102 protein-coding genes and 2 tRNA genes are annotated in these 111,164 nt (G+C 53.9%); 62 read left to right on the plus strand and 42 right to left on the minus strand.

The annotated features are described in order from the left end of the window. From alaS to ABNS66_RS05785, 7 genes are all read left to right on the plus strand, one after another. Positions 1 to 2,008 (plus strand): alanine--tRNA ligase (alaS, locus tag ABNS66_RS05755; RefSeq protein ID WP_348655245.1); only part of this gene is annotated, 2,008 nt, incomplete at its 5' end. A gap of 84 nt (positions 2,009 to 2,092) precedes the next feature. Continuing rightward, on the plus strand, positions 2,093 to 3,322 hold the full coding sequence (locus ABNS66_RS05760; protein WP_204995618.1) for an aspartate kinase: 1,230 nt from the start codon (positions 2,093 to 2,095) through the stop codon (positions 3,320 to 3,322). Positions 3,323 to 3,399: 77 nt separating this feature from the next. Beyond that, positions 3,400 to 3,582, plus strand: coding sequence for a carbon storage regulator CsrA (csrA, locus tag ABNS66_RS05765; RefSeq protein WP_027872724.1), 183 nt, complete (start codon positions 3,400 to 3,402; stop codon positions 3,580 to 3,582). Between the two features lie 127 nt (positions 3,583 to 3,709). Further along, positions 3,710 to 3,802: transfer RNA gene (locus ABNS66_RS05770), tRNA-Ser, on the plus strand. A 353-nt stretch (positions 3,803 to 4,155) separates the two neighbouring features. Then, positions 4,156 to 5,280, plus strand: coding sequence for an efflux RND transporter periplasmic adaptor subunit (locus tag ABNS66_RS05775; RefSeq protein ID WP_286836942.1), 1,125 nt, complete (start codon positions 4,156 to 4,158; stop codon positions 5,278 to 5,280). Between the two features lie 91 nt (positions 5,281 to 5,371). Beyond that, positions 5,372 to 8,533, plus strand: a complete 3,162-nt coding sequence (locus ABNS66_RS05780) for an efflux RND transporter permease subunit (protein WP_348655246.1) — start codon at positions 5,372 to 5,374, stop codon at positions 8,531 to 8,533. After that, entirely contained in the window at positions 8,530 to 8,811 is a 282-nt protein-coding gene (locus ABNS66_RS05785; RefSeq protein ID WP_027872718.1) for a pyrimidine/purine nucleoside phosphorylase, read from the plus strand. The genes ABNS66_RS05780 and ABNS66_RS05785 overlap by 4 nt, the downstream gene beginning before the upstream one ends. Here ABNS66_RS05785 and ABNS66_RS05790 read toward each other — a convergent pair. After that, entirely contained in the window at positions 8,808 to 10,145 is a 1,338-nt protein-coding gene (locus ABNS66_RS05790; RefSeq protein ID WP_286836946.1) for a flavohemoglobin expression-modulating QEGLA motif protein, read from the minus strand. The genes ABNS66_RS05785 and ABNS66_RS05790 overlap by 4 nt on opposite strands. A 7-nt stretch (positions 10,146 to 10,152) precedes the next feature. Continuing rightward, positions 10,153 to 11,280, minus strand: a complete 1,128-nt coding sequence (locus ABNS66_RS05795) for a GNAT family N-acetyltransferase/peptidase C39 family protein (protein ID WP_286836948.1) — start codon at positions 11,278 to 11,280, stop codon at positions 10,153 to 10,155. Between the two features lie 187 nt (positions 11,281 to 11,467). Here ABNS66_RS05795 and ABNS66_RS05800 point away from each other — a divergent pair, with 187 nt between their 5' ends. Beyond that, positions 11,468 to 12,937, plus strand: coding sequence for a RimK family protein (locus ABNS66_RS05800; protein ID WP_286836950.1), 1,470 nt, complete (start codon positions 11,468 to 11,470; stop codon positions 12,935 to 12,937). 39 nt (positions 12,938 to 12,976) lie between these two features. Here the strand turns inward: ABNS66_RS05800 and ABNS66_RS05805 are convergent, their stop codons facing one another. Beyond that, positions 12,977 to 14,116, minus strand: a complete 1,140-nt coding sequence (locus ABNS66_RS05805) for an acyl-CoA dehydrogenase family protein (protein ID WP_286836952.1) — start codon at positions 14,114 to 14,116, stop codon at positions 12,977 to 12,979. Between the two features lie 15 nt (positions 14,117 to 14,131). Then, positions 14,132 to 15,325: an acyl-CoA dehydrogenase family protein gene (locus tag ABNS66_RS05810; protein WP_027872714.1), complete on the minus strand. Its 1,194-nt coding sequence runs from the start codon at positions 15,323 to 15,325 to the stop codon at positions 14,132 to 14,134. A gap of 262 nt (positions 15,326 to 15,587) precedes the next feature. Between ABNS66_RS05810 and ABNS66_RS05815 the strand changes: the two genes are divergently transcribed. Together ABNS66_RS05815 and glpK are read left to right on the plus strand one after the other, a co-directional pair. Next, a complete protein-coding gene (locus ABNS66_RS05815) occupies positions 15,588 to 16,337 on the plus strand; it encodes an SDR family NAD(P)-dependent oxidoreductase (RefSeq protein WP_286836954.1) in 750 nt (249 codons plus the stop codon). Positions 16,338 to 16,420: 83 nt separating this feature from the next. After that, entirely contained in the window at positions 16,421 to 17,899 is a 1,479-nt protein-coding gene (gene glpK / locus ABNS66_RS05820) for a glycerol kinase GlpK (protein ID WP_286836955.1), read from the plus strand. Here glpK and ABNS66_RS05825 read toward each other — a convergent pair. The 4 genes from ABNS66_RS05825 to ABNS66_RS05840 all read right to left on the minus strand — a co-directional run bounded on the left by ABNS66_RS05825 (position 17,896) and on the right by ABNS66_RS05840 (position 23,175). Then, complete coding sequence (locus ABNS66_RS05825; protein WP_348655247.1) at positions 17,896 to 20,598, minus strand: EAL domain-containing protein; 2,703 nt, start codon at positions 20,596 to 20,598, stop codon at positions 17,896 to 17,898. The two genes, glpK and ABNS66_RS05825, sit on opposite strands and share 4 nt — an antisense overlap. A gap of 89 nt (positions 20,599 to 20,687) precedes the next feature. Continuing rightward, entirely contained in the window at positions 20,688 to 21,821 is a 1,134-nt protein-coding gene (locus tag ABNS66_RS05830; protein WP_286695025.1) for a hypothetical protein, read from the minus strand. Then, positions 21,818 to 22,285, minus strand: coding sequence for a hypothetical protein (locus ABNS66_RS05835; RefSeq protein WP_286836959.1), 468 nt, complete (start codon positions 22,283 to 22,285; stop codon positions 21,818 to 21,820). The genes ABNS66_RS05830 and ABNS66_RS05835 overlap by 4 nt, the downstream gene beginning before the upstream one ends. A 167-nt stretch (positions 22,286 to 22,452) precedes the next feature. Then, positions 22,453 to 23,175 (minus strand): DUF1499 domain-containing protein, encoded by a 723-nt coding sequence (locus ABNS66_RS05840; protein WP_286836961.1) that lies wholly within the window; start codon positions 23,173 to 23,175, stop codon positions 22,453 to 22,455. A gap of 236 nt (positions 23,176 to 23,411) precedes the next feature. Here ABNS66_RS05840 and ABNS66_RS05845 point away from each other — a divergent pair, with 236 nt between their 5' ends. Together ABNS66_RS05845 and ABNS66_RS05850 are read left to right on the plus strand one after the other, a co-directional pair. Continuing rightward, positions 23,412 to 24,188, plus strand: a complete 777-nt coding sequence (locus ABNS66_RS05845; protein WP_204995604.1) for an SDR family oxidoreductase — start codon at positions 23,412 to 23,414, stop codon at positions 24,186 to 24,188. Between the two features lie 22 nt (positions 24,189 to 24,210). Next, positions 24,211 to 24,906, plus strand: coding sequence for an EthD domain-containing protein (locus ABNS66_RS05850; protein ID WP_286836963.1), 696 nt, complete (start codon positions 24,211 to 24,213; stop codon positions 24,904 to 24,906). 19 nt (positions 24,907 to 24,925) lie between these two features. Here ABNS66_RS05850 and ABNS66_RS05855 read toward each other — a convergent pair whose 3' ends face one another. Continuing rightward, positions 24,926 to 25,813: a MerR family transcriptional regulator gene (locus tag ABNS66_RS05855; protein WP_286836965.1), complete on the minus strand. Its 888-nt coding sequence runs from the start codon at positions 25,811 to 25,813 to the stop codon at positions 24,926 to 24,928. 157 nt (positions 25,814 to 25,970) lie between these two features. On the opposite strand from ABNS66_RS05855, the gene ABNS66_RS05860 reads away from it, so the two are divergent. The 7 genes from ABNS66_RS05860 to ung all read left to right on the plus strand — a co-directional run bounded on the left by ABNS66_RS05860 (position 25,971) and on the right by ung (position 34,285). Beyond that, a complete protein-coding gene (locus ABNS66_RS05860; RefSeq protein ID WP_286836966.1) occupies positions 25,971 to 28,445 on the plus strand; it encodes a TonB-dependent receptor in 2,475 nt (824 codons plus the stop codon). A gap of 34 nt (positions 28,446 to 28,479) precedes the next feature. Beyond that, entirely contained in the window at positions 28,480 to 29,160 is a 681-nt protein-coding gene (locus ABNS66_RS05865; protein ID WP_286836968.1) for an START domain-containing protein, read from the plus strand. 115 nt (positions 29,161 to 29,275) lie between these two features. Beyond that, positions 29,276 to 30,130, plus strand: coding sequence for a metal-dependent hydrolase (locus ABNS66_RS05870; RefSeq protein ID WP_286695032.1), 855 nt, complete (start codon positions 29,276 to 29,278; stop codon positions 30,128 to 30,130). After that, entirely contained in the window at positions 30,127 to 31,125 is a 999-nt protein-coding gene (locus tag ABNS66_RS05875) for an alpha/beta fold hydrolase (RefSeq protein ID WP_286836970.1), read from the plus strand. Before ABNS66_RS05870 ends, ABNS66_RS05875 begins: the two co-directional genes overlap by 4 nt. Then, positions 31,122 to 32,672, plus strand: a complete 1,551-nt coding sequence (locus ABNS66_RS05880; protein ID WP_286836972.1) for an NAD(P)/FAD-dependent oxidoreductase — start codon at positions 31,122 to 31,124, stop codon at positions 32,670 to 32,672. Before ABNS66_RS05875 ends, ABNS66_RS05880 begins: the two co-directional genes overlap by 4 nt. A gap of 20 nt (positions 32,673 to 32,692) precedes the next feature. Continuing rightward, positions 32,693 to 33,502 carry an SDR family NAD(P)-dependent oxidoreductase gene (locus ABNS66_RS05885; RefSeq protein ID WP_286694016.1) on the plus strand — a complete coding sequence of 270 codons (810 nt, stop codon included), beginning with the start codon at positions 32,693 to 32,695 and terminating at the stop codon, positions 33,500 to 33,502. Positions 33,503 to 33,598: 96 nt separating this feature from the next. After that, positions 33,599 to 34,285, plus strand: a complete 687-nt coding sequence (gene ung / locus ABNS66_RS05890) for a uracil-DNA glycosylase (protein WP_286836974.1) — start codon at positions 33,599 to 33,601, stop codon at positions 34,283 to 34,285. Positions 34,286 to 34,289: 4 nt separating this feature from the next. Here the strand turns inward: ung and ABNS66_RS05895 are convergent, their stop codons facing one another. Next, on the minus strand, positions 34,290 to 35,315 hold the full coding sequence (locus tag ABNS66_RS05895) for a hypothetical protein (protein ID WP_286836976.1): 1,026 nt from the start codon (positions 35,313 to 35,315) through the stop codon (positions 34,290 to 34,292). Positions 35,316 to 35,530: 215 nt separating this feature from the next. On the opposite strand from ABNS66_RS05895, the gene ABNS66_RS05900 reads away from it, so the two are divergent. Together ABNS66_RS05900 and ABNS66_RS05905 are read left to right on the plus strand one after the other, a co-directional pair. Continuing rightward, on the plus strand, positions 35,531 to 35,791 hold the full coding sequence (locus ABNS66_RS05900) for a succinate dehydrogenase assembly factor 2 (protein WP_027872700.1): 261 nt from the start codon (positions 35,531 to 35,533) through the stop codon (positions 35,789 to 35,791). Next, positions 35,754 to 36,212, plus strand: a complete 459-nt coding sequence (locus ABNS66_RS05905; RefSeq protein WP_286836978.1) for a protein YgfX — start codon at positions 35,754 to 35,756, stop codon at positions 36,210 to 36,212. The genes ABNS66_RS05900 and ABNS66_RS05905 overlap by 38 nt, the downstream gene beginning before the upstream one ends. Positions 36,213 to 36,247: 35 nt before the next feature. On the opposite strand, the gene nadB is transcribed toward ABNS66_RS05905, so the two are convergent. Continuing rightward, a complete protein-coding gene (gene nadB / locus ABNS66_RS05910) occupies positions 36,248 to 37,843 on the minus strand; it encodes an L-aspartate oxidase (RefSeq protein WP_286836980.1) in 1,596 nt (531 codons plus the stop codon). A 199-nt stretch (positions 37,844 to 38,042) separates the two neighbouring features. On the opposite strand from nadB, the gene rpoE reads away from it, so the two are divergent. From rpoE to recO, 10 genes are all read left to right on the plus strand, one after another. After that, positions 38,043 to 38,633 carry an RNA polymerase sigma factor RpoE gene (rpoE, locus tag ABNS66_RS05915; protein ID WP_036255439.1) on the plus strand — a complete coding sequence of 197 codons (591 nt, stop codon included), beginning with the start codon at positions 38,043 to 38,045 and terminating at the stop codon, positions 38,631 to 38,633. A 2-nt stretch (positions 38,634 to 38,635) separates the two neighbouring features. Beyond that, the gene (locus ABNS66_RS05920; protein ID WP_286694021.1) at positions 38,636 to 39,214 is read left to right on the plus strand and encodes a sigma-E factor negative regulatory protein; all 579 of its coding nucleotides are present in this window, start codon (positions 38,636 to 38,638) and stop codon (positions 39,212 to 39,214) included. Beyond that, the gene (locus ABNS66_RS05925; protein WP_286836981.1) at positions 39,215 to 40,108 is read left to right on the plus strand and encodes a MucB/RseB C-terminal domain-containing protein; all 894 of its coding nucleotides are present in this window, start codon (positions 39,215 to 39,217) and stop codon (positions 40,106 to 40,108) included. Continuing rightward, the gene (locus tag ABNS66_RS05930; protein WP_286836983.1) at positions 40,108 to 40,587 is read left to right on the plus strand and encodes a SoxR reducing system RseC family protein; all 480 of its coding nucleotides are present in this window, start codon (positions 40,108 to 40,110) and stop codon (positions 40,585 to 40,587) included. The genes ABNS66_RS05925 and ABNS66_RS05930 overlap by 1 nt, the downstream gene beginning before the upstream one ends. A gap of 110 nt (positions 40,588 to 40,697) precedes the next feature. Beyond that, the gene (gene lepA / locus ABNS66_RS05935; protein ID WP_204995588.1) at positions 40,698 to 42,497 is read left to right on the plus strand and encodes a translation elongation factor 4; all 1,800 of its coding nucleotides are present in this window, start codon (positions 40,698 to 40,700) and stop codon (positions 42,495 to 42,497) included. 15 nt (positions 42,498 to 42,512) lie between these two features. Further along, positions 42,513 to 43,568 carry a signal peptidase I gene (gene lepB, locus ABNS66_RS05940; RefSeq protein WP_204995587.1) on the plus strand — a complete coding sequence of 352 codons (1,056 nt, stop codon included), beginning with the start codon at positions 42,513 to 42,515 and terminating at the stop codon, positions 43,566 to 43,568. A 19-nt stretch (positions 43,569 to 43,587) separates the two neighbouring features. Next, positions 43,588 to 43,953 carry a DUF4845 domain-containing protein gene (locus tag ABNS66_RS05945; protein WP_204995586.1) on the plus strand — a complete coding sequence of 122 codons (366 nt, stop codon included), beginning with the start codon at positions 43,588 to 43,590 and terminating at the stop codon, positions 43,951 to 43,953. Positions 43,954 to 43,958: 5 nt separating this feature from the next. Beyond that, positions 43,959 to 44,627, plus strand: a complete 669-nt coding sequence (rnc, locus tag ABNS66_RS05950) for a ribonuclease III (protein ID WP_286836984.1) — start codon at positions 43,959 to 43,961, stop codon at positions 44,625 to 44,627. Then, positions 44,624 to 45,535: a GTPase Era gene (gene era / locus ABNS66_RS05955; RefSeq protein ID WP_204995584.1), complete on the plus strand. Its 912-nt coding sequence runs from the start codon at positions 44,624 to 44,626 to the stop codon at positions 45,533 to 45,535. Before rnc ends, era begins: the two co-directional genes overlap by 4 nt. A 3-nt stretch (positions 45,536 to 45,538) precedes the next feature. Next, the gene (recO, locus tag ABNS66_RS05960) at positions 45,539 to 46,246 is read left to right on the plus strand and encodes a DNA repair protein RecO (RefSeq protein ID WP_286836986.1); all 708 of its coding nucleotides are present in this window, start codon (positions 45,539 to 45,541) and stop codon (positions 46,244 to 46,246) included. 13 nt (positions 46,247 to 46,259) lie between these two features. On the opposite strand, the gene ABNS66_RS05965 is transcribed toward recO, so the two are convergent. After that, entirely contained in the window at positions 46,260 to 48,947 is a 2,688-nt protein-coding gene (locus ABNS66_RS05965) for an ATP-binding protein (RefSeq protein ID WP_286836988.1), read from the minus strand. 155 nt (positions 48,948 to 49,102) lie between these two features. On the opposite strand from ABNS66_RS05965, the gene cysM reads away from it, so the two are divergent. The 3 genes from cysM to mazG are packed head-to-tail and all read left to right on the plus strand — an operon-like array spanning position 49,103 to position 53,092. Beyond that, a complete protein-coding gene (gene cysM / locus ABNS66_RS05970; protein WP_204995581.1) occupies positions 49,103 to 49,990 on the plus strand; it encodes a cysteine synthase CysM in 888 nt (295 codons plus the stop codon). Positions 49,991 to 50,045: 55 nt separating this feature from the next. Next, positions 50,046 to 52,280 carry a GTP diphosphokinase gene (relA, locus tag ABNS66_RS05975; protein WP_286836990.1) on the plus strand — a complete coding sequence of 745 codons (2,235 nt, stop codon included), beginning with the start codon at positions 50,046 to 50,048 and terminating at the stop codon, positions 52,278 to 52,280. After that, positions 52,280 to 53,092, plus strand: coding sequence for a nucleoside triphosphate pyrophosphohydrolase (mazG, locus tag ABNS66_RS05980; protein ID WP_286836992.1), 813 nt, complete (start codon positions 52,280 to 52,282; stop codon positions 53,090 to 53,092). The genes relA and mazG overlap by 1 nt, the downstream gene beginning before the upstream one ends. A gap of 11 nt (positions 53,093 to 53,103) precedes the next feature. On the opposite strand, the gene ABNS66_RS05985 is transcribed toward mazG, so the two are convergent. Beyond that, positions 53,104 to 53,439: a type 1 pili tip component gene (locus ABNS66_RS05985; protein WP_204995578.1), complete on the minus strand. Its 336-nt coding sequence runs from the start codon at positions 53,437 to 53,439 to the stop codon at positions 53,104 to 53,106. Positions 53,440 to 53,985: 546 nt separating this feature from the next. Between ABNS66_RS05985 and adk the strand changes: the two genes are divergently transcribed. The 15 genes from adk to ABNS66_RS06060 all read left to right on the plus strand — a co-directional run bounded on the left by adk (position 53,986) and on the right by ABNS66_RS06060 (position 68,254). Beyond that, positions 53,986 to 54,633 (plus strand): adenylate kinase, encoded by a 648-nt coding sequence (gene adk / locus ABNS66_RS05990; protein ID WP_027872684.1) that lies wholly within the window; start codon positions 53,986 to 53,988, stop codon positions 54,631 to 54,633. Between the two features lie 125 nt (positions 54,634 to 54,758). Next, positions 54,759 to 55,748, plus strand: a complete 990-nt coding sequence (hemH, locus tag ABNS66_RS05995; protein ID WP_286694030.1) for a ferrochelatase — start codon at positions 54,759 to 54,761, stop codon at positions 55,746 to 55,748. A gap of 110 nt (positions 55,749 to 55,858) precedes the next feature. Next, a complete protein-coding gene (locus tag ABNS66_RS06000) occupies positions 55,859 to 56,680 on the plus strand; it encodes a hypothetical protein (RefSeq protein ID WP_286694031.1) in 822 nt (273 codons plus the stop codon). Between the two features lie 184 nt (positions 56,681 to 56,864). Next, positions 56,865 to 58,790, plus strand: coding sequence for a threonine--tRNA ligase (gene thrS / locus ABNS66_RS06005; protein ID WP_286694032.1), 1,926 nt, complete (start codon positions 56,865 to 56,867; stop codon positions 58,788 to 58,790). A 2-nt stretch (positions 58,791 to 58,792) separates the two neighbouring features. After that, positions 58,793 to 59,332, plus strand: a complete 540-nt coding sequence (gene infC, locus ABNS66_RS06010; RefSeq protein ID WP_084497834.1) for a translation initiation factor IF-3 — start codon at positions 58,793 to 58,795, stop codon at positions 59,330 to 59,332. A 48-nt stretch (positions 59,333 to 59,380) separates the two neighbouring features. Further along, complete coding sequence (rpmI, locus tag ABNS66_RS06015) at positions 59,381 to 59,575, plus strand: 50S ribosomal protein L35 (protein ID WP_022960515.1); 195 nt, start codon at positions 59,381 to 59,383, stop codon at positions 59,573 to 59,575. A gap of 32 nt (positions 59,576 to 59,607) precedes the next feature. Then, positions 59,608 to 59,964: a 50S ribosomal protein L20 gene (rplT, locus tag ABNS66_RS06020; protein WP_027872679.1), complete on the plus strand. Its 357-nt coding sequence runs from the start codon at positions 59,608 to 59,610 to the stop codon at positions 59,962 to 59,964. A 129-nt stretch (positions 59,965 to 60,093) separates the two neighbouring features. Further along, the gene (gene pheS / locus ABNS66_RS06025; protein ID WP_286694033.1) at positions 60,094 to 61,110 is read left to right on the plus strand and encodes a phenylalanine--tRNA ligase subunit alpha; all 1,017 of its coding nucleotides are present in this window, start codon (positions 60,094 to 60,096) and stop codon (positions 61,108 to 61,110) included. A gap of 51 nt (positions 61,111 to 61,161) precedes the next feature. Continuing rightward, complete coding sequence (gene pheT, locus ABNS66_RS06030) at positions 61,162 to 63,528, plus strand: phenylalanine--tRNA ligase subunit beta (protein WP_286694034.1); 2,367 nt, start codon at positions 61,162 to 61,164, stop codon at positions 63,526 to 63,528. A gap of 5 nt (positions 63,529 to 63,533) precedes the next feature. Next, positions 63,534 to 63,836: an integration host factor subunit alpha gene (gene ihfA, locus ABNS66_RS06035; RefSeq protein ID WP_022960519.1), complete on the plus strand. Its 303-nt coding sequence runs from the start codon at positions 63,534 to 63,536 to the stop codon at positions 63,834 to 63,836. Further along, on the plus strand, positions 63,817 to 64,173 hold the full coding sequence (locus tag ABNS66_RS06040; RefSeq protein WP_027872676.1) for a MerR family transcriptional regulator: 357 nt from the start codon (positions 63,817 to 63,819) through the stop codon (positions 64,171 to 64,173). Before ihfA ends, ABNS66_RS06040 begins: the two co-directional genes overlap by 20 nt. Before the next feature lie 43 nt (positions 64,174 to 64,216). After that, positions 64,217 to 64,293 (plus strand) — tRNA-Pro (locus ABNS66_RS06045). A gap of 311 nt (positions 64,294 to 64,604) precedes the next feature. Next, positions 64,605 to 65,438: a hypothetical protein gene (locus tag ABNS66_RS06050; protein WP_286694091.1), complete on the plus strand. Its 834-nt coding sequence runs from the start codon at positions 64,605 to 64,607 to the stop codon at positions 65,436 to 65,438. A 181-nt stretch (positions 65,439 to 65,619) separates the two neighbouring features. Continuing rightward, positions 65,620 to 66,534 carry an OmpA family protein gene (locus ABNS66_RS06055; RefSeq protein ID WP_286694092.1) on the plus strand — a complete coding sequence of 305 codons (915 nt, stop codon included), beginning with the start codon at positions 65,620 to 65,622 and terminating at the stop codon, positions 66,532 to 66,534. Between the two features lie 16 nt (positions 66,535 to 66,550). After that, complete coding sequence (locus ABNS66_RS06060) at positions 66,551 to 68,254, plus strand: ShlB/FhaC/HecB family hemolysin secretion/activation protein (protein ID WP_286836997.1); 1,704 nt, start codon at positions 66,551 to 66,553, stop codon at positions 68,252 to 68,254. Here the strand turns inward: ABNS66_RS06060 and ABNS66_RS06065 are convergent. The 3 genes from ABNS66_RS06065 to ABNS66_RS06075 are packed head-to-tail and all read right to left on the minus strand — an operon-like array spanning position 68,244 to position 70,605. Continuing rightward, the gene (locus ABNS66_RS06065) at positions 68,244 to 69,590 is read right to left on the minus strand and encodes an ATP-binding protein (RefSeq protein ID WP_286836998.1); all 1,347 of its coding nucleotides are present in this window, start codon (positions 69,588 to 69,590) and stop codon (positions 68,244 to 68,246) included. The genes ABNS66_RS06060 and ABNS66_RS06065 overlap by 11 nt on opposite strands. Further along, complete coding sequence (locus ABNS66_RS06070; RefSeq protein WP_204995566.1) at positions 69,590 to 70,276, minus strand: response regulator transcription factor; 687 nt, start codon at positions 70,274 to 70,276, stop codon at positions 69,590 to 69,592. Before ABNS66_RS06070 ends, ABNS66_RS06065 begins: the two co-directional genes overlap by 1 nt. 5 nt (positions 70,277 to 70,281) lie before the next feature. After that, complete coding sequence (locus ABNS66_RS06075; RefSeq protein ID WP_204995565.1) at positions 70,282 to 70,605, minus strand: PepSY domain-containing protein; 324 nt, start codon at positions 70,603 to 70,605, stop codon at positions 70,282 to 70,284. A 188-nt stretch (positions 70,606 to 70,793) separates the two neighbouring features. Between ABNS66_RS06075 and ABNS66_RS06080 the strand changes: the two genes are divergently transcribed. Both ABNS66_RS06080 and ABNS66_RS06085 read left to right on the plus strand, forming a co-directional pair. After that, positions 70,794 to 71,417, plus strand: a complete 624-nt coding sequence (locus ABNS66_RS06080; protein ID WP_204995564.1) for a glutathione S-transferase family protein — start codon at positions 70,794 to 70,796, stop codon at positions 71,415 to 71,417. A 152-nt stretch (positions 71,418 to 71,569) separates the two neighbouring features. Then, positions 71,570 to 73,531: a DUF3604 domain-containing protein gene (locus tag ABNS66_RS06085; protein WP_286837001.1), complete on the plus strand. Its 1,962-nt coding sequence runs from the start codon at positions 71,570 to 71,572 to the stop codon at positions 73,529 to 73,531. 14 nt (positions 73,532 to 73,545) lie between these two features. Here the strand turns inward: ABNS66_RS06085 and ABNS66_RS06090 are convergent, their stop codons facing one another. Continuing rightward, positions 73,546 to 74,331, minus strand: coding sequence for a hypothetical protein (locus ABNS66_RS06090; protein WP_204995562.1), 786 nt, complete (start codon positions 74,329 to 74,331; stop codon positions 73,546 to 73,548). A gap of 52 nt (positions 74,332 to 74,383) precedes the next feature. Here ABNS66_RS06090 and ABNS66_RS06095 point away from each other — a divergent pair, with 52 nt between their 5' ends. Both ABNS66_RS06095 and ABNS66_RS06100 read left to right on the plus strand, forming a co-directional pair. After that, complete coding sequence (locus tag ABNS66_RS06095) at positions 74,384 to 75,172, plus strand: alpha/beta fold hydrolase (protein WP_286837002.1); 789 nt, start codon at positions 74,384 to 74,386, stop codon at positions 75,170 to 75,172. Between the two features lies 1 nt (position 75,173). After that, complete coding sequence (locus ABNS66_RS06100; protein ID WP_204995560.1) at positions 75,174 to 76,028, plus strand: DUF2971 domain-containing protein; 855 nt, start codon at positions 75,174 to 75,176, stop codon at positions 76,026 to 76,028. Positions 76,029 to 76,030: 2 nt separating this feature from the next. Here ABNS66_RS06100 and ABNS66_RS06105 read toward each other — a convergent pair whose 3' ends face one another. Beyond that, positions 76,031 to 77,629, minus strand: a complete 1,599-nt coding sequence (locus ABNS66_RS06105) for a choline dehydrogenase (RefSeq protein ID WP_286837003.1) — start codon at positions 77,627 to 77,629, stop codon at positions 76,031 to 76,033. 104 nt (positions 77,630 to 77,733) lie between these two features. After that, positions 77,734 to 78,552, minus strand: a complete 819-nt coding sequence (locus ABNS66_RS06110) for a pseudouridine synthase (RefSeq protein WP_286837004.1) — start codon at positions 78,550 to 78,552, stop codon at positions 77,734 to 77,736. 91 nt (positions 78,553 to 78,643) lie between these two features. On the opposite strand from ABNS66_RS06110, the gene ABNS66_RS06115 reads away from it, so the two are divergent. Further along, positions 78,644 to 79,144: an SRPBCC family protein gene (locus ABNS66_RS06115; RefSeq protein ID WP_027872665.1), complete on the plus strand. Its 501-nt coding sequence runs from the start codon at positions 78,644 to 78,646 to the stop codon at positions 79,142 to 79,144. Positions 79,145 to 79,172: 28 nt separating this feature from the next. On the opposite strand, the gene ABNS66_RS06120 is transcribed toward ABNS66_RS06115, so the two are convergent. From ABNS66_RS06120 to bioA, 4 genes are all read right to left on the minus strand, one after another. Continuing rightward, positions 79,173 to 79,754 carry a YtfJ family protein gene (locus ABNS66_RS06120; protein ID WP_286837005.1) on the minus strand — a complete coding sequence of 194 codons (582 nt, stop codon included), beginning with the start codon at positions 79,752 to 79,754 and terminating at the stop codon, positions 79,173 to 79,175. 141 nt (positions 79,755 to 79,895) lie between these two features. Continuing rightward, entirely contained in the window at positions 79,896 to 80,315 is a 420-nt protein-coding gene (locus ABNS66_RS06125; RefSeq protein ID WP_286837006.1) for a secondary thiamine-phosphate synthase enzyme YjbQ, read from the minus strand. A 24-nt stretch (positions 80,316 to 80,339) separates the two neighbouring features. Then, positions 80,340 to 81,155 (minus strand): ion transporter, encoded by an 816-nt coding sequence (locus tag ABNS66_RS06130; protein ID WP_286837007.1) that lies wholly within the window; start codon positions 81,153 to 81,155, stop codon positions 80,340 to 80,342. Beyond that, the gene (bioA, locus tag ABNS66_RS06135) at positions 81,152 to 82,459 is read right to left on the minus strand and encodes an adenosylmethionine--8-amino-7-oxononanoate transaminase (protein WP_286837008.1); all 1,308 of its coding nucleotides are present in this window, start codon (positions 82,457 to 82,459) and stop codon (positions 81,152 to 81,154) included. Before bioA ends, ABNS66_RS06130 begins: the two co-directional genes overlap by 4 nt. A gap of 111 nt (positions 82,460 to 82,570) precedes the next feature. Here bioA and ABNS66_RS06140 point away from each other — a divergent pair, with 111 nt between their 5' ends. After that, a complete protein-coding gene (locus ABNS66_RS06140) occupies positions 82,571 to 83,953 on the plus strand; it encodes a class II fumarate hydratase (protein WP_286837009.1) in 1,383 nt (460 codons plus the stop codon). Here the strand turns inward: ABNS66_RS06140 and ABNS66_RS06145 are convergent. Beyond that, positions 83,950 to 84,612, minus strand: a complete 663-nt coding sequence (locus ABNS66_RS06145) for an arylesterase (RefSeq protein WP_286837010.1) — start codon at positions 84,610 to 84,612, stop codon at positions 83,950 to 83,952. The two genes, ABNS66_RS06140 and ABNS66_RS06145, sit on opposite strands and share 4 nt — an antisense overlap. Here ABNS66_RS06145 and ABNS66_RS06150 point away from each other — a divergent pair. Together ABNS66_RS06150 and ABNS66_RS06155 are read left to right on the plus strand one after the other, a co-directional pair. Further along, positions 84,587 to 85,267, plus strand: a complete 681-nt coding sequence (locus ABNS66_RS06150) for an ABC transporter ATP-binding protein (RefSeq protein ID WP_286837012.1) — start codon at positions 84,587 to 84,589, stop codon at positions 85,265 to 85,267. The genes ABNS66_RS06145 and ABNS66_RS06150 overlap by 26 nt on opposite strands. Next, the gene (locus ABNS66_RS06155) at positions 85,255 to 87,741 is read left to right on the plus strand and encodes an FtsX-like permease family protein (protein ID WP_348655248.1); all 2,487 of its coding nucleotides are present in this window, start codon (positions 85,255 to 85,257) and stop codon (positions 87,739 to 87,741) included. Before ABNS66_RS06150 ends, ABNS66_RS06155 begins: the two co-directional genes overlap by 13 nt. Before the next feature lie 7 nt (positions 87,742 to 87,748). On the opposite strand, the gene ABNS66_RS06160 is transcribed toward ABNS66_RS06155, so the two are convergent. Next, positions 87,749 to 88,432 (minus strand): TetR/AcrR family transcriptional regulator, encoded by a 684-nt coding sequence (locus tag ABNS66_RS06160; protein ID WP_051170802.1) that lies wholly within the window; start codon positions 88,430 to 88,432, stop codon positions 87,749 to 87,751. Positions 88,433 to 88,666: 234 nt separating this feature from the next. Between ABNS66_RS06160 and ABNS66_RS06165 the strand changes: the two genes are divergently transcribed. Continuing rightward, positions 88,667 to 89,458, plus strand: a complete 792-nt coding sequence (locus ABNS66_RS06165; RefSeq protein ID WP_286837015.1) for an SDR family oxidoreductase — start codon at positions 88,667 to 88,669, stop codon at positions 89,456 to 89,458. Positions 89,459 to 89,543: 85 nt separating this feature from the next. On the opposite strand, the gene ABNS66_RS06170 is transcribed toward ABNS66_RS06165, so the two are convergent. The 4 genes from ABNS66_RS06170 to mutS form a co-directional block, all read right to left on the minus strand. Beyond that, positions 89,544 to 91,271, minus strand: coding sequence for a potassium/proton antiporter (locus ABNS66_RS06170; RefSeq protein ID WP_286837017.1), 1,728 nt, complete (start codon positions 91,269 to 91,271; stop codon positions 89,544 to 89,546). Between the two features lie 119 nt (positions 91,272 to 91,390). Next, complete coding sequence (locus tag ABNS66_RS06175) at positions 91,391 to 91,618, minus strand: hypothetical protein (RefSeq protein WP_204995549.1); 228 nt, start codon at positions 91,616 to 91,618, stop codon at positions 91,391 to 91,393. Between the two features lie 246 nt (positions 91,619 to 91,864). Further along, complete coding sequence (gene fdxA, locus ABNS66_RS06180) at positions 91,865 to 92,188, minus strand: ferredoxin FdxA (RefSeq protein ID WP_027872654.1); 324 nt, start codon at positions 92,186 to 92,188, stop codon at positions 91,865 to 91,867. 135 nt (positions 92,189 to 92,323) lie between these two features. Then, complete coding sequence (mutS, locus tag ABNS66_RS06185; protein ID WP_286694109.1) at positions 92,324 to 94,888, minus strand: DNA mismatch repair protein MutS; 2,565 nt, start codon at positions 94,886 to 94,888, stop codon at positions 92,324 to 92,326. A 222-nt stretch (positions 94,889 to 95,110) separates the two neighbouring features. Here mutS and recA point away from each other — a divergent pair, with 222 nt between their 5' ends. Beyond that, a complete protein-coding gene (recA, locus tag ABNS66_RS06190; RefSeq protein WP_204995548.1) occupies positions 95,111 to 96,145 on the plus strand; it encodes a recombinase RecA in 1,035 nt (344 codons plus the stop codon). 54 nt (positions 96,146 to 96,199) lie between these two features. Here recA and ABNS66_RS06195 read toward each other — a convergent pair whose 3' ends face one another. From ABNS66_RS06195 to ABNS66_RS06250, 12 genes are all read right to left on the minus strand, one after another. Continuing rightward, complete coding sequence (locus ABNS66_RS06195) at positions 96,200 to 97,369, minus strand: PilT/PilU family type 4a pilus ATPase (RefSeq protein ID WP_286837039.1); 1,170 nt, start codon at positions 97,367 to 97,369, stop codon at positions 96,200 to 96,202. A 103-nt stretch (positions 97,370 to 97,472) separates the two neighbouring features. Continuing rightward, positions 97,473 to 99,566 carry a TadG family pilus assembly protein gene (locus ABNS66_RS06200; protein ID WP_286837041.1) on the minus strand — a complete coding sequence of 698 codons (2,094 nt, stop codon included), beginning with the start codon at positions 99,564 to 99,566 and terminating at the stop codon, positions 97,473 to 97,475. A 2-nt stretch (positions 99,567 to 99,568) separates the two neighbouring features. Then, a complete protein-coding gene (locus ABNS66_RS06205) occupies positions 99,569 to 99,823 on the minus strand; it encodes a DUF3613 domain-containing protein (protein ID WP_204995545.1) in 255 nt (84 codons plus the stop codon). An 11-nt stretch (positions 99,824 to 99,834) separates the two neighbouring features. Continuing rightward, positions 99,835 to 100,545, minus strand: coding sequence for a hypothetical protein (locus tag ABNS66_RS06210; RefSeq protein WP_286837043.1), 711 nt, complete (start codon positions 100,543 to 100,545; stop codon positions 99,835 to 99,837). Further along, positions 100,542 to 101,408 (minus strand): type II secretion system F family protein, encoded by an 867-nt coding sequence (locus ABNS66_RS06215; RefSeq protein ID WP_204995543.1) that lies wholly within the window; start codon positions 101,406 to 101,408, stop codon positions 100,542 to 100,544. The genes ABNS66_RS06210 and ABNS66_RS06215 overlap by 4 nt, the downstream gene beginning before the upstream one ends. A gap of 9 nt (positions 101,409 to 101,417) precedes the next feature. Then, a complete protein-coding gene (locus ABNS66_RS06220) occupies positions 101,418 to 102,275 on the minus strand; it encodes a type II secretion system F family protein (protein WP_286837066.1) in 858 nt (285 codons plus the stop codon). Then, entirely contained in the window at positions 102,275 to 103,531 is a 1,257-nt protein-coding gene (locus tag ABNS66_RS06225; protein ID WP_204995541.1) for a CpaF family protein, read from the minus strand. Before ABNS66_RS06225 ends, ABNS66_RS06220 begins: the two co-directional genes overlap by 1 nt. A gap of 15 nt (positions 103,532 to 103,546) precedes the next feature. After that, positions 103,547 to 104,857, minus strand: a complete 1,311-nt coding sequence (locus ABNS66_RS06230) for a type II and III secretion system protein family protein (RefSeq protein ID WP_286837045.1) — start codon at positions 104,855 to 104,857, stop codon at positions 103,547 to 103,549. Positions 104,858 to 104,892: 35 nt separating this feature from the next. Beyond that, positions 104,893 to 105,777 carry a Flp pilus assembly protein CpaB gene (gene cpaB, locus ABNS66_RS06235; RefSeq protein ID WP_204995539.1) on the minus strand — a complete coding sequence of 295 codons (885 nt, stop codon included), beginning with the start codon at positions 105,775 to 105,777 and terminating at the stop codon, positions 104,893 to 104,895. Positions 105,778 to 105,923: 146 nt separating this feature from the next. Further along, entirely contained in the window at positions 105,924 to 106,370 is a 447-nt protein-coding gene (locus tag ABNS66_RS06240) for a TadE/TadG family type IV pilus assembly protein (RefSeq protein ID WP_286837047.1), read from the minus strand. A gap of 20 nt (positions 106,371 to 106,390) precedes the next feature. After that, the gene (locus ABNS66_RS06245) at positions 106,391 to 106,825 is read right to left on the minus strand and encodes an A24 family peptidase (RefSeq protein WP_286837050.1); all 435 of its coding nucleotides are present in this window, start codon (positions 106,823 to 106,825) and stop codon (positions 106,391 to 106,393) included. A 43-nt stretch (positions 106,826 to 106,868) separates the two neighbouring features. Next, positions 106,869 to 107,069, minus strand: coding sequence for a Flp family type IVb pilin (locus ABNS66_RS06250; RefSeq protein ID WP_036255425.1), 201 nt, complete (start codon positions 107,067 to 107,069; stop codon positions 106,869 to 106,871). A gap of 172 nt (positions 107,070 to 107,241) precedes the next feature. Here ABNS66_RS06250 and ABNS66_RS06255 point away from each other — a divergent pair, with 172 nt between their 5' ends. From ABNS66_RS06255 to ABNS66_RS06265, 3 genes are all read left to right on the plus strand, one after another. Next, a complete protein-coding gene (locus tag ABNS66_RS06255; RefSeq protein WP_286837052.1) occupies positions 107,242 to 107,655 on the plus strand; it encodes a regulatory protein RecX in 414 nt (137 codons plus the stop codon). Positions 107,656 to 107,711: 56 nt separating this feature from the next. After that, positions 107,712 to 108,134 carry a Spy/CpxP family protein refolding chaperone gene (locus tag ABNS66_RS06260; RefSeq protein WP_204995535.1) on the plus strand — a complete coding sequence of 141 codons (423 nt, stop codon included), beginning with the start codon at positions 107,712 to 107,714 and terminating at the stop codon, positions 108,132 to 108,134. A 114-nt stretch (positions 108,135 to 108,248) separates the two neighbouring features. Continuing rightward, a complete protein-coding gene (locus tag ABNS66_RS06265) occupies positions 108,249 to 110,846 on the plus strand; it encodes a metallophosphoesterase (RefSeq protein WP_286837055.1) in 2,598 nt (865 codons plus the stop codon). A 27-nt stretch (positions 110,847 to 110,873) separates the two neighbouring features. On the opposite strand, the gene ABNS66_RS06270 is transcribed toward ABNS66_RS06265, so the two are convergent. Then, positions 110,874 to 111,164 (minus strand): hypothetical protein (locus ABNS66_RS06270; RefSeq protein ID WP_348655249.1); only part of this gene is annotated, 291 nt, incomplete at its 5' end.

Below are 111,164 nucleotides of genomic sequence, written 5' to 3' on the forward strand. Positions count from 1 at the left end.
CTACATCGAAATCTGGAACAACGTATTCATGCAGTTCAATCGCGATGCCGATGGCACCATGACTGAGCTGCCTGCGCCATCGGTAGACACCGGCATGGGGCTGGAGCGCATATCTGCGGTGATGCAGGGTGTTCACAGCAATTACGAGATAGACCTGTTCGACAACCTCATTGCGGCGACGGCCAGAGTGCTGGGTGTTGATGACCGTCAACACACGTCGTTGCGTGTTATTGCTGACCATATCCGCTCCTGCGCGTTTTTGATTGCCGATGGTGTGCTGCCATCCAACGAAGGGCGCGGCTATGTGTTGCGCCGGATAATTCGCCGTGCAGTGCGCCACGGCAACAAGCTTGGTGCGACCGAGCCCTTCTTTTACAAACTGGTTGATGCCCTGGCTGTTGAAATGGGCAGTGCCTACCCCGAGCTACGTGAATTGCAGGGGGCGATTGAAAAAGCATTGCTCCAGGAAGAAGAGCAGTTCGCGAAGACGCTGGACCAGGGGATGAAGATTCTCGAGGCAGACCTGAGTGAGCTTAAGGGGCAGCAAATCCCGGGTGAAACGGTGTTCCGTTTATACGATACCTATGGTTTCCCCGTGGACCTTACCGCTGATATCGCCCGAGAGAAAGACCTGACGTTGGATATGGACGGGTTTGAGGCGGCCATGGAGGCGCAGCGCCAGCGTGCTCGCTCAGCATCGAATTTCAAAATGGATGCCGACCTGCGGTTAGACGTGGACGGCGCCACCACCTTCACTGGCTATCAGTCGCTGAGCGACAACGCCAAGATTATTGCGCTGCTGCGTGATGGTCAGCCCTGTGAACGCGCGGCAGAGGGTGATGATGTTCTGGTGGTGCTGGATCGCACGCCTTTCTACGCTGAGTCCGGTGGCCAGGCAGGGGATTGCGGTGTTATTCGCGCGGAAGGCTTACGCATAGAAGTGCGCGATACCCAGAAGGCTGGTGATCACTTTGTACATATCGGCGTGGTTGCGACGGGAGCAGTTGTTGCCGGCCAAGCTGTAGATGCCGAAGTAGATGCCAGTATTCGCCAATCTACCGCGCTGAATCACTCGGCAACCCATTTGCTTCACGCCGCATTGCGCAAGGTACTGGGTGAGCACGTAGCGCAAAAGGGCTCGCTGGTAACCGCCGAGCGCCTGCGTTTTGACTTTGCTCATGGTGAGGCGGTAACTGCGGAACAGTTGCAGAAAATAGAGGCGATGGTGAATGACGAAATTCGCCGAAATACCGCGGTTGAAACTGTGGAAACCGACATCGACTCTGCCAAAGAGCGGGGCGCGGTGATGTTGTTTGGCGAGAAGTATGGCGATACCGTGCGTGTATTGAGCATGGGCGGCGACTTCTCTGTTGAGCTGTGTGGCGGCACCCATGTTCGTCGCACCGGCGATATTGGCGTGATGCGTATCGTTGCGGAATCTGGCATTGCTGCCGGTGTGCGCCGAATTGAGGCGGTAACCGGAGCCGAAGCGCTAAATGAAGCGGGGCGCGATCGCAGCCGTCTGCAGTCTGCTTGTGCGGCATTGAAAAGTACGCCTGAAAATTTTGATACCAAACTTGCGCAGCTGCTGAGTAGCCACCGGGAACAGCAAAAAGAACTTGAGCGTCTAAAGGCCAAGCTGGCAACCGCGGGCAGTCGCGATCTATTGTCTGAGGTGGAAGAGATCAACGGTATTAGCGTCCTCGCGGTTAATATAGAAGGCGCTGATGCGAAGACCTTGCGCGATAGCATGGACCAGCTGAAGAACAAGTTGGGCTCAGGTGTGGTGCTGCTGGCCAGTGGCGAGGGCGAAAAAGTATCGCTGGTCGCCGGCGTAACGAAAGACCTCACGGGTCGCTGCAAAGCGGGCGATATTATGAAGCAAGCTGCGGCGGCAGTCGGAGGCAAGGGCGGCGGTCGTCCAGACATGGCGCAGGGTGGCGGCAGCGATGTTACCGCGATCCCCGCTGCCTTGCAGTCGGTCAAAGATTACGTGAATCACGTATAGAGACATAGTTGCCGTTTCCTTTAATCTTGAGTTGGTGTTTAATGAGCGCCCTCCGCTCAGGGCGTTCATTTGCAGATAGAAAACATGAGTCTGATTGTTCAAAAATTTGGCGGTACTTCGGTCGGCACCGTTGACCGGATAAAGGCGGTCGCAGAGAAAGTTGCAGGCTTTCGGCGTCGCGGTGATGATGTTGTGGTAGTCGTGTCGGCCATGAGTGGCGAGACTAACCGCTTGATTGAAATGGCCAAGGCCATGCAGGAGCACCCCACCCCAAGGGAGTTGGATGTTCTCGTCGCAACTGGCGAGCAAGTCACGATTTCATTGTTGTGTATGGCGCTGCATGAGCTCGGTGTTGGGGCGAAGTCCTACACGGGCAGCCAAGTGCGTATTCTCACCGACGAGGCCCATACCAAGGCGCGGATCAGGGAAATTGATGATCACCGTATTCGCGAAGACCTGGCGGGTGGCAACGTGGTTGTGGTGGCTGGCTTTCAGGGCGTGGATGAGAGCGGTAATATCACCACCCTCGGCAGAGGGGGCTCAGATACCACGGGTGTCGCCTTGGCGGCGGCGCTAAAGGCGGATGAATGCCAGATATATACCGATGTGGATGGTGTGTATACCACCGACCCGAGGGTAGAGAGCCAAGCGCGTCGGCTTGAACGCATCACCTTCGAAGAGATGCTGGAAATGGCTAGCTTGGGCTCGAAGGTGTTGCAAATTCGCGCCGTTGAGTTTGCAGGTAAGTACAATGTGCCGTTGCGCGTATTGCACGCCTTTGAAGACGGCCCGGGTACGTTGATCAGTCTTGAGGAAGAATCAGATATGGAAAACCCGGCGATTTCGGGTATCGCGTTCACGCGCGATGAAGCAAAGATTACTGTACTCGGTGTACCCGATACACCGGGCTTGGCCTACCAGATACTTGGGCCAGTTAGCGATGCAAATATTGAGGTAGACGTCATTGTTCAAAACGTCGCCGAGGACAATACGACTGACCTGACCTTTACTGTCGGTCGAAATGACGTCGCGAAAACAGAGGCAATTGTTCGCAAGCTGGTCGAGGAGACGGGTGCGCGAGAGGTGAAAACCGACAATAAAATTGCCAAGGTGTCGCTCGTGGGTGTCGGAATGCGCTCACACGCTGGCATCGCAAGTAAAATGTTTAAAACTTTGGCGGAAGAGTCGATCAACATTCAGCTGATCACCACTTCAGAAATTAAGATTTCGGTGGTCGTTGATGAAAAATATCTAGAGCTGGCGGTGAGGGCCCTCCATACAGCTTTTGATCTAGATAAAGCGCCTACATCGTAGAAACAGAGACGTGAACTGCTGCGCGCATACGGATACGCACGGGGTACGGATACTGGCTCTGGATAGGAGAAAGCAACATGTTAATACTGACTCGTCGTATTGGTGAGACGCTCATGGTCGGTGACGAAGTGACTGTCACTGTATTGGGAGTGAAGGGGAATCAAGTGCGTCTGGGTGTGAATGCGCCCAAGCATATCGCCGTTCACCGGGAAGAAATTTATGACCGCATTCAAGGCGAGAAAGACGGTAATAAAGAATAGCGGGAAATTAGCCTAAAGGCCTTTGATTCTTCGCTCAGTATGGTATTATGCCGCGCGTTTCGTTGCTAACACGCTTTTGAAAACAAGGCCTTAGCAACGAACCTCCAACAGAAAGTTGGAACAATTCGGAGAGGTGGCCGAGTGGCTGAAGGCGCTCCCCTGCTAAGGGAGTATGGGGTTAATAGCTTCATCGAGGGTTCGAATCCCTCCTTCTCCGCCATACATAAAAGCCCCAGTCTAACGACTGGGGCTTTTTTTATGCTCGTATTTTGGGATTTTGCTCACTCCGTAGTGGTTGGCCGCGCTAAGACTTTACTTATGCGTTAGTTTGTGAGCAAAGTTATTCCCAATAACCCCTTTAAAATTAATGGTTTACGCAATGTAAACAGTTAAATTGTTGATGCATTCTCATTCTCATGCCTGTTACTATCTCTGTGTAAAATTCGTACTACTGTTTCTAGGGGTAACAGCGGTGATCTCGCGATAGGGAAGCTGTTGAGCTTGGCACATTTGTCGAGTTCGGCACATTGCTATATCGATTCGCAGCTACTGGATGGTCGACAAGGAATACAAATGACTAAGCGTATGGTCGTAATGCTGGCAATCAGCGGCGTTGTTTTTGGTGGCGTGTTTGGTATGAAGTGGTTTGGCAACCAGATGATGAATGACTTCATCGATAATATGCCGACTCCGCCGGTGACTATTTCAAGCACTACGGTTACCCCGCAGCAGTGGGCTGCTCGTCTGAACGCGGTGGGTAGTTTGGTGGCGGTGAAGGGCGCCGACCTAACGGCTGAAGTTGACGGTACGATCACTAAAATTAGTTTTGAATCGGGGCAAAGCGTTGAGGCGGGCACCGAACTACTGAGTTTGGAATCGGTCGCCGAGCGCGGTGAGCTCGCTCGCTTGGAAGCGCAGGCAAAGCTTGCCGAGATTGAGCAGCGCCGGCGCGAAAAACTCTACAAGCGCGGAACGATTTCTAAGTCTGAATACGATACCGCGCTGGCAGAAACGAATGTGGCCAAGGCGGCTGTCGAGGCGCAGCGCGGACGTTTGAATTTAAAAACTCTGCGGGCGCCTTTTGCTGGCGAGCTGGGTATTCGTCGAGTTGCATTGGGTCAATACCTCCGCGCTGGTGACAAGATCGTTACCCTGCAATCTTTAGACCCCATCGAGCTGGATTTTTCACTGCCTGAAAAGCAGTTGGGCAAGGTGAACCCTGGCAGAACGATCGAGATCGTTGTCGACGCGTTGGGTGGCCGCCAGTTCAGTGGCGAGATTATCGCCGTGGAACCCAAAATTGATGCACAAACGCGTAACTTTGATGTGCGTGCGCGATTCGCCAATCCTGAAAAAGTGCTGAAACCGGGCTTGTTTGCAAAAGTTACGGTGAACCTGGGAGAGCCGACGCAGGTACTGGTTTTGCCAAAAACCGCTATTCAATACAGCTCTTACGGCGATTCCGTTTTCGTTATTCGTCAACAGGAAGGTGGCGACGCCGAGGCCCTGGATGTCATTCAACGCTTCGTTACCTTGGGAGAGGCTCGCGGCGATTTTATTGAAGTCATTTCAGGGGTTAAAGAAGGCGACGAAGTCGCCAGTACTGGGTTGTTAAAGCTGCGCAGTGGTCAGCCGGTTACGATTGATAACACGCTTCGTCCCGAGCCTAGCTTGACGCCTGCCCCCCCGCAGGGGTGATCGGCGATAAATAGCTTGATGGCCATAAATTAGGTTGATGGCCTCTAAAGAAGTTGATGACTCTCCCACGCCACTAACAAGGACAGGCGTCATGCATTTCACAGATATCTTTGTTAAACGCCCCGTGTTGGCCATTGTGGTCAGCTTGGTGATCTTTCTACTGGGCTTGCGCGCAGCACAGGATTTGACTGTGCGTGAATACCCTGAAATTCAAAATGCGCGGATCAGTATCTCGGTGGTTTATCCGGGGGCAGACCCAGAGCTTGTCGAAGGTTTCATCACCACGCCGCTGGAGCGAGAGATAGCGTCAGCAGATGGTATTGACTTTCTTACCTCCAATTCTGCTCAGGGATTGTCCAGCATCTCGGCGAACCTGAAAATTGACAAGGACCCCAATGAGGCGCTGACCGAAATATCCGCAAAAGTGAACAAGCTGCGCAGCCAGCTACCGGAAGGCAGTGAAGACCCTGTTATTCAGTTAGCGGGTGCCGGTGACAACGCGGCGATGTACCTGTCGTTTTATTCCAAGACGCTGAGCAAAGCGCAAATTACTGATTATGTGGCGCGGGTTGTTGAACCGGAGCTATCTGCTCTTAGCGGTGTAGAGCGCGCGGTGATACTCGGCGGCAGGAATTACGCCATGCGGATCTGGTTTGACCCGGAACGTCTCGCGGCGCACAACATGACACCGGGCGAGGCCTTTTCAGCAGTTAAGCGGCAAAACGTTCTATCAGCCGTGGGAGAAACGAAAGGGCAGTACGTTAAAGTCGGCATTTCTGCAGATACAGATCTGAGCACAGTAGAGGCATTCAGGGACCTTGTGCTGCGCAGTGAAGGAACGCAGCTAGTGCGCTTGCGCGATGTCGCCGATGTGGTGTTCGGCGATGAGAGCTACGACTATGTGGCGCACTGGGATGCCGAGCCAGGCCTGTTTATCGGTATTGAGGTGCGCCCGGATGCGAACTTGCTCGACGTGACTGCGGAGATACGCGAAATGTGGCCGCGTATTCACCGCGCTTTGCCGGAGAGTATTGAGGCGAATATTTCCTATGACAGCACGGTCTATGTCAACGCGGCAATCAGCGATGTACAAGCAACACTGATCGAAGCGGTCATTATCGTTATTCTGGTCATCTTCTTGTTCCTGGGTTCACTGCGCAGCTCAATGATCCCGGCGGTGACTGTACCGCTGTCGTTGGTAGGCGCTCTATTTTTGATGTACTCGATGGGTTTCTCGATCAATCTGCTAACGCTATTGGCGATGGTCTTGGCCATCGGCATGGTGGTCGATGATGCGATTATCGTGCTGGAAAATATCCATCGTCATATTGAAGAGGGTATGGAGCCATCTAAGGCTGCCTTGGTCGGCGCGCGCGAGCTTCTGGGGCCGGTGATTGCGATGACAATTACCCTGGTGGCAGTGTATGCACCGATTGGTTTCTTAACCGGAATGACGGGAAAACTGTTTACCGAGTTCGCCTTTACCCTGGCGGGCGCGGTATTGATTTCCGGCGTTATTGCACTGACGTTAACACCGATGATGTGCGCAAAAATACTGCAGTCGCACGATGAATCGGGTAGCAGTCGTCTGGAGCGTTTCCTAGATGAGAAGTTCGAGTACTGGCGCCAGGGCTATAAGCAACGACTCCACTCCGCGATGGATCAGGTCAATGTGATTGGCGTATTCGGTTTGGTGGTGCTGGTATCGTGTTATTTCCTCTACCAGAGCAGTGATAACGAATTGGCGCCGGCCGAAGACTTAGGCTTTGCTGGCGTCATTGCTGAGGGCGACGGCTATGCATCGCCAGAGTACTTTACCAATGCCTTTTTGGCCGCTCAGAATTTGGCGTTGGAGCACCCCAATGTGGATCATACGTTTGCCTTCACCATCTCAGAAAGTGGTGAAAGCAATAAAGGCTTTATCGGCTTGATTGGCCCACCCTGGGACGCTCGGACCAAGACAATGGGGGATGTCGCTAACGACTTGAGTATGAGCATGGAGTCAGTGGCGCCGCTGCGCCTGGCGACATTCCAGCCGCCGCCGCTGCCAACTCCAGGGCAGGGCTATCCCGTGGAGTTTATTCTCAAGTCGACGGCTGAGCCACAGCTGATGGCGGAAGTGGGCGATGAGCTGGTTAAGCGTGCGATGGCCAGTAAGCGCTTTTTCTACGTGGCCTCGCAGTTAAATTTCGATCGCCCCGAGGCCGAAATTATCGTCGACAGAGACAAGGCCGGTCTACTTGGCGTTGACATGCAAAGCCTGAGCTTAGATCTGAGTGCGATGATGGCGGGTGCTGAGGTGAATCGTTTTTCGTATATGGGGCGCTCGTACAAAGTCATTGCCCAGGTTGAGCGCGAGGAGCGACTGAATCCTCAGCAACTGACCGGGTACTACACGCGTGCGGCAAGCGGCGACCTGATTCCAATCTCCACACTCGTCGAGGTTGTGCAGCGAACCAAGCCAAGATCAATACCCCATGCCCAGCAATTAAATGCGAATACGATTATTGCAGTGCCGCGCCCCGATGTTTCACAGGGAGAGGCACTGGCCCTGCTTGAAGGTATTGCCAACGACATTATGCCCGCCAACTTTCAACTGGACTACGCGGGGAGCTCTCGGCAGTTCAAGCAAGAGGGCGGAGCATTGGTGGGAACCTTTGCCTTTGCCCTGCTGATTATTTACCTCGTATTGGCGGCGCAATTCGAGTCTTTCCGGGACCCGCTGATCATTCTGGTGACCGTGCCTATGTCGGTATGTGGCGCGTTGCTGTGCATTAATATTTTTGCACTGACTAACGGTATGCAGCTGACAACGTTCCCCGGTATGACCCTGAATATCTATACCCAGGTTGGCCTGGTAACCCTGATTGGGGTGATCTCCAAACATGGTATCTTGATGGTGGATTTTGCAAACCGGTTACAGGAACAGGGCGTGTCCAAGCGCGAAGCCATAGAAGAGGCCGCGTCGATTCGTTTGCGTCCTATTTTGATGACCACGGCGGCGCTCGTGATGGCGATGTTGCCACTGCTGGTTGCCAGTGGTGCAGGTGCAGCATCGCGTTTCTCGCTAGGTATGGTTATCGCCTCGGGAATGAGCATCGGCACGCTGTTTACCTTGTTCGTTGTGCCGGCCATGTACCACTACATAGGGCGAGACCACCGCGCCACGTCTTCCGCTGAGGGTGACGTACTGGCCGAAGCGGGGCGCGACGGGTATGATCGCGCCTTAACTGAAAAAGAGGGTGTGTCGTGATCAAGCACAACAGCTATTTTGACGAAAAAGTTCAGTCATTGGGTTTTGAAGGAAAATCTCAGCCAGTCTCGGTGGGCGTTATGGAAGCCGGTGAATACCGCTTTGGCACCGAAGCGGCGGAGCGCATGCAAGTTATTACTGGCGCGCTGGTTGTATTGCTACCGGGTTCCAGCGATTGGCAGCGCTTTAGCGCCGGGCAATCTTTCGACGTGCCGGCCAACAGCGCGTTTGATTTGAAAGTGGAAGAGACCAGTGCCTACGCGTGTTTTTATGGCTAATCGCACTTGGTGCTAGGTATAGCGTCCGGAGCGGCTTTCAAGTGCTCGAAAAGTGTTTGAAAGTGCTCCTGGACACTGTGAATATTGATATCCGCGAGTCCGCTAGATAAGCCAAACCACACGTACAAGCCATTTAGGTCTCGAAACATAGGCGGCAGATAATGCGGCGCTTCAATGATGCCTTCCTGGCAATAGGGGTAGAGATGGGGGACGTCCTCCAGGGACACCTTGCCTACAAACAGCATTGGTAGTATTTCCGGCACGTCGCTGAGGATCGCACTGCGAATAAAGTTTACCGTTTCGACAAAGCCCCTGACGTAGCTCAAATCTTTGGTGAAACAGGCGCCGCCTTCCACCATTCCACCGCGGAATACCCGCTGGGCAATTTTGTAGCTTTCCTTGTTGCTGAGGCCCTGGCCAACAAAGTGCCGATATACATCGAGAAAGTCGCCCCCTTGTTCTGCGATATCGATAGCCACTACACGGTCACTGATTTTTCGCGCGCGCCCGGGAAAAGAGCTAAACGTCAGTGTCTCGATAAGCACTGCTAAGCCCTCTTGGAGGGCAGTAATGCGGGGAGAGCCGACGCTGAGCCAGCTGGCCCATGGCTGGCGGCGACCATTTAATGTGGTGCCGACATGCACCCAACCTTCGTGAACCTCCAAAACTTGTATATCGAGAAGGGAGAATTGCGCGTGACGATTAATTTTGATGCAGTCGCCCCCGGCTGAGGCATCAGACACGATGCCATCTGTTTCCCGAACGGTGAAAGCGGTATCCGGAAAAAAGGGCTTGAGTCGTTGGGAGAGCATTTCCACTGCGCCAGTCGCATCGATGACCTTGGGGTAGGGGGATGCAAGATGGTGGGCAGCGGGAAGGGAAAAAATGCTGCACAAGCGCTTACCCATGTCGATAAGCGGCAGGCTGTCACCCCGCAGACGATCGCGTGCAGAGCCATAAAGCCGCCGGCTGGCGGTCAGGAATGCCTTTTGGCCACGGTGCTCCAGTAGGTCAACCACGCTGCGGTACTGTTCGGCGGTTTGCCAAAGAATTTGGCCGAGCGCGTCGCCGTGTCCCAGAGCACTATCGAGCCGTTGTTGGAAGTTTTTCAGTTGTGCATCAATCTCTGCCGCGTTGAAACTGAGAGGGTTGTTGCGCAGGTAGTCTTCACGGCACACGGTCGGCAGCGCGTTGGCGCCGTTCTCAAAAAAACGTTTCTCCACATCATGGGGCCACTTGATCGCATCGAGTATCAATATTGGCTTTTGAATGCGGATCAGCTCATCCGAGAGCGCGCGCAGCGCTGTTTTATAACTTGTGGCGTCTGATGTCATCACAGCCTCATTTTTGTAGCGTTAATATGCAGCGTAGACGACGTTTGCCAAAGCTTGCCATGTTGCTGAATTGTTCAAGTGATATTGGCACGCGGTGGTATTCAATCTCAGACTGCCAGTGGCCCTTGCTGCTGTCTAACGATTCGCCCCGACAGGTGTTGCTGTCGGGGTCATTGATATACACCGTATTTTCCTCTCCTCGGTACACATATACCCAGTGAGGCATGCGTTGGCGGTCGAGTGCCCACGTGCTGATCAGTGCGACAACGTGACGGTTTTCAATCAATAGCGACTGCAGGGCGGGTGTGTCGAGCTTATTGACCCGAATATCCGCCTTATAGTCCGTCAACTGCGCCATAAAATCGTCGTGAACCAGCTGCATAAGCTGGCGCTTGGAGGGCGAGCGAACGCTGTCGATGAAGGCGGGGGCCGTATCGCTAATAAAGAGCGTGGCGTTAAATTTTCGGCGCAGCGCCGCCAACATTAAGCCTTGTGGTGTGCAGCCACCGTGACCGCTACCCATATAGATGCTGGTGGCTTCCCGCCAGATTTGCAGCTCCTCGCGCCGGGAAAAGGGCGATGCCGGATCCAGGTCTCGCATGGCCATCATCAAGCTGGCGGGGCCGCAGGTAAAACCCGTGGTCTGCCGGTAGTAGTGGGGTGAGTGCGCGCCGCGCTGCGCGGGTGTTAGCAGTCGCTTTTCCATACGTACGGCACTGCAACCATCGGCGTAGTAGTCACTGACACGGCCAAAAGTGCGGTAGCCACGGCGGTTGTACAGGGAAATTGCGGCGGCATTGTCCTCTCTGACTTCAAGGCGAAGAAAAACACTTTGCCTGTCGCGGGCGAGTTGTTCTGCTGCGTCGAGTAATAACATCGCGACGCCTTTACCGCGTTGGTCGGGGGCGACGGCGAGTGAGTAAAGCCGGGACAGAAGGGTGCCACGGCGAAACAGTAGCAATGCATAGCCCAACAGTTTGTCAGCTTCACGACAGACGAGCAATTGGTGGGCGCCGTGGCGGATGAACGCTTTAAAGCTGCGCTGGGAGATCCGGTCACTACTAAAGCAGTGTCGTTCCAGCTCGACCAGTGCCGGCAAATCTATGGGGCTAGCGGGGCGAATACACGGCGACATGGGGCAGACTCGACAAATACCGCAGATGGCGGCGCATGTGCGGATCATACTGCGCATTATTTGCCGTCTACAACATAAAATAGTGCTTGTTTTGCTGTTGCACTGGTCGCAGAATGCCGCAGCTTTTGCCACCGCATAGACGGTCGCTGATCCCGCATGGGGAGAGCATTTTGGGAGCATGGAGCCGATGTCCCGTTTAGTTATTGTTGTCGATGATGTGCGCGACTGGGGGCCTTATTATCCCAGCCATTCGGTCATCAGTTTCGATGATTATCTTTGTCTTGGAACGACTCGCGAGCGCGTCAGGGTCGTTAATCTGTGCCGGAACTACCGCTATCTCGGTAGCGGCTACTATTGCTCGCTGTTGGCTGAAGCCCGCGGGCATCATGTTATTCCATCGCTGAAAACCCTGACGGAATTGTCGGCAAAGCCGCTGTCGTCTATTCAGTGGCAGGGCATGTTGCCGACGCTTGCCGCGCTTGCACCGGGGCAGCCGGGCGAGGTGAAACAGTTGCGATGCTGGTTCGGCGAGACTTTGGAGCCAGAATATGCCGACCTTGCGCGCTCGGCATTCCAACATTTTCCCTGCCCGATTCTTGAGCTGCGCATGGTGTATCGTCAGGGTTGGCGTATGGATAAATTACAGGCCGCGTCGCTGCGGGCCTTGTCGTCGAGCACTGAGCAAGACAGCTTCGCGGCGTGCTTTGAGCGCTTCAGTCAAAAACTATGGCGGCCGGCACCCGCGCAAAAGCGTTTCCGCTATGACCTGGCGATTCTGGTCGATACCGAGGAGGCGATGCCGCCTAGCGACGGCGCCGCCCTGCGGAAATTTATCCGCGTCGCGGAAAAATACGGTATCTGTGCGGAGCTGATTGGAAGAGCGGATTATTCGCGGCTGGCAGAGTACGACGGTTTGTTTATCCGCACCACAACGTCGGTAGCGAACATTAGTTACCGCTTTGCCAAACGCGCGGAAGCGGAAGGCCTAGTGGTTATCGATGACTCTCAGTCGATCTTACGGTGCACGAACAAGATCTATCTTGCTGATTTACTAAAGCGGAACGCGGTTGCTGTACCGAAGACGGAGTATTTGCGAAGTGGCAGTGAGTCGGAAGCGCAGCGCTTGATAGACGCACTTGGCTTACCCCTGGTGTTAAAGGTGCCCGATGGTGCGTTCTCTAAAGGGGTGGTTAAAGTCGACAGCCTGGCAGCGCTGTGTATGGAAGCGCAGCGACTACTGGATAAGTCGGCGCTGCTTCTTGCGCAGGAGTTTATGTATACCGAATACGACTGGCGTATTGGGGTATTGGACGGCCAACCGTTATTTGCTTGTCGTTATTACATGGTGAAAAAACACTGGCAGATTTACCGTCACGGCAAGCGAAGCCAATCAGGTGGATTTGATGCGGTGCCGATCAGTGATGTCCCAGCCGACGTATTGCGTGCAGCGGTCAGTGCCTGTCAGCTTATCGGCAACAGTTTTTATGGTGTGGATATCAAGCAGCAGGGAAGTCGGGTGGTGGTCATTGAGGTCAATGATAATCCCAGCATAGACAGCGGGGTAGAGGATAAACTACTCGGCGACTCGCTTTACGCGGCAGTTATTGAGGTGTTTTTACGGCGAATGGAAAGGCGAGGGCTTGCGGCGGCTAAGTAGTGATAAGGGCATCTCTCGATGCCCTTTTTGCGTCGCGCCCTAGTAGCCGCACAATGAGGCATAGCGGTCGCGATGGAAGCCGCTGTGCCCCAATAGTTGAGTCGCTACGCGAGAGCGTTTTAGGAAAAAGCCAATTTCGAGTTCGTCCGTCACACCGATGCCGCCGTGCATCTGCACAGCCTCGTTTGTTACCAGCTCGAAAACGTCATTCATACGCGCTTTGGCTAAGCTGGCAAGCTGAGGCAAGTCCGCACGCTTGTCATCAATGGCAGAGAAGGCATCAAAGAGCACCGATTTTGCCAATTCAAGCTCGATATACATCAGCGATGCGCGATGCTGCAGGGCTTGAAAACTGCCAATTTTTACGCCGAACTGGTCACGCTCTTTTAAATACTCCACGGTGCGCTCAAAGCATTCGAGCGCGCCACCGAGCATCTCTGCTGCCAGGCAAACGCGGCCGCGATCAAGTACCGCCTCCAGAACTGGCCAGGCCTGGCCCAGCTCGCCGATAAGCGCATCGGCTGAGACGTCCACGTTATCGAAACTGAGGGCAGCAGCGCCGCGGCTATCGACCATTTTACGGCGCTGACGAGTTAGCCCGTTGGCATCGCCGTCTACGAGAAACAGGCTCAAGCCATCAGCGCTACCGGCTGTTCCGCTGGTACGCGCAACCACGACCAGCTTATCTGCACTGTGCCCGTCGACAACGAAACTTTTATTGCCATTCAGGCGGAAACCGCCGTCGTGGGCTTCTGCCGCCATTGCGGTATCGAGTGGTGCGTGGTGGTGCCCCTCTTCGAGGGCGAGAGCGAGGGTGAGCTCGCCGCTGGCAACCTTGGGAAGCAACGAGGATTTTTGCTCTTCATTGCCGCCCAGCAGAATTGCCGACGCGCCGAGCACAACGGTGCTTAGCAGGGGGGATGCGGCCAGCGTACGGCCACTTTCTTCGATGATTGCGCCCAGGCCCATAAAGCCAAAATCCAGGCCATCGTACTGCTCGGGCAGGACAATGCTGGCCCAGCCGAGTTCACACATTTGCTGCCATTGCTGCTGGGAGTAGCCGGTTGGGTCGTCACTGTCGCGCAACGTGCGCAGCGCTTCTACCGGCATATTTTCGCTCAAAAAATCCTTGGCGGTGTCCTTGAGCAGGCGTTGTTCTTCATTAAGTACCAGTGCCATGTTGGGCTCCCTTAATTACTGCTGAGGCAAGCCAAGGACACGCTTGGCAATAATATTGAGTTGCACTTCTGATGTGCCACCGGCAATGGAGAGTGCTTTTGAGAACAGCCAGCCGCGCGTCGTCAGCTTTTCGTCTTCGTTAAAGCCGTCGCCGTCCCAACCGAGTGCCTGGTGACCAAGCAGCGCGAGTAACAGTTCTTCTTTGCGCTTACCTTCTTCGGTACCCACGTACTTCATAATGAGCGGTACATTGCTGTCGGCCTGGCCACTCATGCGCTCTTCAAAGGTGCGGAAATGCGTCAGGCCAATCGCGCGGTAAGCCATTTCATGGCGCACCAACTGGTCGCGTAGCGCCGCATCTTTGAGCTTGCCGTTTTCATCTGTGCCGACATATTCCAGTGCCGCTTGAACGGGGCCAAAGCTGGGGCCAGGGGTATCGCCACCGATTTCTGACATCAACTTGCGCTCGTGCTTGAGCAGCGCTTTGGCAACCGACCAGCCTTTGTTCAGTTCGCCAATCAAGTTGGCCTTGGGCACTTTCACGTTGTCAAAGAAGGTTTGGCAAAACTCAGATTCGCCGCTGATCAACTCAATCGGTGTTGTGGTGACACCCGGATCATCCATGTCGATGAGTAGGAAGCTGATGCCTTCTTGTTTTTTTGCGTCTGGGTCTGTGCGGACCAGGCAGAAGATCCAGTCAGCCTTGTCGGCATTGGTTGTCCAGATTTTCGAGCCGTTAACCAAAAAGTGGTCGCCCATATCTTCGGCGCGGGTTTGCAGGCTGGCCAAATCGGAGCCAGCGCCGGGTTCTGAGTAGCCCTGGCACCAGCGCACGTCGCCGCGCGCAATTTTGGGAATGTGTTCCTGCTTTTGCTCGTCGTTACCAAACTCGAGTACGGCGGGCCCAAGCATCCAAATGCCGAGGTCAAAAAGCGGGGTACGGCAACCCAATGCCTTCATTTCTTCTTTCAGGACTTTGGCTTGGCGCTCATCGAGGCCGCCACCGCCCAATTCGCTGGGCCATTCGGGTACTGTCCAGCCTTTGTCGCGCATGCGCTCAAACCACAGCTTTGCATCGTCGCTGGGGAACTGTTTGTTTTTGCCCGCCCACACTTGTTCTTCGCGGGTAATTGGCAGGCGCTGTGAGGCGGGGCAGTTGTCCTCCAGCCACTGTCTGACTTCGAGGCGGAATTGGTCGAGATCGGCCACGTCGCTCTCCTATTTTATTGGGAATATGGCAGTGCCGCGGCAGCCGTGCCGGGCGGTTTCAATGGTTGCTCAGCTTAGCGAAAGGCAGGCACAAGGCAAGAGCCAAACGCGTCATGCCGACTGACATATTGGGTCACTAATTTCATTTGCTTCTCCTACTTTTGGGTGTTTACGCCAACGCGACAGTTGCCGATGCTTGTCGGTTAGCCGTTGGCGCAGCGATACTGCGCGGCGAGTTCATTGAAAATAATTAGGAATAGCTATGACTCGATTTGAGAACAAGGTGGTAATGGTGACTGGTGCGGCGTCGGGGATTGGCCGTGCGGCAGCCCTCAGGGTGGCATCGGAGGGCGGCAAGGTCTTTTGTACGGATATTAACGAAGAAGCCTTGCAAGAACTGGTAGCGGACATTCAGCAACAGGGCGGGGAAGCCATCGCACAGCGGTTTGATATTTCCGCCGAGGGCGCCGCCGAGGACTGCCTCGCCAGTTTGATCGCGCAATGGGGAAGGCTGGATGCACTGGTTAATATGGCCGGTATTTTGCGTTTTTGTAATGCCCACGAGACGCCCCTGGAGGTGTGGCAGAAAATCATCGCGGTAAACCTGACCGGGACCTTTATGCTGTGCAAAGCGGTATTGCCTGAGTTGCTCAAAACGAAGGGGGCGATTGTGAATGCCGCCTCAACGGCGTCGCTGCAGGGGTTGCCCTGGGGCGTTGCCTACGGTGCAAGCAAAGGCGGCGTGCTGGCGATGACCCGCAGTATTGCTGTGGAGTATGCAAAGCGCGGTGTCAGGGCGAACTGTGTGTGCCCCGGTGACATTAACACCGGGATGGTGGAAGGCCTGAGCTTCCCCGAGGATGCCGACTTTGACCTCCTGAACCGAATTACCTCGCTGAGCGGCGCGAAGGGGCCGGAAGTGGTGGCTGGCGCTATCGCATTGTTGGCCAGTGATGACGGTATTCATATTACCGGTGAAGAAATACGGGTAGATGGCGGTATTCTTGCGTGATTTTGCCGACAAATCGCCTTGTGTGGTGGGCCGCTGCTGTTTAGTCTTGCTGCGTTTAGTAGATGACTTCAGCGGAGTGACGTATGGCGACCTACCTTCTTGCCATTGATCAAGGGACGACCAGTTCCCGGGCTATTGTTTTTGATAATCGTGGCAAGATCTGCGGTGTTGGGCAGCAAGAGTTTACCCAACATTACCCGAAGGATGGCTGGGTAGAGCACGATCCCGAGGAAATCTGGCAAACCACGCTGGCGAGCTGTAAAGCGGCGATCACCGCAGCGGCAATCACGGCTGATCAAATTGCCGGTATTGGTATTACTAATCAGCGCGAAACGACGCTGGTATGGGATCGAAAAACGGGTGCCCCCGTTTATCCAGCAATCGTTTGGCAGGACCGGCGAACCGCCGACTGGATTTCTCAGCTTAAGGAGCAGGGCCTAGAGGGAACGGTAAACAAGCGCACAGGCCTGCTGTTAGACCCTTATTTTTCTGGCAGTAAGCTTGCCTGGATACTCGATAATGTTCCGGGGGCGCGCCAGCGTGCCGATGCCGGCGAGTTGGCCTTTGGCACGGTTGACTGTTATCTGCTGTGGCGTCTGACCGGTGGGCGAGAGCACGCAACCGATGCCAGCAATGCCTCGCGGACTCTACTGTTTAATATTCATCGTCAGTGCTGGGATGAAGATCTTCTGGAAATGTTCAATATTCCTGCGTCGCTGTTGCCTGCGGTGAAAAACAGCTGCGACGACTTTGGCGTTGCCGATGCCTCACTGCTCGGTGCTGAACTTCCCATTGCGTCGTTGATCGGTGATCAACAGGCCGCGACCGTCGGGCAGGCTTGCTTTAAACCGGGCATGGCAAAAAGCACCTATGGTACGGGTTGCTTTGTCATGCTCAATACAGGCAACCGCGCATTAACCTCGACAAACCGCCTGCTGACGACGGTGGCATACCGCATTAACAATGAAGTCTGCTATGCCCTCGAAGGCAGTATATTTATGGCCGGCGCGGCGGTGCAGTGGTTGCGCGACGGTCTGAAATTAATCGGTTCGGCAGCTGAAACCCAGGCGCTTGCTGAGAGCGTTGACAGCGCGAATGGCGTGTTCATGGTGCCGGCATTTACCGGGTTGGGCGCACCGTATTGGGACCCCGATGCACGCGGGGCTATTCTCGGACTGACCAGGGACACGGGTATTGCGCATATTGCCAGAGCGACACTCGAGTCCGTCTGCTATCAAACGCGTGACTTACTCGAGGCAATGGCAGGCGACGGCGCTGATATTCAGCACCTGCGTGTGGATGGCGGCATGGTTGTGAATGATTGGCTGGTGCAGCGCTTATCCGATACCTTGGCCTGTCATTGCCAGCGCCCTGCCGTGACAGAGACAACCGCCCTCGGCGCGGCATACTTGGCTGGCTTACAGCTAGGCTTATACGCCTCATTGGATGAAATTGCGGATATGTGGCGCGAGGAACGCAGCTTTATGCCGGCCATGAGCGAGATCGACCGAGAGACTCGTTATCACGGTTGGAAGAAAGCCGTCGCTCGGGTTCGCAGTTAAACGCGGATACTCAGATCCAAGGCGCTTATCGGCACAGGGCGGCTGATGTAGTAGCCTTGGATGTAATCCACTTGCATGCTGCTTAACACGTCCATAGCGGCTTTTTCTTCAACGCCCTCCGCGATGACTTTCTTACCGAGGCTGTGGCTCATTTCGATGATGGACCGTACCAGCGCCTGATCGTTTTCCCGCTCATGGATAAACCGAATAAACGCCTGATCAATTTTGATGTAGTCCACCGGCAACTCCCTTACATATTCGAACGAGGTGAAGCCGACCCCGAAGTCGTCCAGAGCGATTTGTGCACCGCTCGACTTGATCTGCTCTAGCAGGGTGCGAGCATTGTCAATGTTTTCCAGTGCATCAGTTTCAACGAGCTCGAAAATAACGGCATCAGGTGTGACGCCTGTGTCATCAATAATTTGTGCGAGCCGTTCTGAAAAGTCGGGCTGTTCCAGTGTTGGCGCCGTTATATTGATGCTCAGTTGAATGCTTACCCCCGCTTGTTGCCACGCTGCCAGCTGGCGCAGGGCTTTCTCGATAACCAAGTAGTCGATTTGTGGCATCAAGCCTGACTCAGTAGCAATGCCCAGGAATTTGGCAGGGGCAATAAAGCTGCCTTCGTCATCCAGCATTCTGACTAAGCTCTCACAATGACTAATGCGCTGGCTTTTGAGATCGATGATCGGCTGGTAAAAAAGGACGAGGCGATTATTGTTCAGTGCTTGTACAAGCTGCTCTTTTAGTAAGTATTTTTCCTGCCGGTTTTCACGGCTGTCCTCTTCATCAGCATAGTAGACATGACCCTTGGCCTTATTTTTCATTCTTTGCATCAAGGACGTGGCATTGGAGAGTAATTCGTCCACAGTGCAGGCATCGCGTTCGTACTTGTCGACGATGACCGTCGCGTTAATAGACTCGGTATGATTGCCGAGGGTTATTTCAAAGTGACTGATGGCATCGAGCTGCTGCGGTGAGGCAGGAGGCTGTGAGGCAAGTAATACACAGTATTCCCCTGATCCGGTGCGCGCTAGCAAGCACGAGTTATCGAGGATCTGACTAATATGGTTCGCGAATTTGCGTAGTAGGTCGTCACCGCAGTCAAAGCCGAAGCGGTCGTTGAACTCAGAGAAATTGTCGATATCGACCATGATCAGGCTTATGGCTTGCTCGTCCTCGAGCCGATGAATTCGGCGGTGGGCTTCCTCGATAAAGGTGCTTCGGTTAAGCAGTCCGGTGACTCGGTCGTGTTCGCCTAACCAGCGCAGGCTTTCCTCGGCACGTCGGGTTTCGGTAATGTCTACGCCCAGAGACAGGATCAGCTTTGTACTGTCTAACTCAACAATTGAGTGAGTCCAAAGGAAGTCGTGAATTTGCCCATCAGCCGCGAGGAAGGGCAGTTCATTTTGAAATTTCCGCTGATTTTTATCGGCCATATTTCGCAGCGAATTGCTGAGCGTGACATCGCGCTCCGGGTCGCGAACCCACTGATTGATATTGGCATTGACGGGTAGGTTGCTATTTAAGCCGCTGAGCATGCGTCCCATCGCGTTGATGTTCTGAATCGTGCCATCCAAGCGGTGTGTAACGACGACCATCGGCGAGTTTTCCAGCAGCATTTCATTAAACTGCTTGGCTTCTGTTAGGGCGTGAACCTTGTCTTGAAGTTCATATTGGTGGCGGGCGATATCCTTGTTGAGCAGTTCCAGCGCATCGGTTACCTGTTCTGCCGTGTCGTGTAAGAGGTCAATTTCGTCGGCATAGTGGCGATGTCGTGGGACGGTGCTGAGGGCCTTGCGTGCCTCGTCAAATCGCGAGGCAGATAAAAGAGGCAGGGTTTCAGTAATCGTATTGAGCTTGCTCAGAGGAGGCCGCAGCGTTAAGTAGACGACGATAATAACGAGTACTGACGTGGAGAGGGCGGCAATGAGTATCTCGCGCAGCGTTGCTCTCGCTAGCGAGGAAATATTTGATTCGTCAGAGATAATGGCCAGATGCAGGTTGCCGTTCGGCATTTCAAAATAGCGTGCCCCAAGGTAGGCACCATTTGTCGACCCAAAGAATGTGCCCTTCGAAAGGAGGGTTGAGCCGCTCGTTGCCAGTATGCCCGCCAACATCTGGGCGCTTTTGTTGCCGTGGCTGGAGAGTAGTGTTTGTTGGGCGACATCATCGCTTTCTGCCGATGAAAAAATAACCAGTTCGGCGCCAGTAATATCAAAAAAATCTTCAACCAACAGCGAGGCTGAGCGATTGATGTTTACAATTAATTCGTTGCCATCATCGTTTATTAGTGGAATAAAAACGCTTTGCGTACAGCCTGGGTTACAGATTATCGAGGCGTGCGGTCGCTGGTTTTCAGTAATACTCGCTACCGCGAGCTGAATGTCCTGCTCACTGGGCTGGTAGCTTGTGCCTTCAAGGTGTGCTGACGCTAAGATGGCCCCGTTTATCGATATGAATACCACAGAATCGATGCCCGACATTAACGACGGCGGCGGTACATTGTTGTTGCTAATTGCTTCGATACTGGGGAGCTGGTAGTGATCGGCGCTGCGAAATAGCTCGCGGCTTGAGCGCTCAACAAGGGTTTTAAAAGTTGATTCCAGCCGCTGCAGGCGCTTGTGCACACCGGCTTCATAGTCATTTAGGGTGTTGTAGTAGGTGAGCGCCCCCCGACCAAACATGATCAGCGTGATCATAACGAAAATGATGGCGCACAGTTTTTGAAATAGGCTCAGCCCCTTCACAGTCTCCCGCAGTTGTGCGGAGTGCGGCAGTTTTGAGTTCATTAGAAACGGTAGCCGACCATGACCGCAAGCATTTCGGTTCGCTCACGGGTGCCATTTGGGTTGTCTATGTCGGGAATGCCTCCGGTGCCGCGCATGCCTAACAGGTCGGCAGCAATCGTCCAGTTTCGCGATGGTGACCATTTTGTGCCGACCACGAGGTGTTGTGTATCCGTCGCGTTGCGGTTATCACGATCGTTCACGCTGTATTCTACGCGGCTATGTAAGCTGATTTTCGGTGAAAGCCGGTATTCAGCCTGAAGGTAGGTCGCTTCAATATCGTTCTTGGCATTGCCCAAGCGCCCGGCTTCATATTTGACGGTGGTGAGGCTGTATTCCGCAGTAAATGACCAGTCCTGCAGGTTGTGCTGCGCTGACAGCACGTAACCACTGGCGTAAAGATTTAGACCGTCAGCGCCCATAAAGTTGGTGTCGAAGTCTAAGCCAACATTGTACATCGACAGAGCGAAGCGGCTGCGTCCACCTGACATCGCGTGAGAAAACTGCGCAAAAATGGGGTGATCGAGACTACCCTGTGCAATTAACTGAGAGGTTGATGTGCCGAGCAAGTTCTTAATAACATCTTTCGACAGGCGTTTATTCCGCCCTGCAGTCAACGAAAAGCTGGTCGTAGAGTCTTCGGCGTCCCAATAGCTGTAGAGTTGAGCGCCATCAGATGAAAATAACAGCTCTCTTAAGCCGTTGCCCTCGTAGTAGATCGCTTGCGGCATAAGAATGCTGGGCCGGGTAAATAAGACATCCCTTGTTTCATTGTAAAAACCGTAGGCATTGCGAACGCGTCCCACACGGATGCCCAGTCCGGTGACATCATTTTCTATTGCTTTATAGTCGGCAAAAAGAAAATCCACGCGAAGGCTGCCGTTGTCGGTGGCGCCGGCATCTCTGCTAAGTAATTGCCCGGCAAAATTGAGAGAGTTGTTAAGCCGCCAATTCGCGTTCAGGCCAATTTCGGTCAGTTCGGTAGACCCGCGTTGGCTGTCGCCGTAAAAATTGTTGCTGTCACTAAGCAAGTAACCTTGTGACGCAAAGCCGTGAATTTGCCCACCCGGGATTTCCAGCGCTTGTGTCGCGGCTGGAATAAGGGCGAGTAGCGAGACAATTGCAAATTTATTCATGGCTGTAGTCCGGTAGGCACGATGGCGTAGTACTGCTGCTTATTTACCGATAATTCGCCAGGCGCATATCCAATGGCACCAGGAGTAGAGGTAACAATCCTCCGCAGCTCCTCAATATCTTTTACTGTGGTTGGCGGTGTCCCCACGCCGCTAAAAATCACGCGATCCCACTGGTCTCTAAGAACATAGGGGTAGATTTTCAGTACCGTTTTGCAGAAGTTTTTATGCAATGGGTGGTTGTCGGGTAGTACAAAAACCTTGATAGGTGTTTGGTTTTCCCAGCTGCGCTTTCGCAAGGAAAATATCGCCCGCAGGGTGCTGGTGTTGAGCTTGTCGAGATTCACGCTTTCGTGTGCGATGAGCGTGACGGGGGTGCCCGCCGATGAAAAGTTGCAGGCGAGGAAAGACCACAGCAGCAAGGTTGCTACAAGCCAGCGGGGGCGATTAAGTGACCCTATGCCCACAGTGCTGTGGCCTCCGTATTAGTTGGGGTCAATTAAGGAGAGGAATCATCGACCCTTGGCTTCATGCGCGAGTATTTCGGTTTCGGAGATGGTTACTCATTCTCGCGAGGACGTCTGTTAGGGTAAACCGAAATACACGTCCTTCGTCCACCTACTATAGACCGCAACTACGGTTGTTGCATGGTGTGTAAGCGCTGGGCCAGCTGTGCATTGAAGCGCATGATTCTCTCGGCGTTCGCGCCGAGATCACCCTTGCCAACGCGTGATACGGAGCGCAGGTCGATTTTGCTGCCACCCTCGGTTTCTTGCAGCCGGATGACGATGTCGTCGGTAAAGCCAAACCAGAAACTTCGGCTTGTTGCCTCTATGTGGCCGGGTTGTTGGTAGTGTATTTCCCAGCCCATGTCCTGCGCGGTGATGATGCAGAGCTGCTGAGCGCGATCCAGCGGCAAGGCAGTGGTAATACCTGCGAGATCTGGGTAGGCCGCGCGCTGTATGTCAGCGACCTCTTGGGTGTAGCGCAGCGGGTTGTCGCTCGGCTTGCGTAACGACGCTGCTGCAATGAAGCTCGGCGGTGACACCAGGTCAGTACTGATGTTGTGGATCAGAGGGCGATTACTGCCGGAAAGGATATTGAAGGCCATAAAACTGATAGCGGGTAGCGCGAGAACGGCGGCGCGGCTAAGCCTTTTTTGATCATTTGCATCTTTGCAGCGACGGCTAAATAGGGCGGATAGTGTGATGGCGCTTAGCGAGAAAAGTGCCGAAGCGGCAAAAATCAGCAGCCCCACTCTAAAATGGGCGAGGTCGGCGCGCACGGTAACGGCGCTTGCTGCCAGCATGATCAGTGATAAATAGGCGAGCCTCTCGGCCAGATAGACGATGCGCATTGTGTCTCCCGTGTCGCAGAATAGGTGGCTAGCACGCTGAGCGTAGTCGATACAAAGGATAATTAAAATGACTTGCAGGCGGTGTTTTTGCCACTGAATTCTTACCAAAGCGTAATTGCGTCGCGCTATGTTTTTTCACGATAGCGTGATTTACTGTTCTGGTTATAGATGTGTAACTCATCGCCAGTGGGCCGCTCCACTGGCGAGACTAATTTAAGAAGAAAGAGGTTTTTACGATGGGTAGAGTCGCCGGGAAAGTCTGCATTGTGACAGGCGCTGCAAGTGGAATGGGTAAAGCTGACGCAATCATGCTGGCCGCTGAGGGCGCGAATGTCGTGCTGACCGATCTCAATGAAAAAGATGGCCAAGCAGTGGCCGAACAGATCGGTGAGAAAGCGATATTTATCAAGCACGATGTGAGCAGTGAAGCCGATTGGCAAAATGTTGTGAATACCGCTGTGGAGACGTTCGGCCGCTTGGACGTGTTGGTAAATAATGCTGGCATGATGGCTCTGGGCAACATTGTAGAGTGCAGTTTGGAAGACTATCGCCGGGTAAACTCGGTAAATAGCGAAGGGGTCTTCCTCGGTTGTAAAACGGCGATTCCCGCTATGGAAGCCAGTGGCAATGGCGGTTCGATTATTAACATGTCTTCAGTGGCAGCACTGCACGGTATGTCTTTCGTTGCTGCCTACAGTGCCAGTAAAGGCGCTGTGGCCGCATTGACTAAGGCAGTGGCGCTGTATTGCCGAGAAAAACGCAACGGTATTCGTTGTAACTCCATTCATCCCGATGGCGTGAAAACCCCGATGGTATTCAAAGTTGCCACCGGTGCTGAGACCGCTAGCCGCGAGGAGATTGAGTCCTTGTCTACCGAGGCGAACCCAATGTGTGAGCCCGAGGATATTGCCGCGTTGGTAACTTACCTGGCCTCGGATGAGTCTCGTTTTGTCAACGCCGCAGAAATGCTGATCGACAACGCCGCTACGGCAACGCCTCCCATCGGTATTTAATTTAGCAAGGGGCTCTCTGCCAATGCGCAAGATACAAATTTTTTTGTGGGCCTCTGGGTCTGCCGAGGACTTTTTTGACCGTGTATTGGCGGATGTTCCGCCCGCGCTGCTGGCGTTGGAGGGGCTTAGCCGCCTGCAACTAAACCTTGCCGATGGCGACGTTGCGGCGGCCGCTGAAAAGCGTATCGCCAGCGACGGCGTGGCACTATTTGATGCAATGTGTAGTTTTTATTGCGAGGCGGATGAAACGCTTGATCAAGCCATAGCGGTGCTCGCAAACGTGGCGGCTAAGGTTGCGGTGTATCAGGTGGAGGCAGAAGAGCCGCTGCGAAATACCCGGTATCCGGTTGCAGCTGGGCAGCGCACCCCGGGTTTTAGTCAGGTGGCACTGCTGCGTTGTCCCGAATTTCTGACATACGAGCAGTGGCTGGGCTACTGGAAAAATACCCACACCCAAATTGCCATCGACACACAGTCCACCTTTCGCTACGTGCAAAATCGTGTGGTGTCGGGGCTGAACGAGGACGGTGGCGCCTATCAGGCGATCGTCGAAGAGTGCTTTCCTGCTGAGGCAATGACCAGTGCAGAGGCGTTCTACAACGCAGATGGCCAGCCCGAGCTCTGCCAGCAGCGTATGCAAGCCATGCTGGAGAGTTGCGCGAAGTTCATCGACTTTAACGAAATCGATGTTCAGCCCACCAGTGAGTACTGCTTTTAACCCACGCCTTGGCGGCGGCTTAATCTTCTTTGGGTAGCTGCTTTAAAATGGACTCGAGCTTGTCTGCCAAAAAGCGGCTTGCCGCGTAGTCCATGGCCCGACCTAGTTCCGCATCTACTACAATTTGAGCGAGGGGGCGCAGGCGCCATACTAACTCGGCAATTTGCGGAAACTCCTCTTTGGGCGGAAGGGGCTGTTCACCGTAGGGCTCGAGCACATGCTGAGTGACCAGTTTTACAAAGGAGTCTGCGACGGGCTGAACCTTGCCCCGCATTAGGGTGAGGATCTCCAGCAGATCCTCGAGTGGAATACCGGTTTTACACAACTCCTGGGCGACCTTAAGGGTGTTCATACTGGTCACCCGCAGTTGCGCGCCGTTGACCGAAAATAAGTCCAACTCAGCCGCTTTTTTTATTGCTGTCGGCGTCAGTTTGGTGCCAAACATTTTTACCATTTCGGTCATTGGCAGGTTGATTGGGTCTTCCTTCCCCCAGGGCGAATTTATCGCCGACTCCATTCCCAGTACTTCACTCAGGCCAATGCCTTGCTCCATTGCCGAGAGCAGTTCCCTGATTGAGGAGAGGGTATAGCCACGCTCCAACAGGTTACTAATTAGTCGCAGTCGCGAGAGGTGCTGGTTGTTGTAAATGCCTTTGCGGCCGCGCAGCGCGGGTGGTGGCAGGACACCGCGGTCCTGATAGGCGCGGATGTTGCGAACGGTGGTGTTCGCCGCCAAAGCCAACTCCTCAACACTGTATTCACGTTGCTCACTGTCGCTCATGGCATTGGCCTCCGCCCCTTGGGGCAGGTATTGAGCGATGTTGTTCATGGTGTCTTCGGGGAAATGCATTGGCTTTTTGCTGCTCGGACTGGGTTGAAGGCTTGGCAGGCGTACATGAGCTGCCATGAAAATCTATTCTAATCAAAGGCTTGAGTAATTTCAGCCCCGGGTGCATGTCGGTACTGCACAAAAATACCGTCACTGTGTTGACAAGGCGACGGTCGCCATTTATGTTTCATCAAATAATGTAACATAATAAATTGCAACATAAGGGCGTGTCATAATGGGTAGTTTTAGCATATTACGCGCGGGCGGCATAGCGCTGGCCTGCGCCGTTCCGGTGTCTTCGTTTGCGGCGAAACTTGAGGAGGTGCTTGTCACTGCCCAGCATCGCGAGCAAAGTTTGCAAGATGTGCCCGTTTCCGTGAGCGCCATCGGCGGCGAAAAAATGCTCGAAGCGGGCATTAACCGCATGGAAGACCTGCAGGCCTACGTACCCAATCTTACCGTCACTGAAAGTGGTATCAGCACCGATATCTACGTGCGTGGTATCGGCACCGGCATGAACCAGGGGTTCGAGCAGTCGGTGGGGATGTATGTAGATGGTATTTATTATGGGCGCGCCCAGTTAGCCCGCGCGCCTTTTCTTGATCTTGCGCGCGTTGAAGTGTTGCGCGGCCCGCAAAATATTCTGCAGGGCAAGAACAGTATTGCCGGGGCGATCAATATTATTACAGCGTCGCCCAGCGATGAGCTTGAGGGGCTGTTTTCCGCGCTTTACGAACCAGAATTTGATGAGAAAGTGGTCGATGTGATGTTATCGGGGCCAATTACCGACAATTTTGGTTTGCGGTTTTCTGCGCGCTTGCGGGAGTTTGGTGGCTACATGGAAGACCTCAATTTAGATATTGAGGGACCTCAGTACGACCAGGCCACATTTCGCTTGAAGGGCACCTGGGATGTGACTGACCAGCTGCGCGCCGAATTAAAATACGAGCGGGGCAAGTTTGACACCGTGGGGCGTCACGCGGAGATCATCAACGATGAACCTTCGACGTCGAGCAATTTTGTCTTGGCGGGGCGCACACAATCGGAAATTCTCGATCGCAGCTTTTATCCTCCTTTTTTGGACGTTGATACCGACGACTCGGTTCGAAATAACTATCTCGACTACAAGGGGCATTCCAACGGGAATTACAGCAATAACGACACCAATAACCTGACGCTGAATGTCAGCTGGGTTAGCCCGGATGGTCATGAATTTCGGTCTATTACAGGGATTCTCGATTACCAGTACAACGACCTGTGCGACTGCGATGCCACTGCCGCAGAGTTGTTTAAGTTTGAGATGGAAGAGGACTACCGTCAGGTCAGTCAGGAGTTTCGCTGGGTCTCTCCCGGTGGGGAGTTTGTGGATTATATCGCCGGGGTGTATTTCCAGCAGAACGACTTGCTGTTCAATGATGAGTTAATTCAAGACTCGAATCTGGTGGTAGAGCTGTTAAATGCCGCCGACTTCATAGAGGGCGGTGCCAGGGGCGATCTTGACCCCTTAACACTGGCTGCAGACCCCTACGAAATCCTGGGTTTTGGTGATGCGGGGAATGCTATTAGAGACATTAAAGGCCCCCGGGAATTTACCAGTAAATCCAAAATTGCCTCGGCGTTCCTGCAGGCAACTGTCAACCTGCACGATACCTTGCGGCTAACCCTCGGTGGCCGCTATACCTATGAAAACAAGAAGGGAAGCAGAAAGCTGACTATTACGGATCTTGATGGCAATGAATTGCCGCAGGGTGAGGTCGACACGGTGGCAGCAATCACCTTTGCGATGGAGCGCCATGACTTACAGGGCGAGCGCAGCGAAAGCCAGTTTTCGCCGCTGATAAATGTGCAGTGGGACTATTCCGATGAGGGCATGGCATATTTCACGGCGACAAAAGGCTTCAAGGCAGGGGGCTTTGATGCGCGCTCTAACCAAACGCCAGAAGCTGAATTGACCTATCGCAACCCCAACGCACTTGCACCGAATCAAACCATTCTCGAGGGCACCTTCGAATACGATGAAGAGGAGGCCCTGAGTTATGAGTTGGGCCTGAAAACCGGCCTGTTTGACGGTGCCGCAGAGTTTAATATTGCCGCGTTCTACACCGAATACAGCGACCTGCAGATCAGTATTTTTGATGGCAGCATCGGCTTCCAAGTGGGGAATGCCAAGGAGGCTGTGACCATGGGTATCGAGATGGACGGTCGCTGGCAGGTTACAGACTATCTCACTCTCGGGGGGGCGCTGGCCTTGCTCGATTTTGAATTCAAAGATTTCCAAAATGGCCAGTGTCGCCAGGACCAAGCGCCCGACGCACCCAATGGCCGCGACTGCGATTATACCGGGTGGTCGAACCAGTATGTGGCGGATTGGTCGGGTACCTTTATTGTGGGTTACGTTCGACCTATCAGTCCCACCATCGGCATTGGCGCTTCGCTGGATGTCATTTTCACCGATAAATACAACCCTTCCAGCAACCTTGACCCGCGCGTTGAGCAAGAGGGTTTCTACAAATTCAATGGCCGTTTGGGCGTGGGGGCCATTGACCAAAGTTGGGAGCTGGCGCTGGTTGGCAAAAACCTGACGGATGAAGTGATTGTCGTCTATGCCGCCGATACCCCACTTGCCAAGACACTGTTTGGCACGACCAGTCACACAGGGTTTATTGAGGCTCCGCGTTCAGTTGCCCTGCAATTCAGTTACCGCCTGTGAGCGCCGAGCGGCGCACGCTGAAAGAGGACAGATAATGATGACGTTGATGAAGAAGTTTACCGGCGCCGAGTGGCTGGCCGCAGTGTGTTTGATGATGCTGGCTACATTCAGCCACGCCGCAGAGTGGCGCGAAGAGAAGCGCGAGCAGGGGATAGCGGTATTTACCCGTGAGGTGGCGAACTCCGCTTTCAGGGAATTTCGCGGTGAGGCAAGGGTGGACGCGGAGATTAACCAGATTATGGCGGTGCTCGATGACACGGAGGCCTTTACCGAGTGGATGTACAACTGCCGGCAGGCGGTATTACTCCATAAGTCGTCGCTGTTGGATCGCTATCAGTACTTATTAAATGATTTCCCTTGGCCTGCCGCTGATCGCGAAATGCTGATTCGCAATCAAATTAGTCAGGACCCGGCAACCAGAGTGACGCGAATTAGCCTGGAAAGTGTCGCCGGGGATGAGCTGCCGGCGAGCGGTCGGGGCGCTGTTCCAAAGGCCAAAGGCGTTAAACGGGTTACAGCGTTGCGCGGGTTCTTTGAATTAACGCCGCAAGAAGATGGCACAACAAACGTGGTGTTTCAGCTGCATCTGGACCCTGCCGGCGGCCTGCCCTCTGGCCTGGTTAATAGCCTGATTGTGGACAACCCGTTCGAGACCTTAAAGCAATTGCGCGTTGTCGTTCAGCAAGCGCAATACCAGAATTTCAATCCGTTCTAGCCCCAGCGGGCCAGACAAAAAATAAGTCAAAATTAATTTGACATAGATTGATGTAACATTAATTATACATCAAGCGGTGTAACATAAATTGATGGCTCATCAGGAGGCGCAAGCTATGAAAACAACAGTGATGCCCGTAAGACGTAATTTAGAATTTAATCTGCCCGCAGACCGGGTTGGCGATTGGCATGCCAAAGGGGTTCATGTCAGTCATTTCTTTAATGCGATGTCGCTGTTTTTTCCCGACGGTGAGCGCTTTTTTATCGACAGCGTGCGCGCGTATCGTGATGAGGTGACCGACCCGGAGCTGAAAGAGGCAGTGCGCGGCTTCATTGGCCAGGAAGCGATGCACGGCCGCGAACATGAAGACTATAACGATGCCCTGGAGCAGCGGGGCATGCCGGCAAAGCGCAACTCACGGATTGTGCTTGGCCTGCTAAACATTACCCGAAAGATTGAAGGGCGCGCCGGGCAGTTGGCAATCACAATTGCCCTGGAACACCTAACCGCAATCTTAGCTGATATTGTATTGCGAGAGCCGCGCACACTGGCGGGTTCAGAGCCGCGCTTTGCCGCTATGTGGCGCTGGCACGCCCTGGAAGAAACCGAGCACAAGGCCGTTGCCTTCGATGTTTATCAGCAAGTGGTCGGCAAGGGGCCGTTGGCGTATTTTCGTCGCTGCCTCGCATTGATCGTTGCCACGCTGGTGTTCTGGGTGATGGTGATTCCTATCCACATTGGCATGGTAGCCCGAGAGGGCAAGCTATTTAGCCTGACGGGCTGGCTGGGTGCATTTAATTTTCTGTGGGGCTCGCCGGGTACGTTGCGCCGGGTTATTCCGGATTGGCTCGATTTCTTTAAACCAGGCTTTCACCCCTGGGATCACGACAATCGCCGTTATCTAGAGACCGTCGATGAACTGGTCGCCGAAGTCGAAGGCTATGACAAAGCAGCCGGAGCGGCCGCGTGAACACCTTAGCGGTGCCAATTTCCGATGAGGCGGATGCGCTGCTGCAAATGCAGCAGCAGTTTCTGGCTGGCCCACTTGCTCAGCACGATGCGGCAGTGCTTTCTGCCTGGCAGCCAAAGGCACGTTCGCTGTGGCGCTGTTTGCAGCCAATTATGGCGCTGCGAGCAGGGATGCGTCAGGCGGTCTCGATGATTGATGGTCACCGAGTTCAGTACTGGGTAGGCGGACAGGCGGAAGGGCCTACCATGCTGTTACTGCATGGCTTTGGTGCCAGTCGCGAAAACTGGGCGTTTTTATTGCCGAGACTGGCGCAGACGTTTCGTTTATTGGTGCCCGATTTACCGGGTTTTGGTGTCAGCGAATTCCGCTACGGTGCTGAGTATGCACTGAGTGCTCAAGCGGACAGAATGGCGGCATTCCTGGCTAAACAAGGGGGTGGCCCTGCCTACGTGGTGGGCAGTTCAATGGGTGGGGCAATCGCCGCGCAACTGGCGGCTCGCCATGGAGAATCCGTGGCGGCGCTGTGCCTAATGAATGCAGCCGGTGCCCCCGGTAGCAGAATGAGCGTGCTGGAAAGTGGCTTGGCTGCCGGGCGCAACTACCTTGCGCCAAAACAACACAGCGACACCGCCAAGGTAATGGCGATTTGCCTACACCGCCGTCACCGGCTAATGGGGATGGGGTTAGCCTGGGCAATGGCCGGAGAAATGTGTCATCGCCACCCCGTGAATCAGTATCTTTTCGAGTCTCTCGTGACGTCATTGCACGATACATGGTGTTGTCTGCAGGGGATATCAGCACCAACGCTGGTGTTGTGGGGCGATAGCGACCGGGTACTTGATGTGAGTTGCAGTGACGCTTTTCGGCAGCAAATTCCCCAGAGCCACGTGATGGTGATGCCGGGCGTTGGTCACCTACCGATGTTGGAGGAACCCGCGGCGACGGCGAATGTGCTTCGTGATTTTTGGGTCGGCAAAATGGAACTATCACTATGAATGCGAATATCCATCAGCGAGCGCAGGACACTGTGTTGGACGTGGCGATTATCGGTGCGGGTTTTGGTGGGCTAGGCCTGGCTATTCAGTTGCAGAAGCAGGGCATCAATAACTTTCAGCTCTTCGAACAAGCGGAGGACGTTGGCGGGGTTTGGCGCGACAATCTCTACCCGGGAGCGGCCTGTGACGTGCCATCGCATCTCTACTCATTTTCCTTTGAGCCCAATCCTCGGTGGGGGCGCTTGTTCAGCCCACAGCAAGAGATTTATCGCTACCTGCGCCACTGCGCGGATAAATATCAGTTGCGGCCAAAAATTCGCTTCTCCACGCGGGTAACCGCGGCTGACTATTGTGAAAGCAGCGCTCAGTGGCGTTTGGAATTGGCAGGCGGGCACCCCGTATTTGCGCGTGCTGTTGTGGTTGCCATCGGCGCTCTGAACATTCCTCAATACCCCAATATCGAGGGTATTGAGCGCTTTAAAGGTGTGGTGATGCACACCGCACAGTGGCAGCGCGATGCTAACTTACGCGGCAAGCGTGTTGCGGTGGTGGGTACTGGCGCAAGCGCTATTCAGGTGATTCCTGCTATTCAGCCAGAAGTCGGTTCACTCACGGTATTTCAGCGTACGCCGCCCTGGGTGCTACCCAAACACGATCGCCGCCTAACCGCGGATGAACACGCACGTTTTCGCCGGTGGCCGATGTTGCAGCGGATAGTTAGGCGCCTTCAGTATGTGAAGATGGAAAGCGTCTTGCCAGCATTTATTTGGGACAGTCTATTCACTCGCTTGGGCGAGTGGGCCGGGCGCAAATACCTGCGCAGCGTTGTTAAAGATGAAGCGCTCAGAAACGCCCTGACACCGCAGTACTCGATGGGCTGCAAGCGCGTATTGTTGTCTGATGATTATTACCCCGCGCTCTGCCAGAAAAATGTAAATGTGGTGGCCGACGGGGTAGCGCGTATGGATGAATCGGCGATTTATAGCAGTGATGGTGAACGGCACGAAGTCGATGCGGTGATTCTTGCTACCGGTTTCAAGGTTCCCTCTGCGGGTGCGCCAATGCCTGTTCGCGGCTTGGGTGGGCGCTCTCTTGAAGAGGATTGGGCTGAGGGGGCCGAGGCGTACAAGGGCATTACTGTGTCTGGCTATCCGAACTTGCTTTACCTGATGGGCCCTAATACCGGCCCCGGTAATACCTCCGTTATCTTCTACATCGAGTCGCAGATTCGCTATGTGCTGCAATACTTGCAGACGCTGCGCGAACGGCCTGATTGTGGTCTGGACATCAAAGCGGATGTGCAGGATCAGTACAACAAGCGCATTCAAAACATGTTTCGTGGAACGACCTGGATGTCGGGCTGTAACAGCTGGTATCTGACCCAAGATGGCCGCAACACGACGCTATGGCCGGGGTTTTCGTGGCGCTACCGTCTGATGACACGCTGCTTTGCCTTGTCGGACTATCGTGTTGTCGCAGCGGATAGCGCCAAACCGGCATTATCCGCTCACGAACCCGTTGCACTGGATTGTGCAGAGCTTCCCTAAGTGTTCAAAGAGGTCTATTGATGACTAAGGTAAAACAGGTCGTTGCCGTATCGGGTGCGGCGTCGGGAATTGGTTTAGCGTTGGTAAAGCAACTTCTTGGGGAGGGCTGCGCAGTCGCAGCCTCGGATATATCAGCAAAAAATTTGGCCGCCTTACGCCCGCTCGCGGATGAACAACACTTGCTGCTTAGTTGCGTTGACGCTGCTGAGCAGACGGCTGTTGCCCTCTGGGCCGCGGAGGTGAAAGAACATTTCGGACGGATTGATGCGGTGATAAACAATGCGGGTGTGTCGCTGAGTTGTCATGCCGCAGAGCAGCCCCGAGAGCACTTTAGCTGGCTGATGAATATCAATTTTTGGGGTGTCGTCAACGGCTGCGAAGCGTTTTTGCCTTACGTAAAGGACGCGGGCGGCTGTATCGTCAATATATCCAGCTTGTTTGGCCTGCTGGCGGTGCCGTCGCAGTCGGCCTACAACGCGGCAAAATTCGCCGTACGTGGCTACTCAGAGTCTCTCCGTCAGGATTTAAAGGGCAGTGGCGTTGCGGTGCTTACCGTCCACCCCGGCGGCATAAAAACGAATATTGCGCGAAACGGGCGACATTTTCATGACCTTCACGGCAAGGAGAGTGATTTGGACGCCACAGCGGCAAATTTCGACAAAGTGGCGCGCACCAGCCCCGAGCGAGCTGCAGCGAAAATTATTCATGCCATGCGCCGCCGCCGTCGACGTTTGCTAATTGGCAGCGACGCCGTTTTTCTGGATTGGGTTCAACGTTTATTTCCCGCCAATTACGATCGCTGGTTGGCGCCACTAATACGTTTGTCGTAACGTTTGCTTTGGGCTGCCCTCAGCCCTTTTTTCTTACTACCTGAGCGAGGGCGCTGCTGTTATGCTTGCCGGCTTGTAAATAGCGGAGGAGTGCAGGTGAGCGCTACGATACAGCTAGAGCCGTCCTGGCTTGAGGAATTGCGTGGAGAGTTCGAGCAGGAGTATATGCATACGCTGCGGCAATTCTTGCAGCAGCGTCGCGAGCAGGGGGCACAGATTTATCCTAGCCCGTCTCAATGGTTCGCCGCGTTAGACAGTACGCCTTTCAAACAGGTGAAGGTAGTGATCTTAGGGCAGGACCCTTATCACGGCCCTGGCCAAGCCCACGGCTTGTGCTTTTCTGTGCAACCGGGGGTAAAACCGCCGCCGTCTCTGGTCAATATTTTTCAAGAGCTGCAGAGTGATTTAGCGATCGAGCCTGCGCAGCATGGTTATCTGCAGTCATGGGCTGAGCAGGGTGTGCTATTGCTCAACAGTGTTCTCACGGTCGAGCAAGGACAGGCGGGGGCTCATCAGGGCAAGGGCTGGGAACGGTTCACCGATGCAATCGTGTCTTCGCTAAATCAACATCGCGACGGTTTGGTGTTTTTACTGTGGGGCTCTCACGCACAAAAGAAGGGCGCCGCGATTGATTCGAGCAGGCACTGCGTCCTGAAGGCGCCTCACCCGTCGCCGCTGTCGGCCTACCGAGGTTTCTTCGGCTGCAGGCATTTTTCCCAAGCCAACGCCTATTTACAGGCGCGAGGGCAGACGCCTGTCGATTGGCGCCTACCTCCTGCGTAACGATTTACAGGTCCGGTAGCTCATAGGGAAGCGGTAGCAGTGTGACGCGGTGCTTGCCGTCGGCGGTAAAGATAGGCGAGTTCACCGCATCAACCGCGAGTACCGCCAGCAGTATGCTGTGGTCATCTGCGTTATATAGCGAAACGAGCTTGCCGACACTCTGCGTGCCACCGTCGCCAAACAGCTCCGTAGCATCGCTTTCATTTATTGAGGCGTCCACTTTCGCGGCGTAGAGGCGGCGCTTGAGTTTGCCTCGATATTGAATGCGAGCGACGACTTCCTGGCCGGTGTAGCAGCCCTTTTTGAAATTTACCGCGCCCACCAACTGGTAGTTCAATTGTTGGGGCAGGAAAAGGTCCTGTGTTGCAGCGTGCACCTCGCCGATCCCTTGCAGGATGTTATCTCTCTCCCAGTCAGCGCTATCGCGAACGGCGACGCCGTCACAGAGCGCGGGCCAAAGTTCGGCGGCGCGCGTGTCGGTGAGCCAGCACTCATAGCGCAGGCCGTCGTCGTCCAGTTGAACGATGATCGTGTCAGGGTCTACGGTGAGGCTCTCCAGCGCCGCGCTGGGGGCGGCGCCGAAGAGGGTGCGCAAACGCTGCTTGGCGCCGGGGCCAGCCACGCCAATGGCAAAGCGCGTTCGGGGCTGGTCGCCAATTTCGGCTTTTGAGAACACAATATATTTTTTCAGTAGGCTGCGGGTGTTTTCACAAATATCGGCACGCATATGCAACAGGGCCAGTGTTTCGGAAGGCTGAGCGCCGATAAAGCTGCTCAGCACGCGACCTTTGATATTGCAGTAAGCGCCGCGGCTGGTCTGGGCCGGGGTGATCGCGCGCCAGTCACAGCTGGTTTGCCCCTGCAAAAAAGTGCTGCTGTCAGGTCCATCTACGTGTAAAAAGTCGTATTGATAGAGCGGTGATACCCAGTCGGCTGCGCCGTGTTGTTGCTCGCCGCTGGCCCAGAAGCCGCTCGGTTTGATTTGGCTCTGGGGGAATTGCTTAGAAAGTAGCGCTTCAAATGTGCTCATGGGTCCTGTGCTACCGTTTCGTCGGTACCGTGTGGTGAATGAGGGATAGTATTCTGGTGTGATTTTCACGCCTTTCGGTTAGACGCTAACCGCTTCGCGGCGTGAATTACCAGTGGCGGGGGAGCTTTGACTGCAATACTGGCTCAGGATCACGGTATACTATACAAGTAAATGTCGCCAATGTTGGTGGCTCTCCCTTTATGCAGTGGAAAATAATGCTTTCGGAAAACGAGATCAAGCGAATTTACTGGGCCTGCCGGCGTGGCATGCTCGAATTAGACCTAGTTATGGTGCCTTTTTTTGAGCAGCGCTTCCGGTCCCTCGACGAGCGCGATCAGCAGCGTTTCATTCGCCTGCTTGAGAGTGAGGATACTGAGTTATTCCAGTGGTTTCTGGGAACCACCAGCCCGGAAGACCCTGAGTTGGCCAGTATTGTGAATGATATCAACGCATTCTCCCGCGCCGCTAAGGCTTGAGCTGCGCGCTTCGCGTATCGGCTTTTGCGTATTTTGCCTGCTCGCCGCGTTGGCGCTAGCGCTGACACCCACCATCGCTCCGTCGGTTGAGCGTTGGGCGGGGGGCGCCTTCGTGGCAGCGAGCGCCGTGTTGCTTCTTCAATGTATCGTGCTGGCCTACGTATGGCGGATTTGGCGAAAAACGCGGTCAGTTATTTTCGGCAACGGTTTGGTGTTGCACGCAGATGGCGGCGGTTGGCGAGCAGACATTGAGGGCAAACTCGTGGGCCTGGATCTCAGCTGCCAGTACTTTTCCCGTCATTTACTGGTATTACAGCTTTGCGTCGATGGTCGGTGTTGGTCGCTACCGATACTAGCGGATCAACTAAGTCGGGAAGACTTTCGCGCCTTACGGCGTGCTTTGCTACATGGCCGTTGGTAACGTATCACTGTCTGTCATTACCCAAGCGCTGAATTTTAGCTTGTGCTCTGATGACTGTAATTGTCAGGTACCAATACAGTGTCTTGCGCCGTGGGCAGCGTGGCGGGGTAGTCCAGCGTGTAGTGGAGGCCTCGGCTCTCTTTCCGTTGCATGGCGCTGCGAATAATCAGTTCAGCGACCATGGCAAGATTGCGCAGCTCTAATAAATCATTACTGACTTTATAATTGGAATAATATTCAGCAATTTCCTGCTGTAATAGGGCGGCGCGGTTCAGTGCCCGCTGGAGGCGCTTATCGGTGCGTACAATGCCGACGTAGTCCCACATAAAGCGCCGTAATTCGTCCCAGTTGTGCGAAATGATCACATCTTCATCAGAGTCAGTCACCATTGACTCATCCCAGGGTGGCGCAATAAGCGGTGCGCTGAGGTCGTCGAGGCGGCTGTTGATATCTGCTGCGGCCGCGCCGCCATAAACAAGGCATTCGAGCAGTGAGTTACTCGCCAGGCGATTTGCGCCGTGCAGTCCGGTAAAGGCGGTTTCACCGATGGCGTACAGTCCCTCAACATCGCTGCGGCCGCGTTGGTCGACCATCACGCCACCGCAGGTATAGTGAGCGGCGGGAACGACCGGGATCGCTTCGCGGCTGATGTCGATACCAAGCTCAAGGCAGCGCGCTTTAATAGTGGGAAAGTGCTCAAGCAGGAACTCTGAGCTTTTATGGCTAATGTCTAGGTAGACGCAGTCGCTGCCGAGCCGCTTCATTTCATGGTCGATGGCGCGCGCAACAACATCGCGAGGGGCGAGTTCTCCGCGCTCATCATAGCGCTGCATAAAGCGCTCGCCTTTGGCGTTGAGCAATTTCCCACCTTCCCCTCGTATGGCTTCGGTGATAAGGAAGGACTTCGCCTTGGGGTGATACAGGCACGTGGGGTGGAATTGATTGAATTCCATATTCGCGACCCGACAGCCCGCACGCCACGCCATCGCAATACCGTCGCCGGTAGCGCCGTCAGGGTTGCTGGTATAAAGGTAGGCCTTGTTTGCGCCCCCGGTTGCCAAAACGCTGGCGCGGGCGTGGAACAATTCCACATGGCCGCTGTCTCTGTTAAGCACGTAGGCGCCATGACAGCGTCCGTCGCGGACGACGAGGTCTATTGCGACGTGACGGTTAAATATCTCGATATTGTGGTGCTCTTTGGCTTTGGTGCTCAGCGTTGTCGACACCGCGCGGCCCGTGGCGTCAGCCGCGTGAATAATTCTGCGCTGGCTATGGCCGCCCTCCCGGGTGAGGTGTAGTTCGTTGCTGTCGTTGTCGAAACGGCTGAATTGGACACCTTGAGCGAGCAGCCAGTCGATACTGGCGCTGCTATGCTCAACGGTGAAGCGTACGGCGTCTTCGTGGCAAAGTTGTGCGCCGGCGTTCAGGGTGTCGCTGACATGGGCATCGATACTGTCATTTTTATGGAGGACAGCGGCAATACCGCCTTGAGCCCAATAGGTTGCGCCCTCGTTGAGCTCGCTCTTGCAAAGCACGGCGACTTTGGCGTGGCTGGCAAGCTGTAGCGCCAGTGATAGGCCAGCAGCGCCGCTGCCGATAACTAGCACATCGTGGGCATGGAAATGGCTCATTGCGGATGTTTGCTCCCGAGGCGGTCCGGCGATACTATGCCGTCGGAGTTTAAGAGGCGCAAAGTATACTGGTAGCTGCGCCGCAGACCAACACGCGTGGTGTTCTCACGCGGTAGTTTAAGGACAGTAATGTTAGAACTTCTTCAAAATTCGCTGGTCTATTTGGCAAGCGCTGCTGATCGACCATTGGTGAATGTACATGAGCCAAGCTAAACAGGCAGACCAGCAGCTCGTTGAGCGAGTCCAGCAGGGGGATAAGCGTGCCTTTGATCTGCTGGTACTTAAGTATCAACACAAAATATTTGGTCTGATATCCCGCTATATCAAAGATAGTGACGAAGTGCAGGATGTTGCCCAGGAAGCCTTTGTTAAAGCCTATCGGGCTTTGCCCAAGTTCCGTGGGGACAGTGCCTTTTATACTTGGTTGTATCGCATTGCGATCAACACGGCGAAAAACTATCTGGTCGCTCGCAACCGTCGCCCGCCGGGCAGTGACGTGGATGTGGCTGATGCCGAATATTTTGAGGGGCCGTCTGCTTTAAAAGAAGTCGAGACGCCAGAGAACCGCTTGTATGGCGAAGAGCTAAAAAATGTGGTTCAGGACGCGATCAAAACTTTGCCTGAAGATTTGCGCGCAGCGCTAACTCTGCGTGAATTTGATGGTCTCAGTTATGAAGATATTGCAGCGGTGATGGATTGCCCTGTTGGAACAGTGCGGTCGCGAATTTTCAGGGCTCGCGAGGCGGTGGATAGTCGAGTAAGAGCCCAAGTGAGTGGCGAAGAGGTGTAAATATGAAAGATGGCATCAGAGAATCTCTGTCGGCAATGATGGATGGTGAAGCCAGTGAGCTTGAGTTGCGCCGAGTTCTGCGCTCAGAAGATGCGGCCTTGCGCGCGGAGTGGGCGTCGCTCCACCGCAATCAACAGGTGATGCATGACGGCGAGCTGCCGTTTGCCGGGTTCGATATTTCGGGCCGAGTGATGGCCGCGATTGACGATGAGCCAAGTGCGGTGAAACGCGGCTCGTCCTGGCGTCAAGCGCTAACCGGCATGGCCGTCGCTGCCAGTGTTGCGGCAGTCGTCGTGTTCGCCGGCAGTGAACGTATGCTCGGCGGTGGCACCTCAATGCTGGCGGCGTCGGAGACGTCGGTGAGCAGCGGCCGTGTTTACCCCGCTCAAATGTCACCTGCCAATGGCGGTGTTCCTGTAAGTGCCATAGCAGGGGGCACGCCCAGTATGAGCCCAGCAGTGAAGAGCGAAGCCGACAAGCGTTTCGACGTATTGCTTCGCAAGCATACCGAGCGGGCGTCGCTGAATAATGGCCAAGGCTTCGTTTCGTATGCGCGGGTGGTGTCTCAGGAGTCAGAATAAGTGCGTTGTCGTGTGATATTGGCGGTCGCTGCGCTGGCGTTTAGTCAAGCCAGCTGGGCGAATGGTCCGGAAACGTGGCTGAAGCGAATGACCGACAGCCATCGGACCCTCAACTATCAGGGTGTAGTGACTTACCAAGTCGACGACCGACTTAGCAGTTTTAAGGTCAGTCATGTTGTCAAAGATGGTCGCGAGTACGAGTCACTCGAAGCGCTAAGTCACGGCGAGCATGAGGTGATTCGTCAGGGGCACGATATTAGCTGTGTGCACCCCGGCCCTGAATTATTGCATCTTCTTGCCGGTGACTCGCCAGAAGCGAAGCAATTGCAGAAGCTTTACCATTTGTCCCTCCGAGAATCGGGCAGCGTTGCTGGTCGCGCGGCAATAGGGTTGTCGATCCAGCCTAAAGACGTATACCGCCTTGGATACCGGCTCGCTCTGGATAAAGAAACGGGGTTGTTGTTGCGCTCTGAAATCGTTAATAAGCGCGGCAAGGTGCTTGAGCGCTTTGAGTATGTTGTGCTTGATCTCAGTTTTGATGAGGCAGCGCTTGAGCGCGATGAGTCACAGCTCATCGCACACCCCCCCGTTGGCGAGCAAGGCAGCGTCCCGGAGGTTAACTGGCGCGTATCCTGGTTGCCTGATGGCTTTACGCCCTTGGCTGTTCGTGATCAAGCGCCGAGCATCAGTTACACAGACGGTTTGGCGGTATTCACGGTTTTTGTTGAGTCCACCGAGGGTGCCGCGTCGCAGAGTGATAGCCATATGCGGCGAGGCGCGTCAGTAAGTTACAGCACTACCCACAAATCGCGTGGCGTACGCGTGTCAGTGGTGGGTGAGATTCCAATGCTGACCGCGAGACAGGTAGCGCTCGGTGTGGAGTGGCCTGAATAATGATTTGTGAGCGCGGGCGTGTTGTGGCTGTGGAGACGTCGGCTCTGTGGGTAGAGACCGTGTCCCAAAGTAGCTGCGCCAGCTGCTCTGCGAAGAAAGGCTGCGGGCAGGGGCTGATGAACAGTTTGCACGATGGTCGCCGCAATCAGTTGCGTATCGCGCTAAATGGACTCCCCGCGAGTGACTACCCCGTGGGTAGCGATGTGGATATCGCCATTCCCGAAGCAGCGTTAGTGGGTGGTGCGTTTATTGTCTACCTGCTGCCTTTGCTGAGTATGATCCTCGGTATGCTTGCTGGGAATAGTTTGTCAGGTAGTGAGAGCGTTGCTGCAGTGTCGGCACTGGTGGGATTTTTGCTGGGGCTGGGCGGTGTACGGGCCCACGCACTATTGAGCCGAAACAGTGAGCGTTTTCAGCCCCGTTTAGTCGGGCATCATGGCCGGGCGTCCGCCGAGCCACTGCAGTTTTTCGAGCATTAATAGGCATTTAGCCGCCTCCTGTGACAATACACATAGCTTAGGTAGCGGGCTTTGCGATACAATCGCGCCTTTATTTTCCTCAATGGCTTTGTCCCGGGGTTCTGCCAAACGTGCCTAGTCTCGACCTAATTCGTAACTTTTCTATTATTGCCCATATTGACCACGGAAAATCGACCCTGGCGGATCGTTTTATCCAGTATTGTGGTGGCCTTGCCGACCGTGAAATGGCCGAGCAAGTGCTCGACTCAATGGATATTGAGCGCGAGCGGGGTATTACTATCAAAGCGCAGAGCGTGACGCTCGATTACACCGCGAAGGATGGTAATACTTATCAGCTCAATTTTATCGACACCCCCGGACATGTTGACTTTTCCTACGAGGTATCGCGCTCGTTAGCGGCATGTGAAGGCGCGCTCTTGGTGGTGGACGCCGCGCAGGGTGTTGAGGCGCAGTCGGTGGCAAATTGCTATACCGCGATAGAGCAGGGGCTCGAAGTACTGCCGATTTTGAACAAAATGGATCTTCCGCAGGCCGACCCTGACCGGGTAAAACAGGAAATCGAAGAAATTATCGGCGTGGATGCCAGCGAGGCAGTGCCGGTCAGTGCGAAATCCGGAATGGGCATAGAGGACGCTTTAGAGCACTTAGTTGCCGCCATTCCCGCGCCCGAGGGGGACCCTGATGCCCCCTTGCAAGCCCTGATCATCGATTCCTGGTTCGACAACTACCAAGGGGTTGTCTCCTTGGTGCGAGTGAAGAACGGCACCCTGCGTAAAGGCGATAAGGTCATCAGTAAGTCGCTGGGTAAAACGCATTCCGTGGATGTCGTAGGGATATTCACGCCCAAGCAAACCAATACCGGTGTGCTCAAAGCCGGAGAAGTTGGCTTCCTTATCGCCGGCATTAAAGATATTCACGGCGCGCCAGTGGGGGATACCTTCACGCACGCCAGCACACCTGATGTGGACGCGCTGCCCGGTTTTCAGAAAGTAAAGCCGCAGGTCTATGCCGGGATGTTCACGGTATCTACCGAAGACTACGAAGACTTTCGGGAGGCCTTAGGGAAGCTGACATTGAATGATGCTTCTTTGTTTTACGAGCCTGAAACATCAGATGCCCTGGGTTTTGGCTTTCGCTGCGGCTTCCTCGGCACGCTGCATATGGAGATCATTCAAGAGCGTCTGGAGCGTGAATACGATATTGATCTGATAACGACGGCGCCCACCGTAATCTATCAAGTGCTCAAGAAAAACGGCGAAGAGGTTATGGTTGATAACCCTTCCGCAATGCCCGACCCCGGCGAAGTTGAGGAAACCCGCGAACCGATCGCCAGGGTAAATATCCTGGTTCCGCAGGAACACCTCGGCAATGTGATGAGCCTGTGCTCGGAGAAGCGCGGCGTTCAGATTGATATGCAGTTTTTGGGGCAGCAAGTATCGCTGACATGGGACATCCCAATGAGCGAAGTGGTGCTGGACTTCTTCGACCGGTTGAAGTCGGTGAGCCGTGGCTTTGCCTCGCTTGACTACAGTTTTGAACGCTTCGAAGCGGCGAACCTAGTCAAGCTCGATGTGCTGATAAATGGTGACCGTGTTGATGCGCTGGCGATGATTGTCCATCGCGATTTTGCGCAGTCCCGCGGGCGGCTGTTAGTTGAAAAGATGAAAGAGCTTATTCCACGACAGATGTTTGACGTGGCAATTCAGGCGGCAATTGGTGGGCATGTTATAGCGCGTCAGACGGTAAAGGCGCTGCGTAAGAACGTAACTGCCAAGTGTTATGGTGGCGACGTATCGCGAAAGCGTAAACTGCTTGAGAAGCAAAAAGCAGGGAAAAAGCGGATGAAGCAAGTCGGGAATGTAGAGATTCCGCAGTCGGCATTTCTTGCCGTCTTAAAGGTAGATGGATAAGGGGTATATGGCCACATGGTTAATTTGATCTTACTGTTCGTCGCGGCGACGTCGCTGTGTGTGTGGCTACTTCAGGAAATCAAAGGGCGTCGGCAGATGCAAACCGCATTGCAGTGGTGTGCCGAGAAAAAAACCGCTAGCGATGCGGTGGCGCTGCGCCGTCAGGTTGTGCCCGCTTGGGTCGAATGGAGCTATCGGTTGGTATCGGCATTGTGGCTGCTCTGGGTTGCCAGTGTTGTGCTGATTAAAGATGGCGATTTTGCACTGGCCCTGGTGGTGCTCACCGCGCTGGCAGGGGTGATTGCTGGCCTTGATCGCTTTGTTTTTGAAAAGGGCCGTCAGGCCTATGTTAACGCCGGCAAAATCGCCGTATACATTACCTACTTTGTTAAGCAGGAGCAGGAGAACCTAAAGCGGGAATTTGGCGGGATGTTGCCGATCGCCGAGAATGCGCGGTCATTTTTCCCCGTGCTGCTCGTGGTATTGGTATTGCGCTCGTTTGTCGTTGAGCCGTTTCAAATTCCCTCCGCGTCGATGGTTCCCAGTCTCGAAGTTGGCGATTACATCCTGGTCAATAAGTTTAACTATGGGTTGCGCCTGCCGGTTGTCGGCACAAAAATTTTAGAAGTGGGCGAGCCCGAGCGCGGCGATGTTATGGTTTTCTTCCCTCCTGGTGATAGCCGCTACTTTATCAAGCGCGTCGTGGGTTTGCCTGGCGATAAACTGCGTTATGTTAATAAAAAGCTCTATGTGAATGACGAGTTAGTGCCCCATACCCTGGTGGCTGAAGTTCCGCCCTTGCAGCCTGTTACCCAGGTGGTTCGCGAGCAGCTCGGTAGTGTAGAGCACCTGATTCATCACGATAAACGCATTTATCGCGGTGATTTTGAAACAACGGTAAAACCCGGTCATTACTTTATGATGGGTGATAATCGCGACAACAGCAGTGATAGCCGAGTTTGGGGGCAGGTTCCTGAGAAGAATATCGTCGGTCAGGCGTTTGCAATCTGGATGCACTGGCAATCCTTCTCTCAGCTACCCAGCTTCGATCGCGTTGGCCAAATACGTTAACGGTGCACAGGAGATAATAATGAAAAATCAGCAGGGCATTGGCCTACTATCCTTTGTCATCATTGTCGGTGTTGCCATGGTTTTGGGAACGATGGCAATTCGTCTCGCCCCCTTATACGTTGATTACTGGTCGCTCAGTCGTGTTATCAGTGACGTGGCCGAAGAGAGTAAAGGTGCCGAAGTGACGCCTGCACAGATTCGTCAAAAACTGTCGCGCAGGTTTATTACAAACCGGATCGAATCGATATCTTTGCGCGATATTAAGATCAAAAATAACGACGAGGGTGTGCTGATTGATGCCACCTACGAGAAGCGCGTGCCGCTATTCATCAATATTGACGCTGTCGTTAAGTTTGAAGACGCGCTTTTTCAGGTTGAACGCTAACTGGTATGCCGACACTTTCCGATGTGCTGGGATACGCTTTTAATGACGACGCCTTGTTAACGCAGGCGCTGACTCACCGAAGCCTCAGCGCTGATCACAACGAGCGACTGGAGTTTCTTGGTGATTCGTTGCTGAATATGATCGTTAGTGATTTTTTGTACCGTCGTTTTCCAAATTTGGATGAGGGCGAGTTGAGTAGAATTCGCGCCTCGTTAGTGAGTGGAAAGGCCCTGGCGGCTGTCGCTGCTGAACTGAATCTCGGAGAGCACCTTCTGTTGGGAAGCGGCGAGCGCAACAGCGGCGGTAAGCGGCGCAGCTCCATCCTTGCGGATGCTGTTGAGGCCATTCTCGGTGCGATCTATCTCGATGGGGGCATGGCGTCGTGTCAGGCCTGTGTTCATCGTTGGTTTGCCGGCCGACTGGAGAGTATTGATCCCACCGCGAGTCACAAAGACGCTAAAACGCGGCTACAAGAATATTTGCAGGCGAAAAAGCAGCCCTTGCCGCAATATCGCCTCTGCTCGACAGAGGGCAAGTCTCATCAGCAGGCCTTTACTGTCGCATGTAAGGTAACGCTGCTGAACGGGGAAGTTGTGGCAACGGCAAGTAGTCGACGCAAGGCAGAGCAAGCTGCAGCAGAGCAAGTGCTGGCGCAGCTGGAGAAGCAAACATGAAACACCAGAATGAGAGCGGCACACGCTGTGGTTATGTGGCAATTGTTGGCCGCCCGAATGTGGGTAAATCCACGCTACTTAACCATATACTCGGTCAAAAACTGAGTATCACATCAAGAAAGCCCCAAACGACGCGCCACCAGCTGCTGGGGATTAAAACTGAGGGTGATACGCAGGCGATCTATGTCGACACCCCCGGGCTGCATTTGCGCGACGAAAAGGCGATTAACCGCTACATGAATCGGGCTGCCAGCTCGGCTCTGAAAGATGTTGATCTGGTGCTTTTTCTGGTAGATCGCGATCGCTGGACCGATGAAGACGACCTTGTTTTGGAGAAGGTGAAGCAGGTCGACTGCCCGGTGTTGCTGGTGGTAAACAAGATCGATCGGCTTAACGACAAATCGGAATTGCTGCCACTGCTGGAACAGCTTGCTGAAAAGCACAGTTTCACTGAAATTGTGCCTGTCTCGGCATTGCGCGGCCACAACCGCGATGATCTTGAAGCCGTTATTGAACGCTACCTTCCAGAGGGGATACACCTATTCCCTGAGGATCAGGTAACCGATCGCAGTGAGCGTTTTCTTGCGGCGGAGCTTGTTCGCGAAAAGATTATGCGTCAGCTGGGGGAGGAAGTGCCCTATGCGATGACGGTCGAAATTGAGGAATTCAAGGTATCGCCGCGCCTGATAGAGATCAGCGCACTGATACTGGTAGAGCGCCAAGGGCAAAAGAAAATACTGATCGGTGAGAAGGGGAGTCGCCTCAGGCAGATTGGTACAGAGGCGCGCAAGGATATGGAGCGCGCGTTCGACAGCAAGGTCATGTTGCGCTTATGGGTGAAAGTGAAATCTGGCTGGTCCGACGATGAGCGCGCCCTGCGAAGCCTCGGTTATAACGATTTCGAGTAGACCATGAGTGCGCGTATAGAGGGTCAGCCCGCATACGTGTTACATCTTCGCGCCTATCGTGATAGCAGTGCGATCATCGATCTATTCAGCCGCGACTATGGCTATCTAAGCGTCGTAGCCAAGGGACTTAAATCGTCGAGCAAGAGCCGCCAGCAATGGCGCGCGGCCTTGCAGCCTGGCAATCTCATTCAGGTCTCCTGGCAGGGGCGCAGTGAGTTAAAGACCTTAGTTGATGCGCAGCTGAACAGCACGTTTCCACTGCGCGGCAACGCGCTGTACTGCGCTTTCTACATCAACGAGTTATTGGGAAGATTGCTGCAACCCTTTGACCCCCAGGCGGAAGTTTTCAAGTTGTACGGCCGCTCTTTGCTGGAGCTGTCCTCAGGGAGCCGTGTTGAACCCATACTGCGCAGCTTTGAGCTAACTTTACTTACCGAGCTGGGCTACGGTGTCGACTTCTCGCCCATTGAAAGCGCCCCCGAGGCCTATTTTATCTATGACCCGGAGCACGGCTTTTGCCAGGTATCGGCGTCGATGGACGCTCACCAGAAAGCGTTTTCCGGCCATCTATTGCAGCAGTTAGCACGTGCCGAGTGGGACGCCGACACGCTTAAAGTAGCGAAGCGCCTCAACCGGCTTATCCTTGCGCCCCTTTTGGGGGACCGGCCACTGAACAGTCGAAAACTGTTTCTCCGGCAGTACTCAGACTAAATCGCCGGCGCTGTTAGTCGAATAGGGCATCCAGCTCGTGTTCTTCGCGCCATGCCAGCAATTCGTCTATTCGCGTAATCACTGCGGTGAAGAGCGGTTGCTGAGGTGGCTTCTGGGCAGATAAATTGGCCTCTAATTCACAGACGGCTTGCTTGAGAAGTGGGACGCCGGTGTAGCAACAATTCCCTTTCAAACCGTGATTGAGTTCGGTCAGCGTATCCCACTCCTTGCTATCGAAGGCCTGTGTGAGCTGACTACGCAAACCTGGCAGTTCATCGAGCAGCATTGAGAGCATGTTTTTTGCCAGCGTAGGGCGCTGTTTGGAGAGTAATAAGCACTGTTTAAGGTCCACGGGCCTGGGTTGCTCCTCGGCGTCGGCGTCTGCCTCAGGTGCGTGTGCGTCGTTTGGCGGCAGTTCACAGGAAGGGGCCAGGTAGTGTTGCAAAATATTGGTGAGCTGCTGCTCATTTACCGGTTTGCTCAGGTATTTATCGATGCCGGCATCGCGCAGCTGTGAGGGGTTTTCCGGTGCGAGGTAGGCCGATAGCGCCACAATTGGGGTGTGTTGGTTCTTTCCGCGCTGGCGTATCTGGCGGCTTGCGGCAATGCCGTCCAGCTGTGGCATCTGGATGTCGATAAATATCAAGTCGAAACACTGCTCTTGGCAATGGCTGACTGCTTCCACGCCATTTTGAGCGCTGACGGGGCTGATGCCGGCATCTTCCAGAAAGGTGGAGAGTATGAGCAGGTTAGACGGGTTGTCATCAACGATGAGCACTTGGCTATTGCGAAAATGTCGGTTGTTGAGTTGGTTATCATCGCTCAGGCCCGTATTCAGCGCGTCAAAAAGACGAACATGAGAAACCGGCTTGCTGAGCCAGACATTATTGTCTTGTGGGTGTTCCTCGCTGTGGTAGCTCAAAACCACGCAGGCGCCGTCGCGATGAATAGTGGGTAGCGGTTGGCAGCTCTCCTCTGCATCCAAGCTCAGAATGCAGTGGTCTGCCTGGGTATTAATATCATCAATTCCCTGGCAGAGCTGCACGTTCATGCCCCAGCCTTCGAGCAGGTCGCAAATGGCGAGGCCGTATAGCGGGCTGCTGTCATACAAGGCAACAGTACTACCCTGTAGGGATTGGAAGTCACGCATTTGCATCGCATTGTGATCAATTGCCAAGCGCAGACTAAACCAAAAGGTAGAGCCGTGTCCGAGCTCGCTTTCTACGCCGATTTCGCCGCCCATCTCCTTAACCAGGCCTTGAACAATGACCAGTCCCAGCCCGGTGCCGCCATATTGACGAGTGACAGATGCATCGCCTTGGCCAAAGTCTCGGAAGATATGCTTGCGCTGCTCTGCGCTCATACCAATGCCGCTGTCAGTGACCTTGAAGGTCAGTGTTGCGTAATCGTCGTCCCGCTCGCTACAGGAGATATCGACGCGAACGGTTCCGGTTGGGGTGAATTTAATCGCATTGCTAACTAAGTTCGTCAGCATTTGCCGGAGTCGGAGGGAGTCGCTGAGGATTGCCTCAGGGGTGTCTTTCTCGACAAACAGTGCAAGGTCGAGACGCTTCTCCGCTGCGCCGGGAGCGAGCATGATCAAGGTATCTTCAGCAAGTTCGCGGAGTTGCACTGGGGCTTTATCGAACACCAGCTTCCCAGCCTCAAGCTTGGAGAAGTCGAGAATATCGTTGATGATGGTGAGCAGGTTAACGGCGCTGTTGCGGATGGTCTCTACCGCTTCGCGCTGTCGCCCGCGAATATCCGCCTTGAGAAGAATATTACTGAAACCCAGAATACTGTTCAGAGGTGTGCGAATTTCATGGCTGGTGTTGGCGAGAAATTCCGATTTAACTCGGCTTGCAGTGACGGCTTCGCGCCTCGCTAGGTCAAGCTCGATATTCTGTATTTCAAGCGTTTCTAAGGTTTCACGTAAGTCGCTGTTGGATTGTTCGAGGTTGAGTTGCAGCTCCTTTAGCTCCCTTACCTGCGCCGCGTTCAGTTCATTGAGATCCTCGGCTAGCTCACTGAATTCGTCGCCACCGGGAACATGAATGTGCAAGTCTCTCTGGCCGCTGGTGAGGCGGTGAGTTGCCATCCGCAGAATTTGTAAGTCGCGGCCGATGTTGTGATTGATATAACTAAAAAACAAGATACAAACGAGGACGCTGAGGCCCAGAAAAATCGCCGCGGCGAGGTAGCTCTGGTACTTCATTAGCTCGTATTGGTGCCAGCCATAGCTCATTTGCACCCAGCCGAGGTGGCCATCTGCATCGGTCTGATGGCCCTCTGCAGATAGCGGTGCATGAATCGCCCACGTAATTTGGAGATCATCGGCTTGATCCATGACCTTAAAGGGCATAAACCGGCTCAATCCCTCGACATTGGGCGGTGGCGTTCCGGGGCCTGCGTGCGAGATGAGTTCGAGGTCGCTATTGTAGATACTCACCGCGCGTACACCGGGCTCCTCAAGCGCCGTATGTAGAATATAGGCCAGCGTATCTTCGTGGTGGTCCTGCATCATATGGCTAGAGACAACACTCAGCTGCTGGGCGGCGGATTTGGCACGCTGAGTAAGCAGCTCTCTGCTGTCTGCCAGTTGCTGTTGAGTCAGGTAGGCACTGAAACCCACCGAAATGAGAAGTACGGGCAGTAGCCCCATGATCAAGATAAGCCGTTTAAATCCGTATCGCCTGCGCATGTGAACTGGAGCCTATGACTAGGGCAGTGGTATTATCACTGCCAAAAGTTTACGCGGTTGCCATCCTGTGGCCGCTTTATCACTGAAGCCTATAGCAGCTGGGGCAACGATTTCCCCTGCTGCGCTGCTGAAGTCGGCTTGAGGTCTCTACTGCAATGACAGATTTTCCTACCATTGAGCAATGTATTGGCAATACACCCTTAGTGAGGTTGCAACGCCTTAATCGCGACAGCAGTAATACGATTTTGCTGAAGCTAGAGGGAAATAACCCCGCTGGTTCCGTTAAAGACCGTCCGGCTATGAGTATGATAGCGCGCGCGGAGGCTCGGGGCGATATACAACCTGGTGACACGCTTATTGAAGCGACGAGCGGTAACACGGGGATCGCGCTGGCGATGGCCGCTGCCATTCGCGGCTATAAGATGGTGCTGATCATGCCAAGCCATATGAGCAGTGAGCGCAAATTGGCAATGTCTGCCTATGGCGCCACCCTTGTCGAGGTGAGTCAAGAAGAGGGAATGGAAGGGGCTCGAGACTTGGCCCTGGCGATGCAGGCAAGAGGCGAGGGAAAGGTACTGGATCAATTTGCAAATCCTGATAACCCCCTGGCTCACTATGAGGGAACTGGCCCTGAGATCTGGCGTCAGACCGATGGACGTATTACCCACTTTGTCAGCTCGATGGGAACCACCGGTACCATTATGGGCGTCTCCCGGTTCCTTAAGGAGCAAAACCCCAGTGTACAGATCGTTGGGCTGCAGCCAGAAGATGGCTCTAGCATTCCCGGTATTCGCCGCTGGCCTGAGGCTTACCTGCCAAAAATATATCAGGCCCCAAGGGTCGATCAGGTGATGGATATTGATCAGCAACTGGCTGAAAAAACCATGCGAGCACTTGCTGAGCAGGAAGGGATATTTTGTGGTGTGTCCTCCGGCGGTGCAGTCGCCGGAGCGCTTCGTCTTAGCGAACAGGTGGAAAACGCCGTAATTGTTGCCATTATTTGTGACCGCGGTGACCGCTATTTGTCCACCGGCGTTTTCTAGGCGGCGGTATTGCCGCCTTGTTTGAAACCAGTCGGAAAATGATTGAGTTAATACCATGGTAAAGGTCCGAGAGGATTACCCACAGTTAGCCGACGGGCGTGTTGATATCCCGCGCTGGATGGAGCGCCTGTCGATAGATGACAGCGTCATAGAGCGCAGTGAGTTGCTCCGTGCCTTTGAGCTCGCCGAACAGTGCGCCAGCGGCAGTTCGGGCACAGTGCCCGATGTCAGTGGGGATAGCTTTTTCACCGCCCTGGAAATGGTGGAAATTCTTGCCGACCTGCATTTGGACCAAGACAGCCTGGTTGCCGCGACCTTGTTTCGCGCAGTTCGAGAAGCGAGGTTATCGCTGAGTGACCTGGAGCAGCAATTTGGCGGCTCTGTGGCGAAGTTGGTCGATGGTGTGTTGGGAATGGCGGCCATTTCCAAAGTTAACGCAGAGTTGGATGTTCCGGTGCTGGGGCAGTCCGAGGCGCAAAGCGAAACCATTCGGAAAATGTTGGTGGCGTTGGTCGACGATGTTCGCGTTGCACTGATTAAGTTGGCAGAGAGAACCTCGGCGATTCGCGCGGTGAAGAACCGCCCAGAGAAGCGCTATCGTGTTGCGAGAGAAGTTTTCGACATCTACGCGCCTCTGGCTCATCGCCTGGGTATTGGCCACATAAAGTGGGAGTTAGAGGATCTTAGCTTTCGCTACTTGCAGCCATCGGCATACAAAAAAATTGCCAAACTGTTGGATGAGAAGCGACTAGACCGCCAGCACTATATCGACGAGGTCATTCACACGCTTACCACGGCGATCAAGGCCGATGGCATTGACGCCGATATCGCCGGCAGAGCGAAGCACATTTACAGCATCTGGCGGAAAATGCAGCGCAAGGGGATTGGTTTTTCCCAGGTCTACGATATTCGCGCAGTGCGCGTGCTGGTGCCGGATGTAAAGGCTTGCTATGCCGTGCTTGGTCTGGTCCACGGCCTGTGGCGAAATATTCCCAACGAGTTCGATGATTACATCGCCAGCCCCAAAGAAAATGGCTACCGCTCACTCCATACCGCGGTGATAGGCCCCCAGGGCAAGGTTCTTGAAGTGCAAATTCGCACCAGAAGCATGCACGAGGAAGCAGAGTTTGGTGTGTGCTCTCACTGGATGTACAAAGGGGCAGACAAAACCGCTAAGAGTAATAACAGCTACGACGAAAAAATTGCATGGCTGCGGCAGGTATTGGACTGGCATGAGGAAAGTGGCAGCAGCAGTGACGTCGCGGAGCAGTTCACCCGCGCCCAGGACAGGGTCTACGTGTTTACCCCAGATGGCCATGTTGTGAATTTGCAAAACGGCGCGACGCCATTGGATTTTGCGTATCACATCCATACTGAGGTGGGTAATCGCTGCCGCGGCGCCAAAGTGAACGGCCGCATCGTACCACTGACATACACCCTGAATACCGGCGAGCGCGTTGAAATTCTCACCGGTAAAGAGAGCAAACCTCGCCGCGATTGGCTGCAGAGTAATCTAGGCTATCTAAAAACCAGCCGGGCTCGGACTAAAGTGCAACATTGGTTTCGACAGCAGGCTAAGGAAGACAATATTGCTGCCGGTCGCGCGTTGCTGGAAAAAGAATTTCGCCGCCTTGCGCTCAATAGCGTTGACTACAAGTACATCGCCGATCAAACCCATTGTGCCAGCGTAGAGGATATGTACGCTGCGGTGGGGGCTGGCGAAATCAGCATGCTACAAATTGTCCGTCTGGCGAACCAGCTGATCGGGCAAGATGAAAATGCGGCTGAAGAAGTGCTGCCACGCCTGAAGGCGCCGAGCAAAACCTCCAAAGATAGCAGTAAGGTGCGGATCAGCGGCGTTGGCAACTTGTTAACGCACTTCGCCAGGTGCTGTAAACCTTTGCCTGGGGAGGCTATTACGGGGTACATCACCGTGGGGCGTGGCGTGAGCGTTCACCGCCAAGATTGCAGTAAGCTTCTGCAACTTCAGAGCGTGGAGCCGCACCGAATTATTGCCGTCGACTGGGAAGTTGAGCAAACCGATACCTATCCTGTTGATATCGAGTTGCAGGCTTTCGACCGACAAGGCCTGCTTCGCGATATCACCCTGCAGTTGGCCACAGAAAAGGTGAATGTAATCTCCCTGAATACGGTTACCGACACGAATAGCCACATGGCCACGATGCGTATTCGCCTGGAAATTAGTGATGTCGGCGCTTTGTCGGGCCTGTTGAGCCGCCTAAATGGCTTGCCGAATGTCGTAGCGGTGAAACGTGTTAAGGAAGGATGATGGCGGCAAAGCAATATAGCATCGATGACTTGCGCGAACTGATGTCGCGCTTGCGCGACCCTCAAGATGGTTGTCCCTGGGATCAAAAGCAGGACTTTAAAAGCATCGTCCCTCATACACTCGAAGAGGTCTATGAGCTCGTCGATGCGATCGAGAGCGCTGACCCGGATCAGATTCGCCAGGAAATGGGCGACGTGTTGTTCCAGTTAATTTTTTACAGCCAGCTGGCGCAGGAGCAGGGCGACTTTACCTTTAACGACGTTGTCGATGACATCACTCGCAAACTTCTGCGCCGTCATCCCCATGTTTTTCCCGATGGAACCTTGGAAAGTCGGCGTGGAGAAGCGCCGCCTGATGAACCCGCAATCAAGCAGCGCTGGGAGGAAATCAAGGCAGAGGAGCGCCGGGGAAAGGCCCAGTTGAGTGCCCTAGATGATATTCCATTAGCGCTGCCAGCGACTAATCGTGCAGAAAAACTGCAAAAGCGGGCGAGTCGTCTTGGCTTTGATTGGGACGATGTGGCAGGTGTATTGGCTGCCTTGGAAGATGAGCTGGCCGAGCTCAAAGAAGCGATAGATGGCGGCCAAAGAGAGGAAATAGCCGATGAGCTCGGCGATGTTTTCTTCTCCGTGGTGAACCTGAGTCGCCATCTTAAGCACGACGCCGAAGGCGCACTGCGAGCGGCGGGCCAGAAATTCGAGCGACGCTTTCGCTATGTAGAACAGCAGGCCGGGGGGCAGGAAGGCACTGCCGCGACACCGAGAGCCGTACTGGAGCAGTATTGGCAAGATGCGAAACAAGCGGGCCTGTAGCCCACTTGTGGTCAGTGCTTGTTGCGGTTTCTCAGGGCTGACATGTGCTTTTCAGTCAGGCTTAAGTAGCGAGGCGTAGGGCCAACGTCCTCATAGATGGGGTCGCCGAGTTCATCGGTGGTAACAACTTTTTTGCCGCGGACATAGGGCATGGCGCTTTCGAGTTCGTTCAATGATGCGCTAAGCAGGTCGGTGATTAGCTCTTCAACGTGGCGCCTGGGATAGAGCTCTGCCAGCGCTTTCAGCTTGGCGGCGTCCTCCAGTGGCAGCCGTATTTTGTAGCAATCCTCGGTTAAGCCGCTGCTGGCGGTTTGTTCCCAGAGTGATAACAAATCCCGTACTTTCATTTGCCAGTTCCTGTCATCGCAGAGTATTCACACTCTGATACTAGTACGTAGCTTGGGGACTTGCCTAGGGCCTGTTCACACTAATTGCGTCACGCCTGTTGCGGCTATAAATTCGCCAATACAGGAATGAGAAGAGGCGTTTGCTTATTTCAAATGCGCGACGAATGGCGACGAGTGGTCGATTTTTAGCCACAGCCGCAAAGGCTGATGCCATTTTGCCTGCCACAGGTGCAATTCAATGAGTGAGGCGCTAGCTTGCCGCTCAGAGATCGACGCTTACCTAAGGGTGGGGCTGTCGTGTAGTAACAGGGCGGTCTTCGACCTTAGTAGGCTTGTGTGTCGGCCTTTAGCTGTGTATCGTTGTCGGCTTTGAAAAGCGACCAGTTCGACGCCTCAGCCGTCGAGACCGACTAATCAGTTTGCAGACGTTGGTAGAAAAGCCATTCAGAGCTTTTGCTGCAAGGTATGTTCCAGCCATTCCAATCGCATTAGTTGGCGCCGTTACTGGCCGTAGAGCTTTTTTTAATCCTTTGGGAGTTGTTACGCATGCGCGTTATTTTGTTGGGGCCTCCAGGGGCCGGTAAGGGGACGCAAGCCCAGTTCATCACTGAGAAGTTTGGTATTCCTCAGATCTCCACAGGCGACATGTTACGTGCGGCGGTAAAGGCGGGTAGTGAGCTGGGCCTGAAGGTGAAAGATATTATGACGACGGGTGGCCTGGTGTCCGACGACATCATTATCGCCTTGGTTAAGGAGCGTATTGCTCAGTCAGACTGCGTAAACGGATTCCTATTTGACGGCTTTCCCAGAACCATTCCTCAAGCTGAGGCTCTGCAAGAGGCCGGCGTTGATATCGATCACGTGCTGGAGATCGCTGTCGCTGATGAAGAAATTGTGACTCGCATGAGTGGCCGCCGAACTCACGAGGCATCGGGTCGTACCTACCATGTGGTCTATAATCCACCTAAAGAAGAAGGCAAAGATGACCTTACCGGCGAGCCTTTGATTCAGCGTGAAGATGACCAGGAAGCGACTGTTCGCAACCGTCTGAACGTGTACCATGAGCAGACCAAGCCCCTGGTCGCTTTCTACAGTGAGCTGGACGGAGAAAATGCGCCTAGCTATTCGCGCATTGACGGCGTGGGCACCGTAGACGAAATTACCCGGCGCGTGCTCGAGGCGCTTCAAGACTAGGCGCTGTTGTGGCAGTCTGGTTTTACGATTTGCGGCGCCTTTAGGCGCCGTTTTTCTTTTTTGCTATAAACCGAATGTTTGTTCAATCGCGTAAGATGCATCTCGCACGCCTTGGAAAGTGAAAAATGAAAACAGCGGTAGTCTTTATCAATTTGGGTACGCCAGATACTCCCAATACCTCTGGGGTGCGGCGGTTCTTGCGGGAGTTTCTGTCAGACCGACGCGTGGTCGAGGTTCCCAGGCTTATTTGGTTGGCGATACTCTATCTTATTATTCTTCCTTTTCGTTCACCTCGTGTGGCAAAGGCCTACCGACAAATATGGTTTGGCGACACCTCTCCGCTCAGGCATTTTTCAGAAAGTTTAGTTGAGGGGGTTGCCAGCAAACTCTCTCAGGAGTACCCGGATGCGGATATCACGGTGCGGCTTGCCATGACGTACGGGCAGCCCAGTGTGGAGTCTCAAATACATGAGCTCTGCGACGCCGGTGTCGAAAACATCTTTTTTGTGCCGTTGTACCCACAGTATTCAGCGACTACCACGGCGGCCGCGATGGATGCCGTATATCGCTGCTTTGCTCGCATGCGGGACATACCTCAGTGGTCATGGCTGCGCAATTACCACAACCATGAGGCCTATGTGGCGGCCCTTGGGGAAAGTGTTAAAGCACACTGGCAGAAGAACGGCCGGGCAGAGCGCTTACTCATGTCGTTTCACGGAATTCCGAAGCGAAATGTGGATTTGGGCGACCCCTACGAACAGCATTGCAATGAAACCGCAGAGGCCGTGGCCAAGTACCTTGAACTGGATGACACCCAGTGGCTGAGAACATTTCAATCTCGGCTGGGTAAGGCTGAGTGGTTAACCCCCTATACCGACAGAACTGTAGAAGCGTTGCCGGCAGAAGGGGTGAAAAGCCTGGACGTAATGTGTCCAGCGTTTGCTGTTGAATGTCTTGAAACACTGGAAGAGATAGATGGCGAAGCAAAAGAGATTTTCATGGAGCACGGTGGGGAAGGCTTTAATTACATCCCGTGTTTGAATGATAGCGATGCCCATCAAGATTTGATGCTGGAATTGTGTCGTCCATTTGTTTCTCAGTCTCTGAAAAAGTAAGTCGTTAAGTTAGACAAAGCGTTTGATTTTTTTGCGAAAATTTTGCGCTGCTTACTATGTATGCTATTTTTTAAACAAATAGCATAACGCTGTTCGCCAAGGAGAATAAAATGCCAAGAGCAAAGCGCAAAGTTGCCACTGCAGCAAAGAAGAAAACATCGCCTAAAAAAGCCGCTTCCCCCGGAAATGCCGTCGTTAAAAAAGCCGAGGAAGGTTTGAAGAAAGTTGAGGCGATGTTAGCTAAAGAACGCAAGGCGGTAGCAGCAGCGAAAGCGAAGCTAGATTCTGCTAAGGCGAAGGCAAAGAAAACGGCCAAGGCGGTAGATAAAAATGCTGCCAAGCGTGCGTCGGCTGCAGCAAGTAAGGCAAACCAAAAATTGCGAACAGTACGTGCGAAGGTTGCCAGTAGTAAGTCGGCATTAGCTGATGCAAAAGTCATTGCAAAAATCTCTGCCTCGGAGGCTGCGGTTCGCCAAAAAATTCAAGAGCGATCCGAAGCGCTGGCGAGTAAGGCAGACGCTGATTTAGCCAAAGCAGTTAAACAGTTCGAGCAGCGGTTTATCAAAAAGCGCAACGCAGAGGACAAAGCGAAGCTCGCTACTATTGAGCGCAAACTTGTCAGCAAGCACAAGATGGCGGTCAAACAACTGACAGCCAAGTTGTCAGAGCCTGCCAAAGCGGCATTGGCAAAGACCGCATCCAAGCCTGCAGCGGCGCCAACCGCCAAGAAAAAGGCGTCATCTAAAAAGGCGGCGGTTAAAAAAGCTGCCGCTAAAAAGTCAGCAGCTCGCAAAACCGCCGCGAAGAAAAGTGCCCCTAAAAAAGCGGCGGCTAAGAAGGTTGCGAAGAAGAAAGTAGTTGCTAAGAAGTCAGCGCCGAAAAAGGCACCGGCAAAGAAAGCGGCTGCCACGCCAGACAAGGCCAGTAGCTGAGTATTAGCGCCTCTGGATACCCCTCCAGAGTCAGTAGATAAACCGCGCTACGGCGCGGTTTTTTGTTTGCGGCTTAAGCCTTGCAGAGCCTGGGATCGGTGTTCATAATAGCCGCCCCAATTTTTGCGCAATAGCGTTTTACATGTGGCCTATCGTAGCGGCCACCACTGGATAAGGAACAGTCATGCCTGTTATTACTCTCCCCGATAATAGTACCCGTGAATTCGACACGCCGATTACCGTTGAGGGTGTAGCGGCCGACATTGGTCCAGGCCTTGCCAAGGCGGCTCTTGCCGGGCGGGTGGACGGTGAGCTCGTCGATACTCACTACCTTATCGAGCAAGATGCCAACCTGGCGATTATCACCGATCGCGACGAAGAGGGCCTGGAGATTATTCGTCACTCTACGGCGCATTTGCTGGCGATGGCTGTTCAGGAGGAGTTCCCGGGCGCGCAGGTAACGATTGGCCCAACAGTGGAAGATGGCTTCTACTACGATTTTGCCTTTGAGCGTGCTTTTACACCTGATGACCTGCAGAAAATCGAGGCACGAATGGAGGCCATCGCCGGGCAGGATTTAGCTGTCGAGCGATTGGTAATGTCGCGTGAAGAGGCGGCTAAAACGTTCGCCGATATGGGCGAAGAGTATAAAGTTGAAATTATCCACGACCTGCCTGAGGGAGAGGAGATCTCAGTTTACAAGCAGGGTGAGTGGATGGATTTGTGCCGGGGGCCCCATGTTCCCAGTACTGGCCGTTTGAAAGCCTTTAAACTCACCAAGGTGGCCGGTGCCTATTGGCGAGGCGATCAGAATAACGCCATGTTGCAGCGTATTTATGGCACTGCCTGGGCGAATAAGAAGGCCCTTAAGTCCTATTTGAACCGGATTGCTGAGGCGGAAAAGCGGGATCACCGCAAGGTTGCTAAAAAACTCGACCTGTTTCACATGCAGGAAGAGGCGCCAGGAATGGTGTTTTGGCACCCCAAGGGCTGGGGCATATATCAGGCTGTTGAGCAATATATGCGAGACCAGCAGCGCAAGCATGGTTATCAAGAGATTAAAACTCCTCAGCTGGTTGATATTTCGCTGTGGGAGAAGTCGGGACACGCCGACAAGTTTAGCGATGGCATGTTCCGCCTGCAGGCTGATGAGCGTGAAGTGGCTGTGAAGCCAATGAACTGCCCTTGTCACGTGCAGGTATTTAACCAGGGACTGCGCAGCTATCGGGATCTGCCCCTGAGGCTGGCAGAGTTTGGTTCGTGTCATCGCAACGAGCCCTCAGGGTCCCTGCATGGAATTATGCGAGTGCGTGGTTTTACCCAGGACGACGCTCACATTTTTTGCGCGGAGGAGTCGATTCAGCAGGAAGTGGCACAATTTATCGACTTTTTGCACGACGTCTACGCCGATTTTGGTTTCAGTGACGTTATCTATCGCCTGTCGACGCGCCCTGCGCAGCGGGTTGGTAGCGACGAGGATTGGGATCGGGCCGAAGAGGCGCTGGCACTAGCCTTGGATAGCAAGTCTTTGCCCTGGGAAGAGCTGCCAGGAGAGGGCGCTTTCTACGGGCCAAAAATTGAATTTTCCCTCAAGGATTGTATTGGTCGGGTTTGGCAGTTGGGGACGATTCAGGTTGATTTCTCAATGCCGGGCCGCCTGGGCGCGCAATATGTGGACGAGAGCGGCCAGCGCAAGACGCCGGTAATGCTGCACCGGGCAATATTGGGGTCTTTCGAGCGCTTTATCGGTATTTTGATCGAGCATTACGAGGGCGCATTCCCGCTTTGGCTTGCGCCGGTGCAGGCGGTGGTCTGCAATATCACCGATGCACAGGGTGAATATGTGTCAGAAGTGAAAGAATTCCTGCAAGATCGTGGGTTTAGGGTCGACTCGGACTTGAGAAATGAGAAGATCGGCTTTAAAATCCGCGAGCACACAATTCAGAAGGTGCCTTATATCCTGGTAGTTGGGGATAAAGAGGTGGAAAGTCGGACTGTAGCAGTGCGTGCAAGAGGTGGTAAGGATCTGGGCTCGATCTCACTTGATGAGTTAGCGAGCATCCTTGCCGAAGGCGTGGCTGCCCGCAGCCGTGCAATATCGGAGAGCTAGCAATTAAACGCGATAACGCAAAAGGGCGCGGTAAACGCGCACTGATAAATCAAGATATTGAAGCCAGTCAAGTCAGGTTGATCGATGCTGAAGGTAACCAGGTGGGCATTGTCCCGCTAGCGGAGGCGCTAACTGCCGCCCAGGAAGCCAGCCTAGACTTAGTGCAGATTGCGGACTCGGATCCGGTGGTCTGCAAGATAATGGATTATGGAAAACATGTTTTCGAGGCCAAGAAGCAACAAGCTGCGGCCCGAAAAAACCAGGTTCGTACTCAGGTTAAGGAAATTAAATTCCGACCTGGGACGGATGACGGGGATTATCAGGTAAAACTGCGCAACCTGATACGTTTCCTCGAGCATGGGGACAAAGCCAAGGTAACTCTCCGTTACCGCGGTCGTGAGATGGCCCACCAGGAGCTGGGTATGCAGTTGTTGCAGCGAGTGGAAGCAGACCTCGCTGAATACGGCGCTGTAGAACAGTATCCAAAAATGGAAGGTCGTCAGCTGACGATGGTGATTGCCCCGAAAAAGAAAAAGCAGTGAGCTCTCAGGGCCTGCTTAATTGATTGATGCAATGCGGAGTATCTAACGATGCCAAAAGTTAAAGTACACAGCGGAGCGGCAAAACGCTTTAAAAAAACCGGTAGCGGTTATAAGCGTAAAAGCGCCCACAAGAGTCACATCCTTACCAAGATGACCACCAAGCGTAAGCGTCAGCTGCGTGGCACCAGTGCTGTCCACAAGTCGGACAAAGTTCTGGTCGACCGCATGCTTCGCGCCATTTGATTACCGTCATCTCAACAGATAAGGAATAGACTATGCCCCGCGTAAAACGTGGTGTGACAGCACACCGTCGTCATAAAAAGATTTTGAAGCAAGCCAAGGGTTACTACGGAGCGCGTTCGCGCATCTATCGTGTAGCTAAGCAGGCGGTAATCAAAGCCGGTCAATACGCTTACCGCGATCGCCGCGTTAAGAAACGTACTTTCCGTGCACTGTGGATCACCCGCATTAATGCTGCATCTCGTGCCAATGGCTTGAATTACAGCCGTTTGATTGCTGGCTTGAAAAAGGCAGAGATCGCACTGGACCGTCGCGTGTTGGCTGACTTAGCCGTGCACGACAAAGAAGCCTTTGCTGCCGTGGTAGAACGCGCGAAAGCAGCTCTGGCCTGATGCCTGCCACCGCCCAGCGGTTGTAGATATCACTATTGGATAGGGGAAGAGCTTCGCTCTTTCCCTATTTTTTTTTCGGGCGCTTGCGCCCGGCAGTTACCAGCCGAGTACCTGAGTCAGGAGTGGGGAATGGAGAATCTTGAAGCCTTGGCCGCCGAGGCCGCAGAGAAAATCGCTGCGGCAGATGATGGGCGTGCCCTTGAGCAATTACGTGTTGATTACCTGGGAAAGAAGGGGCATATCACCGCGTTGCTCAAAGGTTTGGGCAAATTATCGGCCGAGGAGCGCCCGGCAGCGGGTGCCGAGATCAATAGGGTTAAGCAGGCACTTGCGCAGCAAATTGGCGAGCGAAAGGCTAAGATGGAAGAGGCTGCTGTCGCAGAAAAATTGGCGGCCGAAACTATCGACGTGACCCTGCCTGGCCGCGGTCAGCAGCTGGGTGGCCTGCACCCGGTAACGAAGACCATAGAGCGCATCAGCCAATTTTTTGAAGGTATTGGTTTTGATATCGCTGAAGGGCCTGAAATCGAAGATGACTACCACAACTTCGAAGCCTTAAATATCCCTGCCCACCACCCGGCGAGGGCGATGCACGACACGTTCTACGTTGATGCCAGTACGGTACTGCGTACCCATACCTCGCCCGTGCAGGTGAGGGTGATGGAGTCCAGTGAGCCGCCGCTAAAGCTGATCTGTCCGGGGCGCGTGTACCGTTGTGATTCCGACTTGACGCACACGCCGATGTTTCATCAGGTTGAAGGCTTGCTCGTTGACCAGGAGTCCAGTTTTGCCGACCTGAAAGGCATGCTGGAATCGTTTTTGCGCGCCTTTTTCGAAAAAGACCTCGCCGTACGGTTTCGGCCGTCATATTTCCCTTTCACAGAGCCGTCGGCAGAGGTCGACATTCAGTGTGTGATGTGTGGGGGTGAGGGTTGTCGCGTATGTAGCCACACCGGCTGGATTGAAATTCTCGGTTGCGGAATGGTGCACCCCAAGGTCTTCGAATACTCTGATATCGACCCTGAAAAATACAGCGGCTTTGCGTTTGGTATTGGTGTGGAGCGCCTTGCAATGCTGCGTTACGGCGTCAATGACCTGCGATTATTTTTCGAAAATGATCTGCAATTCCTCGAGCAATTCCAGTAAATGCATCGAGCTACTAGCTAGGCAACGTTAACAGTCGGATACGGATAGAGCATGAAATTTAGTGAACAGTGGTTGCGAGAGTGGGTAAACCCCGGTGTGGACAGTGACGATTTGTCTGCACAATTGACGATGGCCGGCTTGGAAGTCGATGCCATTGAGCCTGTCGCAGGTGATTTTAGCGGTGTGGTTGTTGCTGAGATTACTGCTGCAGAGCGCCACCCTGACGCCGACAAGCTGCAAGTTTGCCAAGTGAGTAATGGCCAGGCAAGTTTCCAAATTGTGTGCGGCGCCGCCAATGCTCGGGTAGGAATCAAAGTGCCCATGGCCATGGTAGGGGCGATCCTGCCCGGTAATTTCAAAATAAAGAAAGCCAAGCTGCGCGGCGTAGAGTCTTTTGGTATGTTGTGTGCCGAGCAAGAGCTGGGAATGGCGGAGCAGTCTGATGGCCTGTTCGAATTGCCCAGCGATGCGCCGTTGGGTGAGGATATTCGTAGTTACCTAGGGCTTGACGATAAGCTTATCGAGCTGGGTTTGACCCCAAACCGCGCCGATTGCCTCAGTATTCGAGGGGTCGCCCGCGAGGCGGCCGTTCTCAATAATATGGCGTTTGCTGAGCCAGCGCAGGCCGCGGTAGAAGCTTCCATCGACGATCAGCTAACCGTAAAGATTGCGGCACCGGATCACTGCGCGCGCTATGTGGGCCGCGTGGTGCGTGGTGTGAATATGGGGGCAGAAAGCCCTTTGTGGCTGCAAGAAAAATTGCGCCGCTGTGGTTCGCGTAGCATTGACCCTGTGGTGGATGTCACCAACTTGGTTATGCTTGAACTCGGTCAGCCCATGCATGCCTTTGACTTATCGGCTATCAGCGGCGCCGTTCACGTGCGCACGGCAACGCCAGGCGAGAGCCTTGAGTTGCTTGATGGGCAAACGTTGGAGCTTCGTGACGACAGCCTGTTAATAGCCGATGATGAGAAACCGTTGGCGCTCGCCGGCATTATGGGCGGGCAGAGCAGTGCGGTATCTGCTGCGACTCAAGACTTATTCTTGGAGTCTGCATTTTTCACCCCAGAGAAGCTTGCCGGCAAGGCGCGCTCCTATGGTTTGCACACTGACGCGTCGCATAGATTTGAGCGTGGTGTGGACTTCGCCCTGGCAGAACGAGCAATTGAGCGCGCCACCGAATTAATATTGCAAATATGCGGTGGCAAAGCCGGGCCGTTGACCGAGGCGAGTAGTGATGCTTTACCAAGCCGCAGCCCTGTAATCTTGCGTGAGGCGCGTATTGAGAAAATGCTGGGGATGCCGTTGCTGGCTAAAGAAGTCGAGCAAATCCTGACAGGCTTAGGTATGCAGGTAGAGCGTCAGGACAGCGGCTGGATGGTAACCCCGCCGAGCTGGCGTTTTGATATTGCCATCGAAGTGGACTTGCTCGAAGAGCTCGCCCGGGTATATGGCTATAATCGCCTGCCGGTTAAACCCATTCGCTCGGAGCTGGCTATAAAGTCACGCCCGGAAGGGCAGCGAGCTGTCATGGATTTACGGCAGCACTTGGTATCCCGTGGTTACCAGGAGGCCATTAGCTACAGTTTTGTCGACCCTGTGCTCAACGCGAAACTCTCCGAGCGCGAAGATTGCGTGACCTTATTGAATCCAATTAGCGCCGATATGGCGCAGATGCGTGACTCTCTTCTGCCAGGCCTCTTGAAGACCGCGGAATACAATAGCAAGCGTCAGCAGGCGCGCTTGCGATTCTTTGAAATTGGGCAGCGTTTTGTGCCATCCGCTGAGGGCTTGGCGCAGATTCCCACGCTGGGTGCGCTGTTGTCTGGGCGACGAGATCCGGAAAATTGGAGTTCAGGTGGCGAATTGCTGGATTTCTTCGATCTTAAGGGCGATTTAGAAGCGCTGATTACCCCTGCCGCGACACCTTTGCGATTTGAGGCGGCGCAGCACAAGGCGCTGCACCCTGGGCAAACAGCAAATGTCTATCAAGGAGAGCACTGCGTTGGACGCATTGGTGCGCTTCACCCCTCGCTACAGAGTGACTTGGATTTGCCATCGGCCGTGTATTTCTTCGAAATAGACCTCGATGCACTGCTCGAAGTAGGTGTGCCTGCGTTCAAACCTGTTTCGCGCTATCCCGAGCTCCGCCGTGACTTAGCGGTTATTTTGCCTAGCGATGTGACCGCGCAATCCGTTCTGGATTGTGTGCAGAGCGCGGCCGGGGAGTTGTTGGTTAACTTGAAGCTCTTTGATATTTATCAGGGTAAAGGTATTGATCCAGAAAGGAAAAGCCTGGGCCTGGGCTTGACGTACCGGCATTCATCCCGCACTCTTAATGAGGAAGAAGTTACCCTATCTGTAGAGGCGGTAGTGCAGGCGTTGCAGGATCGCTTCGGGGCCAGTTTAAGGAACTGAATGTGATGACGTCCCTCACCAAGGCAGAAATGGCGGAGCGCCTCTATGAAGAGCTCGGTCTGAACAAGCGTGAGGCGAAAGAGCTTGTCGAGCTGTTTTTTGAGCAGATTCGCCACTGTTTAGAGAATAATGAACAGGTCAAAATTTCCGGCTTTGGCAATTTTGACCTGCGTGATAAGAGCCAGCGGCCTGGGCGCAATCCCAAAACCGGTGAAGAAATTCCCATTTCTGCTCGGCGAGTGGTGACCTTCAGACCAGGCCAAAAGTTGAAATCCAGGGTAGAGGACTATGCTGGAACCAAGTCATAACGACGAGCTGCCACCGATCCCGGGAAAACGCTACTTTACGATAGGTGAAGTCAGCGAGCTCTGCTGCGTCAAACCGCATGTGCTGAGATACTGGGAGCAGGAGTTTCCTCAACTGGCACCCGTTAAGCGCAGGGGTAACCGCCGCTATTATCAGCACCAAGACGTGCTGATGATTCGTCAAATCCGCAGCCTGTTATATGAACAAGGCTATACCATTGGTGGTGCGCGGCAGCGCATGTCGGGGGATGAGGCTAAAGGCGATTCCGCCCAGTCCAAGTTATTGATTAAACAGTTAATCGGTGAACTGGAAGATTTGTTAAAAGATCTAAAAAGATAGTTCACAGTGCTGTTTAGTTGGGGTATGATTCTGCCCCTCATTTCGGGGCGTAGCGCAGTCTGGTAGCGCACCACACTGGGGGTGTGGGGGTCGCAGGTTCGAATCCTGCCGTTCCGACCATATTTAAAGGGCCGCTTCAGCGGCCCTTTTTCATTTTTAGACTGTTATTTTATTTAATCCGGCTTGCTGCATAGCATGCTGTTCTAACGATGCCCCTTATCCTGCATATACTCGGTCAGTAACTGACTGATTCAATACGCCATTCAAGCAAGTTGCCACCTCCAATCAGCTGCTTTTCACATAACGCAGGCTTTTGTGATTTGAATCACTATAATCAATACGTATAAACGCGTATTATCCGCCTATAACACAAATAAAGCAGAACGTAGATTCTGTTCGCGGAAAAACAAAAAATGTCTGGAGGACATGCTGTGAAAACTCTATCAATGAAACAACTGTCATTAGCGGCAGCCATCGCGGCTGCATCATCACTCTCAAGTGCTGGCCCTTTGGCGCCAATTATCGAACCGCTTGCTGAAGGCTTGGCGGGAACGCCGCTCGACGCAATCATCGCGCCGTTAAACGAAATCGATTCTCAGCTCTCAGCGCTCGATGGTGGTGGCGATAATCCTCTGCAGCCGATCCTGGATCAATTGCAGGGCGGCGGTAGTGGCGGTGACAACCCCTTGCAGCCCATTTTGGACCAGCTTCAGGGCGGTGGTGAAAACCCTCTTGCGCCATACGCATTGCAGCTGACGAAGACGGTTGACGACTTGGCCAATGACTTGGCGGGCAAGGACGGAACCGTAGACGCAGTGACTGATGTCGTTGATACCCTGGCAACCGACCCAACCGCCGTTCAAGCGAGTGTGGAAGCCATTCCACCGACACTGGAAGTGCTGTTTGCACATCTGCAAGAGAACTTGATGGGATTTGCGCCGGAGGGCGGCAGTGACGGTGGCGACAACCCGCTTCAGCCTCTGCTTGATCAGCTTCAGGGTGGTGGAGAGGGCGACAACCCGCTGCAGCCCCTTGTTGACCAATTTGAGAGCGCCGCAGCTGGCGGTGAGGGCGGTGAAAGTGATAACCCTCTTCAGCCAGTATTAGATGTACTGCCTATCCCCGCGCCATCTGAGGGCGGTGATAGCGACTCTGAGCCCAGTGCATTGCCGCTTTCACTAGCGTTTTCTTTCGAGTCAGCGGCTTTCAGCTTTTCATTCGGGTTTGACGGCCAAGAGCCGGTATTTGAATTGCCAACACCTTAACGAGGCGTGTTGACCTGATATAGTAGAGCCGGTTTCCTTAGGGAGCCGGCTTTTTTACTTTCAAGTTTCAGCTAGCTATATCACAATAACGCATAATATAAATTTGGGTCATGTTCCGGCAGATAGGCATCGACACTTGAATTTTCGGGCATTTATACAATCCTTCCTTATCGGCTTGCTCATGGCAGCGCCGATTGCGCAGGCACAGTTGATTTCGGTCGATGTACTGGGTATCGGGGTGGATGTTACCGTGCCAGGAGCCGGTAGCGGCGAAGATGATATTTCGGTGTTGTCGCTAGATGTTTTGAGCGACGATGCGGTGTTAGGGGCCGGAATCGCCGGGCAAGACATCCTTTTGCTGGGAGCGCCAGCGTCTCCTCTTGAAGTAGAGGGAGGGGGGAACGCTTTAGCACCCTTACTCGATAATTTGGGCGGTGAGAGCTCGGTTATTGAATTCCTGCAAGACACCGCCGGAGACGGCGACATTATTCCTGAAGTGCTTACCATAGAGCTTTCCGACGACACGCAAGCGAGTGACGAGGGGGCGAGGGTTGATGGTAATCGCGCAAAAAAGCCCTTAGCGCGGTCCGCTGCTGCGGCGCAGTGCCGTGATGCGGATCGCGACAGTGTATGTGACGAAGTAGATCTCTGCCCAAACTCGCCTGCTGAGGCGATTGTATTGCCCTCGGGTTGCCATTTCGAAGCCGGGCGTACACTGCGTCTCGTCGGGGTGAGCTTTGCCAGTGATACCGCTTTGCTCGACGCTTCTTCTGCGGCTACCCTCAGGCAGGCCGCCAATATCCTGAATTCACAGCGCTTTAAGAAAATTGAAATTGAGGTTGTCGGCCACACCGACGACCGCGGTGATGATGATTATAATATGCGCCTGTCTTTAGAGCGTGCTCAGGCCGTGGTACGTTTTCTCGCTGCCGAAGGTGTTGAGGTGCAGCGTTTGCAGGCCGTTGGCTTCGGTGAAAGACAGCCAAAGGTAAGTGTTGAGGGTTTGAGCGGACGTGACTTGGCCCAGGCTCGCGCAGAGAATAGACGTGTCGAGATGCGAGCGGCAAAGAACAGCGTCGAATCTGATGCTCGCTAAAGGTTAAGGACTTTGTATGGCAATTGATTTACCCCCAGTCATTCCTCCCCAAGCGTCCACTGCTGAGCGCATCGTGCAGTACAGTTCTGCACGTGAAGACGCAGTGTACGAGGCAGAGGTGGCGGGCTATACGCTGCGGATAACTGGGAATCGTCACCTTAGCAAAGAGCAATTGGATATGCTGATGGCGGCGGCGAAAACGCCGGCTCAGGCGGTCAATGCGCTAAACCAGTCATACCATCACCTGGGACACCTGTTAACGACGATCTATTTCGCCCAGCGCGACGAGACAATTTTTGTCCATGTTATCAACGGCACGTTGGCCGATATAAAAGCGCCGGAGGGGATCAAAGAGCATTTTTCGCCCTTGATTGGCGATAGCGACCTTCATCGCAGTGAATTCGATACAAAGCGCGTGTTAGCGAATTTAAAAAGTGACCGCGCAGGTCTCGACTATGGCATAAGCTATCAGGTCTCCGGGGACCCCAATGCCTTAACCATGGTATTCAGCGAGCGTGAAAAAGCTGACCATGATGCGACGGTGTTAAGCCTTTCCGCTAACAATTATGGCAATCGTTTTTTAGGACGCTATTTCGGTGGTGTCTCGGCTAAACATGATTTCGCCAATGGCCTCCATTTACAGTTTGTGTACGACCGAGCACTCACGGAACTCGGTGAGGTCAATGGTGGTGATTACTACGATGGCTATACGTTTCGGCTGAACTACCCGAGCCAATGGGGGCTTTATGGCATCGAAGCGCGCCATGTCGAGTATGCGCGCTTTGCTGACGCCTTGGTGACTACCGCAAATGACCCTTTGCTCAGTCTGGGTACGTGTGACATTGCGCTGTTGTGCGCGCTACTCGGCGGTACAGGCACGTCGATAAACATTGGCGGTGGCGGCACCACAACAACGTCTGAAGAGGTGTACTTAGAGCATCGCACGCAATCCGCAGCGCTTACCGGCGAGCAGGTTTTGATGAGCGATAGCCTTTACCGCTTGACGCTCACCGAACGCGTGGAATACATCGATTCCACTATTGATCTGCGCGGCGGTGGGGCACTGTTGGACGAGCCCCAAACCAACCTTGAGTTGGGGCTTAAGTTTAACCGCTTATTGCGTTTAGCAGGTTTTCCTAGCCGGTTAACAGCGCAGGCATTCATCGATTTTGGCTTGAAGTCAGACAGCGGCACCTTTGCCACAGACGACCGTCAAGGCGTGGTGTTCATCGGCAGAAGAACAAGTGAGTTTACTATCTTTAAGCCCCGTTTCTCGCTGCAATCTGCCGTGGTTGATTGGGCGAATCTAACGGCGAGTTTCACAGGCCAGTACTCCGATGGCAGCCAATTACCGCTACAGCAGCAATACTATTTGGGAGGTAGCAACGGTTTAGCGGCCTACCTTCCAGGGGTGCTGGTGGGTGATTCGGGTCACTATGCGAAGTTGAGCTTCGAATCTAACCCACTGCCTTTCATGGGCTTGGAAATAAAGCCGTCTGTGTTCATCGAGCAAGGTTGGGTTTGGTACGAAGATGCACGCGGTGACGCCGGTGATACAAGAATGATTAGCGACGCAGGCTTCGCCTTAAAAGCTAGCTATAAGGACTATTTGAGCAGCGAGTTTGTGGTGGCCCACCCGATCGATGATGAAAATATCAATCAGAGCTTACTCGATGCTGCCGAGGTCGACTTCTTTTGGCGGCTTAAAGTCAGCTATTAGACGGTGACGGGAAGAGCAGGGTGACAACACTGCCGCCTTGCTCGCGTGCGGCAAAACGTAGCTCGATGCCACAGCTGTCGGCAATGTCTCGCACTATGGCCAGCCCCAGGCCCTGGCCGTCGCCATATTGATCACCGCGTTTGCCGCGAATCATCATACTATCGATGTCTTCTTGTTCTAGGCCCTTGCCGTCATTTTCAATAAACAGTGCGACAGCGCCGTTTACCATCAGCTCGGCATAAACACATACCCGTGCATGACAGGCCTTACAGGCGTTATCGAGCAGATTGCCAAGTAATTCCATTAAATCCTGCTCGTCTACGGGCGCGGTTGTTTGGTCGTTGAGCGCGACCTCAGCAGTAAATGGCTTGGTGTGGTAAACCTTTTGCAGGGTGTGAATAAGCCTATCCACTAAGGGTTTAATCTGCGTTTTGGTGTGTAGTTGTTGCTGGCCGCTACTGACGGCCCTGCGCAGCTGGTAGCGAACAATATTATCCATTCTCTCGATTTGTTCGTTACGCTGAGTGTCGTCTAACTGGCCACTTTTTAGTACTGCAAGCGGGGTTTTCAAACTGTGCGCGAGGTCCCCCAGGGTATTGCGATAGCGCTCGCGCTGCCGGCGCTCTTTTTCGATCAGTTGATTGAGGTTGCTGGTGATAGCGGCCAGTTCACTGGGGTAGTTATCGCCGAGCCGCTCGGCCTGGCCTTTCTCCAGTAAACGCAGTTCTTTCGCCAGTCTGCGCAGTGGTTTTAAGCCCCAGTATTGGGTGACGGATATCAACAGCACAGAAAGAAAAGCAACGATGGTCATCCATATCGCCATCTGCCGGCGGAATTGCCTCTGCTCTTGAATGAGATTTGTTTTTTCCGAGTACAGAGAAAAAACAATCGCCAGATCCTCATTTTCCTCTGTTTCCCACAGGGCGCGATAGCGGTAATAGAGGAAGGGTTTTTGGTCGATGAGCGTTTCGCCGGTAAGGGCCTCGCCAGGCCGTGATATTTCGAAGTTGTTGGGTAGCGACAAGGTATCGGCGCTTAGCGATCGCCACAGCTGCTTACCGTCGGGAGATTGTATGTCCGCGTATAGCCCGGAGCGAAATTGCCAGAAATCAGGCTCCTTGAGCCGATCGTCAGTGCGAAAGCCATCTTCTTCATTCCACTCAACGGCTCCCAATAGAGAAAAGAATTGGGCTTGGAGTCGGTTTTCCTCGGCTTTCAGCAAACTACTCAGATAAGCGCGGTCAATAGCAGCGGCGGTCAAACCCAGTAGCAGGGGCATAGCAATGATCATCGAGATGATGAGCCGACGGCTAATTGAGGAGCGGCGCGTCGCCATTATTGTTGCGAGTCCTCTCCCAGCTCGAAGCGATAACCGCGGCCACGAAGCGTGCTGATGGGCTTGAGCTCGCCGGTTGGGTCAATTTTCTTTCGCAGTCTGGCGATAAAGACCTCTATAACGTTGCTGTCGCGATCAAAGTCTTGATCATACAGGTGCTCTGTGAGCTCCGTTTTAGAGACGACTTGCCCGCTGCGCATTGCCAGGTATTCCAGCGCATTGTACTCAAAGGTGGTGAGCTCTAGTTTACGTCCGGCGACGGTCGCCGATTTGGCAGCGGTATCAATTTGTAGTGCACCAAAACTAATGCGCGGGCTGGCAAACCCGGCTGAGCGCCGAATCAAGGCATTTGCGCGCGCCAATACCTCCTCGATCTGAAAAGGCTTTGCAACGTAGTCATCTGCGCCGGATTCTAGGCCCTTTACTTTGTCTTGCCAGCTGTCTCTCGCTGTTAAAATCAGTACAGGAAAGTCTCTGGCATCTTCACGCCAGTGCCCGACGACGCTAATGCCGTCTAACTTGGGTAGGCCTATATCAACGATGGCAAGGTCGTAGGGGTGCTCCCTTCCCAGGAACAGGGCTTCTTCTCCGTCACTGCAGGCGTCGCAGGCAAAGCCCGCTGCCGTGAATTGCTCGACAAGCTGGGCTTGCAACAGAGACTCGTCTTCAACGATTAATACACGCACCTGAGCTACCTTTGATCGATGATGACGTTTTTGACCTTGCCATTTTTTTGCAATATGCGCACGCGGTAGGCACTGCCGTTAACGGTTTGAATTTTTTTAGCGCCGACGGCGCGGCCGCCGTAGCGCCGTTCAGCAATTGAGATCGCCTCACTCGCGCTAATCAGTGGCTGATTTCGTCGCGGGTCCAAGGCGTTGCGCGGCGAAACACCTAGTGCCCCTCGGCCGTTATTAATGCCTTTTTCCAGCAAACCGCTACTGTAGCTGTTTATTGAAATAAGCATGCCGAAAACGATTGCGGCAAGGGTTTTAAAACTATGTCGAAAATTCATAATGTCACTGGCTTAGCGGGTTAGCGTGGCCGTTCGGGGGCTGACTCAATATGCATAGGTTACCGTAGTCAACTCAATTTGTTCAGTGTCTTTGTTCGGTAGTCCTGTCAGACACTTGCAGTTTGGGGGGACTAGGCTTAACTTTCGCTGAACCGCTTTGTTCAGCGTCAACCAATAAGGAGAATAGTGTGAAACTTTATACCTTTGATCCCGCGCCAAACCCCAGGCGGGTGAGCCTGATGTTAAAACATAAGGGCATCGACATTGATTCTGAACAGGTCGACCTGATGAAAGGCGAGCAGATGAGCGGTGAATACAGCAAAATTAACCCGCTGTGCACGGTGCCAGCTCTGCAACTCGATAATGGCGATACCCTGTGTGATGCCATTGCCATTTCGCTCTATATCGACGACCAGTTTCCCGAAAAGAGTGTGTTCGGTGCGAATGCGTTAGAGCGTGCAAAAATTGTCGCTTGGTGTCAGCGTCTCTATGTTGATGGCTTGGCGGCTGTTGCAGAGGTGCTGCGCAACACTAATCCCGCGTTTAAAGACCGTGCGTTGCCCGGGCCGGTAGCCGTGCCGCAGATCGCTGAACTGGAAGAAAGAGGCAACCTTAGAATTACCGCTTTTTATCAAACAATGGAAAAAGAACTGCAGAATCGCCAGTATTTGGTGGGAGAGTCCTTAAGCCAAGCGGATATCGACCTCTATGCCGTACTCGGATTCTGCAACTGGGTAAAACGCGATATTCCTGAAGATTGTCCGGTACTGCGGGCGTGGTTCGATACCATGAAGCAGCACTTCGGTGAGTAAATTAGCACAACAACCAGCCGGCTGATCTAGGTGCAAAGGCCTCCAGCCGGTTCACACCTCGCTGCACTTAAGGCAGTTGGCTAGGCCGGATGGAGGATGTAGGCCATCGGCTGTTGGCGCAAAATAGTCATTTACCACCCGGAATGGCTAATATGAAAAGAATAATAGTTGCCGCTTTGAGTGTTTGTGCTCTCATGCTGTGTCAACAGGGCTATACCCAGCCGATTGCAAACCTGGACACCTCCACCACGAATCTGGTTACAAAGCCCCGCTGCAAAAACTGGCAGCCCGAACGGCAGTTACTTTTTGGTGATCTGCACGTACACACCAAGTACTCCCTGGATGCAAGTACTCAAGGTACTCGAACCTCTCCCGCCGATGCCTACCGTTTTGCAAAAGGTGGCCGTCTACCCGTTCAGCCCTGGCTCCCTGATGGCGAGGCGTTGAGGGAGTTGCAGCTAGAGAGACCTCTGGACTTCGCGGCGGTGACAGATCACGCCGAGTTATTTGGCGAGCGCGATATTTGTTTGGACCCGTCACAACGCGGCTATGGCAGTTGGCAATGTCGTTTGTATCGCGGTTGGCCTCGCGGGGCATTTTTTCTGTTCAATACCAAAGCTGCCATGGCCGGTCGCTTAGGCTTTTGTGGTGAAGATGGCGAATACTGTCGACAGGCGGCCTTGCGCCCCTGGCAAGACATTCAAACCTCAGCTGAAGTGGCTTACGACCGCAGTGATGACTGTGAATTTACCTCTTTCGTGGCCTATGAGTGGACGGGGGCGGCCGAGAATCTCGCCAACCTCCATCGCAATATTATTTTTCGCAATGCCAGTGTGCCAGCGTTGCCGGTTTCCTTTATCGATGCCCCCAGTGCCCCACAACTGTGGGATGGGCTCGATGCGCAATGTGGCAAAGCGAGCGCCCTTAAAAACTGTGAAGTGCTGGTGATTCCTCACAATAGTAATTTGAGTGATGGCTATATGTTTGCCTTGAACGAAGAGGGAAATAACGACCCAAGTAGAGAGGCGCAGAGAGCGCGTTTAGAGCGCGTTGTAGAAATTATGCAGCACAAGGGCAGTTCCGAGTGCTACTACGATCCGCTGCAATCTGAGGATGAGCTGTGCGGCTTCGAACAATTACCTTATGGCAGCTTTCGCAGTAAATTTCTCGGCAAGCTTTCCCCTTCGTTGAGTGAACCGGCAGGGCCAAAATCCGGTTTTTTGCGCGAGGTATTGCGCGATGGCCTGGCGTACGCCAACTCCAGCGACTCGGGGCTCAATCCACTGGCTTTTGGCTTTATCGCCAGCAGCGACACCCACATTTCTGCGCCTGGAGCGGTGAGCGAGGAAGAGTTCCTAGGGCATGGTGGGGCAGGTATGCCGGCGGGTGAAAGTGTGCCGCCGGGATTGCCCGATGATATCGAGTTTAATCCGGGTGGTCTTGCGGCGGTATGGGCAGAAGAGAATAGTCGCGACGCCATTTTCGATGCCTTGCTAAGGCGCGAGGTCTATGCGACCAGTGGGCCGCGTATCGCCCTGAGAGTTTTTGCGGGCGAGGAGCTCCCCAGCGATTTATGTGAGCGCACGGATTTTGCCAAAGTGGGTTATGAGAACGGCGTACCCATGGGAGGGGAGCTCCAGCTTAATTCATCATCGGCCCCCCGTATTGCGGTGATGGCTGCAATGGACCCCGGCACAGCGAAGTGGCCTGGCTTACCGCTGCAAACTCTACAGATTGTAAAAGGCAGTGTTGATAGCGAAGGGCAGCGCTCAGAAACAGTGATTGATATTGCCAGCTCGGGAAAACCGGCGACCGTAGACATAAACAGCTGCCAAACGCAGGGTAGTGGCGCCGCACAACTTTGCTCGGTATGGCAGGATCCGGATTTCGACCCGGAGGCGCGCCATTACTACTACGCTCGCGCCGTCGAAGTGCCCCGTTGCCGGTGGAGTCAGCAGCTGTGCGTGGCGGCCGCAGTAGACTGCAGCCAGCCGGACACCATTTCACCCGGCTATGAAAGCTGCTGCCGTGATGATCACCGACGTCAAATACAAGAGCGAGCATGGAGCTCGCCTGTGTGGGTGACCACGCAGCAAGCTCCCTCTGGCAGCTAAGTGGAGTGCCTTATTCAAGGCTGCTTTTTGGGCGGCGCCGGATAGCGATCCATAACAATTAATGGGTGAAAGGCGAGCTCAATACCCTCTTGGATACGGCTGCTGTTCCCAAGGATTTTTTTACGGCGCACGAAGCCTTTCTGGCTCTTGCGAGAGTCGATCGCATGCAGCGTATCCAAACCACCGCGGCTGGCGAACAGCGGCTGCCCTTCGGTGCTGTAGAGAGTAATCACTAAGCTCGCGCCCTTGATCACTTGAGTCCAATTGAAATCAACCGGAACACTGGCGCTTGCGCCCTCTGTGGCAGGTTCGCGGGTAACGCCATACCAGCGGGCATAGTGTTTCATGCCCGTGCTGTGCTGCACGTCATGGGCGATTAGGTCAGTAAAGACGATCGCATCGATATCTTTATGTGCCTGCAGGCTTTGAAAGGTGCTGGCCATTACCTGCTGCCAACCCTGTTGGTCGACTTTGCCCGTTGTGGGGTCGTAGAATTCACCGAAGTTCAGCAGGGCCTGCTGCCAGGCATTGTTGAATAAATGTTGAGGTGCGATCTCGAAGCCATTTTCTTGCAGGTAGTCCACCACCATCGAATCGATTTTCGTTACGCTGTCCCGTAACATGGAGCGGGTGGGTTCACCGGTGACATTGACACTGGCAACAATCACTTTTTTCACTGGTTTCGCAGCCATAGCGTCTTTGGCGATAAAGAAATCGAACACAGTGGGGTTGTAGCTCACGGAGCTGCAGGCACCGAGCAACAGTCCTGCTGCAGCAACTATCGGAAGCAAAATTCTCACAGTAACACCTATTTATTTGAATGCGCAGGCATTCTAGCAACCGGATCAGAGCATGAGAAGTGAAGTAAAAAATGCAGCGGCGGTGCTGCACAGCGAGTCGCGGGGTGAGGGGCCTACTGTCGTGCTATTGCACGGGCTATTTGGCTCGGCCAGCAATTTATTGACCCTGTCACGCCACTTGGAGCCCAACTATCGTGTCGTACGCATGGATCTGCGCAACCACGGTAAGTCTCCTCACCGAGACTATATGGATATTCCCAGTATGGCTGAGGATGTGGCCAAAACCCTCGGCGAGCTGGCGGTGCAAAGTGCGACGTTTCTGGGGCACTCTCTCGGTGGCAAGGTGGCGATGCAATTGGCGGCTTCTCAGCCCAACTTGGTAGAGAAACTTGTGGTCGCCGATATTGCACCGGTTCGCTATGGGCGCGGCCACGATGCCATTATTGAGGGTTTATTGGCAATGGACTTGCGCGCGCTGCGTAACCGAGACCATGCCGACGAGCAGCTTCAAGCAGCCGTGCCCGAGCTACCCATACGACAGTTCTTATTGAAAAACCTAGTGCGCGACGGCGAGGGTTGGGCTTGGCGCATGAACCTTTCGGTAATTGCAGACTGCTACGATTTACTGCGTGATGCGCCCGCTGCAGAGCCCTATGCGGGCCCGACACTATTTATCCGCGGAGAGAACTCTCGCTACATTATTGATGAGAACCGAGTGGGAATTATGAAGCAGTTTCCCGACAGTCGCATCGAAACCATAGCGGGAACGGGGCATTGGCTGCACGCCGAAAAGCCGCGTGAATTCAACGCGCTGGTGTCTGGCTTTTTGGCTGAGACCTAACATGATTGATGCCATTAGTGCCCAGCTATACGCAGAGCAACCCCAGGACACGCTTTATCATTACACGTCGTTGAGCGGCGTTTTGGGCATTCTGGGCAGCGGTGTACTGTGGGCCAGCGACATACGCTACATGAATGATTCTGCGGAGCTCAGGCATACCGCCGATTTGGTGAAGCGCGAGGTGGAGCTGCGAATTCGCCAAGGGCATGATCAGCCCGCGCTGCTAAATGCCTTTATCGATTGGGTGCAGCACCGTATTACCAATGGCCATATTTTATTTGGTGCTTCGTTTCGCTCTAATGGCAATTTACTGAGCCAATGGCGTGGGTATAGCTCTGTAGGTAAAGGCGCAAGTCTCGGCTTCAATGCTGCCTTTATTCGCCGCTGCGCGAGCAGCCAGAGCTTTAACCTGGGGCGCTGTGTCTATGCGCCGAGCGCGCAGCATAGTTTGATAGCAGAAATTATCGACGGTGTTGAACTGTTGGCCGGAGAAGGGGAGCAGAAGGATTTCCCGAGCTTATTTGCTCACCTGGAAACCGACTTGCTGCGTATCGCCGCCATTTTGAAGCACCCCTCGTTTGAGGAAGAGCAGGAGTGGCGTTTGGTTTCGCCAGTAATTTCCAACTACCCCAATGCAGAGGTTTTCTTTCGAGAAGGCCGGAGTATGCTGGTGCCGTATATGAAGTTTGCACTGGCCTCATCAGAGGGAGAAGCAATGGCTCTCGATCATGTTTACTTGGGCCCAACGCCCAATATTAGTTTGTCGATGAACTCGCTGAAAATGTGCCTGCTGAAGCACGGTATTCAGCCAGCGGAGGGTATCGACTATTGCCAGATACCCTACCGCCAGCGCTAGGCCTACTCGCCGGAGAGGATGAAGTCGGCGCAGCGCTCGCCGATCAGCACTGAAGTTGCGTTGGTGTTTCCGGAAATAATTGTTGGCATCACGGATGCATCGGCAACGCGAAGGCCTTCAACGCCATGTACTTTGAGGTGTTGGTCGACCACGGCCATGTCGTCGTTACCCATTTTACAGGTGCCAACAGGGTGGTATACAGACTCGCCGGTGTTGCGCACAAACTCAAGAATCTCTTCGTCACTTTGTACTTCAGGGCCGGGCACAAGCTCTTCACGGCGCCAGGAGTCGAAGACGGGAGCCTCAAAAATTTCACGCGTTTTGCGAATCGCTGCGATCATCTTTTGACGATCTTCCTCTTCCGCTAAGTAGTTGTGAATAAATGCCGGTGGCTCGGTTGGATCTGTGCTGCGAATGTGCACCCAGCCGCGGCTCTTTGGTCGCAGATAGCATACTGTCGCCGTGGTGCCTGGCACGGTAAGCATGCGGCCGTTTTCGTCCTGATCACCGGCGGCGGGGGTGAAGTGAATCTGCGCGTCGGGGCGATCGACGTCGTCCGAGGTGCGGAAGAAAACACCAACCTGCGAGGCCGGATGCGCCAGCATGCCTTTGCCCTTAAACCAGAACTTGAATAAGTTGCCGATCATTGGCAGCGGGCGTGAGTCCTCATAGAACGTTCGCAGTCCCTCGAAGGAGCGCTGGGTGTTCACAGTTAGGTGGTCCTGCATATTTTCACCGACACCAGGCAAATTGTGCACGGACTTAATGCCTTTCTGGCGCAGCAGCTCGGCATTGCCGATACCGCTAAGTTCTAACAGCTGCGGTGAGTTCATTGTGCCACCGCATAAAATGATTTCTCCCCGGCAGCGAGCGGTGACATCCTTACCATTTTTCAAATAGCGAAGACCGGTTGTGCGATGACCTTCGAAAATAATCTGGCTGGCCAGGGCGTTGGTTTCAATCGTCAAATTTCTGCGCTTCGCGGCATTGCGCAGATAGGTGCGTGCGGTGCTCTGACGGCGGCCGCGGCGAATATTCACTTGATAAAACCCTGCGCCTTCCTGAGTTTCGCCATTGAAATCAGGGTTGTAGGGGATGCCCACTTCCTGCGCGGCTTTCACGTAGAGGTCCGCCATTTCGTAGTGGTCTTGCACGTCATCAACGTGGAGTTGGCCGTCGCGCCCGTGGTATTCGTCACTGCATTGGCCCACATAGGCCTCGTTGCGCTTAAAGATAGGCAGCAGTTTGTCATAGCTCCACTCGGTGTTACCCAGGGCCGCCCAATGGTCGTAATCTTCCTTTTGGCCGCGTATATAGACCATGCCGTTAATTGAACTGGAACCGCCGAGCACCTTGCCTCGGGGCTGGTCAATGCAGCGATCATTCATATGAGGCTCAGGCTCACTGGCATAGCACCAACTGAATTTGGGGTTTTTCATGGTGAAGGCAAAACCCAGTGGCATATGAATAACAGGATTGCTGTCTTTCCCACCTGCCTCTAGGAGCAGGACATTGCGTTGGCCGTCCTCACTGAGGCGATTGGCCAGGGCGCAGCCAGCGGAGCCGGCGCCGACAATAATGTAGTCATAGAGCTTAGTCACAGTGAGTTTGCCTCGCGTTATTGTTTTACTGGTGTTCGGGCGCTGGGGCCGGTCAAGTTATTCCCACTAGCGTAGAGGGAATGGGCGATAAGGTTAAGTTATAATTATGTAACCTTCGGCCAGCCAAGTCTATGCTCGGCGGTATTCACCGCTGTCTGCCAGTTAAACGCCTTCACTAATGCCGCATAGGCACCCGTTAACGGCGATACAAAGCGCTGCCGTTCGCCACTGGCGGGATGGCTGAACTCCAGGGCCATGGCGTGCAGTAACAGGCGAGGGCAGGCTAAATGCTCAGCAAAATAACGGTTATGCCTACCGCGGCCGTGCTTGGCGTCACCAATAATGGGGTGGGCGATATGCTTCATGTGTCGGCGAATCTGGTGGGGCCGCCCAGTCAGCGGCTGGGCGAGCACTAATGAGTAGCGCGATTGAGGGTATTTTTCGATGCAGGCATCAAGTTCGTACTGAGCCAGACACTGATAGTGGGTAATGGCCGGCTTGGCGTCCCCAAACTCCGCTCTTCCCGCATAGCGATCGGGGTCTGCCCGCAATGGGTGATCGATGCAGCCACTGGCGGGGGCGTAACCCCGAACTGTCGCTAGGTAGGCCTTGCGGATCTGGTGCTGGGCAAACTGTTTGGCTAATACCGAGGCACTCTCGCTGTGCAGGCCAAAAACCATAACCCCTGAGGTGGGCTTATCCAGGCGATGAACGGGGTAGATGTATTGCCCTAGCTGCTCGCGGAGTATCTGTAAGGCAAAGCGCGTTTCTCGCCGGTCTATTGGGCTGCGGTGAACGAGCAGGCCGCTGGGCTTGTCCACCACAACAATATCGTCGTCGCGATAGAGCAGCGGCAGTTGCTCAACGGCGTTTTCTGTACTTTTTGGTTCCTTATCTTGCGAGTTTGATGAAGAGTTTGTCATTTTCCCTAGGTTTTCTTGTCGCTAGTGGCTGGGCGGGGTAGATTTCCCGATCTACTACTACGTATGCCAGAAAAATCAGCGGAGATAATAAGTGGCAGAAAAATTTTTGTGTCAAGCCGTGGATATGACCTTCTTTGAATCAGCACCGTTTAAGTACGTTGCTGAGGTAGAGTTCGGTGTCAGCGCGGCAGATGTCTTTGCATCTTTTGAAAATGCCGATGACTGGCCCCGTTGGGCAATGCCGATCCAGCGCGTGGAGTGGACCTCGCCGAGGCCTTTCGGGATCGGGACGACTCGTACAGTATATATGATGGGCGGGCTGACGGGTTTCGAAGAGTTTATTGCCTGGGAGCGGGGCAGGGAAATGGCATTCTGTTTCACACACGCTACCCGGGACAATATAGAGTCCTTTGCCGAGCGCTACGAAGTGGACGAATTGGCGGATAACCGCTGTCGCGTGCGGTGGACAATGGCGATGAAGCCAAAGGGCTTTAGTAAGGTATTCCTACCCGTCTTCAGCCCTGTGATGCGTTTTGGTGTGAAAATGATGCTCAAGAACTTGAAACGCTTATTGGAGAAGCGCGCCAATTGATACATGGCGCGCTTTTTTACGACCTAACTCAGTTGTTCGCAACACGCTCCGCACTGGCAATTTCGGCGTCCAGCTTTGCGATAATGGTGTCAATATCATCCTGCGACAGTTCGCCTTCCTTCAGGTAAGTAATTTCACCCTCGGCATTGAGCAAAATAATCGCAATGGTTCGAGACTTTAATTGCCAGGCCTTTAGCCCGCGTCCAGCATCGTCGGCAACAAGCACAGCTTGGGGGTGAGCGCGCTTATTCTTGGCGAGCTCACCAGCGACCAAGCCAGAGGTTCCCCACAGTGCGTCATCAAGGTTGACCACGGAAATTGATTGGAAACTCTCAGTGGGATACTCACCGGCTTCCAGCCGTGCGCGAAGGGGGGCAATCGCGGCATCTGATGACATGCGCGCAGGCATGTGAAAAATAAGTGCTGGGCTGCCCGTGCTGATACTGGTGCTAGACCAAGGGCTGAAGCTCACCTTATCGCCCGACATAACCAGCTCCCCGCGGCTTGGCACGTCCAGCGTAGGTAAATTGCCGCCCACTTCCAGTGCCATACCCAAGCTGCTGCCAAGCAGAGCCAGTGAGACGGCTACAGATTTCCATAAACGCAACATGAATCGATCCTTATAATAGTAGTTAAAGCAATGCGCGGCAGAATAGCATAGCAGCCACGTTGCAATGATGACGCTTAGTTCACATTATCGGCCTCGTATCTGAACCGAGGCTGAATTGGCTGAGACCTCCACTGAGACCCATTATTCGCCAAAAAGTGTCGCAACAATGCGGCGTTGGCCACCTCTGTTGCGGTGCTCTCCAAGGTACACACCTTGCCAAGTACCCAAGGCAAGCCGTCCCTCGCTCACGGGTATTGTCACGTTACTGCCCAATAGACTGGCTTTAATATGGGCTGGAAGATCGTCGCTGCCCTCATCGATATGCTGGTAGTGGGTATCGCCTTCCGGAACGCAGCGGGAGAAAAAATACTCAAAGTCGCTACGAACTGTGGGGTCGGCATTCTCGTTAAGCGTTAATGACGCCGAGGTGTGTTGAATAAACAGCTGACATAAACCGACAGATAATTGTGATATTTCCGGCAGTTGCGCGATGATCTCATTGTCGATGAGGTGAAAGCCACGCGCTTTCGCGCGTAGAGTAATCGTTCGTTGTATCCACATTTCGCATGAATCCGTCGTGTCAATTCATTGCTCAGGCAGCAATTCACCGCAGTATTTGCAGTGAATGGCGTCGCGTTCGTGGTTGCCCTGTTGGCAAGACGTGCAACGCTTTAACCCTGCCTGACGTTGGTTTTCTTGCACGAGCTCCGCGCTGAGTATCCCGGTTGGGATGGCAATGATGGCGTAGCTGGTAACCATTGCCATCGCTGCGATGGCGCGCCCCAGGGGCGAATGGGGAACAATATCACCGTAGCCGACTGTCGTGACGGTGACGATGGCCCAGTAGATGCTTTGCGGCAGACTCGTGAAGCCATTTTCAGGCCCTTCGACCAAATACATCAAAGAACCGAAGACGATGACCAGTGTGACGACGGTGATGAGGAACACGGTAATTTTGTGGCGCGACGATTTGATCGAACGCACCAGAATATTCGCCTCAGACATGTACTTGAAAAGCTTAAACACGCGGAAAATACGCAGTACCCGAAAGATGCGAATCACCAGCAAATGCTGGGCGCCGGGTAAAATTAACGCCAGGTAGGTGGGCAGTGTCGCTAGCAGATCGACGATGCCGTAGAAGCTGGTGATGTAGCGTTTTCGGTCTACAGAGCAGTATATTCGCGCTAGGTACTCGATACTAAACAGCACGGTAAAGGCGATTTCTGCAGTGTAAAAAAGCTCGCCATAGGCGGCATGCAGGGGCTCCACGGAGTCCAAAAATAGGGCTAAAACGCTCGCAATGATGACGATGATAAGCGCGATGTCGAAGTTCCTGCCCAGACCTGGCTCTGTGCCGAAGATAATCTCGCGAAGGCGCTCCTTGAGGGTATCGCCTGTCATTGTGCTTGTTCCTCACGAATAACCGCAATAATCTCCCGGCAAAGGAATGCCAGTTGCTCGTCGTCAATGATGTAGGGCGGCATGGTATAGATGAGTTTTCCAAAGGGCCGAATCCAAATACCGTGGTCGACGAAGCGGCGCTGAATAGAGGCCATCGTCACCGGTTCAGCCATTTCAATCACGCCGATGCCGCCGAGGCAGCGCACATCCGCAACGCCCGGGATCTCGCTGGCCGGTGATAAGCCTTGTTTTAATCCCTGCTCGATACGCTGGATATTGCCCTGCCAGTCGTTGGTAAGCAGCAGGTCGATGCTGGCATTGGCGATGGCGCAAGCCAGAGGGTTGCCCATAAAAGTCGGGCCGTGCATAAATACGCCGGCCTCACCCTGGCAAATACCTTGGGCAATGTCTTCAGTGCACAGGGTAGCAGCAAGGCTTAGATAACCGCCGGTTAGCCCCTTGCCAACGCACATAATGTCGGGGCTGATGTCGGCGTGCTCACAGGCGAAAAGTTTACCTGTACGACCGAAACCGGTGGCAATTTCGTCGTGAATCAGCAATACATCATAGCGGTCGCACAGTGCGCGCAGGCGGCGTAAATAGTCGGCAGAATAAAATCGCATGCCGCCAGCCCCTTGCACGATGGGTTCGACAATAACGGCCGCAACGTCGCCGTGGTGCTCGTGAAGCAGCGCTTCCACCGAGGCCATATCGTCATCACTGGCTGCCTGTCCAAATGGTGTTTGTGGCGCCTCTGCAAACAGTTGCAGACTCAACACTGAGCTAAATAAATGGTGCATACCATTGACGGGATCACACACTGCCATCGTGGCAAAGGTGTCGCCATGATAACCATTGCGAAGCGCGATAAGTCGATGCTTTGCTGACTGCCCCATGGCGATCCAGTATTGCAGCGCCATTTTAATCGCGACTTCAACCGCGACTGACCCCGAGTCAGAAATAAATACTCGCTGCAGGGGTGGCGGCGTCAGGTCGACCAGCCGCTTGCCGAGTGTTGCCGCGGGGGCGTGGGTCAGGCCGCCGAACATAACGTGGGACATGTCTGCCAGCTGACGCTGTGCGGCGTCGTTTAACACGGGATGATTGTAGCCGTGAATCGCCGACCACCAAGACGACATGCCATCGATTAAGCGCCTGTCGTCCGCCAATACAATTTCAACACCACTGGCAGATTTAACCGGGAACATCTCTGGCGCGGATAGCGCAGACGCATAGGGGTGCCAGATGTGATCGCGATCCCAAGCGAGCCAAGTGCTTGTGTCGATATTGCTGTAGTCGTGCATAGCGGTCTCCGTTGCTGGCCAGCTATTCTAGAAGCTGACGCCGCGTTTTGCATCTGCCGAGCGTGGTAGGGATACTGGAGGCCATTGCGATAACTCGATTGGAGGCAACAGATGAGCCAATTTCGTGTGGTAACCGACAGCATGGGCGACGTCAGCGTGCCGGCGGATGCCAAGTTTTCCGCCCAAACCCAGCGGGCATTGGACAACTTTCAGATCAGTTCGCTGACACTTCCCGACAGCTTTATTGACGCGGTATTACATATCAAGCGTGCGGCCGCTGAGGTCAATGCCGAACTGGGCGTGCTGGACGCCGAGATTAGTCAGGCCATTATCCAAGCAGTGGACCGCGTATTGGCGGGCGAATTTCGCGACCAATTTCCCGTTGACGTGTTTCAGACTGGCTCGGGTACCAGTACAAATATGAATGTGAATGAGGTGGTGGCGACCCTCGCGAGTGAGATGTCTGGCCTGTCCATCAGTGCCAACGACCACGTGAATATGAGCCAGAGCAGCAATGATGTGGTGCCGACAGCGATACACTGCAGCGCTGCCATTAAGCTACAGGAAATATTGATCCCAGCGGTGAAGCGTTTGCAGGCGACGATTGATGAACGCGCTGGTGCTATGACAGGCGTAGTCAAAACGGGCAGAACACATTTAATGGATGCCATGCCGATGACACTTGCCCAAGAGATGTCGGCGTGGTCTTGTCAGCTTGAGAAAGCTCAGGCGCGTCTGCAGCATGTCCTGTCGGAATTGCGGCTGTTAAGCCAGGGCGGCACGGCGGTCGGTACCGGTGTGAATGCGCCGCAGGGCTTTTCGGCGGCATTTTGCGAGGTGATTTCTCGTAACACCCATACCGATTTCCGGCCGAACAATAATTTTTTTGAGGGTATCTCCTGCCAGGACACGGCGGTGTCGGCATCGTCGCAATTGAAAACGCTGGCGGTGGCTCTGACGAAAATCAGTAATGACTTGCGCTGGATGAATAGTGGGCCGCTCTCCGGGCTGGGCGAAATTCAGCTGCGGGCGCTGCAACCGGGTAGCAGTATTATGCCGGGTAAGGTTAATCCGGTGATTCCCGAAGCGGTAGCGATGGCTTGTGCGCAGGTGATCGGCAATGATGCCTGCATTGCCATGGCAGGGCAGTCGGGGAATTTTCAGTTGAATGTTATGTTGCCGGTTATTGCCTATAACCTGCTGCAGAGTATCGATGTGATGGCGTCGTCATGCACTGCTCTGGCCGATCAATGCATTGTTGATTTCCAGGTAAATCACAACAATTTACAGGCTGCTCTGGCTAAAAACCCGGTGTTGGTAACGGCGTTAAACCCGCTAATTGGCTATTTTAGGGCGGCTGAGATTGCGAAGCGAGCATACAGCGAACAGCGCGATATCCTCGATGTTGCCGAAGAGATGACGACATATTCCCGCGAGGAATTATTAGGCTATCTCGACCCGGAGCGGCTTACTCGAGGAGGCTTACACGCCTAGTTTTTTTCTTCCAGCGCCATCAATATTGGCCGAAGTGCATCGCCCACCGTAGCCGCCATCGCAGGTTGTGCCTGGGCGTTGGGGTGGATGCCGTCATTCTGCATTAGTGTGGCGTCCCCGGCGATGCCTTCGAGTAAAAAGGGCACAAGCGGCAGCGTGTGCTCCTCGGCCAATGCCGGATAGATGTTCTCAAACCCGAGGCTGTAGCGCCGCCCGTAGTTGGGCGGAATGCGCATTCCCACAAGGAGTATTTTTGCGCCGCTTTCTCTGCTCAGGGTGATCATTTCGCTCAGCGTGTTGCGTACACGTGTTAGTGGGTAGCCCCGCAAACCATCGTTGCCACCCAGCTCGAGTACCACGACGTCGGGGGCATGTTCTTGCAGCAAGCCCGGCAAACGCTGCAGGCCTCCTTCGGTCGTTTCGCCGCTAACACTGGCATTAATAATGGTTGCACTGTCGGCTAAGTCGCGGGCCAGTAGGGCGACCCAACCCTTTTCAGGCGCCATGCCATAGGCGGCGCTGAGGCTATCACCAAGAATAAGTAGTCGCGGGCTACTGCGGTCCTGAGCATGGAGCGATACACTAAACGCAAAGCCGCAGGCGACGACCAGCAAATGCAGTACAGGAAGGCGAATGATAAAAGTTGAAAAGCTCAGCAAGACAGTCCCCAGTGGTGATGGCGAGCTACGAATACTGAAAGGGATCGATCTCGAAATCAAGGCGGGGCAGAGCGCGGCAATTGTTGGGCCGTCTGGGTCGGGGAAGTCTACGTTGCTCGGTTTGTTGGCAGGCCTGGACTCGCCGGGCGAAGGTGATGTTCTGCTTCAAGGCCAGTCTTTGGCGTCCATGAGTGAGGATCAACGGGCGGCGCTGCGGGCACGCTCGGTGGGGTTTGTGTTTCAGTCCTTCCAGCTGCTGCCCTCACTAACGGCACTGGAGAATGTGATGCTGCCGCTAGAGTTGGCGGGCATGGAAGCGCCGCGTCAGCGCGCGTCAACGCTGCTTGAGGAGCTGGAGTTAGGACATCGGCAGCACCACTATCCGCGGCTGCTCTCCGGTGGTGAACAGCAACGGGTAGCGATAGCGCGCGCTTTTGCCAGTGAGCCCGCGATCCTGTTTGCCGATGAACCTACCGGCAATCTCGATGCGAAAACCGGCGCCCATATCACCGAGCTGCTGTTCAGCTTGAACCGAGACAAAGGCACTACATTGGTACTGGTGACCCATGAGCAGGGCTTGGCAGACCACTGCCAGCGAGTGTTTGAAATGTACGATGGTGAGTTGTCAGAATTGCAGCGGCAATGCCCATGTTGATGCTCAAGCAATGGCTGCGCGCCTGGCGCGGTGGCGAGCTGGGCCTATTGTGTATCGCCCTTAGCCTAGCGGTCGCCAGCGTTAGTGGTATTGCCGGTTTCTCAGAACGTTTACAAGCGACGATGGCGACGCAAAGTCGCACCTTTTTGGCTGCAGATCATGTGCTGACCAGCCCACGACCGATTGAGCCGCAATGGCTGGATAACGCGCGCTCTGAGGGCCTGCGCACAGCGCAGCTTGTGGCGTTTCGCACAATGGTCTATGCCAGTGAAGAGATGTTGCTGGTGTCTATGCGTGCCGCCTCCGCATCCTACCCATTGAGGGGCGAGCTTCGCGCAGCCAAGCAGATGTTTGCCGATGGGGAGGGGGTTGAGCACGGGCCATTGGCAGGGGAAGTTTGGCTGGATTCACGGGCGATGGCGACGCTCGGTATTACCCTGGGTCAGACCGTTGAGGTAGGGGAAAAAGCGCTAGTGGCAACGCGGGTATTGGTTGATGAGCCCGACCGCAGTTCTGCGTTGAATATATACGGTCCTCGCGGGCTAATGAATTTGGAAGACCTGGGTGCCACCGAGGTGGTACAGCCCGGGAGCGTTGTGGACTACCGCTATCTTTTCGCCGGCGATGACGCGGCATTCGCGGCATATCGGCAAACTCTCAGCGCCAGTTTGTTGCCGGGGCAAAAGTGGCTGAATATCGAAGACAACCAGCCAGCGCTGGCCAGCGCTTTGGCGCGCGCAGAAGAGTACCTTCTTTTGGCTGCTAGCCTTACCTTGGCACTGGCGGGGGCGGCCATTGCGCTGGCTGCCCAGCGCTACGGCCAGCGCAATATTGACGCGGTGGCCTTAATGAAAACCCTGGGCGCGAGTCGGCGATATATCTTACTGCACTACCTTCGGCAGTTACTGCTGGTATTGCTACTTGCCTCGGTGCTGGGAGGCTTGGTTGGCGTTGCCGTGCAATATTTGTTGTTTGTCAGCCTCAGTGACCTGGTGTCTGCAACCCCGCCGGCTGGAAGTTTGCGGCCGCTTTGGATGGCAATTGTCAGTGCAGCGTTGTGCCTGTTGTGCTTTGCCATGCCACCGATAGTGCGTTTGAGCCGCGTATCGCCCGTTCACGTGTTGCGCCGCGATGAATCGCTCGCGGGTGGGGTTCGCCTTGCGACTGCTGCCGGGGCTGCGGGCTTAGGGTTGCTGATGTACTGGTATAGCGGAGATCTCTCACTGGTCATTGCGCTGATGCTGGGTTGTTCAGTGTTACTTGTGGCGGCGGCTGGCGTCGTGCTTATGGCGCTGACAGGTATTCGTCGCCTCAGCCGTCGACTGCCGGGCAGTGCTCAACGCTTGGCTGTGTCGAGCATTTATCGGCGGCGCTACGCCAACGCCTTTCAAACTGCCAGCATCGCCCTTGCCTTGATGGTGCTGGTGAGTTTACTGCTGTTACGGGAATTACTCCTTAAGGACTGGCAGCAACAGGTAGCTGAGGACACGCCCAACTACTTTTTGATCAATATTGCCGGTCGTGATGTCGAGCCGCTGGAGGCCTTCCTCGCTGACCGCCGTATTCACCACGCAGGCTTGTATCCAATGGTTCGTGGTCGCCTCGTAGAAATCGACAACATGCCATTGCAGGATATCGAGGGCCTGGAAACCCGAAATACGGGTGTGGACCGAGAGTTGAATCTCAGTTGGTCAGAGGCGCTGCCAGAGGACAATCAACTGATCGCCGGTCAGTGGTGGAGCCAGGCTGCTGAGCCGTTGCAGACAAACCCTGTGTCAGTGGAGCAAGAATTGGCTCAACGCCTGAATATTACTGTGGGCACGGCGTTACGTTTTAACGTTGGCGGCAGAGATTTAACCGCGACGGTTGCGAGTTTACGGCAGCTCGACTGGGCAAGTATGCGTCCGAACTTTTACTTCCTGTTTCCAGAGGACGCGTTGCGCAGTTACGCCGGTAGCTACATTACCAGTTTTTACCTCGACGACTCGCAGCGCCCGCTATTGGTCGATTTGCTCGGCCGCTACCCGACGGTCAGTCTGATTGAAATTGGCGCAGTACTTAAACAGGTTCAAGGCGTGGTTGCGCAGCTATCTCGTGCACTGGCTGTGGTGCTTTTACTGGTGCTGGTGAGCGCCTTACTGATTAGCGCTGCAAATGTGATGCTGAGTTTCCAAACCCGCAAACAGGAAAACGCGCTGTTGCGAACCTTGGGCGCCAGAAACCGTTTTTTATTCGCGGTAGTCATCGGTGAATTTGCGTTGCTGGGCGCACTGGCCGGGGCGGTGGCTGGGCTGGGTGCCAATTTTTGTTTGTTTTTTATTCAGCGCTGGGTCATGCAGTCAGAAGTACTTCTGTATTGGGCGGCAATACCGCTGGCGAGTGTGGCAGGGGCTGGCATATTAGCACTGCTGGTGTTGACGAGTAGCCGAAAAATGTTGCGCAGCTCCGCGACAGTGTTACTGCGCGGAGCGTGATGGAAAGCTATGCCGAAGCCTTCTGCGCCGACTCTGGAGGGTAGTGCGTCGACTCGTCAGGCAGTGTCGAGATGTAGCTCGGATCCGTGCAGAGGCCTGCGATCATCATGCGCATAGATTTTTCAGCTTGAAGGTGCAAGTCGCGGTGGTAGCCATAGGTGTCTGCGTGGTCCAGCATTAGTGTGGTCACGCCGTGCACGGCTGCCCATACCGTGTGGGCGATAGATGCAACGTTGTCTAAGGGGCGAAGTTCGCCGTTGGCGAGACCACGCTCCACGCCCGCGCGTACTTTATAGATCGCCTCGCGGCCGGCCGCAAACAATTCGGGGTATTGGTTACGAGGTTGTAGGGCCGGGCCGAACATCAGATGAAATAGTTCAGTGTGCTCTCGGGCAAACTTTACATAGGCCAAGCCAAAATAGAGTAAGCTTTTGTCCGCCCGGGGCTCTTCTTCACTGGGGCGCCCCATTTCAAAAAAGCGTTTAAAGCCCTCTGTTGCCAGAGCCGCGAGTAGCGCATTTTTGTCGCGGAAGTGGCGATAGGGAGCGGTTTGCGATACGCCGATTTCGCGGGCGAGGGCACGCAAGCTCAGGTCGCGGACGCCGCCCTCGACCAAGTGTTTTTCTGCAAGCTCCATCAGCTCTTGACGGAGATTGCCGTGGTGATAACTGGAGGATGTATTGCTGGCCATAAGGTCACTTCTATGCTGATGCGACAGCAATGTTGACAGCTGGGAGTGGGCTTGTCATCTTTTTTTCACGAAAATGCGATTTTTGCCCCAAAACCGTGACAAAGCCCGAAATTCGGCGGTTTTCGTGGCCGACTTCGATAATTTAACGGCCGGTATTGTCGGTGTTTAGATGCAATTCAGGCCGCTATGGCGTGGGTGGACGCTGTCGCGGTGCCATGTTTCAGGAGAGAGGAAATGGACTTAGGTGTGAACGGGAAGGTCTTTTTGTTGGCGGGTGCCAGTAAAGGGTTGGGCTATGCCATCGCTGAGAACCTGGCCCAGGCCGGAGCAACGCTGCTATTGGGTAGCCGCGATGTACAGCGAACGCAGGCATCGGCAGCCCAGCTAGCGGAACGTTACGGCACCCGCGTTGTGGGCGCGGGCCTGGATATGGCTGATGCAGATAGCATTCGCGCTTGGGTGGCTCGAGGCGTGGAGGAGTTTGGTGAGGTGAATGGGGTCTTGGTCAATGCTGGTGGACCACCTCCCGGGGGCTTTGACGCGTTTACCGATGATGACTGGCAAAGTGCATTCAACTTAACCCTGATGAGCGCGGTGCGCCTAGTGAGGGAAACCCTTCCTCACCTGCGCAGTGCGGGCGGGGGAGCAATTTTGATGCTGACGTCGTCATCGGTAAAAGAGCCGATCGATTTTCTCTTGTTGTCTAATGTGATGCGTTCGGGCGTCAGTAGTTTGGCAAAGAGTCTGAGTCGTTCCCTGGCTGCTGACCAAATCCGCGTTAACAATTTGATTCCAGGGATAATCTATACAGACCGTATAAAGTCGCTGGACGCCAATCAGGCGCAGATGAGAGAAGTGGCGGTGGAGCAGCAACGGGCCGCCAATGAGGCGTTGATTCCGCTCGGGCGTTACGGTGAGCCGGAGGAGTTCGGTCGCGCCGGTGCATTTCTGCTGTCGGATGCGGCCAGTTACATCACTGGCTCATCGTTGGTGGTAGATGGCGGAACGATGAAATCCCTATTCTAGGGCCTGCTCACATTCATTGAATTGCACTTGCTGGGGTGGCAATTTTTAGCCGCAACGGGCGTAACGTAACTAGCGTAAACGGGCCCTAAGGCAAGCCCTCAGTTGAGTCGCTGCGCAAGCCTATTTTGCTGATGCGTTTGCCTTTCATCTCGGCGACCGTCCAGATCATGTTCTGCCATCGAATGTGGTCGCCCAACACCGGTTTGCTGGACAATCGCCGAGATAAAAATTGCGCGAGGGTAAGGTCGGCATTCTTCTCGCTGACCTTCAAGTTATAGAGCTGGGCAATATCGGTTAAGCGCGCATCTGCTTGAAGAATAAAGTCGCCGAAGAAACGCATATCCAAGCCTTGCGTCGGCGCCTCGCTAAACAGCTTTCCCAGGGCTGGCAGGTCTGCATCGTGTGCGATGACACAGAGAATATCACCGCTGAGAAGCAGCGTACTGCCGCTTGGGTGGAGGAGCTGTCGGTCACGGAATAATGCCGCGATCCGCGTATTCTCGGGCATATGCAGCTGCTTTAATGGCCGACCGATATACCACTTGTCCGCAGCCAGGGTGTAGACGAAGAGTTCCCATTGACTGGCGACATGTACCTCAAGGCCAACGCGCGAAACCGGGGCCGGCGTCGCGGGCACGACGACATCGGCGCGTCGCGCCGCCCAACTCAGGCTGCTTCCCTGGAATAACAGCGACACTAAAACGATAAAAAAGGCGACGTTGAAGTAGAGTTGGGCGTCTTCCAAGCCTGCCATCATCGGGAATATCGCCAGAATAATGGGTACCGCGCCGCGCAGCCCAACCCAGGCTATAAAGGCCCGTTCACGCAGGGCAAAGCTCCTGAAGGGCAATAGGCTGGTGAATACGGCGAGCGGCCGCGCAAAGAAGATCATCCACAATGCCAGTGCGAGGGCAGGCAGGGTTACTGCAAATAACTCGCTAGGGGTAATTAATAGTCCCAGCACCAAGAACATCGCGATTTGGCTGAGCCAGGCCAAGCCGTCGAACATATGCAAAATACCGTGGCGGTTGCGCACCGGGCGATTCCCTAGCACCAAACCACACAGGTAAATAGCGAGAATACCGCTACCGCCAGCTGCGGTGGTAAGGGCATAGATAACCAGGCCGCCGCTAACAGCCAGCAGGGGATAGAGGCCACTGGCGAGCTCCATTTTATTGATTAAGCGCCACAGCAGGTAGCCGCCGCCGACACCCAGGCCGATTCCTAAGCCAAACTGCCACAGCAAATCCACCGCCAGTGAAAATGAGAGTGGTTGGGCGCTACGCAGTAATTCAATAAGACTGATCGTCAGGAACATCGCCATCGGGTCGTTGCTGCCCGACTCTATTTCCAGGGTGGCGCCAACCCGCTCATTGAGGCCCTTACCGCCTAATAGCGAGAAAACGGCTGCAGCATCGGTGGAGCCGACGATGGCACCTATTAGCAGGCCCTCCATCCAGGTGAGAGGGAATAGCAGCGTGGCGATCCAGCCGGTGAGTGCTGCGGTAATCACAACACCAAAGGTGGCGAGTGACAGGGCGGGCCACAATGCAACCCTAAAACTGCTTATTCGCGTGCGCATGCCGCCATCAAGGAGGATAACCGCCAGGGCAAGATTGCTAATGAGGTAGGCGGTTGAAAAGTTGTCGAAGCGAATACCTCCCGGGCCTTCTTCACCCGCGAGCATGCCGACACCTAAAAAGATGAGAAGAATAGGAATGCCTAGCCGTGAGGAAACGGAGCTAACGAGGATGCTGGCTGCGACGAGGCTGGCGCCGATCAGAAAAAGGGTGTTGATGCTGGCAGCGTCCAAGGGAGTCCTATTTGGTTGGCGTGAAAACACTAATTAAAGCGAGAGTGTAGGGGCGCTGTCAAAAGCTAAAAGGCAAGATATGAAAGGTCAGCAGGGCTGACCTTTCTCCGGCGAGGGGCTTATTCAGTGGTGTGATCGTCGTATTCGTCTTTAACCTCTTCCACGCCCTCTTGGTAGGAATCTCTGGCGCTTTCAAAGCTTTCATCAACGCTTTCCGCCGCTTCTTCAACAGGGCCCTCGTTGCGGTCGCACGCCGTTAAAGCAGCTGTGCCACCGAGTGTTATCGCAACCATTAAGATGCCTCGTCCGAGAAAAACATGATCAAAGAATGACGTGAATTTCTTCATATGAATACGCTCCATAGTTGTTAGGTTTCGGGCGTCGATGTTCCTTGCGCCTCGCTGTGCAAATGCTGACGACGGGTCTTTCTGTCGCTAGCTCTTTTGCATTGACCATGTCGTGACATGGTGTAGCTGTGACGCAAATTCAGCGACTTTGTTCCCTTTTCTTTGGCGAGGCTGCGGAATATGGGCAGGAGTCAGACATAAAAAAACCCGCATTGAGCGGGCTTTTTCGCAGCAGGCAAAGAGTGATTATCTCTCTAAGTACTGGAGTTTGTCAGGCTTTCCTGCCCATTCTTCTGCGTCGGCAGGAGCATCTTTCATTTCTGTGATATTCGGCCAAACCTCTGCGAGCTCGGCATTAAGCTCGAGGAATACTTGTTGATCATCTGGGAGTTCATCTTCCGAGAAAATGGCTTCTACCGGGCACTCGGGCTCACACAGTGCGCAATCGATGCACTCATCTGGGTGAATAACCAGAAAGTTCGGGCCTTCGTAAAAACAGTCAACAGGACATACTTCCACACAGTCTGTGTGCTTACACTTGATGCAATTTTCACCTACAACAAAAGTCATTTTGGTCAGCCCCTTACTCTCTGACTGTGAATCGGCAAGCGCGCATTGTAACACCAGGAAAAAATATCGGTACAGCGTCAGCCTTAACAATAATTTAGGTGTACATAATTTGTTTTACTGATGAGCCGATATTGATCACTTATCACCCAATTCTTTGAGGTGATAGAGGGCTTCCAGCGCTTGGCGGGGAGTCAGCGCATCGGGGTCGATGTCCGCCAGTGCCTCGTCGACCGCTGAGAGGGTGGGGCTGGCAAACAAATCCGCTTGCGGGCCACTGGTTTTTATCACCGGAGCAATCGCCTGTTGTTCCAGCTCATTGAGTTTACTGCGAGCGGCCGAGATGACTTTTTCGGGCATTCCCGCAAGCTTTGCCACTTGTAGGCCATAACTGCGATTAGCTGGCCCCTCTTCAAGGCGGTGCAAGAAGACGACATGGTCTTTGAATTCCCGCACCCCAAGGTGAACATTGGCCGCGCAGGGGTAGGTTTCGGGCAGTACCGTTAATTCAAAGTAGTGGGTGGCAAACAGGGTAAAGGCCTTGACCTTGTCCGCGAGTTCAATAGCGCTGGCCCAGGCAAGCGAGAGGCCGTCAAAGGTGCTGGTACCGCGACCAATTTCATCCATTAACACCAGGCTGTTTTGTGTGGCGTTGTGGAGAATATTTGCCGTCTCGGTCATTTCCACCATAAAGGTCGAGCGACCGCCGGCCAGGTCGTCTGAGGAGCCGATACGAGTGAAGATTTGGTCAACGACGCTTAGCTTGGCGCGTTTCGCCGGAACAAAGCTGCCGATATGGGCCAGCAGAACAATCAGCGCGGTCTGGCGCATATAGGTCGATTTACCGCCCATATTCGGGCCGGTAATGATGAGGGTTCTGCGACGGCGATCCAGGTTGAGGTCGTTGGCGATGAAGGGTTCGTCTAGAACGCTCTCGACCACGGGGTGACGCCCCTGTTCGATATCGATGCAACCATTGTCGGTAAACTCCGGTTCACAGAAGTCCAGTTGTACGGCGCGTTCTGCGAGGTTGCTTAACACATCTAATTCGCACAGTGCGTGTGCCGAGAGCTGTAGGGCACCTAGATGCTCATTCAAACGATCCAGTAATGCTTCGTAGAGCGCTTTTTCTCGCGCCAGTGCGCGGCTTTTGCTGCTGAGTGCGCGGTCCTCGAACTCTTTGAGTTCCGGCGTGATAAAGCGCTCGGCATTTTTTAAGGTTTGCCGACGAATATATTCTGTTGGTGCATTTTCCGCCTGTGTGCGGCTGATTTCTATGTAATAGCCGTGCACACGGTTATAGCCGACCTTTAAGCTGCTGAGTCCGGTCCGCTCTTTTTCGCGCTGTTCCATTGCCACCAAAAATTCGCCAGCATCACTGCTCAGGCTTCGTAGTTCATCCAGCTCGGCATCATAGCCCGGTGCAATGACGCCGCCGTCCCGAATGACCATAGGCGGATTGTCGATAATGGCCGTTTGTAGCAGTTCAGCGAGTGTTGGGAAGCTACTGATATCTGTCGCGATCCCACGAATATGTTCCGTGGGAATTGCCGCTAAAAGTTGCTGCAGGGGCGGCAAAATCGCAAGGGAGCTCTGCAGGCGAGAAAGATCCCGGGGGCGGGCCGAACGCAGCGCAACACGCGCCAAAATTCTTTCCAGGTCGCCAATGGCTTTTAGCTGTTCGCGAATGGATTCAAAGTGATAATCCTGAATCAGCGCTGCGATACTGTTTCGCCTGGCCTCTAATACTGCTCGGTCGCGCAGCGGGCGATGAAGCCAGCGTTTGAGAAGCCGGCTGCCCATCGCTGTCTGGCAGCGATCAATCACGGAGGCAAGGGTGTTGTCGGTACCGCCGCCGAGATTTGTATCAAGCTCGAGGTTGCGGCGGGTGGCGGCGTCCATGGCGACAGCCCGCTCGCATGCATCGTGCTGGAGTCGTCGAATGTGGGGTAATTCGCAGCGCTGAGTATCTTTCACGTATTGCAATAAGCAGCCGGCAGCTGCTGTTGCGACGGGCAGGTTGTCACAGCCGAAGCCGGCGAGGTCTTGAACCTGGAAGTGGCTACACAACAGTCGCAGCGCACTTTCGCTATCGAAGTCCCAAGGTGGAAGGGCACGCCTACCGGGTAAATCTGGCAACCACTCGCCGCCAAAATCTTCGGGTATTAGTAGCTCGGCTGGGCGCAGCCGTTGCAACTCGCTTAGCAAGGCTGGCTCATTTGTTAACTCTGATACGCTGAAGCGGCCGCTGCTCATATCGAGAACGGCTAGCCCGAAGGTATTTTCTTGTCGGCAACAGGCGACAAGTAAATTGTCGCGGCGTTCATCGAGCAGCGCCTCATCGCTAAGTGTTCCAGGGGTGACAATGCGCGCGACCTTTCTTTCCACCGGGCCTTTGCTGGTGGCGGGGTCACCGACTTGCTCGCAAATTGCGACGGAAACGCCATATTTTACCAGGCGAGCGAGGTAGCCTTCCGCGGCGTGATAGGGAACGCCGCACATGGGAATTGGGTTTCCGCCGGATTTTCCGCGGGCGGTGAGGGTGATATCCAGCAAGTCGGAAGCGCGTTTTGCGTCATCGAAAAAGAGCTCATAAAAGTCGCCCATCCGGTAAAATAGTAACTCCTGCGGATGTTGCGCCTTAATTTTCAGGTATTGCTGCATCATTGGCGTGTGCTGGGCCAGGTCGATGCCTGCATTCATAATCACTCTCCGAACCCGAGGGAAAACTCCGCTCGTCACTTTGCTGGGGAAAAGCGAGAAGTTTACGGAATGCCTCGTTGTGTCGCCAGCGTCGCGAGCAGGACTTTTTTTCAGCAGGGATTGACAACGCCTTATATAATACTGAGTATATATACAGTAATTAGTCAGCGGCCTCGCAAGTGTGGTTGAGACCACTAGCGACATGAAGAAGGGTGAGAAACTATGGACGCCAACAAACAGAAGGCTCTGGAGTCGGCATTAGGGCAAATTGAGCGCCAGTTTGGTAAGGGCTCAATTATGAAAATGGGGGATAGCTCTCGTGAAATTATGCCCTCTGTTTCCACCGGCTCATTGGGTTTGGATGTTGCCCTTGGGATCGGTGGCCTGCCATTTGGAAGAATCGTAGAGATATATGGTCCTGAGTCTTCGGGTAAAACCACGCTGTGTTTGCAGGTAATGGCTGAAGCGCAAAAGCTGGGCAAGACAGTGGCGATTGTTGACGCAGAGCACGCTCTTGACCCCCAGTATGCCGAAAAGCTTGGTGTAAACCTGGAAGATTTGCTGGTTTCTCAGCCCGACACCGGGGAGCAAGCGCTGGAAATTACCGATATGCTGGTTAGGTCCGGCTCTGTCGATGTCATTGTTATCGATTCGGTCGCCGCGCTGGTGCCGAAGGCTGAAATCGAGGGCGACATGGGTGACTCTCACGTTGGCCTTCAAGCGAGACTGATGTCCCAGGCGCTGAGGAAGCTTACCGGCAGTATCAAGCAGACCAATACGCTGGTGATTTTCATCAACCAGATTCGTATGAAGATTGGGGTTATGTTTGGTAACCCCGAAACCACCTCTGGCGGGAATGCCCTGAAATTCTACGCGTCTGTTCGCATGGATATTCGTCGCACCGGCGCGGTGAAAGAGGGCGATGAAGTTGTTGGTAACGAAACCCGCGTTAAAGTTGTGAAAAACAAGGTTTCACCGCCCTTTAAGCAAGCTGAATTTCAAATCATGTATGGCCGTGGTATTTACCGCATGGGTGAAGTTATCGACTTGGGCGTCAAGCTGGGCTTAGTTGATAAATCTGGTGCCTGGTATGCCTATAAAGGCGACAAGATTGGTCAGGGTAAGGCCAACGCTGCACGCTTCTTGAGTGAGAACCCCGAAATCGCCAATGAAATTGAATCGGCCATTCGCGAGCAGCTGCTACCGAAGCCAGCTGCCAAGAAGGCAGAAGAAAGTGTAGAGGCCAGCGAAGAATAGCGTTGCAGCCAACTGGTTCAGGGGCATTTACCACTGCCCCTGAGTTTTTTCAGTTTAACTTTCGGGCTCTGGAGGCTCTTCCTCAATTTGCAGGCTGAAAGTGTTATCAGCTTTTCTATTACTACTGCTTGTATCAGGTTCTTCTTCGCCGGCGGGAATGCCTCTTGTGCTTTCTAGTTTAATTCTGAGACGCAGGTTGTTGGATGAATCAGCGTTTTTCAACGCATCCTCAAAAGAAATTTTCCCTTCCTCGTAAAGCTTGAACAGGGCGGCATCAAAGGTTTGCATCCCCAGATTTTCTGATTTTGCCATGATCTCTTTGATCGACTCGACTTCGCCTTTGTGAATAGCCTGGGCGACGGTTGGCGTGCCCAATAATATCTCGATAGCAGCGCAGCGTTTGCCGTCTAGGGTGGGAATCAGACGCTGGGAGACAAAGCACTTTAAGTTGAGGGAGAGGTCGAGCAGTAATTGATTCCGGCGCTCTTCGGGAAAGAAGTTAATGATCCTGTCGAGTGCCTGGTTGGCGTTATTGGCATGCAGTGTGGAAATACACAAGTGCCCTGTTTCGGCAAAGGCAATGGCATGTTCCATTGTTTCACGGTCGCGGATTTCTCCTATTAAAATGACATCAGGTGCCTGCCGGAGTGTATTTTTCAGGGCTTGGTGAAAGCTGCGCGTGTCCACACCAATTTCGCGTTGATTAACAATGCTGCGCTTGTGCCGGTGTATGAACTCAATCGGATCTTCGATGGTAATTATATGACCACTGCTGTTGGTATTCCGGTGATCAATAAGTGCTGCAAGAGACGTTGATTTACCAGAACCCGTTGCCCCAACGAATAGCACCAGGCCTCGTTTTGTCATAATCACGTCTTTCAAAACTGAGGGTAGCCCCAGGGAGTCGACGTTGGGAATATCGGTGACGATATTACGAGCTACTATCGAGATTTCGTTGCGTTGTTTAAATATATTGACGCGAAAACGGCCAACTTTAGGAATGGCGTAAGCAAGGTTCATTTCGAGTTCTTGGTCGAACTCTTTCTGTTGCTCGCCATCCATAATTTCGTAGGCGATGTCTCTGATCTCGCCTGGTGTAAATGGGTCTTTATCTAGAGGTTTGAGTTTCCCGTGAAATTTCGCGCACGGCGGAGCGCCGGTGCTGAGAAATAAGTCGGAGCCGCCATTTTTCGCGAGAAGGGTGAGGTAGTCATTGAAGTTCATTGTGGTTACAGCCGGCAGATTCTTGTTTTTTTACAGTGTAACAGTAGTGGTTGTCAGACTATATTTTTTTGCAGGAGGCAGCATTAAGGTAAAAAGGCTCGCGCTACATTACGAGCCTCACTCTATCACTTTCGCAGGTCATGGCTGCGCCTACTTCGGTCTCGGCCAAACTGACGCCGAGCGCATCCAACAGCTGATTAATAATGGCTGTTAGCAGTGGAGAGAGCGTAGATGTGATAATCGCTTCAATTGCGCCCGTCAGCGCATTGGCGGCTGAGCCGACGAGGAAGAGGAGTCCACCGAGCGCGTTTCCGGTAATACCATCGCCGCTGTTGGTGGGGGCGTAGAACTCGAGGTTTAAGCCCAGCAAATCGCCCTCTAAGTTATCAACCAGGCTTTGAGTATCAACGCTTTGATAGGCCTCATCTATTGGATCTACACCGAACTCGGGCAGGTAATCATCGGATGGGTTGTTAGCGAAATTCAGGGTTTCTGAGCCCGCTAACAAATCGGAGTCTAAACTCAGGCCCAGCCCGCCTCCAGAGAAGGCATCCCGCTCGGCGGCACTGGGATCACCATCCCAAGAGCTGCCGTCCCAGTATTCAGTCCAGCAAATCAGCAGCAGGGTGCACTGGTAGCGCACCCGCTTGGTGCCGATATCGAGTATCGGAATGGGCTCCACGCTTGGTGAAGCTTCATCAAAGGCGTTAGTAGCGGCATCATTCATATCGCTGCCCAGGCTGCCGACCAGTACACTGACAGCGGAGCTATTGGCGAGCGCATCCAGTGCTTTGTCTTCGCCGTCGCAATCGTAATCGGTTACGCGGCCGTCGCCGCTGCCCGCTTCAAGAAGGATATCCAGCCTCGGCGAGCTCAGCACTTCGATATCTAAAAGGTCTCTCTGAATATCACAGTAAACCACGCAGCTCAGCCCCTGAAGTACGCCGAGTATATCCAGTGACAGCAAGCTGCTGACTGTACCAGCAACCCCGCTTAGTAAAGGGTTGTCATTTACGAGGCTTAGCAGCGTATTTAAGGTAGCGCCGACAATTGGCAGATCCAGTGAAATAAATGTGCGCACTTGGGCTGATCTGACAAATATCGCATCTCCGCCGTAAGGCGCATCTGCAGCGAGTTTTGGGTTGCCCGTGGCCATGAGTCTTGGCGGGTCGGTCACTTGCAGTTTTACCGTTGCGCCCGCTAAGCCGAGAAGGTTTATGGGTATGTCGGCGGCGATCGCGGATTTGCTATTCGCCAGTTGAATGGTGCCTTGAACAAGTTGCATTGCCTGTAGGCCAATGTCTAGTGCGGCTTCGGGTGCTCCCGTCTGTACCTCAAGCAGCTCACCGAGCGATATCAGCGGAGTGGCCCCAGGGATGGCTAAGACGAGATCACGAAATGCGCTAACCGCAGCGGTATTACCGCCTAACTCCAGTACATCTGCGCCGACGTCGAGTAAATCTCCCAGACTTACGTCGGCGTTAAGTACGCTGTCATAGTCTCCTGCAGAGATGCCGAGATCAACGGCTAGCGCGTCAAGGTAGCTCAGCAAATTGAGATTTGTGTCCAGTAGGCCGTCCCACTGTGCGACACTGAGGTTAAGGGTAGTACCTAACAAGCCGCCTAAGACGCCGTTAAGCAGCGCTGATTGGCTCGAGTCGACATTGAGTAAATTGCTGCGCAAATGTAGCGATGCGACGGGCTGGCAAGCTTCTGCAGCGCCCCGTGCCTCAATAGTGATTGTTTGGCTGCCGCCGGGCACTACACTGCCGAAAAGGGATGCACGTATTGTTCGCGTCAGCGTGACCTGTACGGCCTTTCCATCTGCGCTTGCGGTGAATTGTTTGACGCTACCACCGTTGCCGTCGTCAGCGCTCGTAATCTCACCGAGCACAACCGCAATGCCGCCCGCATCGCCACGAAAATTATTGCGCTCACTAGCCAATGCCGCCTGGGCGGCCGCAAATAGGCCGTCATCATCTAGCGATTGGTCGCGACAATAAGTCAACGACGTTTCCAGGGCCGCTAAGTCAGCCTGCCTTTGTAGGGTGCGCTTCTCAAGAAAGAGCCTGCCAGTATCGACTGAGAGCGCAAGAAAAGCAGTTATTGCCAACATCAACGCAGCTAAGGTCAGCGTCATTACCCCTCGCTGTTGCGAAGGCGTTGGCTGGCGAATAAAGCGGCGGGCAGCACTCATTACTATTCCGTTTTAAAGTCTGTGTCGATAAATGACACGGGAATCGGGCGGTCAAAGCTTTCGGTATAGCGCTTGTAGCTTAATGCGCGCGAGGCACCGTTCTGCTTCTGAGGGATATCAGAGGCTATTTCTCCAGAACGTTGAGCGTCTAGGGCTCGGGTTGTTGCAGTGTCGCGGCTAATGTCATAGCTAGGTTCGCCCGCGGTGACCGCACAACTAAAGGCGAGTGATGAAAGTATCAATAGTCGATTTTTCATACGTTAATTCCCTATCTAACAATGGCGCGTTTGGCGACAGTGGGCTCTGTGAAATGGTTTGCTTTTTCAAGGAGCTGATTAAATTCTGCACTATTAATGTCGTTGTTTTGAGCGAGGCGTAGTGCGGTTCGGGTGTCACCATCAAGTATCAGGCTGATGATCATGTTACGCAGAGCGACCGGATGACCATTTTTCAGTTGCAATGCGGTCATAAACTCTCGTTGGGCTGCTTTGAAGTCTCGCATTGCCAGGAGAATGAAGCCGTAGTCATTGCGAACATCTGCGCTGGTAGGGGCGAGGTGTCTGGCTTTCAACATGTGCTGATGGGCAATGGCTAGATCGCCACGGGTGGCAAGTATCTTCGCCATGCCAGCGTGTCCGGCAGCGGTCATGCAGGTTAGGCTGAGGTCTCTGTAGTTGTCGTAGGCCTCACTCAGCATCCCCGTCTTACGTTGTGCTTCGGCGGTCAACCAAAGGGCCCGAGGACTATTACTGTCATCCTGTTCCAGGTGAGCCTGTGCAGAGAAATAACTGCCTTCTGACAATAACTGCTCAACAAGATCTAGTTTTACCCGTTGGGCTTGGCTCAATGACGCACCACAATCTGCACGGTTTTGCGATAGTTGCGAGGGCGCTGAGGCGCATGCTGATAACAGCAGTGATGCCAGCATCAGCGGCAGAAAGCGTCGAAAAAAAGCGTTGTTTATTGACGTATTCATCATCCACCTAACTCGTTCAGCGCTTGCACCATGGAGAAAAAGCTAGGGCCCGCTGCAAGTAATACCAAAGCGGGAAATAAAAACAGCATCATAACCAATGACATCTTTCCCGATATTTTATTGACCTGCTCTTGTAAGCTAAGCCGCCGACGGTTTTGTAAGAGCAAGTAGAGTTCGTCAAGAGACTTATCGATACTGCCGCCAGTAATGGACTGCTGACGGATTACAATCAAATACTCCTTGAAGCCCTCTGCACTGCAGCTATTGATAAGCTCGTAAAGGGCCTCCTCTTGACTCTGCCCCGACTCAATTTTATTTGCTGCAAGGGAAAGCTCCTTGGCGCAGTTGGGTGACAGTTCTGACAGTTGCTCGCAAATAATGCCAAGGGTTTTGGGTAAAGACAGGCCGACGCGCCATAGCATGCGCGTGGTCTGGATTAACATCATGGTTTCTTTTTCTAAGGCGTTTTGTCGCTCGTCTGCTTGGTTTTTTAGAATGAGGTAGGCCAGTACAACACTGCCAATCACTGTCGCACCGGTGATGGCCAAGACCTGCCCGATCGCCAGCCCCTTAAACAGACTCGCCGCCGCGGCAATTACGCCCAAAACTAGGCAAGCGACCAAGGTAAAAGAAATCGCTTTGATCTGTTGTGCGCTGGTAAACAGTCCCGCGCGGCGTAGCAGCTGAGAGAGCGAGGCAATATGGGTGTTTTCCTCGCGAAGCATGCGCCAGGTGTCATGGCGCCCAAACTCTAGCTTGGTGTTCTCGCTGGCATCACTGTTAATGTGTGCGGTAGCTAGGAGTATTACCGGTGCGGTGCATAATATAAGTGCGCCGATAATGAAAAAATAATGTTGCGCTTCCATGTCTATTGCCTATGACTCTATTGAGTTAACCATGCGCCACAGTACGAATACGCCCAGTATTTCCATTACCGCGGAGATGATAAATAGGGACTTACCACTGCTTTGAGACCACACCTCCAACATCATGTCTGGATTAATACTAAACATGTATACGGCGATACCGGGCGGCAGTAGAGCGAGTACTGTCGCTGTGAAACGTGTTTCTCCAGTCATGGCGGCTAGTTCACGCTTGCCGGCCTCATCCATTCGCAATATACCCACGATATCATCCAGAATAGAGCGGATGCTCCCGCCGTATTGTTCGTTGATGCGCAGGGCCGTCGCAATTACGTTGAATTCGTGTAGTTTCGTCACGCCAGCTTCACGGCTGAAAGCCTGGTGAAGGTCGTAGCCCAGGTGTACCCGTCTGACTACTCGTCGCATGACGGTGCCTAAGGGGCGTTCCAAAGTTTCAACTGAGTCTGCGAAGGCATTTTCTACAGAAATACCCGCCGATAGTCTGCGGGTAACTTGGTTGATAAAAGAGGGCAGCTGCTCAAGCATCTTCGCCCGACGTTTGCTGCCGACAAATTTTATGCTGAGAAATGCAACGGCGTAGCCAGTTAGAATGCTGATGGCAGCGATACTAATCGGCAGTAACGCGATGCACAGAATCGTCATTGCTGCGAGGCTGGCAATGACGCTGTAGATCACGACAGCTGGGAGCTCTACGCCGTTGGCGGCTAAGTAATTAGTAATGAACTCCGGCACGGGATCTTTGCGTTCGACCTCGGCGATTTCTACCTCTGCCGGTGCTTCGACATTGACCAACAGCATGAGCACAAAGGCGAGGCCAACCATTAGTGCTACCAGGGCTATCCAAAACATCACGGCGACCCCGGCATTACGTCGTTGAGTAGAGGAACATTTTGTTCACTGGGGTTTCTGGCAAGATTACCGCCAGCATCCAAAGCGAATAGCTCGCGTAGTTGCAGTCCGTTCGCCGTATTCGTGAGTTTGCATATTTGCATTACACAGCGATGCCCATTTGATTGGCGGCCGATATGAACGATCATGTCCAATGCACTGCCAATCATTTTGAGAATTAACTCGCTTGAGCCTTTGAACCCCGACATCCCTACCATCATTTCCAGCCTAGTGATCGCATCGCTAGCTGAGTTGGCATGCACGGTGGTCATCGAGCCATTGTGGCCGGTGTTCATGGCTTGCAACATGTCCACGACCTCTCCACCGCGGCTTTCACCGACAATAATTCGGTCTGGGCGCATGCGAAGGGCGTTTTTGACAAGCTCGCCCGCTGTGACTTGGCCAACACCTTCATTGTTTTCAGGTCGGGTCTCTAGTCGCACCACGTGGCTATTGCGCAATTGGAGTTCTGCTGCGTCCTCGATGGTTACGATGCGCTCAGTTGCAGGAATATACTGGCTCAGAATGTTAAGCAAAGTGGTCTTACCGGAGCCGGTTGCCCCGCTTATTAAGATATTGCGCCTTTTAGCAACCGACTCGCTGAGAAAGTCCAGTGCGTCCTTGGTTATCGATCCGCCGGCCAGGAGTTCTTCGGCGGTCAGAGGATCCTTGCGGAACTTTCGGATAGACAGGCAGGGGCCATCTAGTGCGAGCGGCGGTACGATGGCGTTAATACGGCTACCATCTGCCAGTCGGCCATCAACGATGGGGCTGGATTCATCGATGCGGCGCCCCAGTGGCGATATCATGCGTCGAATAACCCGAAGCACATGGCGGTCGTCTAGAAACCGCATAGACGATTGTTCTAGTACGCCGCGTCGTTCGACAAAGATGCGCCGCGGACCATTAATCAAGATGTCATTGATATCGGGGTCGTCGAGAAGAACTTGTAGGGGGCCGAACCCCACAATTTCGTCCAGCAGCTCTTTCTCTAGATTGTCGAATTTTTCTCGGCCGATATTCACCTCGTATATACGACAATACTGCCGTATATAAGCACCGATCGCTTCTTCTAACTTTTTTGAGTCATCGTCGTAGATGATATTGTCATCTTCGATACGATCTATGACAAAGCGATGTAGGGCGGCTTTGAGCGTCTCGTAATCGTCGAGTTGTTCCTGCTTAGTTTCAGGTGTTCTCCGGTCGATCAGCCTCATCACTGGGCTCCCTTATTAATCTGCGAATCCGACATCGGATTTTTGCGCCTTCTTCGCTGCTCGCTCGCTGGATTTATCTAGGTCGCGAAACAGCATATCGGTAAATGAGGGGACATAGTGCTTATAGGTTTCACCGGGTAGTTCTGGCAGCTCCGCGTCCTTGGCAATGGGGTTCACCAGGTGGGGAGTGACGATCATGATCAACTCTTTGTCTTCCTGTGAAAACCGCGTAGAGCGGAATAGGGCACCCAATATTGGGATATCTCCCAAGCCGGGCAGCCGGTCGGCATTGGTAAAGGTGTTTCTGCTTACCAAACCACTGATAATGAAGCTCTCCCCGGGAGCGAGCTGTATTGAGGTGTCTGTGCGCCTCACGCGCAGAGAGGGGACGGAAACGCCGCTGGCTTGCACGCCGTTGGTGAAGTCCAAGTCACTGACTTCTGGGGCAACTTTTAGCATGATGCTATTTTCACTAAGTACGGTTGGTGTTAAGTGCAGCCGCACACCAAACTCTTTGTATTCAATTTGAATTTGGCCATCGCGGTTTGACGCGGGGTATGGGAATTCGCCACCCGCCAAAAAAGTTGCTGTTTGACCAGACATGCTGACCAGCGAGGGTTGAGCCAATGTGTAGGCATACCCGTTTCGAGCAAGGGCATTAATGGCTGCACTAAAACCATTTTTTACATGACCCACTAGTATTGAGGAAGCATCCGCGCCAGTTGGTGTAATACCTAATAATGCACCCAGTGGCCCATTGCCCTCTAATAGCGGAAGTAAACCAGATCCGCCGGTTGCGATAGAAGTATCCCCGCCGACGTAGGACAGTGCGGTTCCAATTTGTTTGAGTTGGGATCGGCTAAATTCAACAATGCGAATATCCGTTTGCACCTGCATGGAGCCGCGCTGAACGGTGTTGTCCAAAACATTGGGGCCACTTGATGTGAGTAGCTGCTGATGTTGTTGTAAGGATCGAGTCTCGCCCTGCAGGCTGATGTAGGGGCCGCTGCTGTCCACCGCAACGCCGTCGCGCGTACTGGGTGACAAACTGGGCACGACCTCTATGCGAAATTCCGTTGGCTCTCTGCCGCCCTGCCAAAGTAACAGCGAGGTTGCACCAAGTTGTTTTGCAGTCAGAAGAAATTCTCTTGAATTGAGCACTTTAAGTGACGCAACTTCCGGGCGCCCAATGGCACTCCTTTTTACGCTGTATTTGGTACTCAGCATTTGCTGCTCACCCAGTTCCAGTCGCAGGGTCTTGTAGGGCTCTGCATGCAGGCTGGTGATTAGCCCTAACAGCAAAGCAATTAAAAATCCCTGTTTCATGATAGATGCTCCATATCGAACCAGTGGTTGCTGCATTAGTTTCGTACTCGAATTGTCTCGACTTTATCGCCGCTATACATATAAATGGATTTTGGCGGTGGGGCGGGTTTAAAGCCCGTGACTTCTCGCATTAAGGTTGCTTTGTCTTCGTTTTCTTCGGGCGTTTCACCGGATGCGATCATCTCCTCGCGTGCTAGGCGGTCAGCTTCGCCGATCGCTACCAATCGAAGTCCCCCGGCGCTCTCGGCTAACACAAGGCGGTTTACCTCGTCTGTAGGCACTTCCAGTACCGCGGAGCGGCTGCGTTTTCCGCCATCTTTGTTGTTCGCTTTTTTACTGCTCTCGTTAGTAACCGGCTGAGGCTTTTCGCCCTCGACCTCGTCGCCAAACGCGATCAGACGAATATTGCGTAGTACGCGTCGAGACATACTGCGGTCGTTGGTCTCTTTTGTGGCGCGGCTATTAAAGATGACGTCAACAAAATCCCCGGGCTTTAAGAAGCCACCAGTGCCGATAACCTCGTCAACTTTAACGGCAACGGCGCGGTGACCGGGCTGAATTTGCTCAGCTAACTTGCTATCGGATTCGAAATCGCTGTCACGAATCACCGAACCTTTCAGAATGTCTTGTTTACTTCGCTTGTTAAGTAGCTCTGAGACCGTTGCAAAGCTGCCCTCGACCTTGATGGCATAAGGAACTTGCATCAGCTCCTCTTCGGTCAGGGTTTCTCCCTTGGCGATGTCTCTTGTTGCAATGACTAGCTTTTGAGCATATGTATAGGAGTCGGCCTGCGTTGCCACAGTCTGCCGCTGTTGGTCGCGAATAGCATCTTGTTGGCTAATTCGATAACCAATGATACCCATGATAACTGCGCTGATAATTAGCAGTGCAGCGATGATCTTGAGAGTCCTTGCTTGCATCGGTATATCCCTTGAATGCATCTAAGATGAAGTTATCGTTTTACACCGTCGCTACATTTTAGTTTAGCGTCTCTTTCCCTGATGTTAGGTGGTGTGACGTTGTGCTGATATTGTGGCACCTACGTATAGTTTCCTTGTCGCGATTGCTACATGCGCAGGCTGGAACGGCTCACTACCGGGTCGGGCAGGTTGGGAATGCTGCCGATAATAGGTAGATTTATGCTGTCCAAAATAGGTGGAGCGCTGAGCCTCACCGTGCATAGCATTGTTGCATCGCAGCTGAAGAAATCATCGCCGGCCGTTGCTGCATTGACGAGGTCCGCGGAGAACCAAGTAAGTGAATTCTGGACTTGCGCCGTGACGACAGGCTCTAGCTCGGCCTCCGTGCATACTGCTGCAGCACAGTTTGTAGCTAGCGCCGCTCTGAGAGCATCTTCACCCGCATAGGCGAAACTCTGCAACAGTAGAAAATACATCCCATAGGCCATCACTGCATAGCTTAGAGCGAAAAATACCGGGAATAGAATGGCGAATTCAATAGCGACCACACCGCTTTGGCGCGCGTTATTTGAAGTACTTGGCGCCCCGGCCATAATGTTTTCCTCGTGGTGTGTCATAGCGAAACAGAGAAGAATAGTGAGAGGGGGAGTAGCGCTGCGCCCAGACTGACCGCAGTGCCGATCGGGAACCCGCGCGCTCGATGCTTATCATGCCGCTTACTTTTTTCGATGATAGTCATGATGAGTGCCAGCACCAGGGTACCCGAGGCGAAGACAAAGAGTAACGTCGTCGGCGGCCAAAGCGGAGAGAGGGCCAGCAGCAGCTTGACGTCGCCACCTCCCATGTTGTTTGAAAGGTAGCCTGGAAGTGTAATCGCCAGGGCGAGCACAATATTCACCACCCATTGATAGGCGCTGATGCCACCACTGCCGATAAAAATGCTCAGCGAAGCAATAAACAGCGCCAGATTTAGGGCGTTGGGAATTCTCCGTGATGACCAATCAACATATGCCAAGACGACAAGTAGCAGAATGATGACGATGGCCATAACACGGGGAATTCCTTTTTCGCCGCCAAATTCAATAACGTGTTTAGGCTGCGTCGATATCTGCGTTGATGTCAGTGAAGATGCCGCCGAGGTCCAGCAGGCCAATCGCTGCGATGATAACGCCGATCAGTACGGCTGCCATAATTGCGTACTCGATGGCACTTGCACCGCGCTCATCATCGCGAAATTTAGCCAGGGAACCAGAAAAAATCTGCATCAACAATACTTGAATTTGCACTAACATAGTTACACTCCATGGTAAAAGAAAGCGGTCGAGTCTAATAACGCCCTGTTGACCGTGTTGTTACTTTGCTATTTGCACAGATTAAAAAAAATAAGTATTTGCCGTAGAGGCGAGCATCTACCCCCAGTTAGGATAGTAGAAATTGAGTGACATAGGTATACGAAAGAAAGCAATGGATTTATTGGCCCGACGGGAGCACAGCCGTAAGGAGTTAGTGGCCAAGTTGGCGCAGCGCTTTCCCAGTTGTGAGGCGGACATTGCGATAGTTGTGGAGCGCTTGGCCCTCGAGCGGCTGCAAAGTGATCAGCGTTTTGCCGAAAGCTACCTGCGGATGAGAGCAAATAGTGGCTTTGGCCCCTCGCGTATTCGCATGGAACTGCGCGACCGCGGTGTTTCAGAAACGATTATCGATGAGGCGTTTGCTGATGCCGGTTTCGACTGGTTTGAGCAATTGCAGAGTGTTTACCAAAAAAAATACGCCGATGTTCCACCCAAAGATCGGCGGGAGCTGGCCAAACGGCAACGATTTCTTCATCATCGTGGCTTCGACGCAGAGTCCATCCGGCGCGTGTGTAGAACTGCATAACGATGTTGCACCGAGAAGTACTCTGTTTGGGACAGATTCATTGAAAGGAATAATGAATGTTGATTCGCTCTATCTCGATTCTTTTTTTCAGCACATGGGTGCTGGTGATGCCGGCTCAAGCGGCAGAGGCGCTTAGCAGTGCCAGCATCGCAGCCCTGGCGGACAAGCTGGAGCTCACTAGCCAGCAACGCGAGCAGGTCAATAAGTTGATTGTTCGCTATGCGGCAAAAGCAGCCGAGTTACAAAAAGAAAGCGTCGCACTTAGACAAGATATGCAGCTACAACCGCTACCGGAAATGACGCGTAGTACGATTGCTGCAATGAGCCAGCGTGCGGGGTCTGTTGCGGCCCGCCACACGGGGTCAATTCTCCAGACACAAATGGAATTTTACGGCTTGCTCACGCCCTCCCAACAGGCAGAGTATCGAAGACTGCGCAAAGCTGGCCAAGAAAAAACCGGAGTCTCTGCGGCGCAGTGAGCCTATAGGGTTGCTGAAATCACGGTTTGTACCTAGATAGCGTCTACGCTGGGTCACGTAGTATTCGCAAGGATAGCGAGCTGCAATGGGCAGTAAATTAATGGAGCTGTGAGTATGCGACAGGGTTTCTTAACCCCACTGTTTATATGTTTTTCCCTTGTTGCCTGCGGCGGAAGTGGTGGGGGCGGCTCCGGTCGCGACGACGCGCCTTCCTATCGCATCGCTCCAGGTGAAGCGTCGGTGCTAACCTTCGATGACACCGCGCGTTTAGAACTGGCGTCGACCAGCGCAGCGCAAGCCCTGTCTATTTCTTTAGAAGTGAACGTCGCTGCGGAGCAAACGCAGTATGAGCTGCAGCCCACGGAAACACAGCTGCTAACGCCCGCTAGGTTATTCTTACCCCTGCCGGAAAAACCCAAAAATCAACGATATAGCGTGGCCAGAAATGTCGATGGCCAGTGGCGGCCGCTATTGAGCTCTGTGCAGAGCGAGGCGGGTGTCACGGCCAGTATCACCCAATTCGGTGAATATCGCTTGGTTCCCACTGAGGCTCCCGAGGTGGCGCGCGTGGTCAACGGCAACTGCGAAGCACAAGCCGAGGAACAATCGCTGCGCTTTATTCACGTAGCTGACCTGCATGCACGCTATGGTGGCCCTGAAAAGCTTTTTAGTCGTATCAAGGCCTACCACCGTCAGGCGCTTGAAGAGCAGCCCTATACAGTATTCAGTAACGGCGGAGACGATTTTGAAAAGGGCAGCGTCGCTGAGTTGTTATCGGCGGGAGCCGCGACGGTTGAGGTCACCAAGGCCATGGCGTTTGATGTACGCGTCATTGGCAATCACGATTTTGCCTGGGGGGCGGACACGCTACTCGACCACGCCCAGGACCCAATCGCACAGGTGATTGCCAGTAACAGTGAATACCGAGGCGGCAGTGCAGAGAGTTTCGGCGCGCAGGGCTTTGCAGTACTTCAGGTAGGCTGCTTGAAGGTCGGCTTCTTTGGTATGAGCTCGGGGCCGTGGAATGAGCTTGATGAGCCCCTTGAGACGGCGCCGATTCCGGATTTCGTCCCCGACTTTAAAATGAATTGGCACTTGCAGCGCATTGCCGAAGGGGTGGTCAGCCAGTACCGGGAGCATGTGGATGTTTTAGTGATGCTCAGCCACCTAGGTGCCAGTGCGGATCGTGAGATCCTACTCGCTAACCCAGAGATCGACCTCGCCCTTGGCGGACACAGCCATTTGGGTACCGAGTTTGAGCAGTTGCCGTCGGGCAATATATTGATCCAGCCAGACTTTTTCGCCGATGGTCTGAGTGACGTGACGCTTCGTTACCGCCTGTCGGACAAACGCCTCCTCAACGCCAGTGTTGAAGAAATTCAGGTGCGTGATATTGCTGAGCCCGATGCGACAACACAGCAGGTTATTGAGGGCATTGTGCAAAAATACAGCCCCGATGCGCATGTCGAAATCGCCTTGGCTGAAGACCAGCCAAACGCACAACAATTAACCGCCCTGGCAGCCAAAGCGGCGCTATATCATCACGGGGCCGATGCCGCGTTGCTGGATCCCTCGCAGGTTATCGAGCGCTGGCTGCCTGGGACGGTAACCGCAACCGAATTTCATCGCGCGCTACCCGTTGAGCGACAGCCCGCAGATACGCCAGGTTTTAAGGCATTCTATGAAGTTAGTGTATCCGCCGCAGAACTGGCTGAGATGCGTGCGGCGCAGCCAGGTTGGGTGTTTGTCTCGTCGCAGGCAGCCGAGTCAGAATCCATCAAGCTGGTGCTCTATAAAAGTGCCGCGTGGAATTTGCCGCTTTTCTTCCCCAATTTAGCTGACCGCTCAGCAACATACCTGTCAGAAAGTTGGGCAAGTCTGGATGCGTATGCGCGCCAGCGCAGCAGTGACTGCCTGTATCTGGATATCGATAAAACCCTGAGTCGCTGTCAACCAGACACCGTTACCACAACGTGGCAGTTCCATGGCGATGAGCAGCCCTTGCGAGAAGACGCTGGGCCCTCGCGCCTGAGCTACCTTAACGTTGCCACACAAGCGGATACCCAATTCGGCCCGCCGGCAGACTTTGGTGTGCCGGAATTAGCGGGTGGAGACTCGGTGGTGATGGCATTTGATGCATACAGTCCGGAGCAGGGGTTGAAACTGCAGACCAACGTCCCTGCGAACGGCGACCTCGCCGAGCAAGGAAAATTATCGGATTACTCGCTCGTTATGGACATTTTATGGCCAGAGGCCAGTGATGGCTTCTGGCGCGCCATTATGCAGACTACGCCTAATAACGATGATGACGCAGACATATTCTTCGAATCCAGCGCCAGTGGCGGAGTGGGTATCGCCAGTGCCGGTTCCGGGTACTTTGGCGAGTTCCGTCCAGGAAAATGGCATCGACTCGGCTTGGTATTTTACGCCGGTGGCGATGGCGGTAGCTTCAAGGCCTACCTCGACGGTGAGCTAATCGGTGCCAAGGCGGGGGGAGATATCGGTGAACGCTGGGCGATAATTGATGAGCTATTGCTGCTGACTGATAACTCCTTTGAAACACAAAAGGGTTACATGAATGCGCTGTTATTCTCGGGGCGCGCGCTGAGCGACAGCGAGCTCAATGACCTGGGCGCCGCGAAGCAAAATTTACGCCTGCAGCCCAATGCGCAGCAGCTGCAGCAGCGCATACAGCGCCACCTTCATCACTGATGGAGTAGGTGGCACTGCACGCGGGCGCTAGAGTTGCCGTTGCTCAAAGCCTTCCGCTGACAGCCAGTCGTCAAGGTTTTGGGCCGTTGCGCTATTACTGATTACCGCAATGCTGGGCGCCACGCCCTTGAGGTACTCTCGGGTCACCCGCTGCAAATCGTCGCCAGTCACCGCAAGTACGCGGTTTCGGAATGTGCGGCGGTCATCAATGCTGCGGCCAAAAATACGGCTGTGAAAATCCTGCTTTGCCTCGCCGGCGGGCGAGCCGGGTTTGTCGATATTGCTCACAACGCCCAGTATCGCTTGCTCCAGGGCGTC

It is taken from the genome of uncultured Spongiibacter sp., assembly GCF_964011655.1.
Lineage (GTDB): Bacteria > Pseudomonadota > Gammaproteobacteria > Pseudomonadales > Spongiibacteraceae > Spongiibacter > Spongiibacter marinus.

Coding starts and splice junctions, on each gene's coding strand:
- ABNS66_RS06110 (WP_286837004.1), bottom strand. CDS start 78,552: ATGACAAACTCTTCATCAAACTCGCAAGATAAGGAACCAAAAAGTACA.
- hemH (WP_286694030.1), top strand. CDS start 54,759: ATGAAAACAGCGGTAGTCTTTATCAATTTGGGTACGCCAGATACTCCC.
- ihfA (WP_022960519.1), top strand. CDS start 63,534: ATGACGTCCCTCACCAAGGCAGAAATGGCGGAGCGCCTCTATGAAGAG.
- ABNS66_RS06055 (WP_286694092.1), top strand. CDS start 65,620: ATGGCAGCGCCGATTGCGCAGGCACAGTTGATTTCGGTCGATGTACTG.
- adk (WP_027872684.1), top strand. CDS start 53,986: ATGCGCGTTATTTTGTTGGGGCCTCCAGGGGCCGGTAAGGGGACGCAA.
- ABNS66_RS05870 (WP_286695032.1), top strand. CDS start 29,276: ATGAAAACAACAGTGATGCCCGTAAGACGTAATTTAGAATTTAATCTG.
- ABNS66_RS06040 (WP_027872676.1), top strand. CDS start 63,817: ATGCTGGAACCAAGTCATAACGACGAGCTGCCACCGATCCCGGGAAAA.
- ABNS66_RS05930 (WP_286836983.1), top strand. CDS start 40,108: ATGATTTGTGAGCGCGGGCGTGTTGTGGCTGTGGAGACGTCGGCTCTG.
- ABNS66_RS05840 (WP_286836961.1), bottom strand. CDS start 23,175: ATGCGCATCGTCTATCTGGCCGAGAGGCTCGCCTATTTATCACTGATC.
- nadB (WP_286836980.1), bottom strand. CDS start 37,843: ATGAGCCATTTCCATGCCCACGATGTGCTAGTTATCGGCAGCGGCGCT.
- ABNS66_RS06075 (WP_204995565.1), bottom strand. CDS start 70,605: ATGAATTTTCGACATAGTTTTAAAACCCTTGCCGCAATCGTTTTCGGC.
- ABNS66_RS06225 (WP_204995541.1), bottom strand. CDS start 103,531: ATGAGGCTGATCGACCGGAGAACACCTGAAACTAAGCAGGAACAACTC.
- ABNS66_RS05920 (WP_286694021.1), top strand. CDS start 38,636: ATGAAAGATGGCATCAGAGAATCTCTGTCGGCAATGATGGATGGTGAA.
- ABNS66_RS06220 (WP_286837066.1), bottom strand. CDS start 102,275: ATGTTTTGGATAGCCCTGGTAGCACTAATGGTTGGCCTCGCCTTTGTG.
- ABNS66_RS06165 (WP_286837015.1), top strand. CDS start 88,667: ATGGACTTAGGTGTGAACGGGAAGGTCTTTTTGTTGGCGGGTGCCAGT.
- ABNS66_RS05800 (WP_286836950.1), top strand. CDS start 11,468: ATGTCCCGTTTAGTTATTGTTGTCGATGATGTGCGCGACTGGGGGCCT.
- ABNS66_RS06245 (WP_286837050.1), bottom strand. CDS start 106,825: ATGGCCATCGTCATCATTCTGCTACTTGTCGTCTTGGCATATGTTGAT.
- ABNS66_RS06100 (WP_204995560.1), top strand. CDS start 75,174: ATGATTGATGCCATTAGTGCCCAGCTATACGCAGAGCAACCCCAGGAC.
- ABNS66_RS05965 (WP_286836988.1), bottom strand. CDS start 48,947: ATGCGCAGGCGATACGGATTTAAACGGCTTATCTTGATCATGGGGCTA.
- ABNS66_RS05850 (WP_286836963.1), top strand. CDS start 24,211: ATGCGCAAGATACAAATTTTTTTGTGGGCCTCTGGGTCTGCCGAGGAC.
- relA (WP_286836990.1), top strand. CDS start 50,046: ATGGTAAAGGTCCGAGAGGATTACCCACAGTTAGCCGACGGGCGTGTT.
- ABNS66_RS06140 (WP_286837009.1), top strand. CDS start 82,571: ATGAGCCAATTTCGTGTGGTAACCGACAGCATGGGCGACGTCAGCGTG.
- ABNS66_RS05880 (WP_286836972.1), top strand. CDS start 31,122: ATGAATGCGAATATCCATCAGCGAGCGCAGGACACTGTGTTGGACGTG.
- ABNS66_RS06130 (WP_286837007.1), bottom strand. CDS start 81,155: ATGACAGGCGATACCCTCAAGGAGCGCCTTCGCGAGATTATCTTCGGC.
- ABNS66_RS05780 (WP_348655246.1), top strand. CDS start 5,372: ATGCATTTCACAGATATCTTTGTTAAACGCCCCGTGTTGGCCATTGTG.
- ABNS66_RS05860 (WP_286836966.1), top strand. CDS start 25,971: ATGGGTAGTTTTAGCATATTACGCGCGGGCGGCATAGCGCTGGCCTGC.
- mutS (WP_286694109.1), bottom strand. CDS start 94,888: ATGAATGCAGGCATCGACCTGGCCCAGCACACGCCAATGATGCAGCAA.
- ABNS66_RS06200 (WP_286837041.1), bottom strand. CDS start 99,566: ATGAGTGCTGCCCGCCGCTTTATTCGCCAGCCAACGCCTTCGCAACAG.
- pheT (WP_286694034.1), top strand. CDS start 61,162: ATGAAATTTAGTGAACAGTGGTTGCGAGAGTGGGTAAACCCCGGTGTG.
- recA (WP_204995548.1), top strand. CDS start 95,111: ATGGACGCCAACAAACAGAAGGCTCTGGAGTCGGCATTAGGGCAAATT.
- cysM (WP_204995581.1), top strand. CDS start 49,103: ATGACAGATTTTCCTACCATTGAGCAATGTATTGGCAATACACCCTTA.
- ABNS66_RS06155 (WP_348655248.1), top strand. CDS start 85,255: ATGCCCATGTTGATGCTCAAGCAATGGCTGCGCGCCTGGCGCGGTGGC.
- ABNS66_RS05790 (WP_286836946.1), bottom strand. CDS start 10,145: ATGACATCAGACGCCACAAGTTATAAAACAGCGCTGCGCGCGCTCTCG.
- ABNS66_RS06150 (WP_286837012.1), top strand. CDS start 84,587: ATGATAAAAGTTGAAAAGCTCAGCAAGACAGTCCCCAGTGGTGATGGC.
- ABNS66_RS06065 (WP_286836998.1), bottom strand. CDS start 69,590: ATGGCGACGCGCCGCTCCTCAATTAGCCGTCGGCTCATCATCTCGATG.
- ABNS66_RS06125 (WP_286837006.1), bottom strand. CDS start 80,315: ATGTGGATACAACGAACGATTACTCTACGCGCGAAAGCGCGTGGCTTT.
- ABNS66_RS06160 (WP_051170802.1), bottom strand. CDS start 88,432: ATGGCCAGCAATACATCCTCCAGTTATCACCACGGCAATCTCCGTCAA.
- ABNS66_RS05895 (WP_286836976.1), bottom strand. CDS start 35,315: ATGAGCACATTTGAAGCGCTACTTTCTAAGCAATTCCCCCAGAGCCAA.
- ABNS66_RS06060 (WP_286836997.1), top strand. CDS start 66,551: ATGGCAATTGATTTACCCCCAGTCATTCCTCCCCAAGCGTCCACTGCT.
- ABNS66_RS06265 (WP_286837055.1), top strand. CDS start 108,249: ATGCGACAGGGTTTCTTAACCCCACTGTTTATATGTTTTTCCCTTGTT.
- ABNS66_RS05985 (WP_204995578.1), bottom strand. CDS start 53,439: ATGAAAGTACGGGATTTGTTATCACTCTGGGAACAAACCGCCAGCAGC.
- ABNS66_RS05805 (WP_286836952.1), bottom strand. CDS start 14,116: ATGGCACTGGTACTTAATGAAGAACAACGCCTGCTCAAGGACACCGCC.
- ABNS66_RS06000 (WP_286694031.1), top strand. CDS start 55,859: ATGCCAAGAGCAAAGCGCAAAGTTGCCACTGCAGCAAAGAAGAAAACA.
- ABNS66_RS06210 (WP_286837043.1), bottom strand. CDS start 100,545: ATGATGAATACGTCAATAAACAACGCTTTTTTTCGACGCTTTCTGCCG.
- ABNS66_RS06255 (WP_286837052.1), top strand. CDS start 107,242: ATGGATTTATTGGCCCGACGGGAGCACAGCCGTAAGGAGTTAGTGGCC.
- ABNS66_RS06195 (WP_286837039.1), bottom strand. CDS start 97,369: ATGAACTTCAATGACTACCTCACCCTTCTCGCGAAAAATGGCGGCTCC.
- ABNS66_RS06175 (WP_204995549.1), bottom strand. CDS start 91,618: ATGAAGAAATTCACGTCATTCTTTGATCATGTTTTTCTCGGACGAGGC.
- rnc (WP_286836984.1), top strand. CDS start 43,959: ATGCCGACACTTTCCGATGTGCTGGGATACGCTTTTAATGACGACGCC.
- ABNS66_RS05815 (WP_286836954.1), top strand. CDS start 15,588: ATGACTCGATTTGAGAACAAGGTGGTAATGGTGACTGGTGCGGCGTCG.
- ABNS66_RS05865 (WP_286836968.1), top strand. CDS start 28,480: ATGATGACGTTGATGAAGAAGTTTACCGGCGCCGAGTGGCTGGCCGCA.
- recO (WP_286836986.1), top strand. CDS start 45,539: ATGAGTGCGCGTATAGAGGGTCAGCCCGCATACGTGTTACATCTTCGC.
- lepB (WP_204995587.1), top strand. CDS start 42,513: ATGGTTAATTTGATCTTACTGTTCGTCGCGGCGACGTCGCTGTGTGTG.
- ABNS66_RS06095 (WP_286837002.1), top strand. CDS start 74,384: ATGAGAAGTGAAGTAAAAAATGCAGCGGCGGTGCTGCACAGCGAGTCG.
- rplT (WP_027872679.1), top strand. CDS start 59,608: ATGCCCCGCGTAAAACGTGGTGTGACAGCACACCGTCGTCATAAAAAG.
- cpaB (WP_204995539.1), bottom strand. CDS start 105,777: ATGCAAGCAAGGACTCTCAAGATCATCGCTGCACTGCTAATTATCAGC.
- ABNS66_RS05900 (WP_027872700.1), top strand. CDS start 35,531: ATGCTTTCGGAAAACGAGATCAAGCGAATTTACTGGGCCTGCCGGCGT.
- bioA (WP_286837008.1), bottom strand. CDS start 82,459: ATGCACGACTACAGCAATATCGACACAAGCACTTGGCTCGCTTGGGAT.
- ABNS66_RS06230 (WP_286837045.1), bottom strand. CDS start 104,857: ATGAAACAGGGATTTTTAATTGCTTTGCTGTTAGGGCTAATCACCAGC.
- ABNS66_RS05760 (WP_204995618.1), top strand. CDS start 2,093: ATGAGTCTGATTGTTCAAAAATTTGGCGGTACTTCGGTCGGCACCGTT.
- ABNS66_RS06205 (WP_204995545.1), bottom strand. CDS start 99,823: ATGAAAAATCGACTATTGATACTTTCATCACTCGCCTTTAGTTGTGCG.
- rpmI (WP_022960515.1), top strand. CDS start 59,381: ATGCCAAAAGTTAAAGTACACAGCGGAGCGGCAAAACGCTTTAAAAAA.
- ABNS66_RS06085 (WP_286837001.1), top strand. CDS start 71,570: ATGAAAAGAATAATAGTTGCCGCTTTGAGTGTTTGTGCTCTCATGCTG.
- rpoE (WP_036255439.1), top strand. CDS start 38,043: ATGAGCCAAGCTAAACAGGCAGACCAGCAGCTCGTTGAGCGAGTCCAG.
- ABNS66_RS05845 (WP_204995604.1), top strand. CDS start 23,412: ATGGGTAGAGTCGCCGGGAAAGTCTGCATTGTGACAGGCGCTGCAAGT.
- ABNS66_RS05855 (WP_286836965.1), bottom strand. CDS start 25,813: ATGGCAGCTCATGTACGCCTGCCAAGCCTTCAACCCAGTCCGAGCAGC.
- ABNS66_RS05825 (WP_348655247.1), bottom strand. CDS start 20,598: ATGATCACGCTGATCATGTTTGGTCGGGGGGCGCTCACCTACTACAAC.
- ABNS66_RS05885 (WP_286694016.1), top strand. CDS start 32,693: ATGACTAAGGTAAAACAGGTCGTTGCCGTATCGGGTGCGGCGTCGGGA.
- csrA (WP_027872724.1), top strand. CDS start 3,400: ATGTTAATACTGACTCGTCGTATTGGTGAGACGCTCATGGTCGGTGAC.
- ABNS66_RS05775 (WP_286836942.1), top strand. CDS start 4,156: ATGACTAAGCGTATGGTCGTAATGCTGGCAATCAGCGGCGTTGTTTTT.
- glpK (WP_286836955.1), top strand. CDS start 16,421: ATGGCGACCTACCTTCTTGCCATTGATCAAGGGACGACCAGTTCCCGG.
- fdxA (WP_027872654.1), bottom strand. CDS start 92,188: ATGACTTTTGTTGTAGGTGAAAATTGCATCAAGTGTAAGCACACAGAC.
- ABNS66_RS05795 (WP_286836948.1), bottom strand. CDS start 11,280: ATGTCGCCGTGTATTCGCCCCGCTAGCCCCATAGATTTGCCGGCACTG.
- ABNS66_RS05905 (WP_286836978.1), top strand. CDS start 35,754: ATGATATCAACGCATTCTCCCGCGCCGCTAAGGCTTGAGCTGCGCGCT.
- mazG (WP_286836992.1), top strand. CDS start 52,280: ATGGCGGCAAAGCAATATAGCATCGATGACTTGCGCGAACTGATGTCG.
- era (WP_204995584.1), top strand. CDS start 44,624: ATGAAACACCAGAATGAGAGCGGCACACGCTGTGGTTATGTGGCAATT.
- ABNS66_RS06260 (WP_204995535.1), top strand. CDS start 107,712: ATGTTGATTCGCTCTATCTCGATTCTTTTTTTCAGCACATGGGTGCTG.
- ABNS66_RS06240 (WP_286837047.1), bottom strand. CDS start 106,370: ATGGCCGGGGCGCCAAGTACTTCAAATAACGCGCGCCAAAGCGGTGTG.
- ABNS66_RS05830 (WP_286695025.1), bottom strand. CDS start 21,821: ATGAATAAATTTGCAATTGTCTCGCTACTCGCCCTTATTCCAGCCGCG.
- ABNS66_RS06215 (WP_204995543.1), bottom strand. CDS start 101,408: ATGGAAGCGCAACATTATTTTTTCATTATCGGCGCACTTATATTATGC.
- ABNS66_RS06120 (WP_286837005.1), bottom strand. CDS start 79,754: ATGTTGCGTTTATGGAAATCTGTAGCCGTCTCACTGGCTCTGCTTGGC.
- ABNS66_RS06250 (WP_036255425.1), bottom strand. CDS start 107,069: ATGTTAGTGCAAATTCAAGTATTGTTGATGCAGATTTTTTCTGGTTCC.
- pheS (WP_286694033.1), top strand. CDS start 60,094: ATGGAGAATCTTGAAGCCTTGGCCGCCGAGGCCGCAGAGAAAATCGCT.
- thrS (WP_286694032.1), top strand. CDS start 56,865: ATGCCTGTTATTACTCTCCCCGATAATAGTACCCGTGAATTCGACACG.
- ABNS66_RS05945 (WP_204995586.1), top strand. CDS start 43,588: ATGAAAAATCAGCAGGGCATTGGCCTACTATCCTTTGTCATCATTGTC.